Source organism: Desulfobulbus oligotrophicus (assembly GCF_016446285.1).
Classification (GTDB): domain Bacteria; phylum Desulfobacterota; class Desulfobulbia; order Desulfobulbales; family Desulfobulbaceae; genus Desulfobulbus; species Desulfobulbus oligotrophicus.
Map to the genome: position 1 here is coordinate 2,011,369 of NZ_CP054140.1, position 115,343 is coordinate 2,126,711.

Here is a 115,343-nt window from a genome sequence, read left to right on the forward strand (position 1 = left end):
GTCTCCTGGATCCAGTTTAAAGTCGCCCGGAAAAGATAGGCGTTGCGGCGGTTTTCCTGCCGGATCTCCTGGGCGAAGAGCCGGTCGTCGGGGTGCAGATCAGTGACCCCGCTCAAGGCATGGAGCAGTCCTTCCTTGCGCTTGACATCAGCGAGCATGGCGTTGATGTCAAGCGCCTTGGCATGTTCGCGTTCCTGGCGGATGGTATCGCGCAACTGAGTGAGCAGCATGCGAACGGTTTCTCTTTCCATGCTGTCAGCCATCCACCAGAAATCGTAACAGACTGGAGGCAACCTTGTTTAAGTCAGGATCGTACTGGCCGCTGGCCACCTGTCCTTTCAGGGCCTGTACCCGGGCGGCACGTTCCGCCTCTTCAGCTTTGGCCGGACCCGAAACATGGCCTGCACCATGAAGGGAAGAGGCAAAGGAGGCCCCTTCTTTACTTTCGCTTTTCGAGGTTTTCTGTGTACCTCCGGTTGCGCCTGTTTTGTTGAGACCACCGATCTGTCCCACGCCTCGTACTCCAAAAAATTCCACAGTCATCGCGTTCACCTCAGGATAGAATCAAACCGCTGCCCTGGCGTCGGTAACCCATGTATCCAACTTCTGCATAACTGCATCGTAGGTGGTATAGGAGATGTCGGGTAACCAGCCGCCAAATGCTTTTTTTGCCTCGGCAAACCCCTGATCAATGCCTTTTTTAACGGCATCGATATGTGAGGGGTTGCCTCCTGCCAGACCAATGGCAAACTGAAAGATCCGCTCTGAGGTCTGTTCAACGCCAAAGTATCCGTCTTCGCTCACCAGCTCCTGCGCCTCTTCAACGGTAAGGGTCTCAAGGCTGATCTCGCCGCTGCCGGTGGCAATGGTGGTGTTGACACCTTGCTCCCGCAGCAGGTTGGCAACCAGATCCCTCAGCATGCTCAGTTGGGCGTTGCTGCCGGTATTCACCTGCAGGTTTTTTGAATAGGTGAGGGGTGGAGAGGGTTTTTGGTGCAGACTGATGTTGTCATCGGGTTGGAGTTGGCTGTCAGGAGGACGTAACCTGGAGTCAGCTGATAGACCAGCACCTGGCTGCTGACTGACAGGCAGGCTGCTGTACTGCGGGTTGGGGTTGATGTTCATCATGATTTTTCCTGCCTCCGTGCAGAGTATTTGAGCCGTCCTGGCTCGTTGGACAGGAAGTTTTTCTTCCTGTTGACTCTCTATCGGCTGGTGCTGGAAAAATCTTTAGGGAGGATTGTATTTTTTTTACAGAAGGTGAACAGATTATTTTTCCGGGGGCAGATTTTTTTCCATCTGGCGGTACATCTGCTCGGCAATACCGATGCTCTGCGTCCGGGCCATGGTTGCGGCGAGCTCCTGATGGATCATCTCTTCAAACATCGCGGTGGTACTGTTCTGTGCAAACAGACTGTTTTCCGGCACGGTCTTGCGCATGGCCTGAAAAAGTGACTGAATAAAGATCGCTTCAAAATCCTGGCAGGATTTTTTCAAGGCTTGCCGATCCATATCTGCAGACTGCCTGTCGGCAACAGGATTGGTGGTCATGGGAGGAAGGATAGGCGTTAAGAGTGTTTTCATGGGTCTGTTGAGAGTCTGTTGTCAGAGAATAATGAGTTCACCCTGCAGGGCACCGGCAGCCTTGATGGCCTGGAAGATGGCAATGAGATCCCGGGGGGTGGCACCGATGGCATTCAGGGCCCGGGCCACCTCACCTAGGTTGATGCCCTTGGGCATGACAACCAGGTTACCGGCCTCTTCGATAACGGCCAGATCGGTTCTCGGGGTGACAGTGGTCTGCCCTTCCGTCAGGGGATTGGGCTGATTGACTTCAGCGGATTCCGAAACCACCAGGCTGAGGTTGCCGTGCGATACGGCAACCGTGGCAATACGAACCTCCTGCCCCATGACAATGGTGCCGGTTCGCTCGTTGACCACAATCTTTGCCGGGCCGTCGGGTGCCACCTCGATCTTTTCCACAGCAGAGATAAAGTTCACGTTGTCGCCGGGATAGTGGGCAGGTTTGCTGACCCGGACGGTTCGTGAATCAATGGCTCTGGCGGTCCGGCTGCCGAAACGGGTGTTGATGGCCTCGGCGATGCGGGTTGAGGTTGTGAAATCGGTTTCCCGCAGCTGATACAGGATGTCGCCGGCAGCAGGGAGCTCGTAGTCAACCGCCCGTTCCACAATGGCGCCGCCGGTGATGCGGCTGGAGGTGGTGAAGTTCTTCTGTGCCTTGGCCGCCTTGCCGCCAAAGGCAATACCGCCCGCAGCCAGCGGCCCCTGCGCAACCGCATAGGTGCTGCCGTCAGGTCCTTTTAAGGGGGTCATCAGAAGGCTGCCGCCTGACAGGCTTGAGGCATCGCCGATGGAGGAGACCTGGATGTCGATGAGAGAACCCGGACGAACAAAGGGCGGCAGCTGCGCCGTGACCATGACCGCGGCCACGTTTTTGGTCTTCATCTGTTGAAACATTCCATCAGGCAGTGCCATGCCCATTCGTTTGATCATGTTGATGATAGCCTGCTTGGTGAACACCGACTTCTTGATGTCGTCGCCGGTGCCATTGAGGCCGATGACCAGGCCGTATCCGATCAGTTGATTTTCACGGACACCTTCAATATCGGCCAGATCTTTAATACGGGTGGCCTGGGCAGAGGTTGCCAGGCAAAGCAGAGCCGCGATCAGGAGAAAGGCGGTGCGGTACATTGATGAGCAGGGCATGATACAGTTCTCCAGTACAATCAGAAGGGCCAGGTGTGGTCAAAAATGCGGGTCAGCCAGCCGGGTTTTTGTTTGTCGGAAATTGCTCCCTTGCCGGTGTAGGTGATCTGCGCGTTCAGGATGTTGCCGGAATCCACAGTATTGCCGGCTGTCACATCGTGCGGCCGTACAATCCCGGTCAGGTAGATGATCTGATTCTCATTGTTCACGGCCACTGACTTGCCGCCGCGAATCTTGAGGTTGCCGTTGGGATACACCTCCACCACCTGAGCGGTCAGCGTGGCAGCCAGGTTTTCCGCCCGGGTTGTTTTGCCCCTGCCTTCAAACTGGTTGCCGGTGCTTGCCCCGATCATGGACGAGGGGGTGATTCTGGTTTTTTCCTCAACGCTTTCCTCCAGGCCGAAAAAACTGGAGATCCCGGCAGATATGCTGGAGTCACGCGATGTGTCGGTGGTGGCCTCCTTCGAGGCCTTTGCCTGCTCCTTAATAATGACCGTTACAATATCCCCCACCCGACGGGCCTTCACATCGGCCAGCCAGTTGCTGTCATCACCATTCCACAGGGTGCCGGGCGATTGTGGCCTGGGGTTGGCAACCACCGGTTCCTCCAGAGGTTCCACTGTGGTGATCTCCTGAACATGGGAGGCACAGCCACTCATACCATAGAGAAGCAGTAAAAGACTGAACAGGCAAAAAGCCCGGCCCGGATGCTGTCTGAAGGCCGGTGTATGTTGAGATGTGTACAGGCTGCGCATGGTTAAAACTCCACAGTAACAACGCCGGGTCCCTGGACCCGGGCGTAGATCATCTTGTTTGAACTGATGTTTTTGACCGTAATCATCTCACCCACACGGCCGTTGGTTCGTGCCAGTCCATGAGCAGAGACCAGCATGGTCTTTTTACGCGCCAGGATCTTGACCATCTCACCGTCTTTAACAACCGGCGGCAGGACAAGATGATCGGCCTTGAGCACCGTGCCGGCAGCCACGGTGCGCGCCATCTGCTTACCGATAACCTCGCTGATTTCTGAAAAAGGGGCATCAATGCCGGTGATGTCCTGACTCTGGACAAGGACATTGGCCGCTGACAGGATATCGCCACGTTGCATGCCGGTTACCGTGGTCACCACCTCGGCCTTTACCTCCAGCCTGCCGCGTACCACCTGGGTACCGGCCGGTTTGCCGTCAACCAGCAGGTGAATGACAAAACTGTTGCTGCCGACAATACCGGGTTTGGATGGCGTTACCTGCCAGCCCAGCTCACCGGGCGGCACCATCACCTCCTGAGGAGCATGGATCGGGATGAAGAGTATCTCGGCCGCCTTGGGCAGCAGGTCACTCTTTGCATCGATATAGGCGGTGATGATGTCAAAGAGTTGTTGTTGGTGAAGGATCTGTGTTGTCCGTTCAACAACCGTGGTCGGGCTGCCCTGCCAGTCGACATCAGCCACTTCCGGGCGGTTGCGTAAGCCGGTGATTACTGCCGCTGTCTGCAACTCCTTGGTCTTGCCCGGTGGTGGTGCCACGCCGACCACCAGCCGGCCGATCTGCTCTGTCAGATCCCCGTCGGGGCTGATATCGGCAATATCAGCCAGCATAATCCGGGCGGCGGTCACTGCCGCTGTTTTTTGGAAACTGACGGTTACCGGCGCCGCAAGACAGGGATGATGCCACAGCAGACAGCAAGTTGTCAGAACAAGGAGCTGAACAAGAGAGCGCATCACACCATGTTGGTAACAGTTCGCATCATCTCGTCTGAGGTCGTAATCACCTTGGAGTTGATCTCAAACGAACGTTGTGCCGTGATCATCTGGGTCAGTTCTTCCACCAGGTTGACATTGGAGTTTTCAATATACCCCTGCAGCAGGGTGCCGATACCGTTTTCACCGGGGGTGCCGATGAGGGCCGGTCCCGAGGCCTCGGTGTCACGAAAGAGGTTTTTACCGATGGCGATTAGTCCGGCGTCGTTGACAAAGTCGGCCAGATCGATGTTGCCCAGCTCGGTGGTTATGGTGTCACTGCCGAGGATGGCGCTGACGGTGCCGTCCGGGCTGATGGTGATTTCAAGGGCATCTTCCGGAATGACGATTTCCGGTTCAACGGGGTAGCCGTCCGAGGTGGTGATCCTGCCGTCTCCATCGAGTTTGAGGGTGCCGGCTCTGGTGTAGGCGGTTGTACCGTCGGGCATGGAGACCTGAAAGAATCCGGTCCCTTCAATGGCGATATCCAGCGGGTTGCTGGTCTGCACAATATCGCCGGTTGTGAAGATCTTCGTGACAGCAGCAGGTTTTACCCCCAGCCCCACCTGGATTCCCGTGGGTGAGGTGGTATCCGCGGAGGTTGGAGAACCGGGCACCTTGACTATCTGGTAGAGCAGATCCTGAAAGTCTGCCCGGCTTTTTTTAAAGCCCGAGGTGCTGACGTTGGCCAGGTTGTTGGCAATGACGTCCATGTTGAGGTTTTGAGCAGACATGCCTGTTGTTGCCGTCCAGAGAGATCGCATGGTTTTACCTCGTGTGCGATGTTTGGTGGAGTAAGGAGCAAAAAGAGATCTTAGAGCGAACCCAGTTCATCTTGTTTTTCACTGATTTTGGCAAAGCTCTCGATGGCTTTTGTGTGGGCTTCAAATAACCGCTGGGCAGCAATCATGGCGGTCATCTCTTCCATCATGTTTACATTCGAGGTCTCAAGAGAGCCCTGGATAACACGGTACTGCTGCATGGGCTGCGCCTCGCCGCTGTCCAGCCGATACAGGTTGTTGCTGATCTTCACCAGCTCCCTGTCGTCAGGCACGGTGAACACTGCCAGCCGGGCGTCGGAGAGGATGCCGTTGACAGCAATCTCGCCGCTTTCACTGATGGCAATATCCTTGCCTGAGGTGGTATCCAGCTGCAGCGGTGCATCGCCATTACCGATAACCGTATACCCGTCTGCAGTCTGCACCAGGCCGTTACTGTCCACCACAAAACTTCCGGACCGGGTGTACAGGGTGGTGTTGTCTTTCATGATCTTGAAAAGACCCGGACCATCGATGGCCACATCCAGAGATCGGCCGGTGGTCCGCAGGCCGCCCTGGTTGAAATCGGTTGCAGTGGTCCGGACACGGGTATGGTTGATGCCGGCAGCCTTTTCTGTCTGTTGCGTGCCCTTAAGGATGGCGGCAAAGCTCAGCCGATCCTTTTTAAACCCGGCGGTGCTGACGTTGGCCAGGTTGGCGGCAATGTTGTTGATGGCCTGCTCCCGTGACACTGCTCCACTGAGCGCGCTGTATTTTCCGGAACCCATGAGTAGCGTTGTTTCAGGTTGAGGTTGGTTCTGAGGCGATCATACTGTTCTTGTCGGTTGCCCGGCCGCCTTTCTTAACGGTTAAAGCCGTCATCCGGTGTCAGTGGTTGATTTTGGCGACCTGACTTAAGCTCAGGAGCTGTACGGCCTCCACGGTTGAGATATCAAGAATGGCGGCAATCTCCTCTGCTCCCAGTCCCTGAAGTGCCAGTTTGCTGAGAATCCGATACTTTTCCGGTGGTTGTTTATCCAGCTTTGCCAGATTTTCCAGCCGGGGACGCTGCAGTCCGGTGGTGAGGCTGGCGATTTTCAGGCTGGTCTTGAAACTCTCTTTATCGGTTTCAAAGCCTTCATCGGCAAGAGCTGCAGCGATTTTCTCCTGGAGCACCACAAGTCTGCGGGTTTCCTCTTCTCTTGTAAAGCGTTGTTTCCTGATCAGGAAGAGGATAACGAAACAGCACAGAATGACCAGACAGGCAACGGCTAAAGCCGGGAACAGGATGTCGGACATGGCTTGTACTTCCCCTCGGGTTTTATGGTTCGTAGAGATCGGAATTAATGAGCTTGACGCGCAGCTTCAACAGGGCCTGACTGTGGAGCTGGGAGACCCTGCCTTCAGAAACCTCAAGTATCTCCGCTATCTCCTTCTGGGTCAGTTCTTCGTAGTAGTAGAGCGCCACGACCAGCCGTTCTTTTTCCGCCAGCTCTTCTATCAGCTCCGCCAGAAGCCGGCTCATCTCAGACTGCTCGATGAGTTCATTCGGGATCGCTCCACTGATATCTTCAAGGTTGTCTAAGAAACTCCGGCCCTCTTCGGTATGATCCAGGGTCTCATGCAGACTGACACAGCCGAGATGACTGACCTCGGTTAACAGGTTCTGATACTCTTCAAGGGATATGTCCAGGGCGGCAGCCATTTCCAGCTCATCGGGTGAGCGCCCCAGACCGTGTTCGAGGCGGAGCATGGTCTGGGTGAGCAGGTTCTGCTTGTCGCGCATGGTGCGGGAAAACCAGTCGAGTCTGCGCATCTCATCAAAGATGGCTCCACGGACCCGATACTCGGCAAAGGTCTTGAATTTGGCCCCTTTGCCGGGATCGAACCTGTTGGCAGCATCAACAAGGCCGACCATGGCCGCACTGACCATATCCTCTTTGGTCATGAAACTCGGCACCTGGGGGATCATACGTTGTACCACCAGTTCGATCAGGGACATATTGTCTCTGATCAGTTGAGAACGGTCGTCAAGAGGGGGGACTGGTGGAAGCATGGCAACGGACTCTGTGTAGAATGATGGGGGTGGAGGTCGTCATTTCGCGTTGAATTCCAGAAGGCGTTTCCAGAAGAACTGGATGGAGCCCTTTGGCTGTATGGTTTGTGGTTCCTGGGCAACGGTTTTGGCCAGGGCCTTGAAGGCATGGCTGGTTCGGCAGTCCGGAAAGAGCTGCACAAGGGTCTGCTGCTTGCGAATGGCATCGATCATCAGTCTGTCGCGGGGGATCGAGCCGATGTAGTCAATGGAGATGTCAAGGTAACGGTTGGCCACCATGGTGAGTTTACGGTACACATCCAGGGCCTCTTCCTCGCTTTTGATACAGTTGACAATCAGGCTGAAGCGTTTTTCATGGTGCTGGGTCGAGAGCAGCTTCATCAGTGCGTAGGCATCGGTTATTGCTGTCGGATCGGGCGTGGTGACCACCAGGATTTCCTGAGCAGCCGTATTGAAGTAGGTGACGTTTTCTGAAATACCGGCTTCAGTATCAATGAGCACAAAGTCAAAATCACTGTTCATACTCTCCAGCGCATCCAACAGACGCATCTTCTGCTGACTGTCGAGCCGTGTAAACCGCTGCATCCCGGAGCCGGCAGGCAGAATCTTTATGCCTTCCGGGCCGTCAACAAGGATGGCTTCCAGATTCTGGTGACCGGCAAAAAAATGGTTGAGGTTGTAGCCCGGTGCCAGACCGAAGACGACATCGATATTGGCCAGTCCCAGATCAGCATCAAGGATGAGCACCCGCTTCTCCATGCGGGCGAGCAGGATGGCCAGGTTGGCGACAACAGCTGTTTTGCCGACCCCTCCCTTGCCGCTGGTGACCGACAGGACGCGGGTTGCCGGGCGACCGGGATGGGGTGCTGTTGGGTTTGAGTGGTTCATGTCCCGCAGGGTGCTTGCCTGGTCAGTATGATGGGTATGCTCAGCCATGGTGCAGATTTCCGTGATCGTTTATAATAAGGTCGGCGATGTCGGCCGGAGACGGCATCAGCAGGTCTTCCGGCACTCGCTGACCATTGGTCAGAAAGGAGATGGGGGTGTCGCTCTTGTAGTGAATGTTGAGGAGGACACCCAACTGTTCACACTCGTCGATTTTCGTGAAGATAAAGTTACTGATGGGCAGCACTGAAAATCGGCGGATCGTCTCTTCGACCTCTCTTTCCCGGGTGGCAGCCGAGAGAAGCAGGTGATGTTCAATGTTCAGCTGTGGTTTGAAAAAAGATGCCAGTTCCTGGATATCGATGTTGTTGCGCGGATTGCGCCCGGCAGTATCAATGAGGATCAGGTCCATCTCGCTGAACTTTTGCAAGGCCTGTTCCAGTTCGCCCGGATTAATCACCACCTCCAACGGCAGGCGCATGATCTCCCCGTACACCTTCAGCTGTTCGACTGCGGCAATACGGTAGGTATCAATGGTGATCAGACCGATACGCCCGTTAAACCGGCTCAGGTAGTGTGCCGCAATTTTGGCCAGGGTAGTCGTTTTACCGACACCGGTCGGCCCGATCAGGCTGAGACGGTACTGGCCGGTCCGGGGCCGTTGCAGTATCTGTTCCGTACTGAAGAGGCGGGTGATGGCGGTCTTCAGCACCGCCTGCGGGGAGTCGCTGCCCGGAGCACCGGCCTGCTCAAGGGTATCTCTGGTAAAACGGGCCACCACTCGCGCGGTTTCCTGGTTGATCCCGTAGCCGGTGAGAAATTCGGTGACCGGATCAACCGCGGCAGGTGTGACGGTTGGTTGACATGCCTGCACAGGTGAAGGGGTGACGGTCGCTGCCACAGGGGTGTCAAGCCGGCTGATCCGCTGCGAAAGGCCGCTGACCAGGCTGCGCAGCTCGGTCAGTTCATCCTGGATCTCCCGGGAGACCGGTGGCGGTTCTGCAACAGGAGGAGTGGAGGAGGGCTGTGGGGCAGGCTCACGCCGGGCCCAGAGTTCATCATAGGATATGTCGGCCTGCGGGGGAATACGTTTTTTCCGGACCGGAGGTCGAAGCGGGGAGAGGTGCGGTTGCCGCACCTCCGGCTGACGCCAGTCCGCGTCAACAGCAGCAGTGATCTCCATGATCGGTTTGCCGAGTATGCCGTTGCGGATCGTCCGTGTAGAGAGGATGAGTGCGTCCGGGCCCAGGGCCTCTTTCACCATCTTCAGGCCGGTGGCCATGTCCGGTGCCTCAAAGACTTTAACTTGCATTAACGGTCACCATGCCAACGGATTGGATGCGGATGTTTGAAGTGATTTCATTGTGTGACAGTACCATCAGATTGGGAAAGTACTGCTCCACCAGGCGGCGGACATGCGGGCGGATCTGTGGAAGAACCAGCAGGATCGGCTGCTGCAGGCCGGTTGTTGAGGTGAGCAGTGTGTTGAGGTTATCAAGTATCTTTTGTGCTGTTGTCGGGTCCAGGGCCAGGTAGCTGCCGCGTTCACGATGCTGGACAGCTGTCTGAATGGTCTCTTCCACCTTACGGTCCATGGTCAGTACCGGCAGTGTATTGTCGGGCTGAACAAGATTTGCAGTCAGTGATCGCGACAGGGCATGGCGCACATATTCGGTCAGGATGTCGGTATCCTGGGTGAGTTGAGCGTAGTCGGCCATGGTCTCCAGGATGGATCGGAGGTCACGGATGGAGACATTTTCCCGTAGCAGATTCTGCAGTACCCGCATGATGGTGCTCAGATTCACCACATGGGGAACCAGTTCTTCAGTGAGTTTCGGATAAGTTTTGCTGAGATTATCAATCAGATTCTGAGTTTCCTGACGGCCCAGAAGTTCATAGGCGTGTTTCTTGATTATTTCGCTGATGTGTGTCGCCACCACCGTGATGCAGTCCACCACGGTGTAACCGGCAATCTGCGCCTGTTCCCGTTTGTCTTCGGTAATCCAGGTGGCCGGAAGATCAAAGGCCGGTTCCCGAGTGGGAACCCCCTTGATGGTTTCCGTTACCAGACCCGGATCCATGGCCATGTAGTAGCCGGGCATCATCTCCGCAGTGGCAACCACCACCCCTTTGAGACTGATGGTGTACTGGTTGGGGTTGAGTTGCAGATTATCTTTGATATGAATCGGCGGTACAATGAAACCGGTGGTCAGCGCGAACTGTTTGCGGATCGACTGGATACGGGTCAGGAGCTCTCCGTCCTGGTTGGCATCGACAAAGGGGATCATACCGTAACCGACCTCAAGCTCAATCAGATCAACGGTGAGCATCTTCTCATAGTCCTGATCCGGTTTGATCACCGGCTGAGGCTGGTGCTCCATCACATCGTCCACTGGTTTGGCGGCCTCTGCTTTGTCCAGGTGATAGGCGCTGTAGCCGAGAATACCCGACAGGACGAGGAAAGGCAGGAAGGGCAGGCCGGGGATGAGCGCAAAGCCGAGGAGGATGGCGGCGACAACCCACAACGCCTTGCTGTGGCGGGTGAACTGGCTTTTCATCTCCGCGCCGAAATCGTTACGACCGGCTGACCGGGTCACCAGCATGCCTGCAGCCGTGGAGATGATGAGCGCCGGGACCTGCGAGACCAGGCCGTCCCCGACGGTGAGGATGGTGTAGTTTTTTGCAGCCTCAGCCAGGGACATGCCTTTTTGCAGCACACCGATAATAAAACCGGCACCGATGTTGATCAGGGTGATGATGATACCGGCGATGGCATCGCCACGTACAAACTTTGAGGCACCGTCCATGGCGCCGTGGAAGTTCGCCTCATCAGCCACTTCTTCGCGCCGCTGACGGGCCAGGGTCTCATCGATCAGGCCGGCATTGAGGTCTGCATCAATGGCCATCTGCTTGCCGGGCATGGCATCAAGGGTGAAGCGGGCGGCAACCTCGGCAATCCGGCCGGCACCCTTGGTGATGACGATAAAGTTGATGATCACCAGAATGATGAAGATGACCAGACCAACCACATACGATCCGCCGACCACGAACTGACCAAAGGCCTCGATAACCGACCCGGCGGCGTTCATGCCCTCGTGGCCGTGAAGCAGGATCAGGCGGGTGGAGGCCACGTTCAGGGCAAGACGAAACAGGGTGGTGACCAGGAGGACGGATGGAAAGATGGAAAACTCCACCGCCTTTTCCGTGTACAGGCTGATGATCAGGATGAGGATGGCAATGGTGATGTTCAGGGCCAGGCACAGATCGAGGATGAGCGGCGGCAGGGGGATGATCATCAGCAGGAGGATGCCGATCAGCCCCACGGAGGCCATGATGTCACTGCGCCGGAGGAGTTCTGCCGGTCGCAGCCGGGCCAGTAGTGTTGAAGTGTTCACCGCTTGCATTGCTTATCGTCTTTTTAAGGAGTACACATAGGCCAGAATTTCCGCAACCGCCCTGAACAGCTCTTCAGGGACGGTCTGACCCACCTCAACCCTGGAATGCAATAATCTTGCCACCGGCGGGTTTTCCACCAGGGGGACGTGGTGGTCTTTGGCAATCTCCCGAATCTTTTTTGCAACCAGATCCCGGCCTTTGGCCAGGACAACCGGGGCGCTCATGCTTGTGGCATCGTATCTGATTGCAACCGCATAGTGGGTTGGGTTGGTGATGACCACATCAGCCGTGGGCACGGCGGCCATCATCCTCTGTCTGGCCATCTGCTGCTGGATGGAACGGATTTTTGACTTGATGTGTGGATCGCCCTCCGTCTCCTTCATCTCTTCCTTCTGCTCCTGCTTGGTCATCTTCATCTTCTGTTCCATCTCCCAGCGGACAAAGGCATAGTCCAGAACAGCCAGAACGATCATGACGCCGGCCACCTTGGCCATGACCAGGGCAGCGGTTTTGGCGAGAAAGATGATGGTGTGCTCCACCGGCGCATCGGTGAGGAGCAGGACCTTGTCAAATTCACTCTGCACGGTTTTGAAGGCCACCCAGCCGATGAGACCAACCTTTAACAGTGACTTGATGACCTCCATTATCGAGCGCTTGGAAAACAGTCGGGCCATTCCCTTGATGGGATCCAGTTTCTTCAGATCCGGTAACAGCGGCTGGGTGGTGAAGAGCCAGCCGATCTGCAGGAAGCTGGCAAAAAAACCGATCAGCAGGGCCATCAGAAAAAGCGGCAGCAGGGTGAAGGCCAGGGTGGCGCCGAGATAGTAGGCCAGCTGCATTATTGAGCTGGGTGTAACCGCATATTCTCCACTGGCCCGCCAGATAGCAGCTACGGCTTCTCTGATCTCTGCCCAGAAGATCGGCGCAAATCCCATCCAGAACAGTAAGATCAGGGTGAACATGGCCGCAGTCTGCACCTCACGGCTCTGGGCGACCTGTCCTTTTTTTCTGAAGTCGGCGCGTCGTTTCGCTGATGGGGTTTCTGTGCGTTCCCCGGTACTGTTCTCTTCGGCCATGGGTGTGTGCGGATCTGAAAGTTGCTGAAAAAGCTTCCGGCCGATGCACCCGGATCGATGAGCCGACAGAAGCTGTATGTAACGGGGCTAGCAAATTATGCACCCGGATTGCGGTCATGCTGCTGATTAAACAGCCCGTGGTGTTGTACCGGTCGGAGGCGGTCAGCCAAGTAACTGCAGGAGGGTGAGGATATGTTCACCGGTTAAGTCAAATTCACGACGGAAGACGGAGAAGATGGCGCCGAGTGTCAAACTTATGACTAGAAAGGTGATACCGATATTCAATGGAAAGGAGAGCATAAAGACATTGAGCTGCGGAAAGACCCGGGCCAGGATACCCAGCACCAGGTTGACGATGAGCAGTAAGGCAAGAATCGGTGCACTGAACCTGACACCAAGAGTAAACATGTTGCCGGCCAGTTTCATCAGTTCCTGAACAGCTCCCCCGGAAAAGTCGAGTGTTCCCGGGGGCAGCAGCACAAAGGATTCGATGATGGCATGAAAGAAAAAATGATGCATGTTCAGGGTGAGAAAGGCCAGCATGGCCAGAATGTTGACAAACTGGCTCATGAGCGACAGTTGCTGGGTGGTTTGAGGATCAAAGATATTGGCAGCGGCAAAACCCATCTGATAGCCGATGACGGTGCCGCCGAAGCTGATCGCCGCAAAGATCATCTGCGTGACAAGTCCGATCAGGGCGCCAAGGAGCACTTCGTTAACCAGCAGCAGGGCAAGGCCGGTCAGTGTGAGCTGTGCTTTTGGTGTGTAAGGGGCGATGAGAGGAAAGAGCAGCAGACTGATCATGACGGACAGACCGATCTTGAGCCTTCCTCCAATCTGACTGCCGCCAAAGACCGGGATGGCGGCAATGATGGCGATGACCCGAGCCAGGCAGACCAGGAAATCCTGTGTCTGCTGGAATGGAATAAACGGCAGGTCCATAGCCTTTATCCGAGCTTGCGGTTAACGGCCGACCGAGGCGATCTGCGTTATAGTGCCGGTGGTGAAGGTGACAAGCACATCCATGATCCAGGGACCAAAGATCAGCAGCGTGATGAAGACAGCAACAATCTTGGGAATAAACGTCATTGTCTGTTCGTTGATCTGCGTGGCGGCCTGGAAAATACTGATCATCAGACCGATGACCATGGCCGCAATCAACATCGGCGCAGCGGTCAGCAGGATGGTCTGTACCGCTGCTTTACCGACATGGATAACTGTTTCAGGGCTCATGGGGGATGACGGGATTTGGTTGAAATTTATACAAAGCTCTTCATCAGAGAGCCGACCACCAGCTGCCAGCCGTCAACAAGGACGAATAACAGCAACTTGAAGGGCAGCGATATGATGATCGGCGGCAGCATCATCATACCCATGGACATCAGCACCGAGGCCACCAGCATATCGATGACCAGAAAGGGGACGTAGATCATAAAGCCCATCTGAAAGGCGCGCTTTAACTCTGACAGCATAAAGGCCGGAATAAGGATGGCAGAGGAGAGTGCCTCTTTGTCTGCGGGCTGTTTCTCTTTGGTCAGGTCGATCAGCAGTTGCAGTTCACTCTCCTGAACCTGGCTGAACATGAAGGTGCGCATGACCTCCATTGAGCGGCTCAGGGCCTGCTGCTGGGTGATCTGTTCCTGCATGTACGGCTGCAGGGCCTGCTGGTTGATGGTGTTAAAGGTCGGCGCCATGACAAACAGGGTAAGAAACAGGGCCAGTCCCAACAGTATCTGGTTGGGCGGTGTGTTCTGGGTACCCATGGCCTGACGCAAGAACCCCAGAACAATGATGATGCGGGTGAAGGCCGTGGTCATCAACAGGATTGCCGGTGCCACGGTGAGAACGGTCAGCACCAGGAGGACCTGCAGTGCTGTGGAGACCTCAGCCGGAGTACCGGCATCACTGATGCCGAAGGTGACTGTGGGCAGGTTGACGGCAGAGGCTGCTGCGGGGATCAGAAAAAACAGAAGGCTGAAGAACAGGAGGCGACAGTTCATGAGTGCTCGGCCAGCAGTGAGGAAAAATCAGTTGCCTGTTTTTGCGGTTCAGAGCTCTGGTTGAGCTCGGCAAGTAAGTGGATGGCGTCGGGGCCGACGCCCAGCAGGTACTCCCGGCCACGGACCTCCACCAGGGTGAGCGACGATTTGGGGTGTATTGGGCGTACTTCCACAACATTGATGATGTGGTTGCCTCCTTTCTTTAAAAAGAACCGTTTTTTTGAAAGTCCGTACAGGGCAAGGATCAGGCCGATCACCACCATGAGGGCCCAGGCTGTCTGGAAAAGTGTTCCGGCCGGGGTCGGCGGTGGAGCGGCCCAGGCAATCTCAGGCAGGATGGTGAGAACGAGCAGATAGAGAACGTGCATGGATTATCCCAGATTTTTGATGCGATCCGATTGACTGACCACCTCGGTCAGTTTAATGCCGAACTTGTCGCCAACCTTCACTGCCTCTCCCCGGGCAATCAGTCGGGCATTGACATAGAGGTCCAGTGGTTCGCCTGCCAGTTTGTCGAGTTCAACCACATATCCTTCGCCCATCTGGAGCAGGTCCCGCAAAAGGATGCGCACTCTGCCGACCTCCACCGACACCTGGAGCGGCACATCGTAGAGAAACTCCAGCTCCCGGCTCAATCGGCTGAACTCCTGGTGTTCCGGTGTTTTCAGGTGATTTTCCTTCAGGAGTTCAGCTGTCTCTTCAGGGTTTAACGTGTTGAAATGTTGCGCTTCCATTGTATCGGGTGCTTCCATGGACGCCTCCTCAGCGTTGACTGTAGCGGTTTGTGATGTGAATGGCCTTTTTGCCGTTGCGTATGCCGGTAACGGCTCGGAAGAGCGGTTGATCTTCGATGAGAACTGTCAACGGTTGATCAGGGTCGTAGTTGAGGTCAATGAGATCACCGGGCTGTAGCTTCAGGATATCGGCAATGGACATGTCGATCTGTCCGGATCGGGCGATCACCAGACTATCGACGTTCAATGCTTCATGGGCAATTAACTCGGTCCAGGTGTTGGCAGCGGCCTGGGCAATGGTGACCAGTGACTTGAACTTCTCGCGGAGCGGTTCAAGGGTCAGATAGGGGATGATCATCCGCACCTGACCGCAGAATTCTCCGGCCAGGCTGACATTAAATTGCGTGACCAGAACCTCCACCTCTGGCTCAACAATGCTGACCAGGCGAAAGTTGTTTTCAACCTTTGTCAGCAGGGCCTCGACTTCGACGACCGGTTTCAGGGCACTGCTGAGTTCGGTACAGATGTCAGCCATGATGGTCTTGAGGATGGCGATCTCAATGGTGGTGAGATTCCGGCTTAAGGAGATCGGTTCGCTGGACTGCGAGGAGCCGAGCATGATCTCAAGCAGTGTGAAGGCCAGCAGTGTGTCAAAGTGAAAAAGACAGCCATACTTCAGTGGTGGAACACTGTAGATGCCGACAGCCCCCTGAGCCTGCAGGTCAACTAGACTCTGCTGAAAATCGGTGGTGACGATCTCCTCGCGTTCAACGGTGAAGCTGCGCATCATGGCATTGGTCAGGCTGGTTGAAAACTTGCGGGCAAAGCTGTCAAGCACGATATCAAGATTGGGGATACGCATCTCCCCGCTGATATGCGATCGTTCATAGACCTTGAACAGATCAAGCGGTTCTGAAGCCGGGTTCGTCCGGCCGGGGAGCTGGTCATCTGCTGACTGATCAACAGAAATTCGACCGGCCCTGATGGCTGCAAGGAGTTCAGCGATTTCTTCTTTTTTGAGGATCGTTTCCACGGAGTTCACTGGACCACAAAATCGGTGAGATACACATTGCTTACTTTGCCGGTTCTGAGGAAAGAGTTGATCTTACTTTTCAACTCTGCCTTGACCTGATTTTTTCCTTGAATGTCCTGCAGCTCCTCAAAGGTCTTGTTGCCGATAAGGAGAAGAACGGCATCACGGATCTGCGGCATCCGTTTGCCGACCTCCTCAACGGCACTCTCCCGGTCGAGTTCCAGTGACAGCGAGGCCCTCACATAATGGGCAGTGTCGGTACCGATGATATTGACGATAAACTCATTGATCTCCACTATCGGGCCGATGCCGGCGTCTTCCGGAATCGGCTTGATCAGGGCAGCGGCCTTGCTTCCTTCTCCCTGCCGGCCGGGTTCCGTTTGTTTTTGCTGCTGAAGAAAGAAGTAGCCGCCGCCTCCGATCAGCAGAACAGCCACGGTGACACCGATCATGATGACCCATTTCTTAGAGCTTCGTTGTTGTGTTTCAACTGTCTTATCGTTTTGGTTTTCTGCCATGTTGCGGTCCTTTTAAACTGTCATCAATAAAGGGTACTTGTGAAAGAGGATAACCCGGTGGTGCTTCACGGGTTGACTGTTTGCAGACACCACTGCTTATGCAAGTTGAATGCCTGATACAGAGCCGTGCTGTGCTGTCATGAAGAAAAGAACATGGGAGAGAAAGCGCTGCAGGCTGTAAAAAAGAGAGGCCCCGTGTCATGACAATGACATGGGGCCTGGTGTCGGAAAAATGACTTTACGGCGGATCAGCGTTTCAGATTGATCAGCTCACTGAGCATCTCATCAACAGTGGTGATGATCTTCGAGTTTGCCTGAAAACCGCGCTGGGTGGTGATCATCTGGACAAACTCCTGGCCCATGTCAACATTGGACAGTTCAAGGGAGTTGGTGAATACTTTACCCAGTTCCGGACCCGGCAGGCCAACCCGGATGGAGCCGACCTCGGAGGTGGCTGTATAGCGGTTGGCTCCGGCGAGTTTCAGGCCGCCCGGGTTTTGAAATTTGGCAAGCACCAGTTGCGAGATGTTGATCTGCCGGCCATTGGAGTACGAAGCCACCACTGTTCCCTGGTTGTTGATAAAGACGTTGGTCAGTTCACCGGCCGCGTACCCGTTCTGTTCCTGACCGATGATCGCTGAACTGCTGTCAAACTGTGTGCAGTCAAAGGTAAAGTCAATAACTGAAGCAGCTGCACCGTTTCCCCAGGCAGGCAGGTTGATCTGCACGGTGAGGGGGTCAGGGAAATCGATGTACAGACCGTTTGCATCGAACTGCAGCTGTTGCGAAATAGCCTGAGGAGCGGCGGTGTTGTTGTCAACGGTGTATGCCATGTTCCAGAGGTTGGTGCTGTCATCTTCCAGCTGCCAGTACATGGTTATAAGGTGCGATTGTCCCAGGGAGTCGAATATCTGGGTGGAGCCGGAGTAATTGTAGGTTGTCCGATCGGTCGGATCAATGGGTATTCCTGTTCCGATAACCCGGGAGTTTTCGTCCAGGTTGGTGGTCAGGGTCAGCGTGGAGGTAGGGTTGGCCGGGGTCAGACCGAGGTTGACCACCCGAATGTCGGTGGGATCTTGTGGCAGAAGCTCGCTGTTGTTAACAGGATCAAATGTCATCCCCTGCACGCGTAAACCTTCGGGATTGATAAGGTAGCCATCCTGGTTAAAGCGGAAAGAACCGGCGCGGGAGTAGTAGGTTGTGTCGTTGCCTGTTTCTTTGAGCAGGAAAAATCCAGTACCCTCAATGGCGACATCCGTATTTGAAGAGGTGGTTTCAAAGGTCCCCTGGCTGTAAATAGAGTCAACAATGGAGAGGCCGACTCCACGGCCCACCTGGGATGCGCCTCCGGAGCCGTAAATATTGCCTGATAAGAGGTCGGAAAAGATACTGCGGGATCCCTTGAATCCCAGGGTGTTGGTGTTGGCGAGGTTGTTGCCGATAACGCTCATGGCTTGCGAGTTGGTGTTAAGTCCGCTGATGCCGCTGAACATAGCACTTTGAATACCCATGACAAACTCCTAGGTGATTGATGTGAGAGGACTGGTAATGTGAGCAAATAGCGTATCAAGGGGGAGGGCGACACGGTGTTCTCTGCAGATATGCCCTGTACCCTGTTATTGTCTGATCGGCTGCAACGCTGCTTTTTTTTAGTTGTTTTTCAGCCTGCGCTGCTCTCTGCCGCCGGTTGGCTCTTGTTATAGGCCCCGTGGATGGATGAAACCGTATATTCGCCAAGGGCAGTGACGATTTTTGCCTCTCTGCCGCTTAAGTCAATACCGGTTACCTCTGAACGTACCAGGGGGGAGACCGCGGCACTGTAGCCGTCGGCACCGGTAGCGTTGATGACGATGGAATAGGTACCGCTGGGCAGGGTACTGCCGCTGCTGTCTTTACCGTCCCAGGTCAGGAAGTGGTTGCCTGCGGCCAGGTCGTCGGCTTGCAGGACCGCCACGGTCTGCCCGAATGCGTTCTGGATCGACACCGAGGCATCGCTGATGGCTCCATCGATCTTGTAGCCGATCTGGAGCGGATTGCCCTGAAAGGAGAACTCGCTTTCCTCAACCACAACCTCCTGGCCGATCAGACTGAGCGAGGAGAGCCGTTCGGAATTGTTCTGTGCCACAGCCAGCAGTTTCATGGAATCGTTGAGATTAAACAACTGCTCCAGCTGGCTGTACTGCGCCAGCTGTGCGGTGAACTCAGTGGGGTCTGAAGGGTTGAGCGGATCCTGGTGTTGCATTTGGGCAACCAGCAGGGTCAGAAACTGTTCCTGTCCCAGGGCGGATGTTTTGGTGGTGGTTGTCTTTGTTGTTGCCGCGGTGTCGGTGTTGATTACGCCGGAAACAGATGTCATGATGTTCTCCGTACCTCAGATGAGGACATTTAAAATATTGCTGGCTGCGGACACAGCCATCTCTTCATCACTGATCGAGGAAGAAAACGGTTGTTGGGCGATTGAGAGACCCGGAAAAGCTGCTGCCTGCTGCCGAGCGTCACGGCCCTGAAATCGTTCGTCACCGGTTTGCTCCTGCGTTGCCACGGTCACTTCAACCTGCTGCAGATGCAGTCCCTGTTCTTCCAGAGCATCGCGCAGGCGGGGCAGGTGACGGTCAATCATCTCCCGGGTCTGCGGGTTCTGGGTCAGAATGTGCGCCTTCACATTGTCCTGCTCCACTGTGATGGTCATCCGTACTTTTCCGAGCTCCTGCGGGTTGAGGCGCAACACCACCTCATGAGATTCCAGGCGGTTATTGATGGTGAGGTGCGCTGTTATCTGGTCCACCACCGTACTTTCCGGCACCATGAGTCCTGAGGGCAGGTGATAGAATGCTGGCTGCCCGGGCGGACTGATTGTGGCCGGCCGGCCGGTGCTCAGCGGTTGAACGAGAACCGGCTGGTGGTGGTGAACAGCCTGCTGCAGATCGGTTTTTTGCCAGACAAACTGTTCGTCAGGTCCTTTGTTCGATTGTGTGGACAGATTATCGGGTTCGGGATTCTTCTGCGACTGCTGGGCATGTATGTCCTGTTGCTCGCTGAACTGTCCCGCTATTTTGCTTAAGGCCTCTTTAGGAAGGCGCGATTGGATATAGCGTGTGTCGGCATCCAGGCGCGGGGTGGCGGTTAAGGAGCCGGGAACGGCAGTCCCGTTGTTTTCATGCTCTTCATCACCACCAAGGGCCTGTACAGCGATGCTGTGCTGCCCGCTTGCATCGTGGAGCTCTGGATGGCTGTCAATCAGGGTCTCACCCATGCCGGTGGCTGCCCCGCCTTGCTGTAAACCGGAGGTAAAGGCCTGTGACAGGGGATGGCGGCCATGTAGTGGTCGACCTGTCATCTCCCCAGTGGATGATTCTGTCTGTAATTCGGTCGGCTCGGCCATCTGAGAGACTGCTCTGCTGCCGGACGGCTCTTCGCCTCGATTGAGCTGCTCCAGCATGCGTGTGATCGCTGTCTTTTCAGAACGGGTATCTGTGCTGCTGTCTGCCTTGTGGCTGCTCAGGTGTTCCGGAGGTATCGGCTGCACGTGCTCCTCAGCCGGAGAATACGGATCAGCGGCCGGTGCTTCTCTCTGCCTGCCCGCCGAAGAGCGGCTGTTTTTTTGTGTGGAGCTCTGCTGATTACGGGGCACATCCTTCTTCCCCTTGCGCGTAGAGGCAGGGGTTGATTGTTTGTCAGAGTGTTTTTGCTGTGCTGCGGATTCCAGGTGGTCGGCAAACAGACTTTTCTGTTTATGACCTGCAGGTGCCGCTCCTGAGAAGGCGTCAAAGGATGGCCGATCAGAGGGGATGAAGGCAAGGGCGGACAGGGACATTACGGTGCATCCAGAGTACTGAAGCCGGTGGTCAGCCTGGCGGCTTTTTCACGTTCCATACTGCCGAGAATCTTTGCTGCTGACTTGGTTTTCATTTTTGCTAAAATGGCGATTGCCAGCTCCTGATCGATTGATCCCATGACTGCGGCGGCTTTCTCCGCCGTCATTTTTTCGTAAACCCTGGCCAGCTCGGTCACCCTCTTGTTCTCCTCTTCGCTTTTCTGCTCCAGAAGTTTGGCGATCTGGTCGCGAAGCCGGGTGAGCTGGTCGATCTTCTTATCGACCTCAACCTCCATTCTCTTTAATTCCTTTTTCCTGTCCTCTACATTTTCCTTTTCCTGGGAGGTGAAAGATACGGAATCACGGATATTTCCCATGATCCGCCGCTCTTCCACCGATTCGTACTGCTGCTGTCGGTCTTTCGGGCCCGGTGCAGCGGATGAGCGTTCCTCTGCCCATACCTGGGCGGCAACAATTCCCAAAAGGAGACAGCAGATAAGACAGTATCGTTTCATGGCAGGCTCCACACCCTGTTGCAGCTTATAAAAAGCATGTTGATGCGCATGGTTGGATCAGCGCTTTCTGCGTTCATGGGAGAGTACGGCGATCTCATCAAGCATGGCCAACTCCTTTTTTTCTAAAAATCCGGCATAGGCGGCATTCTGCTGTTCCTGGAGTTTTTCCATGATCTTCCGGTCCTGACCGGCCCTGATGAGCTGTTGCTGTTTAACGGTCACCTGGGCCTGTTGCTGTCTGAGCTCATCGTGGAGTGTTGCCAGCTTCTCCTTGAGCAGATCGATCTGATATTCGAACCGCAGCAGACGATCAACAGAAGTGCCGGTCTCTTTGTCACGTTGTATTTCCAGAAAAAGATGCTGGAGATCTTCTTCGACCTGCATGATCGACTGGTGCAGTTTTTTTTCAAGCACACAGGCCTGGTGAAAATCCTGACGGGCAGCATCTTCCACCTGTCGGCGGTAGTTGAGGACCGCATGGAGACGAAAGGGTTTCATGGTGTGTTCTCAACATTATCGGTCTTTCTGCGGCCATAGCCTGATCGGCCGCTTCTCCTGCGATCGCCCGGTTGACGGTCGCTGACCAGTTCGCCCAGAGCGGCAATGGTCTCTTCAAGGTTGGAAGATTCATCAAACCCCTGGGTAAGGAACGTATTGATGGCATCGATCCGGGAAATTGCATAATCGATCTTCTTGTTGCTGCCCGCGGCATAGGCGCCGATGTTGATCAGGTCTTCCGACTCACGGTAGACAGCCAGAACACTGCGGGCTTTGCCTGCAAGTTCACGGTGCCGGGGCGTGGTGATATCACGCATGACCCTGCTGGTCGACATCATCACATCAATGGCCGGATAATGGTTTTTGGCGGCAATACCGCGTGACAGCACAATATGACCATCCAGGATGGAGCGCACCGAGTCTGCCACCGGTTCGGTCAGATCGTCGCCATCCACAAGAACTGTATACAGGCCGGTGATCGACCCCTGGTTCTGGAAGTTGCCGGCACGTTCCAGCAGCTTGGGCAGGGTTGCGAACACACTGGGTGTATATCCTTTGGTGGTGGGCGGTTCACCGATGGAGAGCCCGATCTCACGCATGGCCATGGCAAAACGGGTGACCGAATCCATCATGAGCAGCACGTTTTTACCCTGGCGGCAGAAGTATTCGGCAATGGCTGTGGCAACAAAGGCACCGCGCATCCGAAGCAGGGGGGACTGATCCGAGGTAACGGCAATGATGACCGAGTGAGCCAACCCTTCCGGCCCCAGATCCCGTTCGATAAATTCCCGGACCTCGCGGCCGCGTTCGCCGATCAGAGCGATGACGTTGACATCGGCCTTGGCATACTTGGCCATCATGCCGAGCAACACACTTTTACCGACGCCCGATCCGGCCATGATGCCCATACGTTGGCCGATGCCACAGGTGAGCAACCCATTGATCGCCCGGATACCGAGGTCAAGCGGCTGGGTGATGGCATCTCGCTGCATGGGGCCGGGCGGCAGTGAGTACAGCGCCTTTTCATGGGGAAGATACAGTGGCGGTCCCTGGTCCAGTGATTCGCCCATGCCATCGAGAACTCGACCGAGCAGACCGTCGCCCACCCGGATGGAGGCCTGTTCTTTTTTTATCCGGATGAGGCTGCCCGGGCCCAGACCGCGTACTTCTCCAAGGGGCATGAGCAGTGCCCGATTGTCACTGTAGCCGACAATCTCTGCGGGCACGGCTTCTCCTCCCTGCAGGGGCGTGATTTCACAGAGGGATCCGATCGATGAACGCGGGCAGGAGCCCTCGACAACCAGACCGACAATCCGGTGCACCTTGCCGTACACTCGAATCGGTGAAAAAGAATGAAGAGGAGAGGTGTCAATGGGCATAGTTAAAGTTAAAGATGAGGGAATCGTATTTGTTCAACAGATGGTTGCTGTACACATCATGACAATGACCAACTGTTCTGCCGTCTAATTGGCAGACGGTGAGGAGTTTTCAACCTGGTCCGGCTGTGAGCTGCGCGTTGGAGTTTCCTGATCAGGCTCCAGGGGCGGGACCAGGGCCTGTTCCACCACAAACTCCTTCAGGCCGGCCAGCTGTGTTTCCACCGTTGCATCCACTGTGCAGACCTGCGATTCCAGCAGACAGCCGCCACGGGTTATCGTCTCGTCTGTTTTAAAGACAACGCGTTCAATACCGCGAACAGCCGCCACCATTTCCGGTGCCTTCTGTTCGGCAATCGCAAGGTCTGCCGGATGCAGGGTCACATGATACTCTTCACAGGCAATGGCCTCCTCCAGGGCGGACTGCAGAGCAGCCGCGATGGTATTGCGCGGGGTCTGCAGCTCCTGGCGCACAATCTTTTCGCAGAGCAGCATGATCAGGTTGATGTACTGTGTCTGGTGCTGTTGCAGAAGCACGGTGCGTTGCCGGCTTAACTGGTGACAACCGTCAGTGAATGCAGCGACGGCCTGTCGCATCTCTTCCTGGTATTGGGCGGCAAGGTCAGCCATTCCCTGTTCATAGGCCTGCCGGCGGACGGCTTCCACATCAACAGCAGGAGCAGGGGGAGGGTCCGGCACCTCTGATTTCAGCGGCTTGTCTTCAGCGCTCACCTCGGCCTGCGGCTGCGGCGGTTCTTCCCTCTGTGTCTGCAACGGCACCGCTTCCTCCGCATCTGTCTGCACGGGGGCGAGCTGCTCATCGACAACAGCTGCAGGCTCGTCCGGAACTGTTGCCATGCTCCGGCGGATGAGTGTGGTCCGGGTAAAGAGCTGATCTTCTTTAAAGACCTTAGACAAACTCATCACCACCATCCTTGCCGAGCGTCAGCTTGCCTTCCTCTTCAAGTTTCATCGCAACCTTGACAATGGTCTGTTGCATGACTTCAACCTCGGAAAGCCGTACCGGACCCATGGCCTCCAGGTCATCTTTGATCATTTCAGCGGCACGGGACGACATGTTGCTGAAGATCTTGTGCTTGATCTCATCGGAAGCGGTCTTCAGGGCCATGGCCAGTGCATCGTTGTTGATCTCACGAAGAATCATCTGGATGGAGCGGTCGTCAAGCGCGCACAGATCCTCAAAGGTGAACATCAGTTTGCGGATATCTTCAACCATCTCCGGATCAACCTCTTCCAGGTTTTCCAGAATTTCAGCGTCAAGGTTGTCGGTCATTGCGTCGAGGATCTCCACCACCTTCTTCAGGCCGCCGACCTGGCGTTGTTCATGACTGCTGACAACAATACCGATCTCCTTGCTCAGGGCCTCTTCTATGCGATCGATGACTGCCGGAGAGACCGTATCCAGGGTGGCTATTCGATGGATGACATCAGCTCGTATCTCTTCCGGAAGTTTGGCGATAATAGCGCCGGCGTGTTCTGTGGCCTGGGTTGATAAAACGAGTGCCAGTGTCTGCGGATGTTCACGTTCCAGAAGACTTGCAACCATGGAAGGTTGCATCTTGGCAATGGTCTCCAGGGGCCGGGACTCGGTACCGGCCACAAACTGGCGCATCAGACTGTTCTCTCTGCTCTTGCTGCCGGCACCGGCAATGAGTTTTTTGGCAAACTCCTGACCTTTGACCACGAGTCCCACCTGTCCTTCTGCCGCCATCTCGAAATCCGCCAGCACCTGGGTCTTTATATCTTCAGGTATATGTTCGATATCGGCCATACATCTGGTCACCTTGAAGATCTCTTCATCGGTGAGCTCCCGCAACAGTTTGGTGGCCGCCTCTTCCCCCAGGCAGATGAGAAGAATGGCAGCCTTTTTTAATCCGGTTAATTTTTCCAATGCAGCCATAATGGTCAAGGTTTGAGTTGAGAAAAAAAGTCTGCTGCAGCCGCCTGATCATGCCGGTCTGAAGCTGCAGAAGGTTACCCCTGCTCACGGATCCAGCTCTTGAGTACATGGGCACTGAACACCGGATCGTTGTCCACCCCTTTCCTGATCTTTTCCAGGATGTCCAGAGGTGGTGATTCCATGGCCGTCCTGTAGGCTGAGCCGCCGATCAGGGTGTCAACAGCAGGATGACCGCTCTCCGCATCAGTGAGCGGCTCACGTGTCTGTTCAGCCTCCATCTGCTCCACGGTTTTGAAGTGCTGGGTCACATCCTTGCGCAACACACTCATCAGGGGTCGGATCAGCAGCAAATAGAGAAGAAGACCGCCGATCAGGACAAGACCGTAGCGAATAAACGGCAGGTAGTGATAGAGCCGGTTATCCAGACCATCGGTATCGCTCTGTTCTGCAGAGGCAAGAAAGGGCATGGAGGTCACTTCAATCTTATCACCACGGGAACTGTCCAGGCCCAGAGCCGATGCCACCATGGTTTCAACAGCCTTTATTTCACTGGTCGATCGGGGTTCTGTTGCAGACGGTTCTTTGTCTTTTGCCGGTATAACCTTATCAGCGATCAGGACAGAAACCGAGAGTCTGCTGATCGTGCCAATGGGATTGGTTGTTTTGGAGACAACTTTACTGATCTCATAGTTGGTGATGCGCTGGGAACGGCTTGTCGGCGGAGTGGTACCGGATATTTGCGTACCAGGACCTTCCAGGTTGGATTGAACTCCAGGGATACCGCCGGTGATTTCAGAGCCAGATTTTTCCTCGCTCACCTGTTCACTCCGTACCACCGGTTCTTCAGGATCAAAGGTCTCTTCGGTCTTTTCAGTTTTGGCAAAATCCAGTGTTGCACTGACTCGTACCATGGCATTCTGCGGGCCAAGCGACTTGTCGAGCAGGGCCTGCGCCCGATCTTCAAGCCGCTGTTCAATCTGCATCTGAAACTCGAGCATGTCGGGTGACAGGGCATTGCCCATACCCTTGTCACCGATGCGGGAAAGCACAGTCCCATTCTGGTCTATAACAGTGACATGCGAGGGCTCCAGCTCTTCTATGGAGCTGGAAACCAGATGCACAATGCCCTCGATCTGCGGTTCACTCAATCGTTTGCCTGGAGCCAGTTTGATGATGACCGAGGCAGTGGCCGGTTTTTGCTGATCCCGGAACAACCGTTTTTCCGGTAAAGCCAGATGCACGCGAGCTGATTCCACCGGGCCTAAAGAGGTGATGGTTCGCGTCAGTTCTCCCTGCAGCGCCCTGGAATAGTTGACCTTCTGAACAAAATCAGTGAGCGCAAACGACTGCTTATCAAAAATTTCAAATCCCACCCCGCCCCCCTGGGGTAAACCAAGGGTTGCCAGGCTCAGTCGGGTTTCATGAATATTTTTGGCGGGAATGAGGATGTTGTGCCCATTGTTGGCAAGCTGATAGGGCATGTTCTGGCCCTTCATCCACTCAACAACGGCAGAGGCATCTGCGTCGGCCAGGTTGCCGTACAGGAGCTGATAGTCTGCGGTTCGGGCCTGCACGATAATCCAGGTGAAAAGCCCGAGCGTGATGACGGTAACCGCACCCAGGGCGATTTTTCGTGACAGAGGCCAGCCGGCTATAACGGTTATCAGGTTTTGCCAGCCGGCTTTTACTTTTGAAGCGGCATCATTCTGTTCGGCCATGAGAGGTCTCTATGTGATTTTGCATGTCTGCTGGACAAAGATGAACGAAAAAACAGTTCGGGTTAAACCTGCATGCGCATGATCTCTTGATAGGCATCAATGGCCTTGTTGCGAACCTGGACCATATAACGCAGAGAGATGTCAGCCTTTTCCATGGCGATCATCGCGTCATGCAGATTTTTTTCATCACCGGTGTGTACCTGCTGGACGGCCTGATCCGCAGCCTGCTGCAAGGCGTCTGTCTGGCCGACCATGGCTGTCAGCATGTCACTGAAGCTGGTTTCCGCCTGGCGAAGCTGAGACTGTGGTGACTGAGACGGTTGTTGGATGGTGGTCAGGGCTGTAAGGGCCTCCATTGCTTATCTCCCGATTTCAAGTGCTTTAAGCGCCATGCGTTTAGCTGATTTGATGATGGTGGTGTTGGCCTCGTAGGAACGGGTGGCCGACATCATGTCAACGGTCTCTTTGAGCACACTGATGTTGGGCAGCTCCACATACCCGTCTTCCTGTGCATCCGGATGAGCAGGATCGTATATCCGTTGCGGCGGACTGGTATCTTCCACGATCTGAGCGACTTTTACCCCCTGGATACCGGTTTGACCGGTGACCGAGGCATGCAGGTGCTGTTTGAAAGACAGTGGTTCGGTCTGGAAGACAACGGACTTTTTCCGGTAAGGCCCTCCCTCCGGCGTTGAGGTGGTCTCAGCATTGGCCAGGTTGGCGCTGATGGTGTTGAGCCTGGTGGTCTGTGCCTTCAGACCCGAGGCCGCGATGTTAAAGGTGGTGAAAATGTCCATACAAGACTCCTTAAACGAGGTGTAAAGCTTCTGTAAATTTAGGCACCGCCGTTGGCGGCATACTTGAGCAACGCGATTTTTTTGTTGAGCATGGTGACCGCGGTCTCATACAGGATCTCATTCTCCGAGAGTTTGACCATCTCCTGATCAACACTGATGGTATTGTTGTCACCGATACCGGTGGTGTCCCGGCTGATGGTCACGGTTCCGTGAACGTGCTCAAGACTGTCCGGCGCCACCGGGATGTGGCCGGCATGGGTGGTGACACTGCGCATCCCGGTATCGGTTACTGCACCGCGCAGCGCCTCTTCAAAGGTAAATGACTGGGCTGCATAACCGGGGGTTTCCGCGTTCGCTATGTTGGAGCTGATAATTTCCTGATTTTTTGTCCTGAGATCCAGAACTTTATGCAGCAGCTGCATGGTACGGTCCAGTTGATGTATGCTTGACACAGGTATCTCCAGGTAGTGGCATCAGAGCCGGGTGGTTGGGGGTTTGTTGGGCAAAAGTTCCAGAATCTCCGCTTCTTGACGGGCCAGTTTTCTCCACAGAGGGTCTGATCCTTTGTCGGCTACTTCTTGAAACAGTTTAAGTGCCTGCATTGATTTGTCTTGTTGTGCAGCAATCTGTGCCAAGCGGAACAGTGCCTGGTCATCGGTCGGGGCATGCTCTCGAACCTGCTGAAACAACGGCTCGGCCAGAGTCGGTTCACCCGTCTGAAAGTACGATTCCGCCAGCCGGCGCAGGGAATCTGGCGGCAGCTCTGAGCGGAGAGCAGACTGGGTGAGGGTGGCAATCACATTTTGCCAGTCATTTTTTTCAAAGTACAGGCGTCCTTTTAAAAGTTCTGTTTCGAGAAACTGCGGCTGGGAGGTGTCTTTGGTCAGCGTAAGGGCCTGCTCAAGCTGGCCGGAGGCATACAGTGCCTGCATCTTGTACCTGTGGATGGCTGTCAGATCTTTACCCTTGGGGTAGCGTACCTGATAGCGATCCGCATATTCCTGCACCTGCACAAAGAAACCCGAGGCAAACAGCTCTTTGATAAGCGGCAGATAAACAGTTTCTTTTGTTGCTTCAGGGGAGACCTCGAAAAGATACTGATAGGTCTGTAAGGCCTGATCAGTCAGGCCAAGTTGAGTGTAGGCACGGGCGAGATCATACAACACGTCGGTATCAAGCCAGCCGTGTATAAAAAGTTGTCTGTTCTGTTTGGCCAGGACCAGGGCCTTGACATACTGTTCACTTTGCACCAGCTGCTGAATGAGAACAGGCAACTGCTGGATCAGCAGAGCAGCTGTTTCGGTACGTAACGCACCGGATTGAAAGCTGCGAAGCAACTGCCTGCACTGGTGCACACTCTTTTCATGCTCCTTGGACAAGGCATTGACCAGAGCCTGTTTAAAAGCACTCTCTTCACGAAGGGGGATTGACCCGGCCGTGGTTGCCAGGGTCCCGTAAGTCGCTTCAGCATCCCGTGCCTTCAGCCGGTTCGAAGTGAACTCAATGTCTGTCTGCTTGAGGGTGGCACGCATGCCGCCCTCTGTTTTCGGAAAGGCCTCCCGAATCTGCTGGAACTCCTTACTCCCCCGTTTTGCCATGGCGGGAATGTGCAGCTGCGACATGGCCAGCCTGAACAGCACCAGGTCTGACTGTGGCTTACCGGTCAGCAGGTCGCTGAGCCTCTGATAGCATGTGGCGGCCTCACTATAAACACGGGCAGAGTACAGTGCGTCTGCAAACCGGGCAAGTGACATGGGATCAGTCTGCAGGAGTGTGGATCGACTGTTTATATCCAGGTAAGCAGACAGGGCATCGTCCTTCCGGTCTCGTGCGGCCAGCAGATCCGCCCGGCGAAGATCCCGTATCTGCACCAGGACCGGATCACTGCTGATGACGGCATCGGCCAGCCGTTCATCCGCCTCGGTGAAACGGCCTGCCATGATGGCCATTTCCGCCTCCAGAAGATGCAGGGATCCGGTGAAGGGGAGCGTACCCAGTGTTTTCCGAAGGGTGCGCAGCTCATAGTAGGCATCAATGTACTCACCTTGTGAGGCCTGCTGGTAAATAAGCAGCAGATTGGCCAGGCCGGCCATGAGTGAATCAGGATACTGCACCATGATCTTTTGGAGCAGGATATACGGTTCTTGGTATGCGCCGGCCCTGGTCAGGCATTCGGCATAGGTAAGAACCAGTCGCTCCTTGATTTTCTCATCGAGGCTCTGGGTTAACCGTTCACGCAGAAGCGGGCCGAGTTGTTGCCATTGTTTGTTGAAAAACAGGCGCTGCATCTCTTCGGGCAACCACTCATCCAGAGAAGATTGAGGCAAGAGCGCCTCTGCCAGGGGAGAGGGGGGCAGATGAAAGTGCGGAGGGGTGATAATCTCCACCGGCAACTCATAGGCAGTGAAAAAAGAGCGCCAGTCTTTTGAGAACTGTGTTGCCTCCACCGGGTTGAAGACATCATCAGAGGTGTGCTTGACCACTGGGATTCCGTGTAGTTTAGATGACACCTCCGGTGTTGAGGCGGAAAGCTGGTTGCCCAGCAGAATGTCAAGGGTCAGCTGCCGGGTGTTTTTAGTACTGGTGACATTGACCAGCTGCGGTGGATAACGAAAATAGAGGGAAACAAACAACGACTTCTGCTCTGTTCTGGTCGTCAGTTTGATCATCCTGCTGTCTGTTGCCGGTGTTTTGAAGTCCGCAGCCAGGGTGGTGTCAATAAATTCGAGATCAACTCTCCGTCCGCTGGTTGCCATCTTATAGGCAGGCAGCGGGTTGACATTAAAGATTAAAAAAATCCGGGCTGGCTCATCGCGGCGATCGATACCGTTAAGAACGGCAGCTGCCGCAGCTTCATTGACAAACAGCAGTGTCGCAACAGCGAGCAGCAGATGAGTTATGAACAAAGAACGGGTCATACGGTCTGTTTACCTCTACTTTTCATGGTGTTTTCTTTTAAGCAATAAGTGTTCCATCCCGTTTGTGATGTTCACCGGTATTTTGATTATGATGGATTCAATGACCGTAAGAGCAGTCTACATGCCTGTTGTTGTTTATATGTGACGGTATTTTGGCAGATCCGCCACAGAGTGCTTCTGGGGACGAGTCAATTTGCAGACAGAGACGGGGGAGGAAAAGCCGGGAGAACGGCAGTTCAGTGGGATAGCGATGAAAGAGCAGATATACGGTAATGAACAGCAAATCTGGTAAACTTTTTGCTTTCTGTAGTGCATCAGGTCTATGCTGAAGTTGTATGCAGTCGCCGGTGTTCCGGCAGCCTGTAGACGTTGCCGGCGTCAACAGCAACCTATCGGCAAGTAGGTAACCGGTGCAAATGTACCAACCTCATCGTTGAAGCGTGCCGAAAAAAAGTGTTTTCTTGTCCGGGAAATCATGTCGCCCTGGAGAAGAGGCAGATCCCCTGACAACTTTTGAGAGAAATGAGCAGAGTGCAACCAACACATGATATGGATCAGCACCATACATTGGTCGATGATGTGCTGCATGGGGCAACAGTACAGGTCTGTGAGGAGGTCAGTGCCCTGTTAAGCGGTTCTCTTCAGGTGACTCTTGAAAAAGGACTGCTGTTAAACAAGAGACAGTGCCTCGAAAAAATGCAGGGCAAACAGGTCATGGCCCGGCTCACGGTAACAGGTGAAGAGGGGACGCAAGACGCCTATTTCTCGGTGCCGTTGAAGACTGCTGTCTATCTGGGAGGTGCACTGATCATGCTTCCCATGATGGCACTGGATGAGATGGTTGCTGCTGATACCTATGATGACGATGTGCAGGATGCCTACAGTGAGATCGTCGAGATCATTGCCGCCGGGTATACGGCTGTTTTTGCGCAGCAGTATCCAGGCAAACCGGAGCTTGTCAAAACAGCTGTGGAACCGGTGTCACCGGCGGAGATCGATCCTGAAGCAGATGATCTTGTTGCCCGGCAGACCTACTATTGCATCCATGGTCACCTCCAATACAATGAACATGATATCGGCGAGTTGCACTTTCTTCTTCCTGCCGGCGTTGTCGGACTGGCGGAGGAGCGGCTTTTTGCAGGGCAGCAGGAGTCTTTCGGAGAGGAGCAGGTGCAACATCCGGAACATGACTATGTCTCGGGTACGGTCAATGGGACAGTGCCGACCTCTACACTACAGTCAGGTGTTGATGCAAGTAGTGCGGATATCCTGCTGGTGACAGATGATGCGCAGGGTGCTGAACACATGGCCGCTGTTTTAGCGGAAATGGGGTTTTCCTGCCGTCTTCTATCGTTTAAGGATCCGATTAACAGCGTGCCCTCTGCTGAGGTGCAGCTGATTTTTTTAGTGATGCGAGAGCCGAGCGAGCAGGCCTTTGGTGCGGCCATAAAGATCAGTGCAACCGGTCTGTCGGTTCCCATGGTGGCGGCAGGACCTGTCTGGACCAGGTCGCTGGTGCTCAAAGCGGTGAAGTACGGGGCCTGTGACATACTTATCACACCGGCATCCGCCGGGGATATCCGCGAGATACTGGCGGTTAACTTGGTGAAAAAGTTATCAGAACCTGCCTGATCTTCTTTTCATTCTTCAGCCCAGTTGTCGGTGAGTTCCTTTTTTTTGATTTTTTCCAGGAGGGTGGTGCGTTTGAGGTTTAACAGACGTGCCGCTTCTTTTTTGTTGCCCTGCGTTATTTTCAGGGCATGGACAATCAACTGTGTTTCAAAGTCATTGACCAGCGCATTAAAATCAACTTCACCCTTTACCCATTCTTCTGATACAGGGGGCGATGTGGGGGAGAAAAGCTGCGACTGTTCCCATCGCGTCTCATTGGCGGTCTGTTGCTGAGATGCGCTCGGCGGCGAGGGGGCAGATGCGGTGAGGGGATCACGATACTTATCGGGCAGATCGGGATAACCGACGGTGGCACCACTGTGGAGGATCGACATGTGCTGGATGAGATTTTCCAGTTCACGGACATTGCCGCGCCAGGAATAGTTTGTCAGGGATCGAAGTGCGGACTGATCGAATCCGAGAAAAGGATTCTTTTTACTTTTGCCGAGAAGTTCAATAAAGTGTTTCACCAGCAGCGGGATGTCCTCTACTCGTGCACGCAGCGGTGGAATGGAGACTGGAACAACATTGAGGCGATAGTACAGGTCCTCGCGAAAGCGCCCTTCAGCAACCATCTGTTCAAGATCACAGTGGGTGGCTGCAATGATACGTACATCCACGGCTATCGGTTTTAATCCGCCGACAGGTTCGAACTGCCGTTCCTGGAGCACTCTCAGCAGTTTCGCTTGCAACATCGGTTTCATGTCACCGATTTCATCGAGGAACAGTGAGCCGCGATGGGCGTACTCAATACGACCGACTTTGGGGCTGACAGCACCGGTAAAGGCACCTTTCGTGTAGCCGAACAGCTCGCTTTCCAGCAGGTCATCAGGGATGGCTGCGCAGTTGACCGGAACAAAGTGATAACTGCTCCGGGGGCTGTACTGATGTATGGCCTTGGCAACCAGCTCTTTGCCTGTTCCTGATTCACCCTGGATGAGAACAGTGCTGGAGCCATCCTGGGCTAACTTGTCAATCAGCTTAAACAGCTGCTGCATGACTGGGCTTCGACCGATTATGCCGCAAAACATATCACTGGACATGGCGTATCTGGAAGGTATCTCCACAAGTGTATACGTGATCAGACGTGTGTTCTTTGCTTGTTTCTGCTGTACGGGGCATCAACAGAAAAACGGTCCCCAAGGGCTCATCGCCGGCCTTTCTCATGTCAATATTATGACAAACAAGGGGTTGCCCGCGGTTTGCGCATCGAACGTGTATCTGTGTTGACAATCAACATATTTTCAATAAAACCGTCTCTGCCTGTACGACTGAAAATCCATGACTGTTGCTCATGGGCACCAGAAGTGAATCAGACGTAACAGAAAGCCATAAAAATACGATTTTCTGATATGCTATCATAAATGAACCTCGATGTACAAGAGACTTGCCCTCAAACGTGTCATTATTTTGACGGCGCTGGGGTGACAGACGCTGTTCTTCCTCTACTTTTAGTTGACAGGCAAGCTGAGCCTATGCGGTTGTTGGTCGGATTTTTTAAAGTGCTGATCCTTTTTTGGGTGCTTTTGTGGGCAACAACCGTTGGTGCCTGGGAGGGTGTGGTGACGAAAGTTCTTGATGGCGACTCAATGTTGGTGAAACAGAAAAAGCGAACAGTCACGGTCCGGCTGTACGGCATTGATTGTCCCGAATACAACCAGCCCTATGCGTCTGCCGCCAAGAAGACGGTACAAAAGATGGTTCTCGGTCAAAAGGTGCGGATACAACCAATGGGTACTGATCAGTACAGGCGAACGGTCGGCCTGGTGACGTTCCGGGGGCAGATACTCAATGTTGAGCTTGTCCGGCGAGGGTTGGCCTGGGTGTATCCCCGTTACTGCAAAAAACAGCCCCTTTGTCGTCAGCTGCGTGACATCGAAGGCGTTGCCCGGACAAACAGAATCGGGCTCTGGCAAAGATCAGCCCCGGTTCCTCCATGGAAGTGGAGACAGCATCGCCGCTGATTGGCAGTCCGGTGCAAGAGACAGATGCCGGAGCAGATAGCGTATTTTTCGTCGACCGGTACCGGCGGGCGGCACGGATTACAACTGTGTGCCCCTCTGATACAGGAAACAGTGTATCGGTACCCGTGGTGTTATTCAGGTCACCTCAGGCAGGCCACCTGAAAGATGATCTGTCTGTGACGATGCAGAAAACCTTTTTTCAGAACAGCGGGTGATTTTCAATACTTTGTTGTTTACATCTGCTTCATTCCGACTAAATTTGAGCGGGCTATCAGTGCTTTTTGTTGAAGGCTCAGGAAGATTCAACAGTATCCCAATGTGAGCAGTCCGGCAATGAAGGGGGTGACGTCGCAAGAGGGGTGCAGCAGAAGTGTGGTAGAGGGGCCGATGTACGTCTTTTTGAAAACTCTGTTGTTCCTGCCTGTCTCCCCGGTGGTGCAGATCCTGTGAAACCGGAATAAAGGTACATTGAGTCGGAGTCTGTATACATTTGAGAACTTGCTCTTCTCATGGTTTTGCGGTATGGTCGCACGTTACGTTTTAAATGAGGAATCATTCATTTTACCGGCTGCAACCACAGGATGCTGCATTGAATACCAAAGTCTTTTCGTTACTTTTTTATTGAAGGTGTGAAATGAACATTAAGGAGCTGGAAGAATTAACCAATGAAGGGGTGGATCACCTTCCTCTGCTGGAGCGTCGTGCATTTTTACGCGCCGGACTCGCCATCACCGGATTGTTCATGGGGGGGACCATACTGTCGCTGACCTCGATTCGTCGTGCAGAAGCTGTCACCGGTCCGATTCCGAAGAATGCCGACTATCCGTACAAGCCTCATTACAGCATGGTTATGCGGCAAAATCTGTGTATTGATTGCGAACTCTGCATGGACGCCTGTGTGCGAACCAACAATGTGCCGTCGTATGGCTGGAGAACGAAAATCCTGGAGCGGACCCGTCATATCGGGCCGAAAGAACAGGAGACCATCTTCATGCCTATTTTGTGCAACCAGTGCAACGAACCACCCTGTGTCCGTGTTTGTCCAACAGTGGCCACCTATAAGGACAAAACCACAGGCATTGTGGTCATGGACAATAAGAAGTGTATCGGTTGTAAAACGTGTATGGCCGCCTGCCCGTACAATGCCCGGTACTACAATGAAGAGACGCGGGCTATTGATAAGTGTAACTTCTGCCTTGATACCCGCCTGAGCAAAGGTGAGAAAGACCCGGCCTGCGTTGAGGCGTGTCCTGCTGATGTCAGAGTTTTCGGCGACCTTAACGATCCGGAAAGTGAAGTGTATAAGTTGGTGCACCAGCCGGAGACAACGGTATGGGTGCTCCGGCCTGAAACCGGAGCTTTGCCGAACGTTTTTTATATGAATGTGGTTTTGGACGTTTAAAGGGGAAAGGAGAAAAAACCATGAAGGGAAAAACATTGTTGATGGCTGCATGGGGTGTGATCTTTGCGGCGGGAATATTATTTGCTTCAGACAAGGATGCAACCGTTCCTTCCGAGCCGGCTCAAGAGGCCGCAGCTGCCAAAGAGTACGAATCGTTTGGGGACACCAAGATTGTTATCATGGAGGCCGTTAAAGACATGTTCAGCCATAATTCCCACGTGGTAACGGCTGGTATCTCCTGTGAAAGCTGTCATCCCAGCCTGTTTGAACGTAAACGGGGGGCGGGCAAGGCCAAGGGCGATTACAATCACACCTCGTTCGATGCCGGCAAATATTGCGGTGCCTGCCACGACGGTGATGCTGCCTTCAGCACCACCGGTCAGCAATCATGTAAGGTGTGTCACGGCAGTGATATGCAACAGCCGGAAATCATCGTCTTCAACCGCCCGGTTAAAGGGGTTGTGTTTGACCATAAAGGGCATGTGGACATGGGGCTGAACTGTGCAAGCTGTCATGACAAGGAATTTGAAATGCGTATTGGGGCAGCCGAGGAAACCGCACACAAGTTTCACATGCAGGCCATGTACAGAGGGCAGTACTGTGGTGTCTGCCATAACGGTAACATAGCCTTTGCCGCCAACACCCGGTGTACAACCTGTCACATCGGTATCAAAGGGGTTGAGAAGATGCTCAAAAAGAAGAACGGCGACTTTGAGAAAAAGGGCTGAGTCTTTACCTCTAGTCAGTTTCCAGGGCGGACCACGAGGTTCGCCTTTTTTGTGAAAAACTCTGTTGTAATCGACTGTTTTTTGTGTAATTTTTATTGCGGAGCGGTACAGTTTTTATCGGATTCCCCTTTTCTGCTGAAGTGACGAGGAGGACGCACAGTGTTCCTCCGGATCAGATGATTGAAAATCCCTGTCGATCGTTTGGTTAACGAGTGACAACCGGTGAGTCGCCGTGACCATACCCGTTGTTTAGACAGACTCTGTGAGATCGTAAAGGAGGCAAAAGATGGCAAGGCAATTTTCCCTGGATATCACCGCTGAACCTGAAGTGGCCAATTCGTTGGTAAAAATGATGTCGTTTTTTTTCGGCTTAATGTTGCTGGTCGGCGTCGGTGTCGGGTTAGCCGGGTTTATTATTGGTCATGAGCATATTTTCAACAACACCCGGGAGGTTCCATGGGGTCTGTTGATCTCCACCTATGCGTTTTTTGCCATCACTTCAACGGGTCTGTGTCTGTTGGCGGCGATAAGTCATATATTCGGCGGTAATAAGCTCGCACCGCTGGCCAACCGAATGGTGTGGATCTCCCTGATCACTATTCTCAGTGGCTTTCTCGTCATCGGCATGGAGATCGAAAACCCCTGGCGTATGGCTATTTACAACGTCATCTCACCAAATGTTACTTCGAATATCTGGTGGATGGGCACCCTGTACGGTATGGCTCTCGGGTTCATCCTTCTTGAGTTCTGGCTGATTTTAACCGAGCACTACACGTTGGCCCTGGTACTCGGTGTTTTCGGCGCCCTTGCCGAGGTTGCCGCTAACACGTGCCTTGGTGGAGTTTTCTCCACACTGGCTGCCCGGCCCTTCTGGTATGGGGCGCAAATGCCTGTCCTCTTTCTCGCCTGTGCCTTTCTTTCCGGAGCGGCAGCTGCTATTTTCTTTACGCATCTGGCCTATATCATCCGTCGCCGACAGATGGAGCCGGCGGTGTTTGCCGGTGTGCAGGCTGCGGGTAAGGTTTTGTTGCTGATGATTGTTTTGGTTGCTGTTGGTGTCTTCTGGCGGATGGCTTCCTTCTATGTCGGTGGTGTCAGCGATGGACGTGTTGCTGCAGATGCCTTTTTCAAGGGGCCCATGTCAATCAGTTTTTGGGGGCTTGAGGTTGGGGTCGGCCTTGCAGCTCCGGTTGTGCTGCTTGTCCTCACACGGATGAAGAGTCTGTTTGCCATGTCTGCGGCAGCGTTGATGAGTCTGGTGGGCATGTTCGTCGCCCGCTTGAACATGGTGACCGGTGGTCAGTTTGTACCGCAGTATCTTGGGTATGATGATTTACCAACCTATTTGGATTATACTCCCTCCGGATGGGAGTGGATTGTGGTTTTGGCAGGTATCGGTTTTACCGGTATTGCCTTTCTCCAGGGGGAGCGGTTTTTCGGTAAACGTTTTACCGAGCACGACGCGCATTGATCGAAACGCGACTCAGAATCCTTGCCGATCATGACTGAGTATGGTCAGGGCTGAACAGTCATTGATGAGAATACCTGGAAAAGGGACGATGATACGGACTGCGCCGGTTATGTCGATACCTGGAAATTCAGGTGTTAAAAATAGGTGCGGTAAACTTGACATTGTTTTATTTCTTCAGTATAAAAAACAGTTTTAAATGTTAGCTTTTACTATTTTTGTGTTTAAAGGAGTGAGAAGTCTTCATGGCAAATCATAAGTCAGCAGAGAAAAGAGATCGTCAGTCTAAAGTACGCCGTTTGCGTAACCGGATGAGTAAATCGACAATGAAAACCGCTATTCGTCAAGTGGAAGAGGCAATTGTCTCCGGATCTGAAGAACAGGCGAAAGCAGCTCTGCAGGCAGCCATCCCGGTTATATACAAGACAGCAACCAAAGGAACTGTGCACAAGAACACTGCTGCTCGTAAGGTTTCCCGCCTGACTAAAAGAGTGAACAAGATGCAGCCTCTTGCCTGAAGCAACAACATATTTGTTGTCTCCTTCACATTCATAGGCCATGGGTGCAGTGCATTCCCATGGCCTTTTTACTTCTGACGTACCGCCCTGGTTTTTGAAGAGATGAGCAAGGCTTTTGTCCGACTCTTTCCAGAGACGGGAAAAGACGGTAAAGGGTATGTTGCCGCAACAGGGCCGGTGGACCCCCGGATACCTGCATCTACCGTTTGTTAACTCCTGATATTCAGCAGATTCTCCATGTATTTTCCCGAACAGCGTACCTTTGTAGAGTTGATCGAAGATTTCGATCTCGTTCCGGTCTATCGTACTGTTATTGCCGACCTTGATACACCGCTAACCCTGTTTGCCAAGATTGCCGGTGGTGATCCGTATGCCTTTTTGTTTGAGTCCATGGAAGGCGGGGAGAAGTGGGGGCGTTATTCTTTTGTCGGGTTTGATCCTCTGCTTATCTTCACCACTGTTCGTGATCAGGTGCAGGTCAGTTTTCCCGGGCATGCTGAAAAAAACGAGCATCGGTCCGGGGTTGATCCTCTTGAAGAGTTACGTCGTCTGCTGGCCTCTTTTGTCGTACCCAACACTCCGGGGCCGGCCAAATTTTACGGAGGGGCGGTCGGCTTTCTTGGGTACGATATGGTCCGGTTCATGGAGCATCTGCCGGATCCGCATCGTCCCGGTGATCTGCCGGATTCCTCCTTTCAGATACCGAGGATGGTTCTCATCCACGATGCAGTGCAGCAGAAGCTGACCATTGTCTGTAATGTCTGGGCTGAAGATTCGGAAGATGCGGCTCATCTGTATGCGGATGCCTGTCAGCGGATCGATGCTGTTGTTGATCGTCTGCGGCAACCTGTTGACCACCGATGCATTTCCCAGGAGCGGGCCGTTACCCCGCACCAATTTACCGCCAATATGGATGAGGCCGGTTTTGTGTCCATGGTGGAACGAGCCAAGGAGTACATCCTTGCCGGTGATATCATCCAAGTGGTGCTCTCGCAGCGATTTCATTGCACATCCACCCTCAACCCCTTCGCTTTATACCGGGCCCTGCGCCACATCAATCCCAGCCCCTACCTGTTTTATCTCAGCCAGGGAGAAACCGTGCTGATCGGTTCATCGCCGGAGATACTGGTACGTTTGGAAGAGGGCAATATTGAACTGCGGCCGATTGCCGGTACTCGCAAACGAGGGATCACAGCAGCAGAGGATCATGCCCTGGAGCAGGAGCTGCTGGCTGATCCCAAGGAACGGGCCGAACATCTGATGCTGGTTGATCTCGGTCGTAATGATGTCGGCAGGGTGGCACAGACCGGTTCAGTGACGGTTCGTGATCTCCTGGTGGTTGAGCGATACAGTCATGTCATGCATCTGGTTTCCGGAGTACACGGTACCCTGGTGCCCGGCATGGATCAGTTTGACGTGTTATCCGCCTGTTTTCCTGCCGGGACCGTGAGTGGTGCACCCAAAGTACGGGCCATGGAGATCATTGACGAGCTGGAGGTGGACCGTCGCGGACCCTATGCAGGGGCTGTGGGATATTTTGGTTTTTCCGGCAACATGGATTTCTGTATCACCATCCGCACCTTTATCCTGCACGGACAGGATCTCTGGATTCAGGCCGGGGCAGGAATTGTTGCCGATTCCAATCCTCAGAGTGAATACGAAGAGACCATCAACAAGGCCATGGGGCTTCGGCGTGCTGTGGAACTGGCGGAGAAGGGGTTCTGAGCCATGATCGTCATCATTGATAACTACGATTCGTTCACGTACAACATTGTACAGGTCCTGGCCGCCGCTCCTTCCGAAACGTTTGCCAATGGGCAGTCTCCTGAGATCCGTGTGTTTCGTAACGATGCGGTGACTGTGACCGAAATAGAGGCACTGCGTCCGGATCGACTGCTCATCTCTCCCGGTCCGGGGACACCCGCCAGGGCAGGGATATCCATGGCCGCTATCCTTCATTTCAGTCAGCATATCCCTGTACTGGGTGTCTGTTTAGGACATCAGGCCATAGCCGAGGCCTTTGGCGGCAGAGTGATCCGGGCCTCTCGTCTCATGCACGGGAAGACCAGTCCGATCGACCATGACGGTCGCGGCGTGTTTACCGACCTGCCTGCTCATTTTGCCGGTATGCGGTATCATTCGCTGATTGTCGATGAAGCGCTTCCCGAATGTCTGCAGGCCACTGCCCGCACCGATACAGGTGAACTTATGGGGATTCGGCACAGATCACTGCCGGTTGAAGGTGTGCAGTTTCATCCGGAATCCATCATGACCGAGTCCGGGGGGCGTCTGCTCCACAATTTTCTCCGTCCGGACTACGAAGAGCTTGTACGAAAGCGATCCTGAAAATCATCCTGCAACAGTGAGGGGAGAGCATGATTAGAGAGGCCATTGCCAAAGTTGTTGCTTTGGAACATTTAACCGAGCCGGAGATGGTCGAGGTGATGCAGGAGATCATGAGCGGCGGGGCGACCAGCGCGCAGATCGGCTCCTTTATGACCGCCCTGCGCATGAAGGGTGAGAGTATCGATGAAATTGTCGGTGCGGTCCGGGTTATGCGGGAGAAGGCAACCTTCATTGATACCGGGGTGAATACCCGGGCCGGTGAGGTGCTTATGGATATCGTCGGCACCGGTGGTGACGGCTCCGGCAGCTTTAACGTTTCAACCACCACGAGCTTTATTGTCGCTGCTGCCGGTATTCCGGTGGCCAAGCACGGCAACCGTGCCGCTTCTTCACACTGTGGCAGTGCGGATGTGCTTGAAGCACTGGGCGTTGATTTAAGAATGCCGCCGGAAAAGGTGGGAGCCTGTGTGCGGGAGGTCGGCATTGGTTTTCTCTTCGCCCCCATGCTCCATGGTGCCATGAAGCATGCCATCAGGCCCAGGCAGGAGATCGGTATCCGTACCCTGTTCAATATTCTCGGTCCCATGACCAATCCGGCCGGGACCAATGTTCAACTGACCGGCGTGTTTTCTCTGCCGCTGACCACTGTACTGGCCGAGGTTTTTGTACGGCTTGGCATGCAGCGTGTGATCATTGTGTGGGGAGAAGGCAACCTGGATGAGATGACTATTACCGGGGCAACACACATTGCCGATGCCTCCAAAGGCAGGGTGACCAACTCGGTGCTGACCCCTGAGGAGGTTGGCCTGCACACCGCACCCATGGCTGCCATTCGCGGGGGGCGGACCGCAGAGGAGTCGGGGAGACAGGTTCGGGCCGTGCTGGGTGGAGAAAAAGGCGCCAAACTTGATATGGTCCTGCTCAATGCCGGTACAGCCCTGATGGCCGCAGGCCGGGTCGAATCAATACTTGAGGGTATAGACCTGGCTCGTACAATCATCAGCTCCGGTGCCGCACTCGATAAACTCGAGCAGTTGATCCAGTTCAGCAAAGGGTGAGGTTTATATGATACTTGATGCCATTGTCGCTCGAAAGTATGAAGAGGTGGCTGTCCTTAAGAAAAATGGTTTACCGGTGATGGAGCGACCGGTTGCCCCTCCTCGCGGCTTTTTACAGGCACTGCTGGCAACACCGTCGGTGGCGATTATTGCTGAGGCCAAAAAAGCCTCACCTTCCAAAGGGGTTATTGAACCTGATTTTGATCCGGTACGCATAGCCCGCAACTATCAGGACGGTGGTGCCCACTGTTTATCGGTGTTAACCGACGTTGATTTCTTTCAGGGGGCGCTCATGTTTATTCCCCTGGTGCGGGAGGCGGTCGAGCTGCCGGTGCTCCGCAAGGATTTTATTATCGATCCACTGCAGATTGAAGAGGCCCGGGTGGTTGGTGCCGATGCGATTCTGCTCATTGCCGCTGTTTTAGAACAGGAGCAGCTGCGCGATTTCCGCCTGCAGGCCGAATCACATAGCATGGATGTTCTGGTTGAGGTGCATGATGAACAGGAGCTGAACACAGCTCTTCAAAGCGGTGCCCGGCTCATTGGTATCAACAACCGTAATCTGAATGATTTCTCAGTCAGCCTGGAAACCACCTTTCAACTGTTGCCGATGATACCGGCGAGTGTTCCGGTGGTGAGTGAGTCGGGAATCAGATCGGTTGCTGATATGCAGCGCTTAAAAGAGGCCGGCGTCAAGGCTGCGTTGATCGGTGAGAGTCTGATGCGGGCCGGGCAGAAGGATCAACTGCTGCAGAATTTTCTGGCCGTATGAGCGCACCCGATCGTATCCGTATCAAAATCTGCGGGATGACCCGCCTTGCTGACGCACTTTGTGCTGCAACAGCCGGTGTTGACGCCCTGGGGTTTATTTTTTATGAAAAGAGTCCCCGGGCCGTCTCGCTGTCGGCGGCAAAAGATATCATCAGACAACTGCCGCCCCTGGTTGCCGCTGTGGGTGTGTTTGTGGACGAAAAGCTGGAGCAGGTTGTTCGTACTGTCCGTGCGTGCGGCCTGACCCATGTGCAACTGCACGGTGCGGAACCACCGGACTACTGCCGGCAACTGGCTGATAGCGCTGCATCCTGCCGGATAATCAAGGCCGTTCGAGTCGGCACGCACAGCACGTCTGCAGATATTACCCCTTACAGGACTGCGGTTCACGGGTATCTGCTTGATACCTATGAGCACAGCAGGGCCGGCGGCACCGGTCAAAGATTTGACTGGTCTCTGATCGATCAGCTGCAGCTGGATCGGCCCTTCTTTCTGGCCGGTGGTCTTGACTTGAAGAATATCAGAGTCGCACTCAAACAGGTCACCCCCTACGGGGTTGATGCCAACTCAGGTCTGGAAGATGCACCAGGGCTGAAAAATCATCATCGTATCCACAGCTTCATCACCACAGTCCGTGGTTTTGAGTGTGAGCGTCTAGCGAGCCAGCAGTAGAGCGTACCGGAATCCCTCGTTTTTCAACCCCTGTTCATACACTTTTGCCTGTTTGAGTGAGGTGCTGGCAAAGATCATCACCCTGTACAGGTTCATGCCGGCTGCCGGATACTGCTGAATAATGACATCACGACCCCGTCTGGCAAAGGCCTTGGCCAGAGTCCTGGCGTTTTCAACCTGTACAAAGGCGCCCACCTGTACATAAAAGTTGCCTTTGTCAAAGTCCGGGATGGGCGGCGGTTTGATTTTTGGTTTGGGCCTGCTCACCTCTTCACCTGTCCTGCTGCCGGTTTTGGCAGCCACCAGGGGCTGCTCTTCCACCTGCTGGGCGCCTAAAGCAACGATCTCCACACGGGCGGTCCCCCGACCGATCACACCCAGTTCCTGGGCTTTGTTATACGACAGGTCAATAATGCGTTCCTGAACAAACGGGCCGCGATCGTTGATACGCACAGTGGTGGAACGCCCGTTTTCCAGATTTTTCACCAGCAGCATGGTGTTCATGGGCAGGGTTTTATGAGCCGCTGTATCGGCGTGCATGTTGTAGGTTTCACCGTTGGATGTCTTGCGGCCATGAAACGGTTTGCCGTACCATGAGGCTATACCTCGTTCAACATAGCCTGTTGCCGATGGAATCGGATAGTAGGTGATACCGTTGATAACGTAGGGTCGCTGGGTGGCCGGCATCCTGGATTTTTTCTTACCCGGTGCGGACACACCTTTTTTCGGCTCAGCCTGTTTTGTTGCACAGCCGAACCCGAGGCAGAGTACCAGGCAGAGTACAAAGGTGTGGATACAGGATCGAAAGACAGAGCAGGCAGACATGTGGTTACGGAGTGTTTTTCGGAAGCAGGTGCTGAAAACGGTCACGATAGAAGAGGCCCGCCGGACCGGTGGTGTGGGGTGTGTACGGCCGAAGCCCCTTGCCTTGACCGGTGATGTTGTCAAAGGGTACGGTGGCGTCGGCTTCAATCATGGACAGGTGCAGATCAAGGATAGGCCGGAACACCTTGATGATGCCGTCACTGTCCTGGTGAATCTCCATCTGCTCCCAACGCCGTTGGCTAAACCCCTGGTACCAGATGCCCGGCCTGGCTGTGCCGGTTAAACCGTCGCGCATGGTCAGAGGCCACTCGTCTGAATAGTGGAGGTTGTGTTCCAGCAGCGCTTCCACCTCAGAACTTGACTGTACAGTCAGCCTGTCCCAGGCGTCGTGGTCTTCGTGTTGAGATAAAAGCAGGTGCGTGGAACCGTCGTTGTAGCTCCACTGGCCGTGGCAGACCTGGCAGGCCACCTTTTGCCCGTACTGTTTGTGAGCCGGGTGCTGCAGCAGTGGAACCAGATGCTCTTTGTCGGCAGTCCGACTGCGGACAACCAGGGTTTTGTTGCGTACACTCACATTGGTCAGAGCCGGTACAGCCTGGCCCGGTTGCCAGCCGTGACAGGTTCGGCAGGTGAGGGCTATCGGCGTTCCATGGCCTATCTTCTGGTGACAGTCAATGCAACTGAGCCCGCGCTGGTGATGAATGTCTGTTGACAGCTCGTGCCACTCAACACCATAGGGTCGATCCGGTACATTTCCCGGAGTGGTCGTGGTGTAGGGGGTGCGATACTCCCAGTTGTAGTCGTGTTCGTACCGGCCGTAGTAGTCACTGCCCACATAGTTGCCGTAATGGCAGCTTAAACACTGTTTATCCGTGGGCACTGTAAAGGCATGGCTGTGCAACGAGCCGTCCTTGAAGGGGAGATGACAGGCACTGCAACCAGTGCCGTGGGTAACAGCTGCATAGTCATCACCTGCTGAGTAGACGTGACAACGCAGGCATCGGCGGCGCAGCATATCGTCGGCCAGGGCCAGAGGGCTATCAATGGTTGCACTCTGGGGGATGTCCAGGGGCGTGGTCAGGGTGTTCTGGGCACCAAAGTGGTGACGAACCGTGTTCACCTTATTGGCAAGGGTGAAATGCAGTGATTTGGCAGCGGTGGCAAGTTGTTCGGCATGACAGCTGCCACAGGTTTTCTGCATGTGGTCGGGATGACTGGGACGGGCCACCAGACCGGCATGTGAACGGTCTGCATCACTTTGCTGGTCAACACCCTGATGACAGCTGGTACAGGCCAGTTGATGGGCAGCATCCAGCCTGATGGTGTCGTGGCACTCCCGGCATCCGGTTTTAACCGGTGCGGCAGACTGTTGAGTTGAAGCGGGCTTCTGAGGTGTTGGCGGTTCAACCTCGTTGTTCTGGCAACTGCAGAGCACCAGCAGAAATGTCAGTATCCAGAGAAAAGTGTAATTCATATCCTTGACACTATAGCATAAAATTGCTACATCAAAAATCCTTAAACCACATTTTTCAAGCTCTTCCCGCCCTGTACGCCGATATAGCTCAGTTTGGTAGAGCGGCTGATTCGTAATCAGTAGGTCAGCGGTTCAAGTCCGCTTATCGGCTCCATACTTCAAGCACTTGGCAAGCACTTGCCAGGTGCTTTTTTTGTGCGCTGCAACTGCGAAAAAACATATTCGTTTACTGCTGTTTTATAAAGCTTCTTGAGTATCAATCAGGACGATATTGTGCTTAACACAGCACAGTCGGATGTGGCTGCATTGAGACCATTGTCATTGGTAAGAGCTCTGCAAAGTAGGATGTCAAATCCTTTGCGCGTGGGACCTTACGCCCTCATGTGCTTGTCACTATGACTGATGAAAGCAACGCTTCCCTTCCCTTGGGGTGGAAGAATGAACGGGAGCCGCTGTGGAGACGATTCCCGCAATCTCAACCTCTCTTCGGTCAACTCCATACGCAAAGGCGTGGTGCTTCCATCCAAAGAAATGCAAGCTGTGCTCCAATCTCCAATCGCACCCACACCGGAAAACGAGCTCAGAGGGCAGAGAGGCTTACCAAATTGTCATTGAGACAATCCTGTCCCACCTTGACCTTGCTTCTCTCTGTCTTGGAACATCCATGCTGGAAAACGGCTTTATCGACATAGACATGCGAACCATCGTCCGTGACTCCGGCATCGGCCATTCGCGTTGTGACCGAGCTCTTTTTTGAATTTCTGAACTTTGGCCGATGCTCCAGAGAGAAAGAGCCAGGGCCACACAAAAATTGCAGCGCCGAGCCATGAAAGCGCAACGAAAGATAACGGATTTCATGCGCCGAGTGACCATAGGGCTTAAAAATCATTTTTCAGCCAGACCTCAACGCTCCAAGGCCGAACAAGAAAGACGAGAGGAGCTTTCACGGCACTGGAACATGATGTGTGCGAAATACATGCTTGCCGATCTCGAATCAGACGAGTGTCAACGACGAACAAACGCGGAACTTGGACTGCCCGCCGACTACAGCCCCGACAGATACGCATAGCAGAGCTTGCGCGTCTGGCCGTATGGAATTCTCCTGACTTTCGGGCTGTCCTTGGCCTTGTCCCCCCTGCCAAAATCGAATTTTCCGCCCTGGATTCTCCAATAAGCGGTTTTGCTCCAGTGCTATGCCAGCGCCACAAAAAATAAGTGTCGCATAGTTGGCTCGTAGGTGTCGTGCATAAAAACCAGGAGGCAAAAATAAACAACACAATGAAATAAAAAATGGAGTTAAATACCCCATAAAAAAGGGGCTCTTGTCTTGCGCGATAAATTATCCCATAATAACTATGCGTCGGAAAAACATTGCAAATTACAAAACCATGACGGTCTAAAACAGGAGAAAGATTCTGTGCGAGTCGTGTCCATAAAAATAAATAATTTCCGTGGAGTGAAATATTCTTCCTTGTTGCTACCTCACCATGGAGTTCTTATCGGCGATAATAATGTCGGTAAAACAACGGTATTAGAAGCGCTCGATCTCGTTCTTGGACCTGATCGACTTCACCGACAGCCTGTCATAGACGAGCATGATTTTTTTAGAGGCCAATATACACTGAAACCCCAGAGGGAGATTACCGCTGATTCGCCTGCTGAAAAAACTGATGGTAATCGCACAGAGGCAGTATCTAACATAGAGACAGATGAGCAAGTGCCTCAAATTGAGATTGAAGTCATTATTGCTGCCCTTAACGGTGAACAGAAAAATAAGTTTGGCGATTATATCGAATTTTGGGATTCTAAAACGAATCAGTTATATGACAAGGCAGATCCTAAGGGTGTAGACACCCCCACGATTTCAGAAGTGCTTCGCGTTACGTTTATCGGGTCATACGATAAAGACGAAGATGATTTTGATGGAAAAACATACTTTACTCGTAGCCTGCTTGAAGATGATAATCCCGCATTGTTTAACAAAAGACATAAACAACTATGCGGTTTTTTGTACCTTCGCTCTCTTCGCACTGGTTCCCGCGCTCTAAGCTTAGAGCGAGGTAGCTTGCTCGACATCATATTGCGCCTAAATGAGGTCAGGCCACAAATGTGGGAAGCAACGCTAAATACACTTGCGAATTTACCGGTCGGAAGTGACCCTGAATTAGGAATTTCTCCAATACTTGAGAGCATTAACGCTGCATTGAAAAAATATGTTCCTAAAGAATGGGGAGTCGAACCACATCTACGAGTATCAAATCTTACTCGAGAGCATTTACGAAAAACTATTACAGCGTTTATTGCAACTGGTGACGGTGACCATGCAGCTCCATTCTATCGCCAGGGAACGGGAACAATTAATATGCTTGTTTTGGCAATGTTGTCACAGATTGCTGAAAATAAGCAAAACGTCATATTTGCTATGGAGGAGCCCGAGACAGCAATTCCACCTTACGCGCAAAAACGCATAGTCCATGAAGTTCGTAAATTAGCTTCTCAAGCCATTTTTACCTCTCATTCCCCGTATGTGCTGGAAGAGTTTACAATAAAAGAAACGGTTGTTCTTTCCAGAGATAGCGAAGGGCTCCTAACCCAACAAAGCATTGTACTCCCGGAGAATGTGAAGCCTAAGCGTTACAGGCAAGACTTTCGTATCCGTTTTTGCGAAGGATTACTTGCTCGCCGAGTCCTCATCGTGGAGGGAGCGACAGAAGCGTCGGCGTTTCCTGCTGCCTGCCGTCTTCTTGCCGAACTTGAACCAGATACATATTCGTCACTTGAGGCTTTGGGGGTTTGTGTCGTTGATGCCGGTGGCGAAACAGATATCCCTGGTGTAGCGCAACTCTTTAAAAAATTAGGAAAGCAGACCTTCGCTCTTTGCGATAAGCAAGGAGAGACAAATAAGAAACTGATTGAGGAGCATGTTGAACAACTTTTCATGCATGATGAAAAAGGATTTGAGAATATGGTTCTCAAAGGAGCGACAGAGGAGTCTTTAAAAGCATTTTGCAAGCAACTCTGCTGGCCTCAGCATTTAACTCAACGATTCCCCGACCCCGAGAACAATGTGTGCTGTGCTCTACAAGAATATTTTATTTGGGCGAAAGGCTGCTGGGGCATCGCGGATTTCCTCTCTCAAAGGAGCCTAGATGAAATTCCCGAATGGATTCGAAATACGGCTATAGAACTGAAAAACGCTTGTGCCCCGGCTAGTGCTTGCCACTGTGTTGACCCAGAACCGGAGCTTACTCCGAAAGCTGATGGCAATGAACCTCACTAAAGGTCAGACTGCTATAATGCAGGCAGATGGACATTTACTTGTCACTGGGGGGCCAGGCTCAGGCAAAACGACGATATCCATTCTAAAAGCCTCGCAGATTGCCAGTCAAAATCTTTTGCCTGGGCAAAAAGTCCTATTTCTTAGTTTCGCTCGCGCAACTGTTTCACGGGTAATAGAAGCTATTGAATATGAGCAAAAAATTCCAAAAGAACAAAAAAGTTTTATTGTTGTAGATACATATCATTCATTTTTTTGGCGTATCTTGAAAACATATGGTTATCTTATAGGGCTACCACGCAGGATAAAAGTTCTTACTCCACCGAATGAGGCAATCGCACTTTCAGTAATTAGATCAGCTTTCCCGTCCAGAAAACTTACCGATATACAAAAGCTAGAGAAAAAAAATGCCGAAGCAGCAGAACTGCTACGCTTAGCAAAAGAAGAAGGAAAAGTTTGCTTCGATCTATACGCACCGAACACGTACCAGATTCTTCAAGGTAGCAAACGAATATGCCATTTAATTGCGAGCAGATATCCAACAATTATTCTTGATGAATTTCAGGATACTAACGCCGCACAGTGGAGTGTGGTGCAAAAACTAGGGGGCGGTTGCAGGTTGCTCGCTTTAGCAGATCCAGAACAACGTATTTACGATTGGATTGGCGCTGATCCCGCTCGCCTTGATCACTTCCGAGAAACCTTTATTCCTATAGAAGTAGACCTTAAAGATGATAACCATCGAAGTGGCGATACGGAAATCGCTATGTTTGGGAGGGATGTCCTCGCCGGGAAGTTCAGAAAAAATGCTTATAATGGTATTGGAATAGCTCCTTTTACTCCCAGCAGAGATCCGGCCATGACAAAGCTGATAACAACTGTCTATAGCTCCCGCAAACGCCTTATTGACCAGGGAATTTCTGGATGGTCCTTGGCGATTCTTGTTCCGACAAAAAAAATGACACGATTAGTTTCTGAGGCTTTTCTGCAACCTCCAGCAAAGTTGACTGTGATCCCTCATTTTGCTGCTATCGAAATGGAAGCTGCTATTCTTGGAGCAGAGGTAATTGCTTTATTGATGCAACCAAATTCTGGGACTCACCACTTTGAAGAATTTATTGATTTAATGTGTAATTATTTTCAAGGTAAGGGTGGCGATGAACCGACACAAGGCGCTCTACAGGAGGCAGACAAAATACGTAAAAACTACGATGCATGGGTGGATGCCCACGCAAAAGGGAAGACGCTGCGCAAAAATAGTATCCTCATCAACATGCACAATGTCTATGAGCAGGCCTGTAGTGTCGCATTGACTGGCGACCCAGACAAGGACTGGGTGACTATCCGGGGCATTCTGGAAAAAGGAACTTGCCCACGTCTAAGGGAAATTTCACTCGAAGTGCGCAATTTGCGCCTGCTGCAGCGCGGTTCGCAGCTTCGCCAGGAGCTTTCTCAGGATTGGCTCAGTCACGGGGTTTACCTTAATGCTTTAGAAGTTGTCAGGCGTGCTTTTGTTCAGGCACATTTTGATTTGAGAGCTAAGCCTGAATCTGGCGTGGTCGTAATGAATATGCACAAAGCAAAGGGGAAACAGTTTGATGAAGTCATAATATTTGAAGGTTGGCCTGTTCAGCATAAAGGGCAAACTGTTAGTAATCCCGACAGGATAGTGCGGGCAAACTCTATAGAACAAGCCAATTCCCAAGCCCGACAAAATTTTTGCGTTAGTATTACCAGGAGTAAGCGGCAAACAACCATATTGACGCCAAAAAATGATCCGTGCGTTTTGCTCCCCAGCAATGATAACGCTTAGTGAGGGGTGCCCTAGTCCACCCGCATAAACTCTGCCGACGTGATCATCCTTGGATGGGTTATGCCGGAGTCTAGGAAATCTTTATCTCCAGTGAGTATTCCATCAACTCCTGCGGCCAGCGCAGCAAGATAGATCGGGCGGTCATTCAGATCGCGGATTTTTTGTTTATCCCTCACACCTTCCCCTGTCTCTTCCGGCGTAGACACAATCTCAACCGAGAGTGTCAGCAGAGAAAGAAACCGTTCAAAGTCCGATATCTTGTGGGGGAATTTTCGGTTGTACACACGGCGCATTTCATCCAATGAGTAGTCGCACACTACAGCATCATGCGGCGGGCTTACCGCTTTCATGAACGCCCGTGCCGGTACGCTGTCCGGAAACAGAGCGGCGGAAATCAGGATGTTCGTATCAATGAGGCAGCGCATCAGTCCTGTTCTTCAGAACGCATTTTTTTGACCAGATCAACAACATCTTCGTCCGAGCGCAGCCCGGCCTTTGCTGCTTCGCCTTCCATCGAGGATTGCAGCATCTTCATGGCATAAACGGCGGAATTCATTATGATCACCTGATTGTCCTGGCTAATGAGCGTTACCCTGTCGCCTGTTTTGACCCCAAGCACTTCCCGAATATCTTTGGGCAACGTGATTTGCCCTTTTGCCATCACCTTGGCGTTACCAACAAGAACGTTTTGCATAAAGCTTTGCCTCCTGCAAGCATAAAATCCCTACTTATCCTAAAAGTAGGATAATAGTTGTTTGGCAAAAAAGCAAGACCACGCCGACATTTTTCTTTCCCCCAACCATGTCAGCACCTTGCTAATTTTGCAGCAGACTGCTGCGAAATTGGGGGATTGCCGCCTCTGATTTTGCCCGTTCTTGCAGGACATTCTGTTAAGCGAGTATATTCTTTAACGGAGGTGTTCGATGACAATGAAAACAAAATCAAGCAAGACCAGGCAGCGGTATTCCCAGCAGTACAAGACAGAAGCACTTGCCCTTGCCGAAAAGGTTGGGGTTGTGACAGCAGCTAGTCGTCCTTGAAAAAGCCTTTTTTCATATTGCCGGGGCGATCGCTCCGGCACCCTTTTTTTGCCCATCGAAGCGGCACCAGAGGACCAAAAGCAATCCGGTAAAAAGAAGAAACAACCTTTCCCTCAACTTCTTGAGGATAAGACGGATATTGTGCCCTGCTCCACAGAGCAGGGCATTGATTTTATCGCCCAACTCACCCAGCAGGTAATTGCGTCCAAGCTTGCCATCCGCCTTCATATGGCCGATCACCGGCTCAACGGCGCTGCGTCTCTTGAGTTCCTTCTTCATCTGCGGTGTCATTCCCCGCCTGCGACCGGAGATCAACACCTGGGGTTCTTTGATCTTGTGACCACGGTAGCCCCGGTCGACAAAACTGCGTTGAACGGTGCAGCCGGTGATCCGCTGCACCTGCTCAATGGCCCTGCCCAGGGTGTGGCCATCATAGGGATTGCCAGGTTCAGCCAACATGCCCACCACGAAGTTGTCTCGATTGGTGGTGGCCACGCTCACCTTGACCCCGAACTCGTACTTCTTGTGTGCCTTGCCCTTGGCAATGCATTCGACTTCCGGTGCATGCAGGCTGTAGAGCTTGTTCTTGTCCTGTTTCTGCTGCGTCAACAACCGCTCAGCCAGGGCAAGCTCGGGAAGAAGCACTGGGCCAAGCGCCTGCTGCCCTTCGATCTTGCGCACAATGTCCCGATACACCCTGCCCAGATAGGTCTTCAGCCGTTTTACCTCCCGACGGGCTCTTCGGGTTTGGCGGGCGTGAAAATACCGGCCGGCCTTTAACAAGGCCTGACGTCCAAGACGGGAGTAACTCTGCCGAAGACGAATGCCCCAAACCGCAGCCAACTTGACCAGTCGTTCCCGACTGCGGTTGTACAATCGTGAATCGGTCGGAAACGCCACCGCCTTTTCCTGAACAGTCGTATCAACAATCACTCGCTCCAAACTGGTCGGCGCAACCGCTCCGCTTGTCAACCCCGCCTTTATCGTGAGCTGCAGGATCAATTCCGATCCCTGCTCACCTATCCTCTTTCGCCAGCGACTCAACGAAGACGGATCGATCGGCAGTTCATGACAAAAGTACTCTTCCCCGCAGAAATATTGATGGTACGGGTTCTCCACCCACCGCCGTACCGTCTCTTCGTCTGACGTGTTGAACGCATGGCTCAGATAGGTCAGGCCTACGAGCAAACGAATCGGGAGCCCCGGCCGGCCTTCCTCAGAGTACAGCTTGCCAAACTCGCTTTCAAACACTCCCCAGTCGATCAGCCCACTCAGCCGGTACAACTCATGACGATGATTGAGAATGCTCTCCAAACGGTTGCGGAACATGTCCAACTGGGGGCTGGAAATCTGCTTCTTCGGCTGCATCGAAAATCACCAGAAATTGAAGGGGAAAAGTGCAATATCCTGCAATTTACAGTGCTATATTTTTCAATTTTTATCCATATATTCCAACTCGTTGAGAGTTTTTCATGGCCGACCAGCTAAGCAATGAGGGCTTCATGAAAGCTGGCTGTATTCCTGGCGAAGCAAGGCTCATTATGCGCAAGATCGAAGCGGTGTGGAAGAATGACTTTTTGTTGAAAACGCTCGGCTCAAGCGCTAGCTGGCGGAGCAGGCCGAGGAGCTGGGTATCGTAAAAAATGCTGCAGCATACTTCACCAAAAGCCTGAAGTGAAGTACGCCTTTATGCATAACCATACAGACGAATTCAAGAGTATTTCCATGAGTCGTGTGTTGGACATCTCTCGCAGCGGATTCTACCTCTGGCGGCAACGAGGAGAGTAGCCAACAAAACGACAGCAACAGTGCATAGCTCTTGACAAACTGGTTGTTGATGCTTTTGTAGCTCGGAAAATGCGGGCAGGTTCGCCCAGGCTGATTCTTGACCTGCACGACCGGGGCCACGCTTATGATCGCAAAACAGTCGCAGCCGGCATGAAGCGGCAGAATCTGCGGGTAAGGCAACCACGAACTCGAACCACAGTCGAATCAGCTCTTTAACCGAGGGGCAGAGACAACACCGCTGATCGCCGAAACCTCCTCAGTGGGGAAAAGTAAAATCAGCACGTCGCACCACAGTTTCAGAAAGTCCAAAGAAGGGGGAGACGCTATACCGCCGCGCATTCTGGCTCCCTCCATGATGCAGACGATGAAATCCATGCGGGTAAGCAAGGTATCCTTGTCCTGTGCAGGGAAGTATTCCTTCAGCAGGCGCAAAAACGCTTCATGCAGGCGGGTGTTGCCGTTGCGAAGAATCTGCTGAATGTCCGGGTCTTTTTCAGCGCTCAGCCAGGCTTGGAAAAAGGCCCTGCGGAGATCACGGGGCAGGAGCATTTCAAAGGCCAATTCCCCGGCAAGGCTGCGAAGAAAGGCTTTTTGGGCATTTTCCGAGGGAACTTTTTTTCCCTCTCTGGTTATCCCTGTGGCAAGAGCGAGTAGACGTTTTTCTCTGTCTTGATAAAATTCATGAAGAAGAGAGGTCATGGGAAAATTTTTGTCGTGGTTTTGCGCGACAAGGGGAGCGGTAGCCGGTTTTTCGTTTTGTCTGGGATTTTTGACAATCATGGCTTACTCCTCTCAGTGTGTTCAGGTGTGGCGGGCAGGATATACCCGCTTGGCGTCATGGGGTTGGGCGGGGAGTGCTTCATCAGCAGGATAAGCAGCAGCGCGCCGAACCCTGCCCAGAAGCAGAAGGTATACGCGTCGCGAAAGGCCAGAACGTAAGCTTCCCGACTGACAACACTGCTGATGGTGCTCAGACCGCCCGTAAGAGCTTCCCGGACTATTTCCCGCCCTGGATCGATATAGTGACTCAGCCATGCCGCGTGCATCGCTTCTCTTTTGGTGAGCAGGGTGGCAAGAACAGCCGAGGCAAAAGTCGGCCCTACAACGCGGGGTATCTGCACATAGGCGAGAACGCTGACAATTTCTTTCGGGTTGCCGTTACCTACGGAAATGGCCATGACCGCGAGAAAGCCGAAAGACGTACCCAGCGAGAAACAGAAAACAATGGACAGAAAGTCTCTGGCCACCCATTCATGCGTGATGAAAGTGCCCATGAAACAGCCTACCATCATGCAGGCTACGGCGAAAGCCAGCACCAGCCGGGCCTCCATCCGGCGAATAAGCCATACGCTGGCCGGTAGAAGAACAACTTGAGCGGCAACGATAATCCACAGAAACTGCCCGGATTGAATACCTTTTAAATGTCCTACCGTCCCCAAGAAATTGGGGATAAGGTAGGCACTGCCGAAGCTGACCAGGGAGTAGAATATCCCCAGGGTCATGGGTGCGATAACGTTTGCGTGGGCGACCACTCGCGGATGGGCAAAAGGATTGGGAACCACCAGCTGCCACAGGAGGAAGACTCCGAACAGGAATATGCCCCCGCCGATCAGGCCGATGATAATCCAGGAGTCGAACCAGTTCAGTCTGTTTCCCTGGTCAAGTCCGGCGAAAACGAGGGTCAGTGCCGTACACATCAGGATGGCTCCGATTCTGTCCATGCCTTTGAAAGCCTCGGCATTGAATTTTTGTTCCGGGATAGAGAACAGAACAAGCATCACAAGCAAGATGGAGCTCACCGCCGACTGCCAGTAAATGAACTGCCAGCCGAGGTTTTCCACATAAAAATCCGCCATGGTCACGCCACTGTGCAGGCTGACGGTCAGTCGGGCGGTATAGAAGGCCACGGCGACGAGCCAGTATTTCGGGGCAAGGGAACGGAAAATGGTGGTGAGCGTTGCGGGCACGAAGCAGCCCAGGGTGACGGCGGCAATACCGTTGAGCAGCAGCAGACTGCGTTGATCCTGCACCATGGGAATGCAGATGCAGACGGCCGCGAAAATGAGGCCCGGCCAGAGCAGAACTTTGCGCGGCCCGAAAATGACAACGGCCATGGGGATAGCAGGGGCCACCATCAGTTGCAGGGCGTTGGCTACTGTGCTGAGAATGGACGCTTCATCTCCCCCGAGGCCCCATACACCCCGCAAATCCATAAGAGCCATGGAGAACAGGCGGGTGTGCCAGGAGGTCATCATGGTGCCGGTCAGCACGGCGATAACAGCAACAACAGGTCGGAGGGGAATATCACCCCGGAGGACGTTTTTCAGGCTTTCATAAAAAGTACGCTCCCTGGGGAGTGGCCCGTTGTGTTCTGCTGCCTGAAGAAGGCTCATTGCGGGCCTCCGTTACCGGTGTCGACTTCGGTGGTGACAGACATACCGACGCGCAGAGAGGTGGTAAGCTGCTGACCTTTCTTCAGGACTATACGGACGGGAATACGCTGAACCACCTTGGTGAAATTGCCGGTGGCGTTATCCGAGGGCAACAGGGAAAAGGTGCTGCCGCTGGCAGGAGATATTCTTTCCACTATGCCTTCCAGGGGGGCATCGGGAAAAGCGTCCACCCGGACAAGAACCGTCTGGCCTTCGGCCATACGAGAAAGCTGGGTTTCCTTGTAGTTGGCGATAATATACGGCTCAGCCTCGTGTACAAGAGCGGCAACCTGGGTTCCGGGGTTAACGAGTGTGCCGACCTGGATTTTGCGTGAACTTACCTGACCGTCCACAGGGGCGATGATGCGGGTATAGGCAAGGTTGATCTTCGCGGTTTCCAGATCGGCCTGCGCTGCTGTAAGGGATGCCTGCCGCTGGGCTCTTTCGCCCTCAAGCACTTCAAGCTGTCGTTGGGCGTATGCCACGGCGGCCTTGTTGGCACGGTAGGCGGCCTGTGCTTCGTCCAGGGCTGTCTTGGCATTATCGAATTCCTGCCCGGTAACGGCACCTGTGCTGGAAAGAGCGCGGAAGCGGTCATAGTCGCGTTTGGCAAGATCCAGAGAGGAGGCGCTGCGATCCGCCTCGGCCCGAGCCTGATCAATGGCGGCCTGTTGCAACGCTACTTCGTTGTCAAGGTTCAAAAGCTGGGATTTGCTCCGTTCCAGTTCGGCCTCGGCTCGCATGGCGGTGGCGCGATATTCGTCATCTATCAGTTCCACAAGCAGATCGTTGGCTTTTACCCTTTGGAAGTCCGCAAAATTGACCGACTTCACATAGCCGCTGATCTGGGCGTCCACCAGCGTGACATCGCCCTGAATATAGGCATTGTTCGTATATTGGAACCTGGAAGACGCTTCAAAGAATTCCCAGCGGACGATCATCAGAAGAATCATGACGAGTGTAAGGGCAAGAACAGCCCAGGGGATAAGTTTGAACGAGGTCTTGATTCGGAGAGCCGGGGCCGTGGAAGGCTGGGCACCGGGAGTCTGGGTACCGGAAGTCTGAGTATCAGGAGTTTGAGTATCGTGGTTCATGGTTGTCTATCCTTTATAGTCTTATCCTGGATGGCCGGCATGGGCACACCGGGCGGGTTAGAAAGAGGTTGCAATACCTCCGCCAAGGGCCTTGATAAGAGACACATTCAGGCTGAAGGCGCGGGTTTCAATAGTAATGAAGGACTGCCGGGCTGCGATATAGGTATTTTCAGCGGTCAGTACTTCCAGATAGGTGGCGAGGCCGCCTTCATACCGGGTTTTGGTCAGTGTATAGGCTTCGCGGGCTTTGTCTTCCGCCAGCGTGGCGTGTCCGGTCTGGTCGTTGACGGAGCGGATGCCTGTCAGGGCCGAAGCCACCTCCTGTAAAGCATTGGCAACTGTGGCATCGTAATTGGCCACAGCTTCGTCATATTCCGCCCTTGCGCCGAGGTGTTGGCCCTCAAGGCGCCCGCCCTGAAAGATGGGCAGGGTAAGCGAGGGACCGAAGGAGGCGATTTTCGAAGCCGGGTCGATAAAATCGGACATGCCGATGGACTGAAGGCCGAAAAGGGCGGTCAGATTGAAGCTGGGATAAAAGGCTGCCTTTGTTTCGCCCACCCGATAGGCGGCCGCTTCAGTCTGAAAACGGGAAGCCACGACATCCGGCCTGCGCCCCAAAAGGTCGGAGAGAATGGTTTTGGGCAGGCCCTGTATTTTCAGAGTGGGCCTTTCGGGCAGGTGAATATGCAGTCCGCGATCAGGGCCGGCTCCCATGAGGGCTGCAATGGCGAATTGGGTCTGGCGTATATCTTCTTCAGACTGGATCACCTGGCTACGGGCCGTGGATTCGGTACTTTCGGCCTGCTCAAGAGCTGCTTTGGTTTCAAAACCCTGAGCATGGCGCAGTGAGACCAGGCGGGTGCTTTCTTCACGGATGGCAAGGGTTCGCAAGGCAAGTTCATGCAGGCGGTACTGTCCCATCAATTCGGCATAAGAGGATGCGATGGAGGCTGTCAGGGTCAGCCGTGCCTGCGCTTCATCGGCTCTGGAAGCCTGTTCGCTGGAAAGGGCCGCTTCCAGGGCCTTGCGGTTACGTCCGAAGAAATCCAGCTCCCAGGCAAGGTCAAGGGTCGCTCTGGGGTTGGTGCTCCACCTTTCCATGCCTTCACCGCTAACGGTCTCCTGGTAGGAACGGGTCACATTGGCGTTGCCGCTGATCTGGGGGAGCAGGCTGGAGCCGCTCTGTCTGACGGTTGCTTCCGCAAGGCGGACGCGGGCGGCGGCAGCGGCCAGGGAAGGCGCCTGCGCCAGAGCTTCCTGCATGATGCTGTTCAGCTGGGGGTCGCCATACTGCTTCCACCAGGTGTCAGTGGGCCACTCGGAAGCAATAGCTTCAAAACTCCGGGAGAGTTCGTAACGATCCAGAGGCTTGGGTTCCAGCATGGGGCCGAGGTTGCTCATGCTTGTACAACCCGTCAGAGCGAGAGTGCAGGCAAGGCAGGAGGGCAGGAAAATTTTTCTGCAATGGGCAAATAATATGTTCATATCACTTCCTCAATATGAGCCGGATTATGGCGAGGTCTTGTGATATGATTTACAGAACATCTTGGAATATGTAAAATGAATAGACTGAAGAGAAATTATGCATAAAATGAATTAAGAGGGTTGCATGGAGACCATTGCCTCAATACGCACCTTGGCGGGAAAGGATCTCAATTTACTGGTGGTGTTCCGCGCTGTGGCGGAAACCGGCTCAGTGACAAAGGCCGCGCACCTCCTTTCCCTGAGCCAGCCCGCTGTGAGTCATGCCTTGCGCAGACTGCGGGAGTCCCTGGATGATCCGCTTTTTGTCCGCGGAAAAAGCGGACTTGTGCTTACTTCGCATGCTCAGACATTGATAGAACCGGTAAAGGATGTACTGGCCAGAGCGGATTCCATTTTTGCCCGGGCCAGTTTTGATCCGGCACGGGAAAACCGTGTGTTCAGGCTGGCAGCTTCCGATTTTACCGCATCGACCATGTTTCCCCGCCTGTTTCAGAAGCTGAGGGCCGTTGCACCCGGTATCCGGTTGGATGTCAGCAATGTACACCGGAACGTTTTTGATTTTCTGGAAGAAGGAAGCTTGGATCTATGTTTTATCATTAACAATGTTGCGCCGAAACGCTTTCGCTCTGTGGACCTTCTCAGCGATAAATTTGTGGGGGTTATGCATAAAAACCACCCCCTGGCATCGTCGGCGACACAGCCCCAGGGTATTTCCATGGAAGACTACCTCGCATATCCGCATGTTGAGGTCAGTATTAACGACAGCAGGGACAATCTGTTGCGTAAAAAACTCCATGAACTGGGATATGAACGGAATGTCAGAGCCTTTTTGGCCAACTTTGCCAGCGGCTTGGCAACCTTGGAAGGCACCGACCTGCTTATGACCATACCCCGGCGGCTGGGTGCATCCTTTATCAAGATGTTCGGTCTGGTGGCTTTTCCTTTACCCTTTGATCTGGAAAGCCATACCCACATCGTTATCTGGCACGAACGCACAGATAACGAACCTGGTCTGTCCTGGCTGCGCCAGCTCATCGTCATCAACAGTCAGTTTATTGATTAAAGCCTGACTGTTTACAGACCAGGGGCTCTCTTGCACATGATCTGGTTTTTTCAACTTAATCACGCTGGTACCCGGCAGAGTCATGTTTTTCGCAGTTGGTCGTTTTGAGTTCCACGTAGGCCCGAGACTCCTTTTCAGGGCCGGAATAACTGTTGATGCCGTATGTATCGGGTTTGGAAAAATGCTGTCTGAACATCCATTCATGAAAAATGCTGTCCAAACAGGTGAAGCCACCTCTGTATCCGTTATCGGATACCCCCTTTGAACAACTTGTTTTGAACTTTCTTGCGGGGACGGAAAGGGATAATTAGACAAAATGATTTATTTTGTCTAATCAGTTGGTTATCTAAATGTAGGCGAAATCTTCTTAAAAAGATGTTATATTAAGAAGATGGAGGGATATGCCGATGACGAGAGAACAACAAATCAGCCATAATTTGAAGGCCGTGGAGAACGCCGTGGCCCAGCAAACGCTCGAAGGGTTGGAAGTTCCGCCGGATGTCGTCGCAGAGATGAAGCGAGCGGCCCGAGGCGAGCTTGAGATTGAGGAAGGTATCCGCATCACAGTTCGCAGGTTTATGCATGGCAAAATACGAGGGCAAAGACCATTACCTTGATCCCGAGACAGGCGTTCTGAAAAACAAACTTGGTCTTACGGATGAGGAAGAGCTCAAGGAGGCGGAAGCCTCTTTGGCGGCTTGGCGTAGCTTTCAACTCGCCAACAGCCCCATCAAAGGGCGTTTTGATCTCGATCACCTCAAAGCAATTCACAAACATCTTTTTTGTGATGTGTACGAATGGGCGGGTGAACTTAGAAACATCGATCTGGCCAAAGAGAACAGCTATTTTGCCAATCACAAGCACATTGTTAGCGCGGCACGGCCAGTATTCGAGAAGTTGGCCGATGAAGGCTACCTGAAAGGAGTGGATGCCGCCGCGTTCAGTGCGCGTGCCGCCTACTATCTTGGAGAGATAAACGCCTTGCATCCTTTCCGTGAGGGCAACGGAAGAGCGCAGCGCGAGTTCATCAACCACCTGGCTTACAGAAACGGCTATTTCATCGAATGGAAGAACATAACCCAAAAGGAGATGATCCAAGCATCGGTGGAATCCTTCCACCATGCCGATAACACAAAGTTTGCCGCTTTTATCCGTGATAATTTGCGGGAGCTTCCAGCCTCAGATCCCGTCAAAACAACCCCGATCAAGAAGACCAGAAACCGGTTTGAGCCGGATTAGCGTAGGCCTTTCCTTATCGAGGGGCTCTGTCAGGCTTCCTTTTACGCCTCCATTAGATAAAAGTGAAGTGGTTTAATTCAACCGGACACCCTGCTAAGAGTGAGTTAACCGAAAGTGAGGCGTCCGATGAGTGAGAAAAGAAACAGGCAGCGATTTACCAAAGAATTCAAAGAGGACGCCGTCCGACTGGTTTTGGAGCAGGCCTACAGCGGCATCGAGGTTGCCCGGCGTCTTGGTGTCAGCCCTTCCAACGTGACCCGCTGCGCTGGGTTCGGGAGTATCGTGATGAAAAGCGGCAACTCAGCGAGACGGGAAAGAGCCAGCGCGAGCCCGAGGCAGAGATCTGCCGGTAGAAAAAGAGAATCAGCGGCTGCAGATGGAGCGAGAAGTATTAAAAAAAGCCGCGGCCTTCTTTGCGAAAGAGTCCAACTGAGGTTCGACTTTATCCGGCAGTATAAGAAGGCCTATCCAGTGGCCTTGATGTGCAAGGCGCTGGTGAAGATCTGGATTTGCTGCCGGCTCATGGGTTGCTCATTGGTTATGTATGCCACACGTTTTTACTCATCATCCGGTTTGGCTGTAGATGACAGGGCGTTACGATGATACATTTATGACCGGGATTATCGCACAGGGTTTTAACAATCGTGCCAAAACAAGCTTTGGGATTTCTTATTTTCATCCTGAACTTTTTAAGTATTGTGTATGCAAGGAGCAAACGTAAGCTTATCTGTCAAGTAGACAGTTGAAAAATAGAGTTTTCAGCGTTTTTTGACAGACAATCCGCAGGTGTCAGATCCCCAGGGGAATCGTGTGCCGCTGTTCGTTATATTGGCTGTTCCACCAGCAGGCAGATTCTCTCATCTCATTCAGATTGCAAAACAGGTACAGGTCGAGAACTTTGTTTCGATACGTCTTGTTAAAGCGATTAATGAATGCATTCTGATTTGGCTTGCCGGGTTGAATGTACTACATCGACATCCCGGTTTTTTCGGCCCAGTGTTTCTGATTCAGGTTCAGTTTGCAATAAATGCGATAGATCCGTTTACGGTTTCCGCTCTACCGACTGCGGAGATACGTGCAACATTTCGAGAAGCCCCAGGGATGATGCTTTTCAAGCAGCGTACTTCTTCCGGTTTTGCCTGGAACCACGATTCCATCTCCTGTCAGAAGATTGAATGAACTTTCATGATACGTCTCCTTATCAGGAAAACCAAACCAATGATATTCTTCGAATCTTCTTTTCTGTATATTTTATGCGACAGCAGCACTGAACAGTGGTTCAGTCCTTTCACGGATTTTCAGGATGACGGTTCTTTGCGTGTTTTTTTTATAAGACAACAGTGATTTCTGGTGTACATAAAAGGTGGCAGCACAACAGCAGAAAAACGTTTACACAAAAGGAGCGCGACAATGACAACGACCAATACTTTTACTGCCCTTGTAGTTGAGAGAGAAGGTAAAGAGCTGGTTTCGTCCTTGAAACAGCTGAGCGTGGATGATCTGCCTGATGAGGATGTACTGATTCAGGTCGACTATTCAACCGTGAACTATAAAGAGGGGCTGGGATTTGCCGATCGAAACAAGATATTTCGCATCTTTCCCATTGTGCCGGGCGTTGATCTGGCCGGTACGGTGGTTGAATCAAAGTCTGTCGCCTTTAAACCCGGTGATAAGGTTGTTTTAAACGGCTGGAGTGTCGGCGAGCGCTATTGGGGCGGCTACTCGCAGATGGCGAAGATCAGATCTGATTTTCTTGTCCATCTTCCCCAGGGAATGGACACGAGAAAGGCCATGCTCATCGGCACTGCCGGGTACACAGCCATGCTCATGGTTATGACGCTGGAAGAGGCCGGAGTAAAGCCGGACAGCGGGCCGATCCTTGTTACCGGTGCCACCGGTGGCGTGGGGGGTAATGCAGTGGCTATCCTTCACAAGCTGGGCTATGAGGTGACAGCACTGACCCGATCGCAAGACCCTTCCGTTCATGAATATCTGAAAAAGATCGGAGCCCGGGAGGTTGCCTGCGGTGAGGAGTGGTCCAAGGCGCCGGCACCGCTGGAAGCCCAGAAGTGGGCAGGCGCCATTGATAATGTCGGCAGCATTGTGCTGGCGCGGATTCTGGCGGAGCTGAAGTATGGCGGCTGTGTGGCAGCCTGCGGACTTGCCGGTGGATTTGATCTGCCGACAACTGTTATGCCCTTTATCCTGCGCGGTGTGAGTTTAAGAGGCGTTGATTCGGTGAGTTGCCCGACACCTCGCAGAATTGCGGCCTGGGAGCGACTGGTCACTGATATTTCCGACGAAGCCCTGGCAACAATCAACACCGTCATCCCGCTGCAAGACGTCCCCCGGTATGCCGGGGAGCTCCTGGCAGGAAAAATTACCGGCCATCTCATGGTTGATGTCAACGCTTAAGCGTCAACTCAAAACCAGCAGTACACACATGAAAAGGAGGAGATAATGGGTACAGTAACAGCAGGAGCAAAGATTCCGTGTCGTGTCGCCAGAACCCTGGATAAGGGCGATTTTTCCCTCCTGCACCAGCTCACCTGGTTCAACATGGCGGTTCACAGTAATGCCGAGTATGCAAAAAACACCTGGTTTAAGGAGCGTTCACTGGCCGGGCCTCTTATTTTTTCGGTGGTTGACGGCCTTGTCCATCATGCGGATACGATTGCCGAGTTGCTGGCACAGGATGGGTATGAAATCTATGCCTACATCGGTGTGGACAACATGAAGATCACCTCTCCGGTCTTGTTTGGCGATACGCTTCGTGCTGATGCTGAAGTTGTTGACCTTCGACCAACGAAAAACCCGGAACGGTTTTTGTTTATCTACAAAAACAAGGGATACAACCAGCGGGATCAGCAGGTCATTGAATATCAGACAACCATGCTGGTTATGAAAAAGGCCTGATGAGAAACGCTCCCCTCACTGAGATCGCTGTGCAGTGAGGGGAGTTTGTGTGTTGTGCCGTTAAATCGCTTTTCCCTTGAACTGACTGGTGTAGAGGTGGTGGTACAGACCCTGTTTTGCCAGGAGTTGCTGATGGGTGCCCTGTTCAGCAATGCGGCCGTCATCAATAACCACCACCAGGTCGGCATCCCGGATCGTGGAGAGCCGGTGGGCAATGACAAAACTGGTCTGGCGTTCCATAATGCGCAGAAGCGCTTGTTGAATGCGTACTTCGGTGCGTGTGTCCACACTGCTGGTGGCCTCGTCAAGAATAAGAATTGAAGGCCTGGCGAGAATGGCCCGGGCTATGGCAAGCAGCTGTCGTTGTCCCTGGCTGAGGTTGCCCGCCCGTTCAGCAAGATCGGTGTGATAGCCGTGGGGTAACTGCCGGATAAAGTGATCGGCATCGGCAAGTCGGGCTGCCTCGATACACTCCTCATCACTGGCCTCAAGTCGGCCGAAACGGATATTCTCCATTACGGATTGGGCAAATAAGAAGGTCTCCTGTGGCACCAGACCGATCCGTTGCCGTAACTCCGAAGGGGCAAAGTCACGCAGGTCGTGGCCATCCAACAGGATGCGACCGCCGTTGATTTCATAAAATCTCGTCAGAAGATTCATGACCGTGGTTTTGCCGGCACCGGTCGGCCCTACCAGGGCTACGGTCTGACCGGGTTGTACACTCAAACTCATCTCCCGCACCACCGGATGATCCGGCAGATAGCCGAACTGCACCTGTTGGAAGATAACTTCGCCTTGGATCGGATCCGGCAGGGGTTTTCCCTGATCGTTTTCCGGTGGAGTGTCAAGGATGGCAAAGATACGCTCTGCCCCGGCCAAGGCAGCCTGGATGGAGTTATAGATGTTGGCCAGCAGACGCAGTGGCTGAATAAAGTTTTGGCCATAGGTGATGAAGGTGGCAATCACTCCCACAGAGACCATGCCGCGCAGAGCCAGACAGCCACCCAGGGCTGCAAGAATAATCACAAAAAAATTACCGAGCACGCCGGTGACCGGCATAAGCAGCATACTGTAGGTGTTGGCATAGACTCCGGCACGGTACACCTGTTCGTTTTCCTGCCTGAAGGTGTCGATCACGGCCTGGTCGCGGCCAAAGGCCTTGATCACCTTTTGTCCGGAAATGGCCTCTTCGCTGATGGCATTGAGGTTGCCCAACCGTTCCTGCAGCTCCCGATAGCCTTTACGGGTGTATTTAGCCACAAAACGGGTAAAGCCAAGGAGGATCGGCACAACCAGAAGCGTGGCCAGTGCCAGCCGGAAATCAAGCACAAACATGGCAATCACAATACCGACCAGCGACAGGGTACCGGCAAGCAGGGTGGTTACGTTTTGCGAGACCGCCTGATTAACGGCATCGATGTCGTTGGTCAGCCGGCTCATCAGTTCGCCAGCGGGAAGACGATCAAAAAATACCAGGGGTAACCGCTGGATATGGGTAAAGAGGTTGTTGCGCAGCTGCTGTAAAGCCTGTTGCGAGACCCCGGCCATAACCCAGGCGGCAGCCAGTTGAAACCCATTGGCCAACAGATACACAACAGCCATACCGGAAATAATGGGCAACAGCCCATCGGTGATCCCGGCGCTGATACACTGGTCGATAGCCCGGCCCATCAGATAGGGACCGCCCAGTCCGCAGAGGGTGGCGCAGATAATACTGCAGGCAACCAGTGTTAACCGGATGGTAAAGGGGCGCAGGTAGGGTAGCAGTCGTTGCAGTGCTCCCTTCGGGTTGACTGCGGTTTCGATCCGACCGACTGCACCCGGTCGTGGCGGTGCCAGACCTGCTCGGGCTGAGCGAGGAGCCGACTCTTGACTCATGGCTGCACCGCCTCTGAGAACATCGACGCCGACAGCTCAGGGTCTCCGAGCTGTGAGGCATAGATCTCCTGATAGATGGAACAGTGCGCAAGAAGTTCCTCATGGCTTCCCTGACTGACAACTCTCCCTTTGTCAAGAATAACGATGCTGTCTGCTGCTAGTACCGTGCTTACCCGCTGTGCTACCAGCAGACTGGTATGAGCAAAGGGCAGTTGAGTCAGGGCCTGCTGCAATCGTGCTTCGGTGTCTACATCAAGGGCGCTGGTACTGTCGTCAAGAATAAGCAGCCGGGGTTGGTACAGTATGGCACGGGCAATGGCAACACGCTGCCGCTGCCCACCGGAGAGATTGCCGCCGCGTTCTTCGATACGGGTTTCATACCTCTCGGGAAGACGTACAATAAAGTCATGGGCCTGGGCCGCACGGGCAGCGGTTTCAACTTCGGTTAAGGTGGCCCCTGGTTTTCCATACCGGATGTTGTCGGCCACAGTGCCGGAGAAGAGAATGGTTTCCTGCGGCACCACGGCAATGAGAGCTCGCAGATCCTGTTGACGAAGCTCTCGAATATCCACACCATTGACCAGAATGCTGCCGCCGATGACATCGTAAAATCTTGGTATCAGGTTGATAAGAGTCGATTTACCGGCACCGGTGGCACCCAGTATGGCCACTGTGCTGCCTGGTTTGACTGCAAGGTCAATGTCACACAAGATCCATTCGCCTTTTTCACCGTTACCTGCAGGATCAACCTGATTGTAGCGAAAGCTGACTCCACAAAAACTGACCCCCAAAGGTCCTTCCCCCAGAGCAGACAAGGGTGTTGCAGCGCCTGTTGCCATATCCGTCACTTCAGGAACTGTCTCCAGAAGTTCTTTAATACGTCTGATTGAGGCCAGACCGTTGGCCCAGGCATTGGAGAGCATGGCCATCATTGCCAATGGGGTCAGGGTGGTCAGCAGGTAGTTGGTAAAGGCGACAATCTGTCCCACTGTCAGCTCGCCCTGGATTGCAGCCAGCCCGCCATGCCAGATAACCAGGACAATACCGGCGTTGACACACAGGGTGAGCAGTGGTGACATGGTGGAGATGGTTCGGAGAATACGAATTGAATAACCGGTAAAAACGGTGTTGACCTCACTGAACCGTGCGCGTTCGTGATCAGCACGGACAAAAGCCTTGATAAGACGCACGCCGGAGATATTTTCCTGAAGTACGGTGTTGAGGCGATCAAACTGCTGCTGCACCATTAAGAATAAAGGTTCCATGCGGAGCATAAACACGGTGACAATGGCAAGCGTCAGCAGGATTAACGGCAGCAGCCGCAGAGCAAGAGAGGGGCTGGTATCCACCATGAGGAGGAGGCTGCCGAGCATGAGCAGGGGAGCCCGGGTGCCGATACGCAGACTGATGTTGACAATCCGTTGCACTGCAGCAGTATCACTGGCCAGTCGAACCATCAGACCGCCGGTCTGCATGCGGTCAAGATTGCCAAAGCTTAAGTCTTGAATCTGAAGAAAGACCGCCTCACGCAGGTCGCGGGCCACACCTTCACCGACCTTGACCGACAGGTAGTTGTTGGCCACTGCCATGGCAAGGCTGAGCAGAGAGATGCACAGCATTAAAAGTCCGGTGTAGAGCACCACCTCCTGATCGTGGACGCGAATACCCTGATCAATGATGCGTTGAACGAGCCGGGGAATGGAAAGGTCAAAGATCACCAGGCCCACAAGGCAGATAAGCGCACCAATGGCAAGACGTTTGTACGGCTTGAGAAAAGGGAGAAGAAACCGGAGAGCTTGCATTGGTTTGGCAGATACATTGCCCTGCTTAAAGCACAGGTATGAAGGATATTTCAGAGAGAGCTTCTGTCAAAGGTTGTTAAAAGGGTCTGTTTTCCATAGTGTTCAATGGCACGATCAATGGCCTGGATCATTTGCATGCTGTCTCGCGGCAGCAGACCGTACAGTTTGACCAGGTTTGTGGGATGGTTGCCATAAAAGGGAACATCGTCTAACCGGATACTGCGAAGGAGCTCTTTTTCCTCTTCAAGGATCTCATACTCGGTCGGTGGTTGAAATTCGCCTCGTTGAGTTGCCTGGTGTAACTCTGTGCCGTTAAAGAGTGCAAGCGTACCGGCCCAGATCAGTTTTGGTTTTGTCTCATTTAAAAACAACGCTGTTTGGCGGGCATTCTCCATCCCGTTACCTTTGCCGGCAACACCTAACATGAGCAGGGCCATATGGTTGATACCCACCGTGTTCAGTCGCGCAAGTTCTTTTTTGGCTTCAGCAACCGAGTGCCCTTTGTTGAGGCGTTGTACCACGCTTTCACAACCCGATTCAATGCCGATATAGAGGTCATTTATGCCGTATGATTTAAGCTCGCGTAACTGGGCATCTGTTTTGGTGCGAATGTCCCGAATAGATGCGTACATGGTGATGGTGGTACATTCAGGAAAGTAATGGTTGATGCGCTGGGCAATGGCAACAAGGCGGTGGGCAGGCAGTACAAAGGCATCACCATTGACCAGAAAGATACGTTTGGCCTGCCGGTAGATCTGACGCGCTTCGATGAGATCGCGCTCTATCTGCTCCAGGTCTATTACCCGAAACCTGACATCACGGTACATGTTGCAAAACGTGCACTTGTTGTGCGCACATCCGACTGTTACCTGCAGCAGCATGTTGTCTGCTTCCATTGGTGGTCTGTAGGTGGTTCCTTCAAACTGCATGGCTTTTCTCCATTGTAACGTTCCGTTTGTCCTGCATGTGGTCTGGGATATCCGGGCTGCTGTGCAGGGTGAGAACGGCTTGATCGTGTTTTATATATTTTCCCCCAACAGACAGCAGGGGGCTGTTGTTGTCGAGAGGTACATGTGTTTGGTCTCAACAGTATCAGTAATACGGTCAACATCTTTTGTCACGGATGTCGCGTCATGAAGCCTCTGCCGTGGTTGCAGGAGAGTGAGAGCTGCGGACGAATAGAGTCACTGTACTGTTTTGACAGATATTTTCGCAAAGAGTGGTATCCGGGATACAGGAAAGTATTGATTGCACGAAAATGACCAGGGTGTTTTATTCGGGGGAGGTAAAAAAACACTTGACTTCAACCGGTTACAGGTCGACCATGAATCATGACCCCTTGCTGACACGGGGCGTTGTTGGGCTTGTGTACCATTGCATTTGTTATCGAGAAACTACATAATTATTTGTTAGAACTCACTGGAGGTCGTCATAATGGCTGCAAGAGACAGATACACATCTGAGGTAACCTGTCCAGAGTGCGGAAACAAGGGCATAGTCCACATCTCCGAGGATGACTATACCTTCATGAGAAACCAGCGCAGAGCTGTGGATCGTGTGGAGGGCGAGTTCACTGCGGAGGTGGATCGTGATAATAGGATTCACGTGACATGCAAGTGCGGACACGAGATCCGCTAGGTGGTCCCTAACCCTTAGAAGGCCACTGGTTGTCAACAGATAAAAGTATCTGGGAGCAATGAATTCATCACTCTGCGGCCAGTCGAGAATGGACGACCCTCTTGCTCGTCGGAGACTGGGTTCCATTCGTGAGCTCGCCGGGAACGAAGGCCGGATGGTTGCGGCAAGGATTTTGTTGCCGTGCAGGTCGATTCTGCAGCAGTGCTTGTGCTGCTTGGCGTACAATCGCCCGAGAAGGTATCCTTGCAAAGGGTTTGCTGATACTCCCATTATAGCGGAATGGTCCGCTGGGTGCTCAGGGGGCTTCTCTAGTATCAATTCACCCAAGCCGACGTCTTTGATGCGGCTAAATTCAGACGTTAGTACATAAGTTGGGGAATATTAATGGCTGATGATATGGAAGAAAGAAAAACGATATATGGCAACACCAGACAAGATCTTCTTACGCGCAATTTATCCAATTCAGAAAAATACGATAATGCAATTCTTACTCTTTCAACGGGAATATTAGCAATTTCTCTAGCATTCATTAAAGACATAGTGCCTCTAAATAAAGTATCGTATATTTATTTACTTATAACATCTTGGATCTCGTTTGGTTTGGCAATTGTGTCAACCTTAGTATCGTTTAGATTAAGTCAACTTGCTATAAATCGTCAACTTAAGTACGCTGAAAAATATTACCTTGATAAAGAAGATGAATATTTGAAAAAAGAAAATCGTCTCGCAAAGTATACAGAATATTTAAATTATACTTCAGGTATATTTTTTGTTGCTGGTATAGTGACAACTATTTTATTTGTATCAATAAATATTTCAGGATAAAATAACATGACTAAAAAAATTACAAAAGATGGTGCTTCTATACCAAGATTTCAGAAAATACAAACAGAAACAGGGAAAAGAGGTGCAACAATCTCCGAATTGCAACCCGTAAAAACACCTGCAACAACCACGCAGGGATCAAATACTCAAAGCTCCCAATCACAAGGGACTACGAAAAAAGAATAAACGTGTTAACCCGTCAATACAGTCGATCGCTAACACTCCAGTTTTTTCGCCGTTCGTGGCGGCTGTGCGCCAAGAGTCGTGGTACTGACTTCGTCAAGCACCTTGCCCTGTCGTTTTGCACCAGAACAGGATACTTGACCGGACACCACACACTGATCATTCAAATTTCGTTTGTCTGATCGGCGCACGACACCGGTCAGCACCACAATTAGGACTTTGCTATGACATCACAAGCACTTCAGGTATTCGAGTGCGCTATTCAAGACGCCACGGAACTCCTCGGCCACTTCGATACCCTCAATACGCAACCTCCGCCACCAAGTGCGGAAGTTCTCAAACGCGCCAGCCTAGTGCCCCGTGCGGTTAGTGTCGTCTTTTAATTTTGAGACCTTTTCAAGTATCACCGCTGCAGTCTTTGTCCATGTGAATGGCTTGGCCGATCTGTTATTGTGCTGCTTGATGAAGCGGTGGATTTCATCTCTGAGATCTTTGACACTTGTAAACACCCCTCGGTGGATGGCTCTGCGCTCCAGTTGGCCGAACCAGCTTTCAACCGCATTCAGCCATGATGCACTGGTTGGTGTGAAATGGAACGTAAACCGAGGGTGAGCCTTGAGCCATTGCATCACATCTGCCGTTTTATGGGTACTGCTGTTGTCCAGTATGACATGGAGGGCAACCTCGGCTGGAACGGCCCTATTCAACTGCCGCAAGAAGTCGAGAAACTCCTTGGCTCGATGCCTTTTGGTTGTTCGGCCAAGCACTTGTCCGGTTAAAATGTCGAAGGCAGCGTATAAATTGGTGGTGCCATTTCGTTTGTAATCATGCGTGCGACGCTCAATCTGGCCGGGCCGCATGGGCAACATTGGCTGGGTACGATCCAACGCTTGAATCTGCGTTTTCTCATCAACGGAAAACACAGCCGCATTTTCAGGTGGATTCATGTACAGGCCAACAATATCGATTACTTTTTCAGCAAAATTCGGATCATTGCTGATTTTGAAATTTTTAAGCCGATGCGGTTTTAAATCGGCTGCATTCCATATCTGTCGCACCTGCCACGTGGTGACCTTGGCGGCTTTGGCCATAAGGCGAACACTCCAATGGGTTGCCTCATGAGGAATGCACTCAACTGTCATCCGCAAAACTTCTTTGACCGTTGCATCGGTCAGTTTTTTTGGCTGGCCGCTACGAGGACGATCGACAAGCCCGTGGATGCCATACTCTTTAAATCGTTTCCTCCATCGATAGATTGTGCGAAAAGTTGTCCCTAATTCGACAATCAAATCCTCGGCAGTTTTACCTGATGCCGTTAAGAGGATAATCTTGGCCCGAGATGCCAGATCTTGGGCTGTTTTCGGTGAGCGCAACAACGCCTCAAGGTCTTGGCGTTGTTCGTCTGTTATCGTAAATTTCTCGTGTTTGCGTGCCATACGGCACTATAACACAAGAAATATTAAAAGACTCTATTAACCGCACGGGACACTAGTGTCCCGTGCGGTTAGTGTCGTCTTTTAATTTTGAGACCTTTTCAAGTATCACCGCTGCAGTCTTTGTCCATGTGAATGGCTTGGCCGATCTGTTATTGTGCTGCTTGATGAAGCGGTGGATTTCATCTCTGAGATCTTTGACACTTGTAAACACCCCTCGGTGGATGGCTCTGCGCTCCAGTTGGCCGAACCAGCTTTCAACCGCATTCAGCCATGATGTACTGGTTGGTGTGAAATGGAACGTAAACCGAGGGTGGGCCTTGAGCCATTGCATCACATCTGCCGTTTTATGGGTACTGCTGTTGTCCAGTATGACATGGAGGGCAACCTCGGCTGGAACGGCCCTATTCAACTGCCGCAAGAAGTCGAGAAACTCCTTGGCTCGATGCCTTTTGGTTGTTCGGCCAAGCACTTGTCCGGTTAAAATGTCGAAGGCAGCGTATAAATTGGTGGTGCCATTTCGTTTGTAATCATGCGTGCGACGCTCAATCTGGCCGGGCCGCATGGGCAACATTGGCTGGGTACGATCCAACGCTTGAATCTGCGTTTTCTCATCAACGGAAAACACAGCCGCATTTTCAGGTGGATTCATGTACAGGCCAACAATATCGATTACTTTCTCAGCAAAATTCGGATCATTGCTGATTTTGAAATTTTTAAGCCGATGCGGTTTTAAATCGGCTGCATTCCATATCTGTCGCACCTGCCACGTGGTGACCTTGGCGGCTTTGGCCATAAGGCGAACACTCCAATGGGTTGCCTCATGAGGAATGCACTCAACTGTCATCCGCAAAACTTCTTTGACCGTTGCATCGGTCAGTTTTTTGGGCTGGCCGCTACGAGGACGATCGACAAGCCCGTGGATGCCATACTCTTTAAATCGTTTCCTCCATCGATAGATTGTACGAAAAGTTGTCCCTAATTCGACAATCAAATCCTCGGCAGTTTTACCTGATGCCGTTAAGAGGATAATCTTGGCCCGAGATGCCAGATCTTGGGCTGTTTTCGGTGAGCGCAACAACGCCTCAAGGTCTTGGCGTTGTTCGTCTGTTATCGTAAATTTCTCGTGTCTGCGTGCCATACGGCACTATAACACAAGAAATATTAAAAGACTCTATTAACCGCACGGGACACTAGTGTCCCGTGCGGTTAGTGTCGTCTTTTAATTTTGAGACCTTTTCAAGTATCACCGCTGCAGTCTTTGTCCATGTGAATGGCTTGGCCGATCTGTTATTGTGCTGCTTGATGAAGCGGTGGATTTCATCTCTGAGATCTTTGACACTTGTAAACACCCCTCGGTGGATGGCTCTGCGCTCCAGTTGGCCGAACCAGCTTTCAACCGCATTCAGCCATGATGCACTGGTTGGTGTGAAATGGAACGTAAACCGAGGGTGGGCCTTGAGCCATTGCATCACATCTGCCGTTTTATGGGTACTGCTGTTGTCCAGTATGACATGGAGGGCAACCTCGGCTGGAACGGCCCTATTCAACTGCCGCAAGAAGTCGAGAAACTCCTTGGCTCGATGCCTTTTGGTTGTTCGGCCAAGCACTTGTCCGGTTAAAATGTCGAAGGCAGCGTATAAATTGGTGGTGCCATTTCGTTTGTAATCATGCGTGCGACGCTCAATCTGGCCGGGCCGCATGGGCAACATTGGCTGGGTACGATCCAACGCTTGAATCTGCGTTTTCTCATCAACGGAAAACACAGCCGCATTTTCAGGTGGATTCATGTACAGGCCAACAATATCGATTACTTTCTCAGCAAAATTCGGATCATTGCTGATTTTGAAATTTTTAAGCCGATGCGGTTTTAAATCGGCTGCATTCCATATCTGTCGCACCTGCCACGTGGTGACCTTGGCGGCTTTGGCCATAAGGCGAACACTCCAATGGGTTGCCTCATGAGGAATGCACTCAACTGTCATCCGCAAAACTTCTTTGACCGTTGCATCGGTCAGTTTTTTTGGCTGGCCGCTACGAGGACGATCGACAAGCCCGTGGATGCCATACTCTTTAAATCGTTTCCTCCATCGATAGATTGTGCGAAAAGTTGTCCCTAATTCGACAATCAAATCCTCGGCAGTTTTACCTGATGCCGTTAAGAGGATAATCTTGGCCCGAGATGCCAGATCTTGGGCTGTTTTCGGTGAGCGCAACAACGCCTCAAGGTCTTGGCGTTGTTCGTCTGTTATCGTAAATTTCTCGTGTTTGCGTGCCATACGGCACTATAACACAAGAAATATTAAAAGACTCTATTAACCGCACGGGACACTAGGCGGATACGGCTGCGTCGCGCCGCTGATGTCCACGTTTCTGGCAGCAGTACCGCTTGTCCACCGTTTTTCTGATTCTCTGCGCGCGTTTGCTTGCTTTGGATGAGGGGCAGAGAATGAAATTAAGCGGCAGGAAACTCACCCCATCCACCACCAGTCCAAGATCATGAGCTTGAATCCTTTCAGGCTTTGGTTGGCGTTGTGGTCGTAGACCCAGGCGAGCACAATTCAACCACCTTGGGACAAGACCGGTCATAGGTGCTGTCGTCGATGATCAGCACTTTCTCCCGTTGCTCGCCGATCAGCACCTTCAAGAATCCCCCCACGTCACCAGGTTCAACAGCAAGGTCCGCCTGGTATACCGAAGATTCTTCAGGAATTCGCAGGTGCTATCCTTCTTAAATCCCGGTTCCCGGTTCTGGACAATACCACGGGGTGTGCTCCTTGCAGTTTGCAGATACCGCTGCCGGCCGACAGGTGTCGGCCACTGCCGTATTTGCAGAAGAGTGAGAGTTGCGAATGGATAGAGTCACTTACTGTTTTGACAGATATTGCCGCCAAGAGCGGTGCCCGAGAGACAAGAAAGAATTGGTTGCATGAAAATGGTCTGATCGGGTAGGTATTAAGAACAGATATGTTGATTATTCAGATACATCGTTCAATATCCCTGTACGGATGGCACCATCTTTTTATGGAGAAGAAACCGATATGAAAATATACTGTCTGGCAATGTCTTTTCTGCTGTCTTTATTGGTAACATCAGTCTATGCGGCGGATGTGGGCAGTGTTAAGAGTGTTGAAGGAGAGGCATGGATTGTGCGGGGTACCGAGCAGATCCCTGCACAGAAAGGGATGCGCCTTCAGGTGAGTGACAGGTTGAAAACCGGCCCCAACGGAGCAATGGGTCTCTTTTTGCGCGACGATACGATCATCTCGATGGGATCGGCCGGCGAAATGGTCCTTGTTGAATTTGTTTTTCAGCCCAGAACAAATGAATTGGGGATGCTGACTCGATTTCTGAAGGGCAGTTTTACCTATGTTTCCGGAATAATGGCCAGGTTGAATCCTGAGTCGGTGAAGATTGAAACACCGGTGAGTATGGTCTCCATTCGCGGCACTCATTTTCTCGTGAATGTGAAGGGATAACCAGGGAGGATGACATGCGACACTGGATAGTGATGGTAGTTGTCTGTTGGTTTATTGCAGGTTGTGCGCCGAAAGAAACGTTTGTCCTTCTGCCCGATCCCGATGGTACAGTGGGCAACATCGTTGTCTCCAATCCCCATGGCTCTCAAACGATGAATGCTGCCCAGCAGGCGGTAACAGTGAAGAGCGAGGCCGACAGCCCCAGTGAAGCCAGGATCATGGAAGAGAAGGAAATTCGTCTGCTGTTTGGCAGGGCTCTGGACATCCAGCCATCGCCCCCGGCCAAGTTCTTTCTTTACTTTCAAAGCAGTTCCAGTCAACCCAAACCCGAATCTGCAACTGAGATCCCCAGAATTCTGGCGGCCATAAAAGAAAGAGGGTCCATGGATATCAGTATCGATGGCCATACGGATCGGATGGGAGACGATGCCTATAACGAGAGTCTCTCTCTTCGGCGTGCGGAATACATTCAGTCGTTGCTGGAACAGTACGGTGTTGATCCAAAGTACATCTCCACCACCTCGCACGGCAAGAACAACCCTCTCGTGCCTACGGTTGACAACGTGTCGGAGCCACGCAACCGGCGCGTTGAGGTTATCGTTCGTTAACCCGCCATGACTGCTTTCCGCAGTTTTTTTCATCACACCACCTTGGAGACGAACAGAGGCGTCTTAACGGTCGGTGTACTGCTCGGCGTGGTTGCAGCTGTTCTTGTTTTGCTTGGGCCCGAGTCGCTGCGGCGCTTTGATCGGCTGGTTTATGATTTCATGCTGCACGGTCTTGGGCAAAAACCCGCCCATCCCAAGGTCCTGATTGTTGATATTGATGAGAAAAGCCTCAGCAGATATGGTCAGTGGCCGTGGCCGCGTCATCTTGTGGCCCGGTTACTGAACACCATTCGGGACGGGCAACCTGACGGCGTTGGCGTTGATATTCTTTTTGCCGAGCCGGACCGTTCGTCTCTGAAATTTATCAGCCAAGATCTCCAAACCTATTTGGGCGACACAGTTGATTTAACAGCCCTGCCCAAAGAGATGCTTGACCATGACTGGGCCCTTTCCCAGGTTGTGCAGCGTGGTCTTTTTTCATTAGGCGTGATGTTCTCCTTTGACGGCAATGGTCGAACAACAGGGCCACTGCCGGACAGCGGTATTAGTGTGACGGTTGTCAAGCGTCACAGTGGGGGGCAGTCTTTTTTTCCTGTGGCCGAGAGTTTTGTTGCCACCTTGCCGCAACTGGCCCAGGCAGCCGAAGGATTGGGTTTTTTTAATGCTGTTCCGGATACGGACGGGACCCTGCGCAGGGTTCCTTTGCTTATTCGTCATCAGGATGTCTACTATCCATCGTTTGCTCTGACCACCTACCTGCTGGCTCAAAAGAAGAAGAGTGTGACTGTTGATTCCAGTTATACGTGGTTTCATTCCGTGCAGGCGGCAGGAACAGACATACCGGTTGACCAGCATGGTTTTGCCGCCATACGGTTTCGAGGACCAGCCAAAACCTATCCGTACATTTCGGCGGCGGATGTGCTTGACGGCACTGTTTCCGCACAGGTTTTTCACAGCCGGATTGTTTTTGTCGGATCTTCAGTCGAGGGGTTGAAGGACAGTCACGTAACTTCTGTTGATCGGCACATGCCTGGAGTAGAAGTGCATGCTACCATGGTCGGAGCACTGTTTGACGGTGATTTTATCTCTCTTCCCGTCTGGACGGATGTACTGCAGGCAGCAGGGGCATTGCTCGCCGTTGTTCTGGCAACAGTCATGATTGTCCAGCTTTCCATCTGGGCCGCCGGGGTAACACTGCTGGGCATTATCTGTGCCATAATCGGCAGTTCCATTGCCCTGTTGACAAGGTATCAGGTATTTCTGTCCCCGGTTCCGATTACCGTTGCTGTTGTCTTTTCCTTCACGCTCCTTTCTCTGATACGCTTTCGCAGTGAAGAGCTTCGTCTGGTTCATCGCGAACGCCAGCTTGCCGCAGCCAAGGATTGTGCCATAGTGGGCTGGGCCTCTTTAGCGGAAACTCGTGACACTGAAACCGGTAACCATATCTTTCGTACACAGAAGTATATACGGGCAATGGCGGAATTTCTGCTTGAGCATAAACAGGTCGATTACCGCCTGCAGCCAAAAGATGTGGATCTTCTGTTTAAGTCTTCTCCGCTGCATGATGTGGGTAAGGTGGGCGTTCCTGATGCGATTCTGCTTAAACCCGGACGTTTGACACCGGCAGAGTTTGAAGAGATGAAGAAGCACACAGTGTACGGTGCCGAAGCCCTGGCCAAGGCTGAATCGGCCTCCGGGCTCACTGATGAAACTTCTTTTTTAAAAACCGCCCGTGAAATAGCTTTGACACATCATGAGAGGTGGGATGGCAGCGGATATCCGTATGGTTTGAAAGGAAAGGCGATTCCGTTAAGCGGCAGGCTCATGGCGCTTGCCGATGTCTACGATGCCCTGATCTCTGAACGTGTGTACAAAAAAGCGATGAGTCATGAGGAGGCGGTTCGGATAATCCGCAGCAGCAGCGGCAGTCATTTTGATCCGGAAATTGTGGCACTTTTTGAGATCATCGAACATGTCTTCAGGACGATCAGTCAGGAGCATGCTGATCATCAGCAATAAATTCTCCACAAAAAATCTTCTTTTTTACCACCTGCCGGTACCTGCTGAACAGTTTTGGCTGCAGACCATTGGTTCAGAGGCCATGGAACCGTCTTTGTTTCTTGCGACCTCCGATACAGTGCAGGCAACAAAGGTGATGCCTGTCCTGCTGAGCCGACAGCTGATCTGACAACCATCATGGTTTGACGGTTGTCAGATCAGCAGAGGGGTATGAAACAAGCGGTGGCTTACTCGGATAAGTATTGAAACCGCTTGTTTTTCTGATCAAGCAGCTGTGCCACCACATAATTTTTCTTGGCACGGGTAAAGGCAGTGTAGCCTTCCTGCTCACAGGCCGGGCAGCAGTCAATGGGCAGCTCAACACCCAGGCAGGTTGAGAGGTGGCTGCTGCTGCTTTTGATCAGCCGTACTCCCCGGCAGCTTTCGCAATCTTTCAGTTCTTCCCGCTGGTTTTCCAGAATACCTTCAGTGTCGTAATAGATCTTACGTTCACGGATAAAGTATTCGCCCTGCTTTTCAAAGTCGCCCATGGGCGGGTGATGGTAACTGTCCAAAACATAGGCACAGGTTTGTCGTATGGTGTCCATGAGATCAGGTGATTCACGCAGGGCAGCCGGGTTGTAATCGGGTTCGCGGATTCCTGAATAGTCACAGCCGGCCATGGCCAGACAGATGCCCAGATTGACATAGGGGAGCGCCCCTTTTATCGAATAGCCACCCTCAAGCACCGCTATATCGGGCTTAAGGAGCTCGTTGAGGCGGGCATATCCCTGCGCGGAAAACTGCATGTTGGTGATGGGGTCGGTATAGTGGTTGTCCTGACCGGCGGAGTTGATAATCAGGTCGGGATTGAAGTCGGCAAGAATGGGGAGCACCACCTCTTCAATGGCATAGAGATATCCCTCGTCAGAGGTCCGCGGCGGCAGGGGGATATTCACGGTCTTTCCCAGTGCCCTGGGACCTCCGTTCTCATACGGAAAACCTGATCCGGGATACAGGGTACGTCCATCCTGGTGAAGAGAGATAAACAGAACGTCCGGGTCGTGCCAGTACACATCCTGGGTCCCGTCGCCATGGTGGCAATCAGTATCAACAATGGCAATTCGTTTGCGGCCGTAGTGCTCTCGAATCCATTCGACCATTACAGCTTCAATGTTGATGTTGCAGAACCCGCGATTACCGTGCACGACTTTCATGGCGTGATGGCCGGGCGGACGGACAAGAGCAAATGCCCGACGTGTTTCCTGTTCAAAGACCAATCGGGCCGCCTGAATGGCACCACCGGCGGAGATACGGTGTGATTCGGTACATATCGCCGATACCGACGGGAAACAGAAGTGAGCCCGCATAATATCGAGATCAGAGGCATACAGGGGGCGGTGCTCACTGATTCCCTCGATATCGAACAGGCCCTCTTCCCGAAACTGATCCTGGGTGTACAGGAGTCGCTCTTCCCGTTCGGGATGGGTAGGGGAGATAGCCCAGTCAAAGGCAGGAAAAAAAATAACGCCAAGAGAGGAGGCAGCTTTTAGCATGATCGCACCTGTGTGAATAAGAGAGTGTGGATGTGGTTGGAGATCAGCATACCTGGAGGAGCGTTGCCGGGGCATCGGCAAGGTGGGTCACAACCGCCGGCCGCACCTGGGCAACAACCCTGATATTTTTGCCGCTGGTGTAACCGCCGTCAACCATGTTGAAGGAGTCGGCCTGGGTTATTTGCACTTCCTGATCGTTGATCCTGATACCAGATGCTGCCAGATCGCCGACAAGCAGCTTTCTGGCCTCTGCCACGGCCTCATCAAGACTGAACCCCCGGGGAACAGACTGGAAAATACCAAGCATGGGGACGGACAACTTACGTCGTGCGGTATTAGCCGTCAGGCTGAGATGGCTGGTGGTCCTGGTGAGGGCTGCGCCAATGGCATTGACAACACTGTGGAGAGAAGGAACGGTCACTTCCAGTCCCAACCGTTCGGCAAGTGGCGCCTGAAAAACGGCGGCAGGGCCGCCGATGACAATCAGCCTGGTCGGCTTGATTTCCCGGCTGGTGAGTATTTCGTGAATGGTATAGACAGGTTTACTGTTGACCTTGAAGATCAGTTGTTCAATGGCTGTTGCCAGGGTTTCCACCGCAGTGCTGATCACTGTTTCGGCCAGCTGTTCTGTTGAACAGCTCAATGCATTGCTCATGGCCGTCATACCGGTTTGGGAACGGTCGGTTGCGCCGAAGGCGGCAAGCCCCAGGACATTGAAGGCATCCATAATGGTCGGCCGGTCACCGCCGGCGGCCATACAGGGGCCGAGTCGTTGCGGACCGACGGCAACCTCGCCGTTGTCACTGTGAATAAGGGAGTCGCCACCGATCCCGATGGATTCGACATGGATGGCACGAACCAGGGTGGGGCGTTCTTCAATGGATATGCCCTCGCGTTCCAGGAGCGGTGTTCCGCCGGCAAAAAGGGCGATATCCGTGGTTGTGCCGCCGATATCCAGCATCAGGACATCCTCGTTAACAGGTGTGGTGGCAAGGATCCCCATGACTGATGCCGCCGGACCGGAGAAGATGGACTGCACCGGTGTTTCCAAAGCACGGACCAGCGGCATGGTGCCACCGTCGGCTTTGAGAATGTTAATTTCAACGTCCTCAAGGGAAAATCCTTTGAGACTGGTGGTTAATGCCCCGGCAAAGCGCTGAAAAATACGCCAGACAGCTGAATTGTAGTAGGCTGTGTGGATGCGGCGACCGAAGTTGAGTTGGCCGGAGATCGCATGACCCAGGGTGACAAAATCCGCCTGGTCGCCCAGCTTTTCACGAATATGATTTTCATAGTCAGGGTTGCGTGGTGAAAATTTGCAGGCAGCAGCAAAGCATTTGACCCCCTGATCAAGACAGGAAGAGATGGCCTCATCGAGATCATCCTCATTGAGTGCCGAGGTCTCTGTCCCGAGGTGGTCAAGGCTACCGTAAATTTGGTGGTAATGGTCGCCTATACGATAATATTCAGCCGAGATCCCAGGGCCTCCGACCACCAGCATGCCCACAGGTTCGGTCTTTCCGGTAACAATGGCGTTGGTGGTCAACGTGGTGCTCAGATTAAGAGTGCGTACCCGCCTGGGGTCCTTGCCGGCCAGAATGGTGTGTAGTACCTGGCTGATCGATTCGAGCAGGTTGTCGTGGTTGGTTGGGGTTTTGGCTGCGGCGAGCAGTTGATCGCCGTCAATAAGCACGCCGTCGGTTTGAGTGCCGCCGACATCGATTCCTATGCGCATGGCATCTCCTTGCAGACGAGAAGGGAAACGGGATTTTGGAGAGGGGCTTGTTTGTATGTGTTTGATCGTCTTTATCTGTTGCGGTGATCTTAACGTATTTTAAGAACAAATGATATTTCAAAAGAATAGCGACTGGTTTCAGGAGTTATGGGTCGCAGTGCCTTTATTGAATATATCGTGACCAGCTGGTTGGACCGTTCAGCTCCATTGGTGGATATCTCAGCCGGACATCCTGGTTTTATTGCAAACACCATCTGCCCGACAGGGTCCGCCATGCAGAAGGGCAGGCGGTCTGGTCCATTGCCAGGTACGGTTACAGACCATATACCATGGTATTACTCTTCCAGGCCGCGGATAGCCTGGGCAAAGGCAAATTTTGCCTGCGGTTGAAAACAGGCGATAAAAACCTCTGCAGGTTTTCCGTTACGGTTGAGAAAAGACTGGATAGTGTCAACAGCAATGTCAGCGGCTTCATCCAGGGGAAATCCGTACGCACCGCAGCTGATTGCAGGAAAGGCGATGGAGTTGATATTGTGTTGGACTGCCAGCTCCAGACAGCTGCGGTAACAGCCGGCCAGCAGAGCCGGTTCGTTATTATTGCCACCTCTCCATATAGGGCCGACAGTATGAATGACATACTGTGCGGGAAGGTTGTAGCCTTTTGTGATGACGGCTTTGCCGGTTTTACAGCCGCCGATGGTTCGGCACTCTTCCAGGAGTTGCGGACCGGCGGCGCGATGGATGGCACCGTCAACCCCTCCGCCGCCCAAAAGAGTTTCATTGGCAGCGTTAACAATGGCATCGACCTTCATGGTCGTGATGTCGGTTTCAACCAGCGTAATCATTGTAGCCTCCTTTTCACAGGCATCGACCAGCAGTACTGGTGAATCATGGAGTTCCCGAGAGCGGACAGGCCCAATTCAGGAGCTTTCGGTTCAGTACGTCTCTGTCGAGCAATCTTCTTTTATGATGATTTCTGAACAAAAATCCAGATGGTGAACGAAAAAACACACTGTTAGTGTACGCGACCGCCAGTAAATGGTCAACTTTTTCACAAAGACCTCTCAGTAAGGGATCACCTTGCATTTCTTGCACTGTTTTTGCTTAAATGTTTTTCGTGACTGCTTATGACCAGCGACCTCTCTTTTTTCGGCTGCTGCAGGCGATGCTATTTGAGGGAACTTACAGGTGCACCTGTCCGATGTCTTTCCTGATAACGATACCTGTATCCAGGCTGTCAGTGAGGTAAGGACGGACGTCTGCTTCTGCGCAAGCGGTCCGCTGTCCGGGTGCTTTCTGTTTTTCAGGTGGTTTGCTGCAGTCGCCATGGAGATTACGTAGTGCAATATGAATTCTCTACTATTGGTATGATCATGAAAAGAATTTTTAGTCTCAGCATCATCAGTAAAGTGGCTCTTGTTCTTTTCTTTTATATATCATGTGTGACGATCATGAGTTTTTTATCCTATGTTGATCTTGTCACTACTGAACGAAAAATGGAGATTTTAGAATATATATACAATGTTCATAATAATATCCTGGAAGCAAGACGATATGAAAAAAATTACTTTTTATATGGTAACCAGGATTCCCTTTATGAAAATATTGCATCAACACAGAAGGTAACAGAAATAATAGACACAATATTACATGTTGACGAAAAGCTGGCTGTGAACAATCAGCTGATTGAACTGGATGCTCAGATAAAAGTATACACAAATAGTATTCGTGATTTACTCGCGACAATTCAGGAAACTGATACTGGGAAGGATGGAAATATTGAAGATAAAATACGTCACTATGGTAAAATAATTTCTGATATCAGTGAAGATATTGTAAATTTTGAAAAAACGCAAATTCACTCCATGGTATCTTTGCTCAGAGAACAACTGATAGTGTGGGCGTCTGTTGCCATCGTCACGGGTATTATTCTTTCATTCTTCAGTATTTCTTTTGTTTTTAAACCGATTGCTGCGATCAAAAAGGCAACTGTTGCCATTGCCCAGGGCCGGTTCAACAAGATTGATGTCATCAATACAAAAGATGAGATTCAACAGGTCATGGAAGCATTCAATATCATGGTGTCCGAACTGGAACGAAGACAGGATCAGCTGATTCAGGCTGAAAAACTCTCCTCTCTTGGTACTTTGACCGCAGGTGTTGCCCATCAGCTCAATAATCCGCTCAACAATATCTCCACGTCCTGTCAAATTGCAATTGATGAGTTTACAGATGGTGACCCGGCGTTCGTCAGACGGATGCTGCAAAATATCGATCAGGAAACTTTACGGGCTCGTGATGTTGTGAAAAGTCTGTTGGAGTTCTCTCGAACTCAGGAGTTTGCACTTCGGACAGCATCGCTTGTTGACGTTGTTCAAAAGGCGGTACTGCTGGCAAAAAGTCAGGTCTCTCCGGACATCAGTATGACGGTTGATGTGCCTCAACATCTTGTTTTACCGCTGGATATCCAACGTATGCAGGAGGTATTCATCAACCTGATCATCAACGCGGCACAGGCGATACTCCGTCAGGGCAGCATCACTATCACCGCCACTGAAGATATTGGAGCTCAGGAAGTAATCGTTGAGATCAGCGACACCGGTCAGGGGATAGCAGAAAAGAATCTTGCCCGAATTTTTGACCCGTTTTTTACAACAAAAGAAGAGGGCCATGGGACCGGCCTCGGCCTTTCTGTTGTCTATGGAATTGTCCAGCAGCACCAGGGGACAATTACCGTGCAAAGTCAGATCGGTCAGGGTACATCTTTTTTCATTCATCTGCCCTGCCCGGTTAAAATTGTAACCTGATCGAATTCTGATATGACTAAACGGAAAGTCCTTGTGGTTGACGACGAGTCAATTTCCCGTGAAAACCTGACCCATATTCTTACGAAGGACGGGTACCTGATCAGGGAGGCTGAAGATGGTCAGACAGCGATCAGCATCCTGAAAGAAGAAGAGATCGATCTGGTCTTAACCGATCTGCGCATGCCCGGTACTGATGGCATGGCTGTTCTTGAGGAGGCAAAAAAACTGTGGCCGGCTATTGAGGTCGTAGTCATAACCGGCCATGCCAGTGTTGACACCGCTGTGGAAGCCATGCGAAAGGGCGCTTATCATTACGTGGAGAAACCATTTAAGATTAATGAGTTGCGTGCCATTGTCGAAAAGGCTCTTGAGAAGAGTCTGTTGCGAAGAGAGATTCGTTTTCTGCGGAATCAGGTTGCTGCACACAAGGGGGTTGAACGAATTGTCGGCGGCAGCCAGAAAATGCAAGCACTGCGCGAAACCATTGCCCAGGTATCGCAACTTGATTGTAATGTCCTGATTCAAGGTGAGACAGGAACAGGCAAGGAACTCGTTGCGCAAACACTCCATGAGTTGAGTCCCCGTTCAAAGAAACGCTTTGTTGCGTTCAACTGCGGTGTTTTTACTGAAGAACTGATTGCCAGTGAGTTGTTCGGCTATGAGCGGGGGGCCTTCACCGGAGCCAATAAAAGCAAGAAAGGGCTGCTTGAAACCGCAGAAGGCGGCACGGTTTTTTTTGATGAGGTGGGCGAGTTATCCCTTTCTCTGCAGGTCAAACTGCTTCGCGTTCTTCAGGAGCGCACGCTGCTTCGTGTTGGTGGCTCAACTGAAATTGCCGTTGATTTTCGAGTGCTGGCAGCAACCAACAAAGATCTCAAGAGAGAGGTGGAAGCCGGGACCTTTCGTGCGGACCTCTATTATCGGCTTGATGTGCTTGCGATCAATGTGCCATCACTGGCTGAACGGAGAGAAGACATCCCGGCCCTGACGGACTATTTTCTTGCCAAACATGTTCCGTTAGGACGCACTGCGCCACGACTGTCACGCTCTGCCCAGCAACACCTTATGGCGTATGATTACCCCGGAAATATCAGAGAACTGGAAAATATTGCCCAGCGTTTGCTTCTTTTTAACGGTGAAGAGCTTATAGAAGCGCATCACGTTGATACTGTTTTTGGAGACAGTACCGGCATGGCTGTTCGTGAGCATCGGGCTGAATGGCTGACTTTAGAGGAACATGAGAAGCGCTATATCCTTGAAGTGTTAGACGAGGTTGAGGGGAACCGGTCTGCTGCGGCAAAGATGCTCGGTATAGATCGTGTCTCCCTCTGGCGGAAAATCAAACGCTACGGTCTTGAAGATCCGGATGCCTGACCACTTTTTTAAATACTGCAACACTCGCCCGGTCAGGATGCCAGAATAAACGTCTGACGGCCAAAGACCGGTTCCACGATTTCATCGGCATTTGTTACAAGCTGTATCCGAATCCCTTCCAGAACATCGGTGTCCAGCGATTCAACTTCTTCCTGGTTGGCAGACGGTAAAAGGACTAACTGTACACCGGCACGCTTTGCAGCCAGAATTTTTTCGCGAATTCCCTTGACCGGCAGAATTCGACCTGTCAGGGTCATTTCGCCGGTCAGGGCAACATCGCGCCGTGCCGGTTTTTGCGTGAGGAGGGAGAGGAGTGCTGCAAAGATGGTGATTCCGGCGGACGGACCATCTTTCGTTATGGCTCCGGCTGGGAAATGGATATGTATATCGGTGTCTTTAAAAAATACCGGTGATACGTCAAAGACACCTGCCTGGCTGCGAAGAAAGCTCAGGGCTGTTTGAGCAGATTCCCGCAATACCTCACCGAGTGACCCGGTTAAGATCAATGTCCCGGAGCCCGGCATCAGAGCGGCTTCCACACTGATAATCTCTCCTCCGGTCGTTGCCCAGACCATACCTGTGGCAACACCGATCTGCGGTTCAACTTCAGCTGCTTCGCGTTGAAATTCACGTGGGCCGAGCAGTTGCGACACCATCGGCACATCGACCAGTATCGGCAGGTTCTTGCCATTCGTCTTGAGATGGAGGAGGGCGATCTTGCGACAGATGTCAGCTATTTTCCGTTCAAGATGACGTAAGCCGGATTCACGGGTGTAATCGTTGATGACCCGCACCAACCCTTCCTGGGAAAACTGGACCATGTCCTTTGTCAGTCCGGTGAGCTTGAGCTGGCGCGGCAGAATAAACTGCTGAGCAATGTGTACTTTTTCACGTTCAGTATACCCCGTGAACTCAAGACACTCCATCCGGTCCAGTAAAGGACCGGGCAGTTTGGACAGATCATTGGCCGTTGCAATGAACATGATCCGTGAAAGGTCAAAGGGTACCTCAAGGTAGTGATCGTTAAAATGAACATTTTGTTCAGGGTCAAGCACTTCAAGGAGCACCGAGGCTGCGTCGCCGCAGAAATCCTGTCCGATTTTATCAATTTCATCGAGCATGAACACAGGGTTGTTCATGCCGACTCGTTTTAACTCTGTGATAATCCGTCCTGGTAATGCACCCACATATGTTCGCCGGTGTCCCCGCAGTTCAGCCTCATCACGTAATCCGGCAAGAGAAATCCGGATAAACCGGCGTTGCAGCGCTTCAGCAATGGCTCTGCCCACCGAGGTCTTGCCTGTCCCGGGAGGGCCTGTAAAGCAGAGGATGGGCCCTTTGCCCATCCGGACAAAGAGTTTCTTTTCCAACACCTCTTTGACGGTTCTGCGGAGTTCGTCGAAGTTTACCGGTTTTCCCAGATAGTGAGCAGCTCCTTTTTTAAGCGCGTCCACTGCCGAACCAACAGTGGCAAATCCGGTGACCATGATGACCGGAATGTCAGGCCTGATCTGGTTGACCCGTTCCAGAAGCTCAAGTCCGTCCATCTGCTCCATCTTCAGGTCCGTGACAACGAGGTCGACCTCCTCTTCAGACAGGATAGTCATTGCTTCTGCACCGTTGCCTGCTCCATGACAGATATATCCGTCTTTGGTGAGGATATGAATCATGTTGGTGCGAGCGATCTCTTCATCATCAACAATAAGAACGGTTTGTCTGGCTTTACTGCAGAGCGTTTTTGCAGCGAGGAATTCCAGGATCCGCTGTTTCACCTGTGTGAGGCCGAAATGGCGTGTGTCAAGGATTGACTGTGCCCTTATCAGATCCAGCCGATCTCGACTTGATTCCAGCCATGGGAGGGAGAGGAGCAACTCTATATAGTTGAACCCAAGTCCATATTCTGCGACCGAGGTATCGGTTTTTTCCAGTTTGGCGAATTCGTTTTTTATAACGTCAAGCACCTCTTGAGGGAGCTGAGCAATCTCAATTTTAGCTCGCAGACTGTCGAGTGGAGAAAGACCGGACGAGGTCTGTTGTGGTTGCTGTTCGGTTACGGATTCTGTTTTCTTTCTAAAAAACATACGCTTTTCCCTTATGGTGCAGTCGGATGCTTGGTTTATTCTTCTCAGGACACCCAATAATGGAGCTGCGGCCGGCAGCGGAATCTCTGTGACACGCCATGCTTGCGGGTTGCTACAGTGGAAGCAATAAAAATGCCGTAAGCCCTTTCTTTTTCTGGTGTGTTTTCCTGCAGTATGACTCTGCCGGTCCATACGGTGTCTTGTGGCACAGCTCCATACGAGATTTTTTTCCTGCTGTTGTTCCGGCTTTTCTTCCATGCTGTTACAGTTGCAACATGCGATGTTGCAATTTGCAATAGTTCCCCTTCCGAATTTCCTGGTTTTTTTGCGAACGTTGCGATTTGCAACAATTTGAATAATCGTGGCTGCAGCTCGTTTCTTGAAATAAAGTTAATCATTTCAAGACATTATTCTTTATCACCTGCATGGCATGTTTCTTGATTTTATCTGCTCGTTAAGAATCAGAAATAATTTTTCTGCCGAATGCCATGCAAGACACCTGTTTATCTCTACATCCCAGCTTTCACCCCAACGGTTACCTGACCGGTGATGTTTCGCAAACATCGGTCAAGAGATCTTTTATCATGGCTGTCACACGGAATGGGCATATGTCTGAACCGGTCATGATGTACGCCATGCATACAGCCCAGCGTTTGGGCTGTGCCGTACTGACCGTGCATGTGGATACTCTGCCGGCCTACAATCTGCGGCGACGCAGCCGGCATTTTGCCGAAGCAGTGGAGGAAAGTATCGCGCAGTTCCGGGAGAACGTCAAAGACAGTGGTCTTATCGTTGAACATCTTTGTGAGTCCGGCCGGGTCGGTGATGTTGTCAGCCGGCTGTGCAGGGCGCACCGCCGGATTGAATTTGTCGTTCTTGACAAAGGCATTCGCCTGGAAGAGGTGGCCCGCCAGTCACCGGTACCGGTGTTTCCCGTTTTATGTAACCAACAAGGCTCTTTTCATACAGCCTTATCTTTACCCGCAATGAAAAATGGAGGTTTTACCATGTCTGTCAACAGAAAACGTCACATGAAAAACTGTATGCTCTTCGGTACGCTGACTGCTGCCTTATACGCCACCATTTTTACATATCAGGACCTGGTCGTCACCTATTTCAGCAAAGGAGGAGTATTTGCGTTGTTACCGGTGGCCACGGTTCTTGCGGTCTCGTATTTTCATGGCAATTTTACGAGTTCCTTCTGGTCTGCCATGGGAATCGAAGCATCGAAAAAAGAGACGGCCAAAAAGGTTGCTCCGGCACATGCAGTGGTTGACAGCGTTACCCGGGTTTCCAGACCGGACACACGTCCGCGTGTACAGATGAATGCCTAGATCGGCTTTCCCAATGTTATTGTAAAGTATAAGGAGTCCACTCCATGCACGGATCAATCGGTGATGTCATCCAGTTTATCGACCTCAACGTCTATACAGTTCTCTTTCTTTTTTTAGTTGGTTTTATCGGAGGCCTGGTCAGTGGATTTATTGGCTCCGGAGGCGCTTTTGTGCTCACGCCCGGTATGATGAGTCTGGGCGTTCCCGGTACGGTCGCTGTGGCCAGTAACATGTGCCATAAGTTTCCCAAAGCCCTGGTTGGTGCTGTTAAACGGTACAAGTATGGCCAGGTGGATATCAAACTCGGACTCATCATGGGTGTCTTTGCCGAGATCGGCGTCCAGGTCGGCATCATGATTCAAAAGACTGTTTTGGATAAATGGGGTCAGGCTGGTTCAAACCTGTATGTGTCCATAATTTTTGTCCTGGTACTGGTCATTGTCGGTTCTTTCGTCCTCAGGGATGCCTTGGGCATGAAAAATGCCGATGGTGCAACAGAGGTGAAATCTCCAACCGTTGCCAAACGGCTTCAGCAGATCGAGCTGTGGCCGATGATTACATTTAAAACGGCGAATATACGTATCAGTCTGTGGTTTTTAATACCTGTTGCCCTTGCCACCGGCATGCTGGCAGCCACCATTGCTGTGGGAGGATTTATCGGTGTGCCCGGCCTGATGTATATCATCGGCGTGACAAGTATTGTTGCTTCGGCTTCGGAACTGGTTGTGGCCTTTGTTATGGGACTTGGCGGTACTCTTATCTGGGCCTATTACGGCATGGTTGATATCCGACTAGTTATGATTATTCTGGCCGGGTCACTTTTCGGGGTCCAGCTCGGTGCAATCGGTACGACCTATGTGAAAGACTACATGATCAAGTTTGTTATGGCGACAATCATGCTGATTGTTGCGGTCAGCCGTCTTCTGGCTCTTCCTAAATATCTGTCAGAACTTCAGCTTATCTCCATCAATACCGTCATGCTCTCGATCATGACGCATTTAAGCTTTGGCGTCATGTGCTTGGCGCTGCTTATCGGCGCATCAATCATTCTTGCCAATCTGTTCAAGGCCCGCCGTTTGGAAAAACTTGCTGCCAGAAACATATAACCGACTCCGGGAGACTCCATGCCAACTCGTATCACCAGCATACTTGCCGCTGTTGTACCTGGAAAGACAGGGTTGTTCGCCTTCCAACAGGCTGTCCGCATGGCTCTTTTTTTTAAGGCGCGATTGATCGCCATCTCCATCACTCCCCGGTATGAGGGAAATATGAACAGATGGAAGATTGATAATGCTGAAGAACAGTTCAATAAGCCTTTTCTTCATTGCCTTGACGAGGCGCAACAGATTGCCGGCTCCCATAATCTGGAAGTGCACACCATGCATAAGGTCGGCGATCCGGTCGAGGAGATTCTCTACGCAGCTGAAGAACAACAGGCGGATATTGTGATTCTGGGATATCCGAAGCGTTCCCGGATTGAAAGGGTCATCCTTGGTAATACAGCGGCCAAGGTCATCGGCTACAGTCCCTGTGATGTGATAATGATCCCCTATGAGGCCGAGATTGATTTTTCCCGGATTTTGGTGGGGATTGACGGATCTTCGTATAGTATGGCAGCCGGACAGAGGGCCCTGGAACTGGGGCTTGCGTTTGGGGGTGATGTCTATGCGCTGACTGTTATTGATATTCCCGTTGAACGGGGTTTTTTGTACGGCGTGCTGGATGAGGCCAGGCGGAAAAGTTACCCACCCCTGCAGACACTGGTCGGCCAGGGGGAGCGGCTTGGTGTGCGCGTCATTACCGATATTCTGGAAGGACCACCTTATGCAACCATTGTCCGGCACAGTGAAACCAACAGTATCGGTCTCATCGTTCTCGGAAGTCATGGGCGGACAGAATTTGGTGATCTTCTCATGGGAAGTGTGGTTGAGCGGGTGACCTCCATGGCCGCACTTCCCACGCTGGTCGTAAAAAGGCGATAAAGGGCTGATATTGAATACCGGTTCAGCCCTGTACTTTCTCTTTAACAGCAAGGGACTCTGAAGAAACAAAGGAGAAAATTATGGAACTACAGCAGCTGTTTCTTTGTCTTCTTGGATCAACCTGTGTTGTCCATTTACTGACAATGGCTGCACAGACTCTGCAGAGGTCATCCGGGCGTCGGTTGTCTTATCAGGCACGTAGTCAAACGGCAGTTCAGACGACGAGAGACGACTGGTATGTTTTTTTTCACTGCGCTGACCTGCTTGGAACGCAGAGTGTGTCTCAGTCTGCACAACAAAAAGGAGCCTGGATCGCTCAGGCAGTGGAAAAGCGCCGGCAACAGGCACCCAGGCCACGGGCACGGATCAGGATGTGATCTCGGTGTGACTATGCAATCGAAGAGCAGGGGCCGCATCGTGAACAAGGTTGGTAGACAGCCTGGCTGCAGCTAAATGAGACGATGTACCGTCTGTCGTGATTCAATGGCCTTGGCCAGGGTATGTTCATCCGCATATTTGATGTCCATCCCCATGGGGATTCCACAGGCGAGGCGGCTGAGATGAACGTCGGTTCCCTTAAGAATATCGGCAAGATAAGAGGCGGTGGCTTCTCCGGGGACAGTTGAACTGGTGGCGATCAGTATTTCATCGACAGTGCCACTTGTTGCCCGCTGGTATAGTTCGCGTACCTTTAACTCTTCCGGCCCGATACCGTCTATCGGGGCGATCACACCATGTAAGATATGGTAAACGCCACGAAATGCACCGGTCTTTTCAATGGCAATCTGATCTCCGGGTTCTTCAACCACACAGACGAGACGAGGGTCCCGACTCGGATTGCCGCAGATCATGCACGGATTGGTTTCTGAAAAGGTATAACACTGCTGACACAGATGGATGGCATCATGCAGTGCGTGAAGATCGGCAGCAAGATTTTTAGCTTCGGTCGCAGGACGACGCAGTATATACAGAGCCAATCGAGTTGCTGATTTGTGACCGATGCCGGGGAGTTTGGTCAGATCAGCAATCAGCCTTTCCAGTGCCGGTGGAATGACCTGCATCAGACAAGACCGGGAATGTTCAGTCCGCCGGTTAACCGGGTCATTTCTGATTTTCCAAGTTCTTTGGCCTTGTTCAGTCCATCGTTAACAGCAGCTGCGATGAGGTCTTGCAACATCTCAACATTTTCCGGCTGCACAACGGTTTTTTCAATGATAACCGCAAGCAGTTCACCCCGACCGTTGAAGGTGGTCGTCACCATACCGGCACCGGCAGTACCGGTAACCTGCTGCTTGCCCAGGTCATTTTGTATTGAGGCCAGGTTTTCCTGAAACTGCTGGGCCTGTTTCATCAGGTCATTGATATTCATGCGTCTCTCAGATGTCTGTATGTTTGCTTGTTGTGTTGTGTGCGTGTTGAACTTCAGGAGGCACTAGTCATCATTGTCAGGTTCATGTTCCGTATCGGTTTGGTCAACAGGTGTGGTTGTCTTCAGATAGCGTTTGCCGACTCGGATTTCTTCAACTTGACCGGTGAACACATCCAGGGCGGTCAGCACCAGCGGGTCATTGGCCAACGCGCGCCGCTCTTGCAGGGGAGCCAGATGACTGTTCGGATCAAGTGCACAGGCGGTTGAACCTGGAACTTCAAACTGGATCCGGAGATTTTCCTGGAAAAAATCAAGGACGGATGCGGTGAGTGCTTCAATGATTTTGGGTTGTTTTAAGAGGGTGCAGTCGATGCTGTCGGTAAAGTGAATGGTGAGAACTTCGCCCTGCTGATCGACTGCATCCGCCACCTGCAAGGCTGCTGCTATCCATGGCTGCCGGCTGTGTACATATTTGACAAAAGCACCCCAATGTTGGCGAATCCGTTTCCTTTCTGCTGAAGGAGTTGGCGGGTTTGTTGCCTCTGTAGCAGGTGTTGCAGGGAGTGACTGTGTGGAGATGTCTGTATCTGCTGGAGCCTCATCTGTGTGAAACGTGGAAGTTAGAGGCAGGGAAGCTTGCCGGTCGACAGGTGGTGCCTGTGTCTCTTCTGTTGAACCTGCATCCTGTACGGTGTGATCAATTGCAGCAGAAGAGGCCGGAGCAACGATTTTGCGGGTTTCTATATTTTCGGGCACCTTTGGTGAAACTGAAGCATCCTCGGCAACCGGTACCTGTTGCGCTGTACCGGTTGCGGGTGTTGTTTTATGCACCTGTGGATCGGCAGAGAGAAGGGGAGCCGGTTGACCTGGTAACATGTCAGCTGCTATCCGGTCAAACTGAGCCATGAGTTCACTGACCGGTACAACATCGTGAAACTGTACCGCACGAATAAAAGCCAGCTCCAGTGCCAGTCGAGGTTGTTGGGACCGGGTGATGTTTTCGAGATTTTCCAGGAGCAGGTCGAACAGGGCGGTGAGTGTCGGTAAAGAGTAACTGTCTGCTGTTTTCGTGAGTTCGATCAGCTCGTTATCCGTTGCCTCAAGGAGTTGGCCAGGGTTTGGGCTGACTTTGCACACAATTACAGAGCGGAGCCAGGTGAGCAGATCGTTGACAAATCGCCGCAGGTCGGATCCATGCTGATAGAGTGTGTCAAGTTGTCTGTACACAGCGGCCAGATCACCCTGGAGCAGGGCAGTACCAAGCTTTGAGACGAGTTGGTGGCTGACCAGCCCCAGCATTTCAACGACATCCTGTGCCTGTATCTGTCGTCCACTGTAGGAGAAGATCTGATCCAGCAGGCTGAGGCCGTCCCGAACACTGCCGCCGGACTCCCGGACGATCATATCAACAGCTTCAGGCTCTATTTCAAAACCCTCTGATGCTGCTAACCGGCTGAAATGAGTGGTCAGTTCGTGGTGGTCGAGTCGTTTGAGTTCGTACCGCTGGCAGCGGGAAAGAATAGTTACCGGAACCTTGTGCAACTCAGTGGTGGCAAACATGAAGTACACATGGTTCGGAGGCTCTTCCAGGGTTTTGAGCAGAGCGTTGAAGGCTTCAGCTGTCAGCATGTGCACTTCATCGATCAGGATAATTTTAAAGCGTGAGTGTGTCGGCAGGAAGCGTATTTTTTCCTTCAATTCGCGTATTTCTTGAATACCACGATTGGAGGCGCCATCTACTTCCTGAAGATCGATGCTGGCTCCGCCGGTGATTTCACGACAGGATCTGCAGGTGTTACAGGGTTCAGTTGCCGGTCCCTGCTCACAGTTGAGGGCCTTTGCCATTATCCTGGCAAGTGTGGTCTTGCCGGTACCCCGAATGCCGCTGAAAATCAGGGCATGAGGGACCCGGTTTTGCGAGAGAGCGTTCTGTAGGGTACGGACAATAGGTTTTTGGCCAACAATTTCGGCAAAAGTCTGTGGACGGGATTTTCTGGCAAGGACGAGATAAGACACAGCTGTTCCTGCGGACAATATGCAGCTCGAACGACAAGACAGATCCGGGATACAATGGGGAAGAGCTGTCTCGAAAAAGGATAGCCAGGCACCCCTGCACACATAAGAAGTGTCACTACCGCTGCTTCCTTCCGGACCTGACGGGGTTTGTGATTTCTTATTGCACAGGACCCGGCTATCACACTAATGATCAATCGGTTGCGCTCAATGATGAGTGTTGCAGACAGGTTCAGATCTGTGAGTTGCTCGATGGCAAAGAGAAGTGGAGATCCCTGTATCAACAACTTGGCTTGTATACTCTTCGGTGAAGAGAGCGTCAAGTAAATTCATCATACGACAACTCTGCCCATGGGAGATTATCTCTTTTTACCATAGGCGGTTCTTGTTAAATATGTATGTATCGGGTGGCCGGAGTTGTTTTAGTTGTACCCCAGCCGACAAGGTTACAAGAGAAGATCCTTGCCCAATATGGCCACCAGATCATCAGCAGCTCGGGTCGGAGCCATACTGCCTTCTTCAACGCGGCGTTTGATGTCAGGTAACAGTTTCTGAATTTCAGAATGCTGGTAAAACCAGAGTTCCAGGCCCTCATTAACAAGAAACCACATCCATGACATGGCCTGCTCCTGTCTTTTTTTATCCAGTTCACCGGAGGCGGTCATGATTTTTTTATGGCTGATGATGGTATTCCAGACTTCTGTGAGCCCGGTTTCCTCAAGAGCACTGCATGTCATAACTGGTGGAGACCAGTTCGGTGATGATGGCTTAACAAGGTGTAACGCAGTTTCATATTGCCGTTTGGCCAGCTTAGCGCGCATGATATTGTCGCCGTCAGCCTTATTGACCACAATGGCATCTGCCACTTCCAGAACGCCTTTTTTTATTCCCTGCAACTCATCACCGGCTCCGGCGATTTGTAAAACAAGAAAAAAATCGACCATTGAGGCAACCGTGGTTTCAGATTGGCCAACGCCAACGGTTTCGACGATTATGACGTCAAAACCCGCAGCCTCGCAGATGAGCATGGACTCTCTGGTTTTCCTGGCAACACCGCCGAGGCTGCCTCCGGAAGGAGACGGACGAATAAACGCCATGTCATTGACTGCAAGTTTTTCCATTCGCGTCTTGTCACCGAGAATGGAACCACCGCTACGCGTGCTGCTTGGATCAATGGCCAGAACCGCAACTCGGTGTCCCAGAGTGGTCAACAGGGTGCCAAAACTTTCAATAAAAGTACTTTTACCAGCCCCGGGGACACCGGTGATGCCAAGACGAACTGCTTTGCCTGTATAGGGCAGCAGTTCATTGATGACATTTTTGGCAATGTCCTGATGCAGGGGCAAAATACTTTCAATGAGGGTAATGGTTCGAGCCAGCATGAGGCGGTTGTTGTCGAGGACACCTTGGATGTAGTAACTGGGATCTTTATGCATATCTAACCATTGGTAGAGGTTTTTTGGGGGAACATACAAACGGACGGATTTTCGCCCGTCCGTTTGCAGTTGTACCAATATGCGGAGCTGTTACTACTTACAGTATTTTTCCTCAAGCATATCCATGACTTTACCAGCGGATTCGGTAATTGGAGTGCCTGGGCCGTAGATGCCCTTGCAGCCGGCATCATAGAGGAACTGGTAATCGCTTGGCGGGATGACACCACCGGCAACCACCATGATCTCTTCAGCGCCATTCTTTTTAAGCTCTCCAATGAGTTCAGGAACCAAAGTCTTGTGACCGGCGGCCAGTGAAGAGGCTCCGACAATATGGACATCGTTTTCAATGGCCATTTTAGCAGCCTCTTCCGGAGTCTGGAACATCGGGCTGATATCAACGTCAAAACCGAGATCAGCGTACGACGAAGCAACAACTTTGATACCGCGGTCATGTCCGTCCTGTCCCATTTTAGTAACGAGAATACGTGGGCGGCGACCGGTTTTTGCCATGAAATCGTCAGTGCGCTTGCGCATTGTATCGATTACTTGGGCAGAATCACTGCCGGCCTCGCTATACTCAGAAGAGTAAGCGCCGGATACACACTGAGTTGTGGCGACGAAACGACCGAATACTTTTTCCATAGCGTCAGAAATTTCTCCAACAGTTGCTCTGGCTTTAGCAGCAGCGATGGCTGCTTCGAGAAGGTTGTCTTTACCGGCGGCAGCTTTGGTGACAGCTTCAAGACAGGCTTGTGTCTTGGCATTGTCACGGGTCTTTTTGATATGATTGATGCGATCGATCTGCTCAAGTCGAACAGAATCCGGTACCTCGAGAATTTCGAAATCGAGCTTCTCATCTTTGAGGCGATACTTGTTGACACCAACGATTACGTCTTTACCCTGGTCGATACGAGCCTGGCGCCGGGCAGCGGATTCCTCAATGCGCATTTTCGGCATTCCGGTGGCAATAGCCTTTGCCATACCGCCCATCTCTTCGATCTCGTTGATGATTTTTTCAGCGCCTTCAACGATCTGGTTGGTCAGCCATTCAACATAGTAGGAACCGCCCAGCGGATCGGCTACACGGCAGATCTGTGACTCTTCCTGGATAATGATCTGCGTGTTACGGGCAATACGCGCCGAAAATTCGGTGGGCAGACAAACAGCTTCATCAAAGGAGTTGGTGTGCAGGGATTGAGTGCCGCCAAGGGCAGCAGACATGGCCTCGATGGTGGTGCGAATGATGTTGTTGTACGGATCCTGCTCGGTAAGAGACCAGCCGGAGGTCTGTACGTGAGTCCGCAGCATGGAGGATTGTGGTTTTTTCGGGTTGAACTGCTGCATCAGCTTGTACCAGAGGAATCGGGCTGCACGCAGCATGGCAATTTCCATGAAGAAGTTCATGCCAACGCCGAAGAAGAAGGACAGGCGCGGGGCAAAGGTATCGACATCCATGCCGGACGCCAAGGCGGCACGTACATACTCAACACCGTCGGCTAAAGTAAAGGCGCACTGCAGAACAGAGTCTGCACCGGCTTCCATTATGTGATAACCACTGATGGAAATGGTGTTGTATCTCGGCATATTCTTGGAACTGTATGCCATGATGTCGGAAACGATCCGCATGGAGGGCTCCGGCGGATAGATGTAGGTGTTCCGGGTGAGATACTCTTTGAGGATGTCGTTTTGAATGGTACCGTTGAGCTCTTCCTGTTTCACGCCCTGTTCTTCTGCCGCCCCAATCCACATGGCCAGAATCGGAATAACAGCACCGTTCATGGTCATGGAAACGGACATCTGATCCAGCGGGATTCCATCAAAAAGGATCTTCATATCCTCAATGGAATCGATGGCAACACCTGCTTTACCGATGTCACCGGAAACACGGGGGTTGTCGGAGTCATAACCGCGATGGGTGGAGAGGCTGAAGGCAACGGAGAGGCCTTTTTGTCCGGCAGCCAGGTTTTTACGGTAGAATTCATTTGAAGCTTTGGCTGTGGAAAAACCTGCATACTGACGAATGGTCCATGGACGACCGGCATACATGGTGGCCATCGGTCCCCGGGTATAAGGAGCCATGCCCGGGAACATGCTGAAGGATTCAAGATCCTTTGTGTCCTCTGCATGGTACATGGGCTTGATAGTGATTCCTTCCGGGGATTTCCAGTTCAAGGATTCCGGGCCTTTGCCCTTCATCTGCTTGGTGGCCAGTTCAATCCATTGATCATATGATGTTGCCATGTTGTCTACTCCTTGTTGTAAAATTTAGGGACATCCCAAGTTGATAAAAAAATAAACCGCACCGCCTACAGACACTTGCACGTATCAAATGTTGTGTAAGCGATTAAAGAGTACAGCGTCATTCAGACTTCCGTTGCCGCGAAAATCCGAGTGACGCTCAAACGGTTACATGCGCTGTGACAGTTCTACAAGGACCCCACCGGTCGCCTTGGGGTGGATAAAGGCGATTTTACAGTTGCCTGCACCAATACGCGGGGTCTCGTCAATGAGGGCAACGCCTTTTTCTTTTAATTCAGCAAGAGCTTCTTCGATATTCTCCACTTGAAAAGCAACATGCTGAAATCCGCCCCTGCCTCCGTTTTTCTCAATGAATTTAGCGACAGGACCATCGGGGGAGGTGGAAACCAGCAGCTCCACCTCACTCTCACCAACAGGGAAAAAGGCAGTGGTCACTTTTTGCTCCTCAACGGTTTCCGTCCCATGCAGTTTCAAGCCAAGAACGTCAGACCAGAATTTACTGCCTTCTTCCAAACTTTTGACTGCGATGCCGAGATGGTCAATTTTTAGAATCTTCATACTGTCAACTCCTTGTGTTTAATGTTTGAACAGATGGTTGATAAAGATCAGCACCACGATTGAACGTATAGTTTTGTTTCAATCCTTGTCATTATAACATGCTCCGGACAAGTACTCTTTGAATGATCAGTCTGCTGCAGTGTTTAGGATCTGTTTGGTAAAAAAAATCATAAAAAAAGACCGGAAAAAACAGAGTGGATATCCGTTTTTTTACCGGCCGATTTTTGTCTTGGTGGCGACAAATTTTTGATCGTTGTTTGAATCGAAGTTCTTGTCATGGGTGAAACCGATATCCTTAGGAGATTTTCCCGCAAGATTGTCGGGAAATTCAGTTTGTATCGCCGTAAAACAACACTTCTCTCTGTTGCCTGTCCAGGGAACCCTCTATCTTTTATGCGACCTCGTTCTTTTGCTGTCCAGTGTACCGATGTTTCGAGTTAAGTTATGCGGCTGGGCAGTTTGTCAGTAAGGAGACTTTTGTGAAGGTATGACAAACTTAACCCAACAGATACAAATAGACTTTTACTATTTAAGTATCATACTTTTGTCAATAGTAAAAGTATGTTGTGAACACATGCAGACAGGATGTTTCCTGGAAAAAGTACGACAGGTAAAGAATATGCAACAAATTGACAGGCAGCAGCGATCATTTATTTTGTTTGACCGGATTTGAGTGTTATTTTTCAAAAACGTAACTTTTTTGTTTGTGATTTCCCGGAGGTACTACCAGGAGGTGTCCATCATTATCTTGTGGATTTACAGTTTTTTGTGTACAACACAAAGCCGGATTTGAACAGGGATTTATGCAAAAAGCGCATTCATCGTGGAGTCGTTCCATGGTGCCGGGCAAGCGCCAATTTCAGCCTTTTCCATAGCATTTTGCGAGTAATAACCGGTCAGACATACAGTGTGCAAAACAGGAGTTACCATATGAAGGTATACACAGGCGGTGGCGACAAGGGCAAAACGAGTCTTTTTTCCGGTGAACGGGTACCCAAACACCATCTTCGTATTGAAGCGTACGGCGATCTTGATGAACTCAACTCACTCTTGGGAGTTGTAGCCTCTTCACTTCCGGAAGGGGAGCAGACACTGCATCAGGATTTTGATACCATTCAGGCTAAACTGTTCGTAGCCGGAGCCTGGCTGGCAACAGCCCATGACTCTCCATCTGTTTCTTATTTGACGCCGTTGCCGGAAACTGTTGTCAAAGAGCTGGAAGCTCGCATTGATGCGCTGTCTGAAACCCTTCCAGTCTTAAGAGAGTTCATCCTGCCGGGCGGCCAACCGGTTGCAGCTCTCTCGCATATGGCACGGACAGTATGTCGCCGCTGTGAACGCCGACTGACGGAACTCATCGAAAACATCAATGGAGATACTGCTGAGCTGTTGCATATCCTCGTCTATGTGAATCGACTTTCTGATTATCTCTTTGTGTTGGCCCGTTATCTCAACAAGCAGGCCGGTACAGCGGAAAAGGTTTGGAAAAAGTAGGTGGACCGACCCGTTTGATTGACTGAAAAAATATCGGCCCGGATCGGGCTCGGTGCCCTGGTTGTTGGTGTATCAATGTCAGGGTTTACTGTGACTGATATGCGGTTTTTCCTTATGATCGATTACCCGCAACCGTGCAGGAGCATTTGATCAGGTTGTCAGGTGTTTTTGTCATTTTGAGAAAACAGCTTTTCGCTCTCCTTGAGTCGGTAGTGTTCATAGCAGGTTTCGCAGATGATATTGTCATCCCGGTCGTATCGTTCCACCATAATATGGGGGTGAAGTAACGGCAGAGAGGCCTTGCAGCGATGGCACTTCAACTCTAATCCCGGCCGGCTGAGAAAAATGTGGCCGGTTTTGTCATGCTCGTCCTTCATGTCATCAAATCTCCTGATGTTTACTTTCGGAGGGAAGGTGCACTGGGGTGAGGGTATGGTCAGTGAAGCCGTAGGCTGACCATTTTGCACTGGATGATCTGTAAATTACCTGTTCAGTACAGGATTGAAAACTTCTTTTTTGGCCGTACCGGGCGGTTTTGGTCTGCCGCCAACAGTGCCCAGGTATTGGCTTTTCGGTGTTTACAGGTGGAAAGTCTTTAAAAATCAGCAGTATGAGTGGAGATAATTGTTCAATGTTTTGGTAACTTTAACAGCCGTTGTTGCTTATCAAAATAACTTGACAATGAATAAAGTTTTCAGTAATCATCAAAGACTAACAGGCTGTTGAAAAACAGGAAAACATGAGACAAGAGTTGTTTGTTTGCCCTTCGATAGCTCTTTGACAGTGAGCACTTGACCGTTTTTCGTCATGGTGTGTTGCCATTTTTTGTTTTCTGAGGCGCTTCAAGCCGCTCTGATGAGGATTTCCCCTCCTACCCGGAGGCAACTACCCCCAGATTACGCATTCGGACCATGTTGTAGGCTGCCGCTGAGAGCGTGAAGAGCCAGTCAATCTTTTCCTCACCCTTGTACCTGGCTTTGCGCAACCAGGCGACGGTCTTCATCCAGCCAAATATCTCTTCCACCCGTTTGCGTTTCTTCCGACTCACGGCATAACCTGCATGACGGGTGGTCCGGCCATCGATGGCGGAGCCTTTGACTTTCTGTGCTACATGTGGAGTAACGGTCAGGCTGCGCAGGTCATCGACGAACTCCTTGCAGTCATACCCTTTGTCCGCGCCGATGGTGACTCGATGTGTGCCCGGAATATCCGAAGCCATGGAAAGGGCGGCCTCGCGCTCCGCCGTCCCGGTTGCCTGGGTCAGGCGGGTATCGACGACCAAACCGTTCCGATTTTCCATCAGCACATGCCCCATGAAGCAGAGCCTGGCCTCCTTGCCTTTTCCTTTTCTGAACAGCCGGGATTCTGGATCGGTGACCGATGCGTGCGTGTCATTGCGACGCTTTTTCCCGTGGAAATCCACTGCCGGATTGCGGTTGCCGCCGGTAGAGACCGGAGGCTCCTCATCTTTGGGCCGAAAGCTCTTCAGCGATGCCCACGTTTCGATCAGTGTGCCGTCAACGGTGAAATGGTCGTCAGACAAGAGTCCGGCTGCCTCGGCTTGGGAACAGATGGATCGCAAGAACATCACCGCAAGATCACTGTGCAGAATGCGCTCCCTGTTTTTGGAATAGACGGAGTGATCCCAAATTGCTTCATCCATGGACAGGCCGACAAACCAGCGAAAAAGAAGATTGTAATCAAGCTGTTCCACCAACATCCGCTCGCTCCGGATCGAATAAAGGATTTGCAGCAGCAGGGAGCGAAGCAGTTGCTCGGGCGGAATCGATGGTCGTCCTGTTCGTGAGTAGAGTTCCCGAAACACGGGAGAGAGTTCCTTCAGCGCTTTATCAGCCATGATTCGGATAGGGCGCAGGGGATGCGTTTGGGGAACCCGGGATTCGGGGGAGAGATAGCTGAACAATTTTTGTTGCTGAATGTCAGGACCGCGCATATTTCCACCTGTTTGTCAGTTATTCCAATTGGTTGGATAATACACGGTATTGTTTTACATGTCCCGTTGTTTATGAGTTTTTCAACAGCCTGCTAACGTCCATACGAGTTGGAATTTTCCGGATGCCATCAGTGCACGGAAGATCGAAAACTTCGCTGGTCAGCGAAGTTGTCACAGGTCAGGGTGGACCATTGTGTACTAACAACGTAGAGGAGGTAACTGATGGAGACAGGCATCAATTCAAGAATTGTCGAGACTACTCAGGTTTCGAAAGACGTGCTGGACAAACAGGCAGCGCGGAAAAAGAATTTCGAATACTGGGGTTCGACACCGAAACAGGCGCGTGCTGCTGCTGTGGCCAAGAAAAAAGGCCTCATCGATAAGCGCACAACCATCAAGGAGGCTGTAGACAAATACGTTAAAGATGGAATCAACTTAGGTGTTGGTGGATTCGTCAACACCCGCGTTCCAACTGCCATTACCTGGAATATTGTTAAAAAAGGCGTCAAGGATCTCACCCTGTCCTTCCAATCCAACTCAATATGCATTGAATGGATTGCCGGCGCTATGATTGCCTTCCCGGACATGGTCTCTCTTAAACGAGTTGAACTCTCCTGGTGGGGATACGAGATTATCGGTATTGCTCCAATTTTACGTTATCTGGCCTCCAACGGCATGATCGAGCTGGATGACTACACAAACTATGGAATGTCCGTTCGTTTTAAAGCGGGCTCCATGGGGATCCCCTTTATTCCTACCCGTGATCACGGCGGTTCCGACATGGAGCTTGTTAACCGTGGTGCCATGATGAAGTGCCCCTTCAGTGGCGACAACACCTATCTCGTTCCTGCCTGTAACCCGGATGTGGGGATCGTTCATGCCACAGCCAGTGATATGTATGGCAATGGGCGGATCTTTGGTGCGCTGTGTACTTGTCCGGAAATTGCCCAGGCAGCCAGCCACACCATCATGAGTACAGAAGTTGTCATTCCCAACGAGTCCATTCGTCAGTATCCGAACCTCACGGAAATTCCGTACCCGGTCGTCGATGCAGTCTGTGAGCAGCAATTCGGCAGCTGGCCGGGCGCTGTTTATGGTATGTACTGGTTTGATATGGAGCACTTCCATTATTTCCGTGGCCTGGGTGACGAATTCCGGAAAACCGGTAATGCCGACAAACTGAAAAAATACTATGAAGACTACTTCTTCGCCTGCGATACCTGGGATGATTTTCTCGCCAAGATAGTACCGCATAAGAAGCTGGTCCAGCTGCGGAAGATGGATGGTCAGCAGCCGATAATCCTTACCTGATACAGAAAACCGAATGTATTTCGTAAGATCTTCGGTACATTAAGCCAGAACCACACAGGCTCGAGACAAGCAAACAGGAGGTTTACAATAATATGACGGCTCCAGTAGAAGTATCCCCTTTTGAAATGATCGCCTACACAGGTTCACGGGTATTGGAAGACAACACTGTGGTGTTTGTAGGCACCGGTCTGCCCATCATAGCAGCAATGCACGCGCAGTTAACCCATGCGCCGAATCTTAACATGATCTTTGAAGCAGGTGCTTTTGCTTCTATCCTTGAGCAAGGGATGCCCATGTCGGTCGGTGATACCCGCGCTTTCCGTAAGGCTTGCTTTGCCAAGGGGCTTTGTGCCGCCTTTGAGTTAACCCAGAGAGGATATTCCGACTACGCTTTTATTGGTGGTGCCCAAATCGATCAGTTCGGTAACGTCTGTTCCACCTATGAAGGTGGCGATTACCTGAAACCAAGAGTTCGTTTTCCCGGCTCTGGTGGCGCAGGTGCTATGGCTGCCAACTGTGAGAAGACTATTGCTATTATGGCACTGGAAAAACGACGTTTTGTCAAAAAAGTCGATTTCATCACCAGTATCGGTTTTGGCGACGGCTCTCCGGACTATCGGGAAAAGGCAGGTGTTTTAGGTTCGGGCCCCTATCGCGTCATCACCAACCAGGCTCTGTTCGGCTTTGATAAGGCAACCAGAAAGATGATGTTGCTTGAGTATTTACCGGGCAAGAGTCCTGAAGCTATTCAGGAACTGGTTGACTTTGAATTGATAATTGCTCCTGATGTCAAGGAGATGGCTCTGCCGACAAAGGAAGACCTGGAGTTGTTGCATAACCAGTGCGATACAGAAGGGTTATTCCTGAAAAGAAAGGTTGTTGAAAAGTAAAGTTGCAACAGCGTTAACCACTACAAACACCGGACAGAGATTTTGTCCGGTGTTTTTTTTTGCCTTACAGACGAACCTCTATGGCCCTGTGGTCAAAGTGTAAACAACCAAAAAATCGAATCCAGGTGGATAGGTGGGAAAATGGAATATTCGGTGCGGGTGCTGGAGCGAACGTGGTTGAATTCGGAAACCTTTGAGCTTACCTGCACCCGACCGGAGGGTTTCGCCTTTGCGGCCGGACAACATGTTCGTCTTTCGTGTGATGATCTTGAACGAGAGTATACAATTGTGTCAGCAACGCACGAGCCGTTTCTCCGCTTTCTCATCAAACGTGTGCCTGGCGCCGGCTTAAGTGCACGGCTTGCTGAGATCATGATGCACGGTTTGCTGCGCCTAGGTAAACCAACCGGCTATCTAACCTTCCAGCCCACTGATAAAACCAGTGTTTTCATTGCCACCGGTGTGGGTGTGGCCCCGTTTGTCGCCATGGCGGCAAGCGGGGTGCATGGCTTTATTTTGCTTCAGGGAGCAAGGGATCATTCAGGCCTGTTCTATCGTCCTCTGTTAGAGGGGGCGGCACTGACCTGGGTGGGATGTTTGAGTGGCGAGGATACTGCAAGGCGGGCAGGCAGTATATTTCATGGACGGGTATCGACGTATGTCAGTGACCACCTGCCTCATGGAAACTATACTTTCTATCTCTGTGGATCGCATCCGATGATCCACGATATGACCCATCTTCTCGACGAAAGATATCCTGCCGCCCGAGTCTATAGTGAAGCGTACAGTTAGTCCTCCTGCCGGGGGGAATGTTATCGAAGATCTGCTGTTGCCGCGGTTTTCGTTCAAAGAGATTTTTGACACCTACAGTAAGTGAGCTGTACATGCAGTTGAGGGTACGTCACTTAGCATGCTCATTTTAATATATCGCTGACATCAAGTTACACCGCAGCCGGTTGTACACCTGTTGTGTGCTGCACAGTATCTAAAAGGTAATTGACGGCATTTCCGGCTGCCTGTGATTGTTCCTGCAAAAAACTGTTTTAGAAAAATTCACGAGCTTCTTCTTGCTGCATGTGTTGAGAGATGCTTAGAATCTTCCCTGCATGTACCTGTGCATGGATTCTGCAGCATCCAGTCCTTGACACACCGCTTTGGCAACTGTCTGCGGGCCAAGTACGGTGTCACCACCGGCAAAGATCCATTCAACATTGGTCTGCAGGGTCACCGGGTCGACCACATACGTTCCTCGAAGATTCGTTTTCACAGGCACTGTCCCATCGTGCACGGGGATAACTTTTTGGCCGACTGCAGCAATTAAAACCTCTGCATCCAGGATAAATTCCGTCCCTGGAGCCGGCACCGGTTGATGCCTGCCTGTCTGGTCAGGATCGCCCGGTTGCATGCGGATGAACTCAACAGCTGTCAGTTGATTGTTCCTGCTGATGATGCGTGTTGGCGCTGCGTGGAAAAGCAGGGTAACGCCTTCTTCCTCAACATGTTTGATTTCAACAAGTGAAGCCGGCATCTCCTCACGGCTGCGACGGTAGACAATGGTCACCTCCTTCCAGCCTGATCGCAAAGCAACCCGTGCCACATCAATGGCAACATTACCGCCCCCGATCACCACAACCTTGTCACCCAGGGCAATTTCCCGGCCGGTGAGTATCTGGCCGAGATAGTCAATCCCGGACATGACCCCCTGCGTATCGAGTTCGCCTTCCAGCCCGAGGCGACGACTTTCATAAGCTCCAATGCCCAGAAAGATTGATGCATACCCCTGCTCGCGCAGTTCAGAGAGGGTGATATCACGGCCAACCGTGATGCCGGTCTTAACGTTCACACCACACTGCTGGAGGGCATAGAGTTCTGCGCCAATAATATTGCGTGGCAAACGATAGTTAGGAATGCCCACGCTGAGCATGCCGCCAAAGACCGGCAGAGATTCGTAAACAGTGCAACTGTAGCCTTTTTGCGAGAGTGAATAGGCAACGGTGATGCCGGCTGGACCAGAGCCGATGACTGCCACTTTGATGCCATTGCCTGGAGCGCAGCGCGGTGTAAGATTCTTGCCATTGATGATCATCCAGTCGGCCAGGAAGCGTTCGAGCAGACCGATGGCAACCGGCTCGTCTTTTTTGGCGCGGATGCAGGCTCCTTCACATTGAAATTCGTGGGGGCAGACCCGTCCACAGATTGACGGCATGGAGCTGGTTTCCCGGATGGTCCAATAGGCTTCTTCAAATTTTCGTTGACGGAGCAGATCGATGAATCGCGGAATATCGTTTCCTATCGGACAGCCAAGCACGCAGAGTGGTTTACGGCACTGCAAACATCGTTGCGCCTCCAGAATGGCGGTTGCCTCGTCAAATCCTTTTGATACCTCGTCAAAGTTATTTAAACGTTCTTCCGGATCGAGTTCCCGTGGTTTTTGCCGGGGGATGGCCAGCTGTTCTCTGATATTCATAGCATGCGCCCTGTTGCTGTGCGTGGCTGACGATGGGTTCGAGAGCCGAAGCGATTGATACCTGTATCGTTTGTGGACGATGAGAATAAGTATGGCTTACATCTACCAAATTTTATTGTTTTGTTCTTGTGTTTTATAAAAGGAGATTAATCCGTTTCTTGTTCGCACATGTTCGGATGCTGCCTTGTACTTTAAGCTTGCAACGCATGCGAAAACAGTGGCATATAAGTACTATTATGCACATCTCGCACAAAACAAACACGCTTTCTTTCACACCTGCTGTGGTTATTTTTGGTTGCGGCAACGTCTTACTCGGAGATGACGGCTTTGGTCCGGCTGTTATCACTCGTTTACTCGATTTTAACCTGCCTGCATCGGTGTCGACGGTGGATGTGGGTACCGGCATTCGGGAATATCTGCTTGATTACCTTATGCTGCCGGAGCTTAGACCGGCTTTTCTGATCGTGATTGATGTTGATGTGGAAGGGGATGGGCCGCCTGGTGAAGTACGGGTCTGTTCTCCGGTTGATCTGCCCGCCCGCAAGATTCACGATTTTTCGCTGCATCAGTTCCCCACCGTCAACCTGTTGCGGGAGCTGCAGGAAGTAACCGGTGTACCTGTTGCTGTGCTGTTGGCCCGACCACCGGTTCCCATGGATGGTTTCGGGCTTGAGCTGTCGCCGGTGATAGCGGCTGCTGTGGAACCGGCCTGTCAGCAGATCTGCAGACTTATAGCTCCCTTTGTTGCCCCGGAGGCGGTTCTGTCATGATCTACGAAGCCAAAGTTAATGACTTGGCCGAAGAGTTTGGCGTTCATCGCAACACTATCCGCAACTGGATCAATACCGGGGTGCTGCCTGCACAGCCAGGGCCGGGACGCCGCTACCTCATCCAATGGGTTGACTATAAACGGTTGTGTGACAAGTACGGCAGGCAACCACGGATTGTGCCGGATGCTGATCCGACCATACAGACCGATCCGTATCCTGCGATCCCCCGATCCAGTACCTCAACCCACCCTCCGGTACGACTTGAAGGAAAAGCCGGCAACTCCTTGTATTCCTCGCCCGCCCTTGCCGACCTGTGTGTCACCTGTGGCTCCTGTGCCGGAGCCTGTCCGATTTCCGGGATCGATGACCTGGATCCCCGTAAGATTGTGCGTATGGCTTTTCTCGGCCTGGAAGCCGAACTGATTGAAAGCGACTGGCCGTGGAAATGCTCGCTATGCGGTAAGTGTGAAGTCGTCTGTCCCATGAATATTGAGATCGTGCAGCTGATGCGTCGTATCCGGGCCCAACGGGACCGGGACAAGGTGCCGGCCGCAGTGCAGAAGGGGGTGATCACCTGTCTGGAAAAGGGGAACAATCTCGGAATTCCCAAAGAGGACTTTCTGATCTTGTTAAAAGGCCTTGGCAAAGAGCTGGCACAAACCTCCTGTCCTGGTTTTGTGACGCCGATCGACGTGCGTGGAGCGCGTCTTCTGGTCACCATCAACTCCAGAATCCCCTTTGTTGAACCTGACACACTGAGCTGGTGGTGGAAGATCCTGCATGCAGCCGGTGAGTCGTGGACGATCTCCTCGGAGTACTGGGAGGGTGCTAACTGGGGAATCCATGCAAGTGACTACAAGGCCATGCGAACCATTGTCAAGCGCATCATCGACAATGTAGAGCGACTCAACTGTAAGGCCCTGCTGTTACCCGAATGCGGCCATGCCTACTATGCCACCCGCTATGCCCTTGAACGATGGTTTCCTGAAGCACTGCAGCAGTTCAAGATGTATACGCTGTTTGATTTACTCCTTGAATACCTCAACGAACAGCGTATCCAGCTTAATCCGAAGTTACACACGAAACAGACAACATTTCACGATTCATGTAATTATGGCCGCCATTCCAAAAAGACGTTCGGGCAGGATTATTTTGCAGAAGCCCGTATTCTGACCCAGGCCTGCTGCAAACGCTATGTTGAGATGACTCCAAACCGGGAAGACAACTACTGCTGCGGGGCCGGTGGCGGCGCCTGGGCCGATCCGTTCAGGGCGGAACGTGTGTATCACGGTCGACTGAAGGCGCGCCAGATCAGTGAATCCGGTGCAAAACTGGTGGTGACCGCCTGCCTGAATTGCCGGGACCAGATTCAAAGTGCTCTTAACCGTGAATTCAATCTGAGGGTCGAAGTGCAGTACCTGTGGGAGTTGATTGCCAACTCTTTGGTTTTGCCTTCACCCGATTCTGAGAATGGATGAAATGTCTGCACAGGTCATGACCGGATCAGTGGTGGTGGTGGGGGGCGGGATCTCTGGAATGCAGGCAGCGCTTGATCTGGCTGACTCCGGTTTCTTTGTGTATCTGGTCGAGAAAACCGGGGCCATAGGCGGTGCCATGCCTCAGTACAACAAGGTGTTTCCCACCAATGACTGTTCCATGTGTATTATTGCCCCGAAACTGGTTGAATGTGGTCGTCATCCTAATATTCAGATAATGACCCTTTCAACGGTTACTGATGTTCGCGGCAAGGCAGGTGATTTTACGGTACGCATTTGTGAACATCCCCGTTATGTCGATCTGAAAAAATGTATCGCCTGTGGACAGTGCAGTGCCCACTGTCCACAAAGTGTTGACGATTCGTTCAATTTCTTCATTGCCAAACGCAAAGCAATCTATATCAAGTATCTGCAGGCAGTTCCTCTTAAATACCAGATCGACCCGGACGCCTGCATTCGTCTGCAGGGGAAGGGGAGATGCGGGATATGTGCCGAAATATGTCCACCCGGCGCCATTCATTTCAACGATCGGCAACGAGAACACCAACTGCAAGTCGGTGCCGTGGTCATGGCTCTTGGTTTTCAGACCTATGATCCCACTGGTGCCAAGGTGTGGGGATATGGGGTCTATCCCAATGTTATCACCTCTTTGCAGTTCGAACGGTACCTCTCGCCCAGCGGTCCCACCGACGGTGTGCTCACCCGTCCATCCGACCACATGCCGGTCAGGCGGATCGCCTTTCTGCAGTGTATCGGCAGTCGTGATAAAAATCGTTGCACCAACGAGTACTGTTCCACGGTCTGTTGTATGTATGCCATCAAGGGGGCAATGACCGTTAAAGAGGGAAATCCGGAACTGGAAGTGGCCATCTTCTATACAGACATGCGCACACCGGGCAAAGAGTTTGATCGATATTATGAACGGGCCCGCAGTGAGTATGGCGTTCGTTTTATCCGTTCACGCATTCATGGGGTGGAGCCGCAGGGGGATAAAGGCGATCTGCGGCTGCACTATATCAACCCCATGGGCAAGCAGGTTGAAGAACTGTTCGACCTGGTGGTGCTGTCAGTTGGTCTGGAAACTCCTGATACCATGGTCCGGCTCGCTGAAAAGATCGGCATCCATATGACGCCGGATCGGTTTGCCTCTATTTCCGCCTTTATGCCGGTGCACACGTCACAAAAAGGTATTTTTACCTGTGGTGCTTTCAACGGCCCGCGTGATATCCCGCAGTCGGTTATCGGTGGATCAGCGGCGGCGGCAAGTGTTGCGGCGCTGTTAACGTCAGTTCGTCATAGTCAAACCAGCAGTTTACCACCGTTACAGGAACAGGATGTCAGTGGTGAAGAACCACGGATCGGGGTCTTTGTCTGTCATTGCGGCACAAATATCGCCGGTGTGGTTGCTGTCGAAAAAGTGGCCGATTTCGCGGCAACCCTGCCCAATGTGGTTCATGTTGCCCGGAATCTTTTTACCTGTTCCCAGGACACCCAGGATCTGATTATTCAGCAGATTAAAGAGAAAAGACTGAACCGGATTGTGGTTGCGGCCTGCACACCACGGACTCATGAGTCTTTGTTTCGCAAAACCATCAAGTCGGCGGGTATCAATGAGTATCTGATTGAAATGGCCAACATCCGCAATCAGAATGCATGGGTGCACAGCCAGGAACCGGAAGCCGCCACAAACAAGGCAAAGGGCCTGATCCGCATGGCAGTGGCCAAGGTGAGCGGCCATGTGGCCCGCAAGCCGCTGCGGCTGCCTGTGGCTCCTGCAGTGCTGATCATTGGCGGCGGGGTGGCCGGGATGACGGCGGCGCTCAATCTGGCGGAGCAGGGATTTCATGTTCATATTGTTGAAAAGACGACTCAACTGGGTGGTAATGCTCTGCACCTTTTCCAAACCTGGAACGGTGAAAATGTGCCGCAGTATCTTAAAAAGTTAAAGGAGGCTGTGCAGCAACACCCACTGATAGAGGTGGCCTATACCAGCACTGTCAGCTCGGTGAGTGGTTATGTGGGCAGCTTTGCCACCACTGTACGTACCGGCACCAAGCGAAAACGTGTCATCAGGCACGGTGCCATCATCATCACCACCGGTGCCAAACGATATATCCCTGAAGAGTTTGAATACGGGAAAATACCCAAGGTGGTTGCCTCGATAGAGTTTGACAAGTTGCACATGCATAATGAGACCAGGGTGGCCAACGGGAAGACCTTTGTCTTTATTCAGTGCGTGGGTTCGCGCAATACTGAGCGGCCCTATTGTTCCAAATCCTGCTGTACCCATTCAATCCAGAGTGCCATCAAGCTGAAAAAAGAAGTGCCGTCACGCCGGATCTATATTCTGTACCGTGATATCCGCACGTATGGACAGCGAGAACGAATTTACATCCAGGCCAGGGAACTTGGTATTGTCTTCATCAACTACGAACTGCACGGACCGCCCAGAGTCAGTAAGACAGACAGCGGCGTGCTGGTCGAAGTGTGGGATCATGTCCTGCATCGGCCACTGGAGATTTTGGCCGACGTTGTTATCCTGGCTGCGGCCATCCTTGCTGATCCGGATGCCGATAATGTGGCCAAACTGTTTAAGCTGCCACTGAACTACGACGGGTTTTATCAGGAGGCGCATGCCAAGTTACGGCCTGTTGAATTTAATGTTGATGGTGTTTTTGTCGCAGGTCTTGCCCACTATCCCAAACCGCTGGAAGAGTCCATATCCCAGGCTCTGGCTGCTGCAGCCAAGGCAGGGCGCTTACTGGCACGTCAAGAGATCTCCCTGGAACCCACCGTTGCCCTGATAGATCCGGAACGATGCGACGACTGCGGCATCTGTGTGGATGTCTGTCCTTTCGGAGCCATAAAGTTCATCGATTTAAAAAAGAGTGATGGTACAATACGTCCAGTAGTGACTGTTGACCAGGTCCATTGTAAAGGCTGCGGTATCTGTCAGGGGACCTGTCCTAAACGGGGTATTGGTATTGCCGGTTTCACCCATGCGCAAATTGAGGCGCAGATTGATGCTGCCCTGGCAGAGGAGCATGAGGTGGCAGAGGTGAAGACATGAAGAAAGATCCGCTCATCATTGCCTTTTGCTGTAACTGGTGCTCTTATGCTGCCGCTGATCTGGCAGGTGTTTCCCGGCTCCAGTACCCGGGATCGATCCGTATTATCCGGGTGATGTGTTCCGGCATGGTTCATCCGGATATGGTGTTGCACGCTTTGCAGAAAGGCGCTGACGGGGTAATAATTGCCGGCTGTCACCTCGGTGAATGCCACTACATCAGAGGCAATGAGATAGCCCTGGCCCGGGCGGAAATCCTTGTTGAGACCCTGGAGGATCTGGGGTGGGAAAGTGACCGGTTGCAGATTGTTCATGTTTCCTCATCCGAGTCGGAGCGATTGGTGCAGGCTTTTTGCGATATGCATAAACGGCTTGAGGCGTTGGATCAGACTGATTTTGCTGCAGTTGAGGCAGACGAGTGAAAGGCAGGAGACGACCACGGCTCAGTTTTGTTTGGTTACAGGCCTGCTCAGGGTGTGAGATCTCCCTTCTTAACAGCGGTGAGCGGTTGCCTGATCTTTTAAACAAGGTGGAGATCGTCTATTTTCCTCTCCTGATGGATCGTAAGTGTGGAGGAGAAGGGGAGTTTGATCTTCCTGAAGCTGATGTCGGTTTTGTGTCCGGAAGTGTTTCCAGTGACGAACACCTCACCCTTCTTTATGCCCTGCGTCGCCGATGCAGGACGCTGGTCAGTTTTGGCACCTGCGCCACTCACGGGGGCATTCCGGCTTTACGTAACCGTTGGTCAGCGGAGGCTACCCTGGAAACGGTTTTTCCCGGTACACCGGGTCAACCAACACTGCCGGCAGAGGTACCCGCTCTTCTGGATCGGGTGTACAGTGTTGATGAAAAGGTACGGGTCGACTTTTGTTTACCCGGTTGTCCGCCTCATCCTGAGACGATCGCTGCAGTGATTGAAACGCTGGTGACCGGCGAGCAGCCGCGACTGCCCGGTAAATCCGTTTGTGAAACCTGTCCGACCATTCGTACCGGCGAGATGCACCGGACTGTACGCCGGTTTTTAAACAATGCGGAGTACAATTCTGAAGAGCCGGTTGAGCGGATGCGATGTCTGCTTGAACAGGGCCTCCTGTGCATGGGGCCGGTGACTGTCGGAGGATGCGGCGGCCCGGCCACGCCTCTCTGTGTGCAGGCCCGGGTCCCCTGTCGGGGGTGTTATGGTCCGGTTCGATCTGAAGGCAACCAGCTGCTTGATATGCTCAATGTCCTTGCCAGTCATGGTGTTGATCATCGTTCGATTGTTGATCGTCAGTCATTGCTGCGCTTCAGCGGTGCCCATGGTCTGCTTCGATCGGTCAGGAAAACAGAGGGAGTTGTTCTTATGTCTGAAAAAGGAAATAAAAAATCGTCATGACACAGGTAATCACTATCCATCCTGTGACGCGCATTGAAGGCAATGCCCGTATTGACATTCAGCTCGATGCTGCAGGCGAGGTATGTGATGCCCGGGTCGGGATCAGTTCCCTGCGCGGGTTTGAGCAGTTTGTTGTGGGGCTGCCTGCTGAGGAGATTCCGCGGATTGTTACCCGGATCTGCGGTATCTGCCCGTGGATGCATCATCTGGCAGCGGCCAAGGCTGTTGATGCCTGTTTTGGAGCGTCGCTGCCGCCGGCCGGTCATCTTTTACGTGAGCTGTGTCAGGTACTTGCCCATATCCACGATAAAATCCTCCATTTTTTCTTTTTAGGCGCACCGGATTTCCTGATCGAACGGGATGCTGATTATTCGGTGCGAAACATCATGGGGCTGGTACAGCAGCAGCCCGAGTTGGCAGCCCGGGTTGTCCGTATGCGGCAGCTGGGGCAGGTGATGCTGGAACGGCTGGCCGGTAAGGCCATCCATCCGGTTGCCGCGGTCGCCGGCGGCTTTGCCAGGCCTCTGGGGAAGAGCGAGCGGGAATCGTTGTACCTTGACGGGCAACAGCTGCTTGATTTTGCTTGTTTTGCCTTGGAATTTGCGAAAAAAGAGGTGTTTCCTCAATTTCTCGAGGTCTTTGCCCCGGTAGGAGCCATTACCACCGGGTTTCTTGGAACCGTTGATCAGTATGGTCATCTTCGTTTATACGATGGAACACTACGGTTGATGCATCCGGATGGACGCGTGGAGGAGTTTGCAGCTCCGGCGTATGAACAGGTGCTTGCTGAGGAGGTTGTTACCTGGTCCACTGCCAAGGTGGTGTATGCCGGGTCGTGGGGTGAGGGACTTTCCTTAGACCCCGCCTCTCCCAAAGGCGTGTACCGGGTCAATACCCTGGCCAGGATCAATGTCTGTGATCAGATCGCCACACCACGGGCACAGGTCGAACTTGAGGAGTTCCGCAGTCGTTTCGGTCGTCCGGCGCAGCACAGTTTACTGTATCACTGGGCCCGGTTAATCGAACTTGTTTACGCCTGCGAGCGTGTTCTTGAGCTGCTGGGGGATGAGCGTATTGTTGATCCGGTGGTGCGCGCCCCCGTTACTCCCCAAGCCGGCCGGGGAGTCGGCCATGTCGAGGCACCCCGCGGCACCTTGATTCATGACTATACCACAGACGAAAACGGCTGTATAACCAGGGCCAATCTCATTGTCGGCACCACCCACAACATTGCCCCGATGAATGTCAGCGTCCGTCGGACAGCAGCCAGTTGCATTCAGGCCGGCAGGGTTGATGATGAGATTCTCAACCGGATTGAGATGGCGGTGCGGGCCTATGACCCGTGAATTTCCTGCGCAACGCACCGCCTGGATGGCGGGCTTTCTCTGCAGGTGCGCCTGGTTGATCACCGGGGAAAAACAGTGTGTACACTCCAGCGCTGATGGACAATAATCTTTAAACGGGCAGGAAAACAGGATGAGTGATCAAAAGGAGCGCACTCCCTATCAGGTACGGGTCGAGGCACCCAGTTGTGCCTGCGGGTTTGTTGGACACATGACAGCCGACGAACTGAAGCAGCGGGCTGTCCACGATGAGGTGGATCTGTCCTGCCCGGTATGTGGTCTGATTCATCTCAGTCGTGAGGAGATAGATGATCTGGAAAAACAGAAGATCATTTACACGAAACGGTACCGGGAGCTGCAGCGGCAGGCTGAAGCTGAGCCATGACAAACAGACGAGATACAGTGTCGGCAGGTTACCTGTGGGTGATGATCGGCAGTGGAAAAAAGAATGGTGAAAACCGATCCTCCCTGCTAAACTGGCCGCCGGTTGTCACTGCTTTGTTGAGCTGCAGATTTTTTCTTTCTCTTTTCAGGGATCGTTGGCATGGCTACCGTTCTTGCTCAGTCTGTTCACGTTGAAACGCTGCATGTTTTCGTTCACGGGATTGTGCAGGGCGTAGGGTTTCGGCCGTTTGTTTATCGATTGGCACAGCGTTATGGGGTAACCGGTAACGTGAGAAACAACGAAGAGGGGGTCGCCATTGTGGCAAGTGGTCTGCCGGAAGCATTGCACGCCTTTGTTGCAGCTCTTGAATCTGATGCGCCTCCGGCGGCCCGTATCAACCGTATCGATATCCATCCTGTTGAAGAAGCGGCGAACGATCAGATAGAGCAATCCTTTCATATTCTCCCCAGTTGCACCGGGCAGCGGCCAAGCACGCAGATTGCACCGGACATGGCTGTCTGTGCCGACTGTTTACGTGAGATCCTTGATCCTGCGGATCGAAGATATCAGTACCCCTTCACTAACTGCACCAATTGCGGTCCCCGGTTTTCCATTGTCAGCCAGGTTCCCTATGACCGCCCCAACACCTCCATGCACCGTTTTGCCATGTGCGCTGACTGTTCCCGCGAGTACCATGATCCTTTGAACCGCCGCTTTCATGCCCAACCCAATGCCTGCCCGGTATGCGGTCCTCAGTTGAGCTGGCACGACTGTACGGGTCGGGCTGTGGCAGGCGACTGTCTTAAGTCAGCGGCCCTGGCCCTGGCAAACGGCCAGGTGGTGGCTATTAAGGGGTTGGGCGGTTTTCATTTAGCAGCGGATGCCTGCAGTGCACAGGCGGTTACTCTGTTGCGACAGCGG

109 protein-coding genes, 1 tRNA gene, 1 other RNA gene and 2 pseudogenes (2 of these 113 only partly in view) are annotated in these 115,343 nt (G+C 52.2%); 44 read left to right on the forward strand and 69 right to left on the reverse strand.

What is annotated here, in order from left to right; translation table 11 throughout:
* The 35 genes from HP555_RS09060 to HP555_RS09230 all read right to left on the reverse strand — a co-directional run.
* Positions 1–251, reverse strand: partial view of a flagellar protein FlgN gene (locus HP555_RS09060; protein ID WP_199261724.1) — the 5' portion only. It extends 103 nt beyond the left edge of the window; only the first 251 of its 354 coding nucleotides appear in the window; the start codon lies at positions 249–251; the stop codon falls past the left edge of the window.
* Positions 252–255: 4 nt separating this feature from the next.
* Positions 256–543, reverse strand: a complete 288-nt coding sequence (locus tag HP555_RS09065) for a flagellar biosynthesis anti-sigma factor FlgM (RefSeq protein WP_199261725.1) — start codon at positions 541–543, stop codon at positions 256–258.
* A gap of 21 nt (positions 544–564) precedes the next feature.
* Positions 565–1,128: a hypothetical protein gene (locus HP555_RS09070; RefSeq protein WP_199261727.1), complete on the reverse strand. Its 564-nt coding sequence runs from the start codon at positions 1,126–1,128 to the stop codon at positions 565–567.
* Positions 1,129–1,269: 141 nt separating this feature from the next.
* Complete coding sequence (locus HP555_RS09075; RefSeq protein ID WP_199261729.1) at positions 1,270–1,584, reverse strand: rod-binding protein; 315 nt, start codon at positions 1,582–1,584, stop codon at positions 1,270–1,272.
* A gap of 21 nt (positions 1,585–1,605) precedes the next feature.
* Positions 1,606–2,727: a flagellar basal body P-ring protein FlgI gene (locus HP555_RS09080; RefSeq protein ID WP_233249127.1), complete on the reverse strand. Its 1,122-nt coding sequence runs from the start codon at positions 2,725–2,727 to the stop codon at positions 1,606–1,608.
* Between the two features lie 20 nt (positions 2,728–2,747).
* Positions 2,748–3,482: a flagellar basal body L-ring protein FlgH gene (locus tag HP555_RS09085; protein WP_199261731.1), complete on the reverse strand. Its 735-nt coding sequence runs from the start codon at positions 3,480–3,482 to the stop codon at positions 2,748–2,750.
* Between the two features lie 2 nt (positions 3,483–3,484).
* Positions 3,485–4,447 (reverse strand): flagellar basal body P-ring formation chaperone FlgA, encoded by a 963-nt coding sequence (flgA, locus tag HP555_RS09090; protein ID WP_199261733.1) that lies wholly within the window; start codon positions 4,445–4,447, stop codon positions 3,485–3,487.
* Positions 4,447–5,229 (reverse strand): flagellar basal-body rod protein FlgG, encoded by a 783-nt coding sequence (flgG, locus tag HP555_RS09095; RefSeq protein WP_199261735.1) that lies wholly within the window; start codon positions 5,227–5,229, stop codon positions 4,447–4,449. Before flgG ends, flgA begins: the two co-directional genes overlap by 1 nt.
* Before the next feature lie 50 nt (positions 5,230–5,279).
* Positions 5,280–6,011 (reverse strand): flagellar basal-body rod protein FlgF, encoded by a 732-nt coding sequence (gene flgF / locus HP555_RS09100; protein ID WP_199261737.1) that lies wholly within the window; start codon positions 6,009–6,011, stop codon positions 5,280–5,282.
* A 100-nt stretch (positions 6,012–6,111) separates the two neighbouring features.
* Positions 6,112–6,522: a nucleoside transporter family protein gene (locus tag HP555_RS09105; RefSeq protein WP_199261739.1), complete on the reverse strand. Its 411-nt coding sequence runs from the start codon at positions 6,520–6,522 to the stop codon at positions 6,112–6,114.
* A 22-nt stretch (positions 6,523–6,544) separates the two neighbouring features.
* On the reverse strand, positions 6,545–7,279 hold the full coding sequence (locus tag HP555_RS09110; protein ID WP_199261741.1) for a FliA/WhiG family RNA polymerase sigma factor: 735 nt from the start codon (positions 7,277–7,279) through the stop codon (positions 6,545–6,547).
* A 39-nt stretch (positions 7,280–7,318) separates the two neighbouring features.
* The gene (locus HP555_RS09115; protein WP_199261743.1) at positions 7,319–8,215 is read right to left on the reverse strand and encodes a MinD/ParA family protein; all 897 of its coding nucleotides are present in this window, start codon (positions 8,213–8,215) and stop codon (positions 7,319–7,321) included.
* Positions 8,208–9,476, reverse strand: a complete 1,269-nt coding sequence (gene flhF, locus HP555_RS09120; protein ID WP_199261745.1) for a flagellar biosynthesis protein FlhF — start codon at positions 9,474–9,476, stop codon at positions 8,208–8,210. The genes HP555_RS09115 and flhF overlap by 8 nt, the downstream gene beginning before the upstream one ends.
* On the reverse strand, positions 9,466–11,568 hold the full coding sequence (gene flhA / locus HP555_RS09125) for a flagellar biosynthesis protein FlhA (RefSeq protein WP_199261747.1): 2,103 nt from the start codon (positions 11,566–11,568) through the stop codon (positions 9,466–9,468). Before flhA ends, flhF begins: the two co-directional genes overlap by 11 nt.
* 3 nt (positions 11,569–11,571) lie before the next feature.
* Positions 11,572–12,636 (reverse strand): flagellar biosynthesis protein FlhB, encoded by a 1,065-nt coding sequence (gene flhB, locus HP555_RS09130; protein ID WP_199261749.1) that lies wholly within the window; start codon positions 12,634–12,636, stop codon positions 11,572–11,574.
* Positions 12,637–12,798: 162 nt separating this feature from the next.
* Positions 12,799–13,578 carry a flagellar biosynthetic protein FliR gene (gene fliR, locus HP555_RS09135; protein ID WP_199261751.1) on the reverse strand — a complete coding sequence of 260 codons (780 nt, stop codon included), beginning with the start codon at positions 13,576–13,578 and terminating at the stop codon, positions 12,799–12,801.
* Positions 13,579–13,599: 21 nt separating this feature from the next.
* The gene (gene fliQ, locus HP555_RS09140) at positions 13,600–13,869 is read right to left on the reverse strand and encodes a flagellar biosynthesis protein FliQ (RefSeq protein ID WP_199261753.1); all 270 of its coding nucleotides are present in this window, start codon (positions 13,867–13,869) and stop codon (positions 13,600–13,602) included.
* A 26-nt stretch (positions 13,870–13,895) separates the two neighbouring features.
* On the reverse strand, positions 13,896–14,636 hold the full coding sequence (gene fliP / locus HP555_RS09145) for a flagellar type III secretion system pore protein FliP (protein ID WP_199261755.1): 741 nt from the start codon (positions 14,634–14,636) through the stop codon (positions 13,896–13,898).
* A complete protein-coding gene (locus tag HP555_RS09150) occupies positions 14,633–15,004 on the reverse strand; it encodes a FliO/MopB family protein (protein WP_199261757.1) in 372 nt (123 codons plus the stop codon). Before HP555_RS09150 ends, fliP begins: the two co-directional genes overlap by 4 nt.
* 3 nt (positions 15,005–15,007) lie before the next feature.
* Entirely contained in the window at positions 15,008–15,388 is a 381-nt protein-coding gene (fliN, locus tag HP555_RS09155) for a flagellar motor switch protein FliN (RefSeq protein ID WP_199261759.1), read from the reverse strand.
* Positions 15,389–15,398: 10 nt separating this feature from the next.
* Positions 15,399–16,403 (reverse strand): flagellar motor switch protein FliM, encoded by a 1,005-nt coding sequence (locus tag HP555_RS09160; protein ID WP_199261761.1) that lies wholly within the window; start codon positions 16,401–16,403, stop codon positions 15,399–15,401.
* Between the two features lie 5 nt (positions 16,404–16,408).
* Positions 16,409–16,921 (reverse strand): flagellar basal body-associated FliL family protein, encoded by a 513-nt coding sequence (locus HP555_RS09165; protein WP_199261763.1) that lies wholly within the window; start codon positions 16,919–16,921, stop codon positions 16,409–16,411.
* Between the two features lie 248 nt (positions 16,922–17,169).
* A complete protein-coding gene (locus tag HP555_RS09170) occupies positions 17,170–18,432 on the reverse strand; it encodes a flagellar hook protein FlgE (protein ID WP_199261765.1) in 1,263 nt (420 codons plus the stop codon).
* Positions 18,433–18,581: 149 nt separating this feature from the next.
* Positions 18,582–19,277: a flagellar hook assembly protein FlgD gene (locus HP555_RS09175; RefSeq protein ID WP_199261767.1), complete on the reverse strand. Its 696-nt coding sequence runs from the start codon at positions 19,275–19,277 to the stop codon at positions 18,582–18,584.
* 15 nt (positions 19,278–19,292) lie between these two features.
* Complete coding sequence (locus HP555_RS09180; protein WP_199261769.1) at positions 19,293–20,735, reverse strand: flagellar hook-length control protein FliK; 1,443 nt, start codon at positions 20,733–20,735, stop codon at positions 19,293–19,295.
* Positions 20,735–21,250 carry a MotE family protein gene (locus HP555_RS09185; RefSeq protein WP_199261771.1) on the reverse strand — a complete coding sequence of 172 codons (516 nt, stop codon included), beginning with the start codon at positions 21,248–21,250 and terminating at the stop codon, positions 20,735–20,737. The genes HP555_RS09180 and HP555_RS09185 overlap by 1 nt, the downstream gene beginning before the upstream one ends.
* Positions 21,251–21,307: 57 nt before the next feature.
* Positions 21,308–21,748 (reverse strand): flagellar export protein FliJ, encoded by a 441-nt coding sequence (gene fliJ, locus HP555_RS09190; RefSeq protein WP_199261773.1) that lies wholly within the window; start codon positions 21,746–21,748, stop codon positions 21,308–21,310.
* Positions 21,745–23,127, reverse strand: coding sequence for a FliI/YscN family ATPase (locus HP555_RS09195; RefSeq protein WP_199261775.1), 1,383 nt, complete (start codon positions 23,125–23,127; stop codon positions 21,745–21,747). Before HP555_RS09195 ends, fliJ begins: the two co-directional genes overlap by 4 nt.
* Positions 23,128–23,211: 84 nt before the next feature.
* The gene (locus HP555_RS09200) at positions 23,212–24,048 is read right to left on the reverse strand and encodes a FliH/SctL family protein (RefSeq protein WP_199261777.1); all 837 of its coding nucleotides are present in this window, start codon (positions 24,046–24,048) and stop codon (positions 23,212–23,214) included.
* Positions 24,035–25,045, reverse strand: a complete 1,011-nt coding sequence (gene fliG / locus HP555_RS09205; RefSeq protein ID WP_199261779.1) for a flagellar motor switch protein FliG — start codon at positions 25,043–25,045, stop codon at positions 24,035–24,037. Before fliG ends, HP555_RS09200 begins: the two co-directional genes overlap by 14 nt.
* Positions 25,046–25,119: 74 nt before the next feature.
* Entirely contained in the window at positions 25,120–26,763 is a 1,644-nt protein-coding gene (gene fliF, locus HP555_RS09210; RefSeq protein ID WP_199261781.1) for a flagellar basal-body MS-ring/collar protein FliF, read from the reverse strand.
* A 62-nt stretch (positions 26,764–26,825) separates the two neighbouring features.
* Positions 26,826–27,119: a flagellar hook-basal body complex protein FliE gene (gene fliE, locus HP555_RS09215; protein WP_199261783.1), complete on the reverse strand. Its 294-nt coding sequence runs from the start codon at positions 27,117–27,119 to the stop codon at positions 26,826–26,828.
* 3 nt (positions 27,120–27,122) lie between these two features.
* Entirely contained in the window at positions 27,123–27,560 is a 438-nt protein-coding gene (gene flgC, locus HP555_RS09220; RefSeq protein WP_199261785.1) for a flagellar basal body rod protein FlgC, read from the reverse strand.
* 38 nt (positions 27,561–27,598) lie between these two features.
* On the reverse strand, positions 27,599–28,012 hold the full coding sequence (gene flgB / locus HP555_RS09225; protein WP_199261787.1) for a flagellar basal body rod protein FlgB: 414 nt from the start codon (positions 28,010–28,012) through the stop codon (positions 27,599–27,601).
* Positions 28,013–28,033: 21 nt separating this feature from the next.
* Entirely contained in the window at positions 28,034–30,478 is a 2,445-nt protein-coding gene (locus HP555_RS09230) for a tetratricopeptide repeat protein (protein ID WP_199261789.1), read from the reverse strand.
* 522 nt (positions 30,479–31,000) lie between these two features.
* Between HP555_RS09230 and HP555_RS09235 the strand changes: the two genes are divergently transcribed.
* Entirely contained in the window at positions 31,001–32,110 is a 1,110-nt protein-coding gene (locus tag HP555_RS09235) for an ANTAR domain-containing protein (protein WP_199261791.1), read from the forward strand.
* 8 nt (positions 32,111–32,118) lie between these two features.
* Here HP555_RS09235 and HP555_RS09240 read toward each other — a convergent pair whose 3' ends face one another.
* The gene (locus tag HP555_RS09240) at positions 32,119–33,192 is read right to left on the reverse strand and encodes a sigma-54 interaction domain-containing protein (RefSeq protein ID WP_199261793.1); all 1,074 of its coding nucleotides are present in this window, start codon (positions 33,190–33,192) and stop codon (positions 32,119–32,121) included.
* Positions 33,193–33,624: 432 nt separating this feature from the next.
* Between HP555_RS09240 and HP555_RS09245 the strand changes: the two genes are divergently transcribed.
* The 4 genes from HP555_RS09245 (at position 33,625) to nrfD (ending at position 37,714) form a co-directional block, all read left to right on the forward strand.
* Positions 33,625–34,113, forward strand: coding sequence for a thermonuclease family protein (locus HP555_RS09245; RefSeq protein WP_199261795.1), 489 nt, complete (start codon positions 33,625–33,627; stop codon positions 34,111–34,113).
* A gap of 634 nt (positions 34,114–34,747) precedes the next feature.
* The gene (locus tag HP555_RS09250) at positions 34,748–35,515 is read left to right on the forward strand and encodes a 4Fe-4S dicluster domain-containing protein (RefSeq protein WP_199261796.1); all 768 of its coding nucleotides are present in this window, start codon (positions 34,748–34,750) and stop codon (positions 35,513–35,515) included.
* Between the two features lie 20 nt (positions 35,516–35,535).
* Positions 35,536–36,243, forward strand: a complete 708-nt coding sequence (locus tag HP555_RS09255; protein WP_199261798.1) for a c(7)-type cytochrome triheme domain-containing protein — start codon at positions 35,536–35,538, stop codon at positions 36,241–36,243.
* Between the two features lie 286 nt (positions 36,244–36,529).
* Positions 36,530–37,714 carry an NrfD/PsrC family molybdoenzyme membrane anchor subunit gene (nrfD, locus tag HP555_RS09260; RefSeq protein WP_199261800.1) on the forward strand — a complete coding sequence of 395 codons (1,185 nt, stop codon included), beginning with the start codon at positions 36,530–36,532 and terminating at the stop codon, positions 37,712–37,714.
* A gap of 12 nt (positions 37,715–37,726) precedes the next feature.
* Here nrfD and HP555_RS09265 read toward each other — a convergent pair whose 3' ends face one another.
* On the reverse strand, positions 37,727–37,876 hold the full coding sequence (locus HP555_RS09265; RefSeq protein ID WP_199261802.1) for a hypothetical protein: 150 nt from the start codon (positions 37,874–37,876) through the stop codon (positions 37,727–37,729).
* An 80-nt stretch (positions 37,877–37,956) separates the two neighbouring features.
* On the opposite strand from HP555_RS09265, the gene rpsT reads away from it, so the two are divergent.
* From rpsT to HP555_RS09295, 6 genes are all read left to right on the forward strand, one after another.
* Positions 37,957–38,229 carry a 30S ribosomal protein S20 gene (gene rpsT, locus HP555_RS09270; RefSeq protein WP_199261804.1) on the forward strand — a complete coding sequence of 91 codons (273 nt, stop codon included), beginning with the start codon at positions 37,957–37,959 and terminating at the stop codon, positions 38,227–38,229.
* A gap of 237 nt (positions 38,230–38,466) precedes the next feature.
* Complete coding sequence (gene trpE, locus HP555_RS09275; RefSeq protein ID WP_199261806.1) at positions 38,467–39,954, forward strand: anthranilate synthase component I; 1,488 nt, start codon at positions 38,467–38,469, stop codon at positions 39,952–39,954.
* A 3-nt stretch (positions 39,955–39,957) separates the two neighbouring features.
* Positions 39,958–40,575 (forward strand): anthranilate synthase component II, encoded by a 618-nt coding sequence (locus tag HP555_RS09280; protein ID WP_199261808.1) that lies wholly within the window; start codon positions 39,958–39,960, stop codon positions 40,573–40,575.
* 29 nt (positions 40,576–40,604) lie between these two features.
* Positions 40,605–41,633, forward strand: a complete 1,029-nt coding sequence (gene trpD / locus HP555_RS09285) for an anthranilate phosphoribosyltransferase (protein WP_199261810.1) — start codon at positions 40,605–40,607, stop codon at positions 41,631–41,633.
* Positions 41,634–41,640: 7 nt separating this feature from the next.
* Positions 41,641–42,405, forward strand: a complete 765-nt coding sequence (gene trpC / locus HP555_RS09290) for an indole-3-glycerol phosphate synthase TrpC (protein WP_199261812.1) — start codon at positions 41,641–41,643, stop codon at positions 42,403–42,405.
* Positions 42,402–43,076, forward strand: a complete 675-nt coding sequence (locus HP555_RS09295; protein WP_199261813.1) for a phosphoribosylanthranilate isomerase — start codon at positions 42,402–42,404, stop codon at positions 43,074–43,076. The genes trpC and HP555_RS09295 overlap by 4 nt, the downstream gene beginning before the upstream one ends.
* On the opposite strand, the gene HP555_RS09300 is transcribed toward HP555_RS09295, so the two are convergent.
* Both HP555_RS09300 and HP555_RS09305 read right to left on the reverse strand, forming a co-directional pair.
* Positions 43,059–43,763 carry a septal ring lytic transglycosylase RlpA family protein gene (locus HP555_RS09300; RefSeq protein WP_233249128.1) on the reverse strand — a complete coding sequence of 235 codons (705 nt, stop codon included), beginning with the start codon at positions 43,761–43,763 and terminating at the stop codon, positions 43,059–43,061. The two genes, HP555_RS09295 and HP555_RS09300, sit on opposite strands and share 18 nt — an antisense overlap.
* Before the next feature lie 142 nt (positions 43,764–43,905).
* Complete coding sequence (locus HP555_RS09305; RefSeq protein ID WP_199261817.1) at positions 43,906–45,375, reverse strand: hypothetical protein; 1,470 nt, start codon at positions 45,373–45,375, stop codon at positions 43,906–43,908.
* A gap of 77 nt (positions 45,376–45,452) precedes the next feature.
* Here HP555_RS09305 and HP555_RS09310 point away from each other — a divergent pair.
* The 4 genes from HP555_RS09310 to HP555_RS09325 all read left to right on the forward strand — a co-directional run bounded on the left by HP555_RS09310 (position 45,453) and on the right by HP555_RS09325 (position 50,465).
* Positions 45,453–45,529 (forward strand) — tRNA-Thr (locus tag HP555_RS09310).
* A gap of 672 nt (positions 45,530–46,201) precedes the next feature.
* Positions 46,202–46,444: a hypothetical protein gene (locus tag HP555_RS09315; RefSeq protein WP_199261819.1), complete on the forward strand. Its 243-nt coding sequence runs from the start codon at positions 46,202–46,204 to the stop codon at positions 46,442–46,444.
* 348 nt (positions 46,445–46,792) lie between these two features.
* Complete coding sequence (locus tag HP555_RS09320; RefSeq protein WP_199264532.1) at positions 46,793–48,655, forward strand: ATP-dependent nuclease; 1,863 nt, start codon at positions 46,793–46,795, stop codon at positions 48,653–48,655.
* Positions 48,642–50,465: a UvrD-helicase domain-containing protein gene (locus HP555_RS09325; RefSeq protein ID WP_199261821.1), complete on the forward strand. Its 1,824-nt coding sequence runs from the start codon at positions 48,642–48,644 to the stop codon at positions 50,463–50,465. Before HP555_RS09320 ends, HP555_RS09325 begins: the two co-directional genes overlap by 14 nt.
* Positions 50,466–50,476: 11 nt before the next feature.
* Here HP555_RS09325 and HP555_RS09330 read toward each other — a convergent pair whose 3' ends face one another.
* The 7 genes from HP555_RS09330 to HP555_RS09365 all read right to left on the reverse strand — a co-directional run bounded on the left by HP555_RS09330 (position 50,477) and on the right by HP555_RS09365 (position 58,304).
* Positions 50,477–50,890 carry a PIN domain-containing protein gene (locus HP555_RS09330; RefSeq protein WP_199261823.1) on the reverse strand — a complete coding sequence of 138 codons (414 nt, stop codon included), beginning with the start codon at positions 50,888–50,890 and terminating at the stop codon, positions 50,477–50,479.
* Entirely contained in the window at positions 50,890–51,159 is a 270-nt protein-coding gene (locus HP555_RS09335) for an AbrB/MazE/SpoVT family DNA-binding domain-containing protein (protein ID WP_199261825.1), read from the reverse strand. Before HP555_RS09335 ends, HP555_RS09330 begins: the two co-directional genes overlap by 1 nt.
* A gap of 358 nt (positions 51,160–51,517) precedes the next feature.
* Positions 51,518–52,873 carry an IS5 family transposase gene (locus HP555_RS09340; RefSeq protein WP_199261827.1) on the reverse strand — a complete coding sequence of 452 codons (1,356 nt, stop codon included), beginning with the start codon at positions 52,871–52,873 and terminating at the stop codon, positions 51,518–51,520.
* 624 nt (positions 52,874–53,497) lie between these two features.
* A complete protein-coding gene (locus HP555_RS09350) occupies positions 53,498–54,073 on the reverse strand; it encodes a hypothetical protein (protein WP_199261831.1) in 576 nt (191 codons plus the stop codon).
* Positions 54,070–55,686: an MFS transporter gene (locus HP555_RS09355; protein ID WP_199261833.1), complete on the reverse strand. Its 1,617-nt coding sequence runs from the start codon at positions 55,684–55,686 to the stop codon at positions 54,070–54,072. Before HP555_RS09355 ends, HP555_RS09350 begins: the two co-directional genes overlap by 4 nt.
* Entirely contained in the window at positions 55,683–56,819 is a 1,137-nt protein-coding gene (locus HP555_RS09360) for an HlyD family secretion protein (protein WP_199261835.1), read from the reverse strand. Before HP555_RS09360 ends, HP555_RS09355 begins: the two co-directional genes overlap by 4 nt.
* 57 nt (positions 56,820–56,876) lie before the next feature.
* Positions 56,877–58,304 carry an efflux transporter outer membrane subunit gene (locus HP555_RS09365; RefSeq protein ID WP_199261837.1) on the reverse strand — a complete coding sequence of 476 codons (1,428 nt, stop codon included), beginning with the start codon at positions 58,302–58,304 and terminating at the stop codon, positions 56,877–56,879.
* A 124-nt stretch (positions 58,305–58,428) separates the two neighbouring features.
* Between HP555_RS09365 and HP555_RS09370 the strand changes: the two genes are divergently transcribed.
* The 4 genes from HP555_RS09370 to HP555_RS09385 all read left to right on the forward strand — a co-directional run bounded on the left by HP555_RS09370 (position 58,429) and on the right by HP555_RS09385 (position 61,209).
* Positions 58,429–59,367, forward strand: a complete 939-nt coding sequence (locus HP555_RS09370; RefSeq protein ID WP_199261839.1) for a LysR family transcriptional regulator — start codon at positions 58,429–58,431, stop codon at positions 59,365–59,367.
* A 407-nt stretch (positions 59,368–59,774) separates the two neighbouring features.
* Complete coding sequence (locus HP555_RS09375; RefSeq protein WP_199261841.1) at positions 59,775–59,984, forward strand: antitoxin VbhA family protein; 210 nt, start codon at positions 59,775–59,777, stop codon at positions 59,982–59,984.
* Positions 59,950–60,606 carry a Fic/DOC family protein gene (locus tag HP555_RS09380; RefSeq protein ID WP_199261843.1) on the forward strand — a complete coding sequence of 219 codons (657 nt, stop codon included), beginning with the start codon at positions 59,950–59,952 and terminating at the stop codon, positions 60,604–60,606. The genes HP555_RS09375 and HP555_RS09380 overlap by 35 nt, the downstream gene beginning before the upstream one ends.
* A 126-nt stretch (positions 60,607–60,732) precedes the next feature.
* Complete coding sequence (locus HP555_RS09385; protein WP_199261845.1) at positions 60,733–61,209, forward strand: transposase; 477 nt, start codon at positions 60,733–60,735, stop codon at positions 61,207–61,209.
* Between the two features lie 127 nt (positions 61,210–61,336).
* Here HP555_RS09385 and HP555_RS14125 read toward each other — a convergent pair.
* Positions 61,337–61,602: pseudogene (locus HP555_RS14125) on the reverse strand (integrase core domain-containing protein); the annotation flags it as partial.
* 414 nt (positions 61,603–62,016) lie between these two features.
* Here HP555_RS14125 and HP555_RS09395 point away from each other — a divergent pair.
* The gene (locus tag HP555_RS09395) at positions 62,017–63,021 is read left to right on the forward strand and encodes an MDR family oxidoreductase (RefSeq protein ID WP_199261847.1); all 1,005 of its coding nucleotides are present in this window, start codon (positions 62,017–62,019) and stop codon (positions 63,019–63,021) included.
* 45 nt (positions 63,022–63,066) lie between these two features.
* Positions 63,067–63,522: a hotdog family protein gene (locus HP555_RS09400; RefSeq protein ID WP_199261849.1), complete on the forward strand. Its 456-nt coding sequence runs from the start codon at positions 63,067–63,069 to the stop codon at positions 63,520–63,522.
* Positions 63,523–63,582: 60 nt separating this feature from the next.
* Here the strand turns inward: HP555_RS09400 and HP555_RS09405 are convergent, their stop codons facing one another.
* Genes HP555_RS09405 through HP555_RS09415 form a run of 3 tightly spaced genes read right to left on the reverse strand, consistent with a single transcriptional unit; the run spans position 63,583 to position 68,131 of the window.
* Entirely contained in the window at positions 63,583–65,400 is a 1,818-nt protein-coding gene (locus HP555_RS09405; RefSeq protein ID WP_199261851.1) for an ABC transporter ATP-binding protein, read from the reverse strand.
* Entirely contained in the window at positions 65,397–67,202 is a 1,806-nt protein-coding gene (locus tag HP555_RS09410) for an ABC transporter ATP-binding protein (protein ID WP_199261853.1), read from the reverse strand. Before HP555_RS09410 ends, HP555_RS09405 begins: the two co-directional genes overlap by 4 nt.
* 50 nt (positions 67,203–67,252) lie before the next feature.
* Positions 67,253–68,131 carry a radical SAM protein gene (locus HP555_RS09415; protein ID WP_199261855.1) on the reverse strand — a complete coding sequence of 293 codons (879 nt, stop codon included), beginning with the start codon at positions 68,129–68,131 and terminating at the stop codon, positions 67,253–67,255.
* Positions 68,132–69,224: 1,093 nt separating this feature from the next.
* On the opposite strand from HP555_RS09415, the gene HP555_RS09420 reads away from it, so the two are divergent.
* A complete protein-coding gene (locus HP555_RS09420; RefSeq protein ID WP_199261857.1) occupies positions 69,225–69,665 on the forward strand; it encodes a hypothetical protein in 441 nt (146 codons plus the stop codon).
* Between the two features lie 6 nt (positions 69,666–69,671).
* A complete protein-coding gene (locus tag HP555_RS09425) occupies positions 69,672–69,851 on the forward strand; it encodes a hypothetical protein (protein ID WP_199261859.1) in 180 nt (59 codons plus the stop codon).
* A gap of 347 nt (positions 69,852–70,198) precedes the next feature.
* Here HP555_RS09425 and HP555_RS09430 read toward each other — a convergent pair whose 3' ends face one another.
* The 4 genes and pseudogenes from HP555_RS09430 to HP555_RS14450 all read right to left on the reverse strand — a co-directional run.
* Positions 70,199–71,284, reverse strand: coding sequence for an IS630 family transposase (locus HP555_RS09430; RefSeq protein WP_199261861.1), 1,086 nt, complete (start codon positions 71,282–71,284; stop codon positions 70,199–70,201).
* A gap of 52 nt (positions 71,285–71,336) precedes the next feature.
* Entirely contained in the window at positions 71,337–72,422 is a 1,086-nt protein-coding gene (locus HP555_RS09435; RefSeq protein WP_199261863.1) for an IS630 family transposase, read from the reverse strand.
* 52 nt (positions 72,423–72,474) lie between these two features.
* The gene (locus HP555_RS09440) at positions 72,475–73,560 is read right to left on the reverse strand and encodes an IS630 family transposase (RefSeq protein WP_199261861.1); all 1,086 of its coding nucleotides are present in this window, start codon (positions 73,558–73,560) and stop codon (positions 72,475–72,477) included.
* Between the two features lie 88 nt (positions 73,561–73,648).
* A pseudogene (locus HP555_RS14450) lies at positions 73,649–74,047 on the reverse strand (transposase); the annotation flags it as partial.
* A 275-nt stretch (positions 74,048–74,322) separates the two neighbouring features.
* Between HP555_RS14450 and HP555_RS09445 the strand changes: the two are divergent.
* The 4 genes from HP555_RS09445 to HP555_RS09460 are packed head-to-tail and all read left to right on the forward strand — an operon-like array spanning position 74,323 to position 77,556.
* Entirely contained in the window at positions 74,323–74,760 is a 438-nt protein-coding gene (locus HP555_RS09445; protein WP_199261865.1) for a FecR family protein, read from the forward strand.
* A 14-nt stretch (positions 74,761–74,774) separates the two neighbouring features.
* A complete protein-coding gene (locus tag HP555_RS09450; RefSeq protein ID WP_199261867.1) occupies positions 74,775–75,368 on the forward strand; it encodes an OmpA family protein in 594 nt (197 codons plus the stop codon).
* 6 nt (positions 75,369–75,374) lie between these two features.
* Positions 75,375–77,387, forward strand: a complete 2,013-nt coding sequence (locus tag HP555_RS09455; protein ID WP_199261869.1) for a CHASE2 domain-containing protein — start codon at positions 75,375–75,377, stop codon at positions 77,385–77,387.
* Positions 77,368–77,556, forward strand: coding sequence for a hypothetical protein (locus HP555_RS09460; protein WP_199261871.1), 189 nt, complete (start codon positions 77,368–77,370; stop codon positions 77,554–77,556). Before HP555_RS09455 ends, HP555_RS09460 begins: the two co-directional genes overlap by 20 nt.
* Before the next feature lie 58 nt (positions 77,557–77,614).
* On the opposite strand, the gene HP555_RS09465 is transcribed toward HP555_RS09460, so the two are convergent.
* From HP555_RS09465 to HP555_RS09475, 3 genes are all read right to left on the reverse strand, one after another.
* A complete protein-coding gene (locus HP555_RS09465) occupies positions 77,615–78,922 on the reverse strand; it encodes a histone deacetylase family protein (protein ID WP_199261873.1) in 1,308 nt (435 codons plus the stop codon).
* Positions 78,923–78,965: 43 nt separating this feature from the next.
* Positions 78,966–80,657 (reverse strand): hydantoinase/oxoprolinase family protein, encoded by a 1,692-nt coding sequence (locus HP555_RS09470; protein WP_199261875.1) that lies wholly within the window; start codon positions 80,655–80,657, stop codon positions 78,966–78,968.
* 335 nt (positions 80,658–80,992) lie between these two features.
* A complete protein-coding gene (locus HP555_RS09475; RefSeq protein WP_199261877.1) occupies positions 80,993–81,502 on the reverse strand; it encodes an O-acetyl-ADP-ribose deacetylase in 510 nt (169 codons plus the stop codon).
* Between the two features lie 528 nt (positions 81,503–82,030).
* On the opposite strand from HP555_RS09475, the gene HP555_RS09480 reads away from it, so the two are divergent.
* Together HP555_RS09480 and HP555_RS09485 are read left to right on the forward strand one after the other, a co-directional pair.
* A complete protein-coding gene (locus HP555_RS09480) occupies positions 82,031–83,464 on the forward strand; it encodes a HAMP domain-containing sensor histidine kinase (protein WP_233249131.1) in 1,434 nt (477 codons plus the stop codon).
* Positions 83,465–83,476: 12 nt separating this feature from the next.
* A complete protein-coding gene (locus tag HP555_RS09485) occupies positions 83,477–84,838 on the forward strand; it encodes a sigma-54-dependent transcriptional regulator (protein ID WP_199261881.1) in 1,362 nt (453 codons plus the stop codon).
* A 32-nt stretch (positions 84,839–84,870) separates the two neighbouring features.
* Here the strand turns inward: HP555_RS09485 and HP555_RS09490 are convergent, their stop codons facing one another.
* The gene (locus HP555_RS09490) at positions 84,871–86,919 is read right to left on the reverse strand and encodes a S16 family serine protease (RefSeq protein ID WP_199261883.1); all 2,049 of its coding nucleotides are present in this window, start codon (positions 86,917–86,919) and stop codon (positions 84,871–84,873) included.
* Between the two features lie 44 nt (positions 86,920–86,963).
* A complete protein-coding gene (locus HP555_RS09495) occupies positions 86,964–87,317 on the reverse strand; it encodes a hypothetical protein (protein ID WP_199261885.1) in 354 nt (117 codons plus the stop codon).
* A 186-nt stretch (positions 87,318–87,503) separates the two neighbouring features.
* Between HP555_RS09495 and HP555_RS09500 the strand changes: the two genes are divergently transcribed.
* Genes HP555_RS09500 through HP555_RS09510 form a run of 3 tightly spaced genes read left to right on the forward strand, consistent with a single transcriptional unit; the run spans position 87,504 to position 90,235 of the window.
* Positions 87,504–88,253, forward strand: a complete 750-nt coding sequence (locus HP555_RS09500) for a universal stress protein (RefSeq protein ID WP_199261887.1) — start codon at positions 87,504–87,506, stop codon at positions 88,251–88,253.
* Between the two features lie 44 nt (positions 88,254–88,297).
* Entirely contained in the window at positions 88,298–89,359 is a 1,062-nt protein-coding gene (locus HP555_RS09505; RefSeq protein WP_199261889.1) for a sulfite exporter TauE/SafE family protein, read from the forward strand.
* Between the two features lie 18 nt (positions 89,360–89,377).
* A complete protein-coding gene (locus HP555_RS09510; protein WP_199261891.1) occupies positions 89,378–90,235 on the forward strand; it encodes a universal stress protein in 858 nt (285 codons plus the stop codon).
* A 449-nt stretch (positions 90,236–90,684) separates the two neighbouring features.
* Here the strand turns inward: HP555_RS09510 and recR are convergent, their stop codons facing one another.
* The 7 genes from recR to mce all read right to left on the reverse strand — a co-directional run bounded on the left by recR (position 90,685) and on the right by mce (position 97,870).
* Complete coding sequence (gene recR / locus HP555_RS09515; RefSeq protein ID WP_199261893.1) at positions 90,685–91,296, reverse strand: recombination mediator RecR; 612 nt, start codon at positions 91,294–91,296, stop codon at positions 90,685–90,687.
* On the reverse strand, positions 91,296–91,604 hold the full coding sequence (locus HP555_RS09520; protein WP_199261895.1) for a YbaB/EbfC family nucleoid-associated protein: 309 nt from the start codon (positions 91,602–91,604) through the stop codon (positions 91,296–91,298). The genes recR and HP555_RS09520 overlap by 1 nt, the downstream gene beginning before the upstream one ends.
* Before the next feature lie 63 nt (positions 91,605–91,667).
* Positions 91,668–93,620, reverse strand: coding sequence for a DNA polymerase III subunit gamma/tau (dnaX, locus tag HP555_RS09525; RefSeq protein WP_199261897.1), 1,953 nt, complete (start codon positions 93,618–93,620; stop codon positions 91,668–91,670).
* A gap of 79 nt (positions 93,621–93,699) precedes the next feature.
* An RNA gene (ffs, locus tag HP555_RS09530) (signal recognition particle sRNA small type) lies at positions 93,700–93,797 on the reverse strand.
* Between the two features lie 266 nt (positions 93,798–94,063).
* Positions 94,064–95,053: a methylmalonyl Co-A mutase-associated GTPase MeaB gene (gene meaB, locus HP555_RS09535; RefSeq protein ID WP_199261899.1), complete on the reverse strand. Its 990-nt coding sequence runs from the start codon at positions 95,051–95,053 to the stop codon at positions 94,064–94,066.
* 93 nt (positions 95,054–95,146) lie between these two features.
* Positions 95,147–97,294 carry a methylmalonyl-CoA mutase gene (gene scpA, locus HP555_RS09540; RefSeq protein WP_199261901.1) on the reverse strand — a complete coding sequence of 716 codons (2,148 nt, stop codon included), beginning with the start codon at positions 97,292–97,294 and terminating at the stop codon, positions 95,147–95,149.
* A gap of 165 nt (positions 97,295–97,459) precedes the next feature.
* The gene (gene mce / locus HP555_RS09545; protein WP_199261903.1) at positions 97,460–97,870 is read right to left on the reverse strand and encodes a methylmalonyl-CoA epimerase; all 411 of its coding nucleotides are present in this window, start codon (positions 97,868–97,870) and stop codon (positions 97,460–97,462) included.
* 930 nt (positions 97,871–98,800) lie between these two features.
* Between mce and HP555_RS09550 the strand changes: the two genes are divergently transcribed.
* Positions 98,801–99,364, forward strand: a complete 564-nt coding sequence (locus tag HP555_RS09550) for a cob(I)yrinic acid a,c-diamide adenosyltransferase (protein WP_199261905.1) — start codon at positions 98,801–98,803, stop codon at positions 99,362–99,364.
* Positions 99,365–99,522: 158 nt separating this feature from the next.
* Here the strand turns inward: HP555_RS09550 and HP555_RS09555 are convergent, their stop codons facing one another.
* Positions 99,523–99,741, reverse strand: a complete 219-nt coding sequence (locus HP555_RS09555) for a hypothetical protein (protein ID WP_199261907.1) — start codon at positions 99,739–99,741, stop codon at positions 99,523–99,525.
* Positions 99,742–100,235: 494 nt separating this feature from the next.
* Positions 100,236–101,318, reverse strand: coding sequence for an IS5 family transposase (locus tag HP555_RS09560; protein ID WP_199261908.1), 1,083 nt, complete (start codon positions 101,316–101,318; stop codon positions 100,236–100,238).
* Positions 101,319–101,540: 222 nt separating this feature from the next.
* Between HP555_RS09560 and HP555_RS09565 the strand changes: the two genes are divergently transcribed.
* The 3 genes from HP555_RS09565 to HP555_RS09575 all read left to right on the forward strand — a co-directional run bounded on the left by HP555_RS09565 (position 101,541) and on the right by HP555_RS09575 (position 104,311).
* The gene (locus tag HP555_RS09565) at positions 101,541–102,629 is read left to right on the forward strand and encodes a CoA transferase subunit A (RefSeq protein WP_199261909.1); all 1,089 of its coding nucleotides are present in this window, start codon (positions 101,541–101,543) and stop codon (positions 102,627–102,629) included.
* 92 nt (positions 102,630–102,721) lie between these two features.
* Positions 102,722–103,519 (forward strand): CoA-transferase subunit beta, encoded by a 798-nt coding sequence (locus tag HP555_RS09570; protein ID WP_199261910.1) that lies wholly within the window; start codon positions 102,722–102,724, stop codon positions 103,517–103,519.
* A gap of 141 nt (positions 103,520–103,660) precedes the next feature.
* Complete coding sequence (locus tag HP555_RS09575; RefSeq protein ID WP_199261911.1) at positions 103,661–104,311, forward strand: ferredoxin--NADP reductase; 651 nt, start codon at positions 103,661–103,663, stop codon at positions 104,309–104,311.
* Between the two features lie 298 nt (positions 104,312–104,609).
* Here the strand turns inward: HP555_RS09575 and HP555_RS09580 are convergent, their stop codons facing one another.
* Positions 104,610–105,986: an NAD(P)-dependent oxidoreductase gene (locus HP555_RS09580; protein ID WP_199261913.1), complete on the reverse strand. Its 1,377-nt coding sequence runs from the start codon at positions 105,984–105,986 to the stop codon at positions 104,610–104,612.
* A gap of 236 nt (positions 105,987–106,222) precedes the next feature.
* Between HP555_RS09580 and HP555_RS09585 the strand changes: the two genes are divergently transcribed.
* From HP555_RS09585 to hypF, 8 genes are all read left to right on the forward strand, one after another.
* Positions 106,223–106,756 (forward strand): hydrogenase maturation protease, encoded by a 534-nt coding sequence (locus HP555_RS09585; RefSeq protein ID WP_199261915.1) that lies wholly within the window; start codon positions 106,223–106,225, stop codon positions 106,754–106,756.
* Positions 106,756–108,234 carry a 4Fe-4S dicluster domain-containing protein gene (locus HP555_RS09590; RefSeq protein WP_332908658.1) on the forward strand — a complete coding sequence of 493 codons (1,479 nt, stop codon included), beginning with the start codon at positions 106,756–106,758 and terminating at the stop codon, positions 108,232–108,234. Before HP555_RS09585 ends, HP555_RS09590 begins: the two co-directional genes overlap by 1 nt.
* 1 nt (position 108,235) lies before the next feature.
* Entirely contained in the window at positions 108,236–111,322 is a 3,087-nt protein-coding gene (locus tag HP555_RS09595; RefSeq protein WP_233249132.1) for an FAD-dependent oxidoreductase, read from the forward strand.
* Entirely contained in the window at positions 111,319–111,741 is a 423-nt protein-coding gene (locus HP555_RS09600; RefSeq protein WP_199261920.1) for a hydrogenase iron-sulfur subunit, read from the forward strand. Before HP555_RS09595 ends, HP555_RS09600 begins: the two co-directional genes overlap by 4 nt.
* Positions 111,738–112,694, forward strand: a complete 957-nt coding sequence (locus tag HP555_RS09605; RefSeq protein ID WP_199261922.1) for an NADH-quinone oxidoreductase subunit B family protein — start codon at positions 111,738–111,740, stop codon at positions 112,692–112,694. Before HP555_RS09600 ends, HP555_RS09605 begins: the two co-directional genes overlap by 4 nt.
* Positions 112,691–114,040, forward strand: coding sequence for a Ni/Fe hydrogenase subunit alpha (locus tag HP555_RS09610; RefSeq protein ID WP_199261924.1), 1,350 nt, complete (start codon positions 112,691–112,693; stop codon positions 114,038–114,040). Before HP555_RS09605 ends, HP555_RS09610 begins: the two co-directional genes overlap by 4 nt.
* A gap of 130 nt (positions 114,041–114,170) precedes the next feature.
* On the forward strand, positions 114,171–114,422 hold the full coding sequence (locus HP555_RS09615) for a hypothetical protein (RefSeq protein WP_199261926.1): 252 nt from the start codon (positions 114,171–114,173) through the stop codon (positions 114,420–114,422).
* Positions 114,423–114,581: 159 nt separating this feature from the next.
* Positions 114,582–115,343: the 5' portion of a carbamoyltransferase HypF gene (gene hypF / locus HP555_RS09620; protein WP_199261928.1), read on the forward strand. It continues 1,563 nt past the right edge of the window; the window shows 762 of its 2,325 coding nt (coding positions 1–762); the start codon lies at positions 114,582–114,584; its stop codon lies beyond the right edge, outside the window.

Bases quoted from the DNA above. Each gene is read 5' to 3' on its own strand.
- HP555_RS09450 (WP_199261867.1), top strand. From the start codon at position 74,775: ATGCGACACTGGATAGTGATGGTAGTTGTCTGTTGGTTTATTGCAGGT.
- flgG (WP_199261735.1), bottom strand. From the start codon at position 5,229: ATGCGATCTCTCTGGACGGCAACAACAGGCATGTCTGCTCAAAACCTC.
- HP555_RS09475 (WP_199261877.1), bottom strand. From the start codon at position 81,502: ATGATTACGCTGGTTGAAACCGACATCACGACCATGAAGGTCGATGCC.
- HP555_RS09480 (WP_233249131.1), top strand. From the start codon at position 82,031: ATGAAAAGAATTTTTAGTCTCAGCATCATCAGTAAAGTGGCTCTTGTT.
- HP555_RS09355 (WP_199261833.1), bottom strand. From the start codon at position 55,686: ATGAGCCTTCTTCAGGCAGCAGAACACAACGGGCCACTCCCCAGGGAG.
- HP555_RS09335 (WP_199261825.1), bottom strand. From the start codon at position 51,159: ATGCAAAACGTTCTTGTTGGTAACGCCAAGGTGATGGCAAAAGGGCAA.
- HP555_RS09305 (WP_199261817.1), bottom strand. From the start codon at position 45,375: ATGAATTACACTTTTCTCTGGATACTGACATTTCTGCTGGTGCTCTGC.
- HP555_RS09410 (WP_199261853.1), bottom strand. From the start codon at position 67,202: ATGCAAGCTCTCCGGTTTCTTCTCCCTTTTCTCAAGCCGTACAAACGT.
- HP555_RS09085 (WP_199261731.1), bottom strand. From the start codon at position 3,482: ATGCGCAGCCTGTACACATCTCAACATACACCGGCCTTCAGACAGCAT.
- flhB (WP_199261749.1), bottom strand. From the start codon at position 12,636: ATGGCCGAAGAGAACAGTACCGGGGAACGCACAGAAACCCCATCAGCG.
- HP555_RS09250 (WP_199261796.1), top strand. From the start codon at position 34,748: ATGAACATTAAGGAGCTGGAAGAATTAACCAATGAAGGGGTGGATCAC.
- HP555_RS09180 (WP_199261769.1), bottom strand. From the start codon at position 20,735: ATGTCCCTGTCCGCCCTTGCCTTCATCCCCTCTGATCGGCCATCCTTT.
- HP555_RS09315 (WP_199261819.1), top strand. From the start codon at position 46,202: ATGAAAGCGCAACGAAAGATAACGGATTTCATGCGCCGAGTGACCATA.
- trpC (WP_199261812.1), top strand. From the start codon at position 41,641: ATGATACTTGATGCCATTGTCGCTCGAAAGTATGAAGAGGTGGCTGTC.
- HP555_RS09430 (WP_199261861.1), bottom strand. From the start codon at position 71,284: ATGGCACGCAAACACGAGAAATTTACGATAACAGACGAACAACGCCAA.
- HP555_RS09360 (WP_199261835.1), bottom strand. From the start codon at position 56,819: ATGAACCACGATACTCAAACTCCTGATACTCAGACTTCCGGTACCCAG.
- HP555_RS09325 (WP_199261821.1), top strand. From the start codon at position 48,642: ATGAACCTCACTAAAGGTCAGACTGCTATAATGCAGGCAGATGGACAT.
- HP555_RS09465 (WP_199261873.1), bottom strand. From the start codon at position 78,922: ATGCTAAAAGCTGCCTCCTCTCTTGGCGTTATTTTTTTTCCTGCCTTT.
- HP555_RS09470 (WP_199261875.1), bottom strand. From the start codon at position 80,657: ATGCGCATAGGAATCGATGTCGGCGGCACTCAAACCGACGGCGTGCTT.
- HP555_RS09615 (WP_199261926.1), top strand. From the start codon at position 114,171: ATGAGTGATCAAAAGGAGCGCACTCCCTATCAGGTACGGGTCGAGGCA.
- HP555_RS09415 (WP_199261855.1), bottom strand. From the start codon at position 68,131: ATGCAGTTTGAAGGAACCACCTACAGACCACCAATGGAAGCAGACAAC.
- HP555_RS09505 (WP_199261889.1), top strand. From the start codon at position 88,298: ATGCACGGATCAATCGGTGATGTCATCCAGTTTATCGACCTCAACGTC.
- fliJ (WP_199261773.1), bottom strand. From the start codon at position 21,748: ATGAAACCCTTTCGTCTCCATGCGGTCCTCAACTACCGCCGACAGGTG.
- HP555_RS09300 (WP_233249128.1), bottom strand. From the start codon at position 43,763: ATGCCGGCCACCCAGCGACCCTACGTTATCAACGGTATCACCTACTAT.
- HP555_RS09105 (WP_199261739.1), bottom strand. From the start codon at position 6,522: ATGTCCGACATCCTGTTCCCGGCTTTAGCCGTTGCCTGTCTGGTCATT.
- HP555_RS09495 (WP_199261885.1), bottom strand. From the start codon at position 87,317: ATGATTAACTTTATTTCAAGAAACGAGCTGCAGCCACGATTATTCAAA.
- HP555_RS09510 (WP_199261891.1), top strand. From the start codon at position 89,378: ATGCCAACTCGTATCACCAGCATACTTGCCGCTGTTGTACCTGGAAAG.
- nrfD (WP_199261800.1), top strand. From the start codon at position 36,530: ATGGCAAGGCAATTTTCCCTGGATATCACCGCTGAACCTGAAGTGGCC.
- HP555_RS09295 (WP_199261813.1), top strand. From the start codon at position 42,402: ATGAGCGCACCCGATCGTATCCGTATCAAAATCTGCGGGATGACCCGC.
- HP555_RS09445 (WP_199261865.1), top strand. From the start codon at position 74,323: ATGAAAATATACTGTCTGGCAATGTCTTTTCTGCTGTCTTTATTGGTA.
- HP555_RS09600 (WP_199261920.1), top strand. From the start codon at position 111,319: ATGAAGAAAGATCCGCTCATCATTGCCTTTTGCTGTAACTGGTGCTCT.
- HP555_RS09340 (WP_199261827.1), bottom strand. From the start codon at position 52,873: ATGCAGCCGAAGAAGCAGATTTCCAGCCCCCAGTTGGACATGTTCCGC.
- mce (WP_199261903.1), bottom strand. From the start codon at position 97,870: ATGAAGATTCTAAAAATTGACCATCTCGGCATCGCAGTCAAAAGTTTG.
- HP555_RS09330 (WP_199261823.1), bottom strand. From the start codon at position 50,890: ATGCGCTGCCTCATTGATACGAACATCCTGATTTCCGCCGCTCTGTTT.
- HP555_RS09610 (WP_199261924.1), top strand. From the start codon at position 112,691: ATGACACAGGTAATCACTATCCATCCTGTGACGCGCATTGAAGGCAAT.
- HP555_RS09115 (WP_199261743.1), bottom strand. From the start codon at position 8,215: ATGGCTGAGCATACCCATCATACTGACCAGGCAAGCACCCTGCGGGAC.
- HP555_RS09230 (WP_199261789.1), bottom strand. From the start codon at position 30,478: ATGACCCGTTCTTTGTTCATAACTCATCTGCTGCTCGCTGTTGCGACA.
- HP555_RS09575 (WP_199261911.1), top strand. From the start codon at position 103,661: ATGGAATATTCGGTGCGGGTGCTGGAGCGAACGTGGTTGAATTCGGAA.
- HP555_RS09585 (WP_199261915.1), top strand. From the start codon at position 106,223: ATGCACATCTCGCACAAAACAAACACGCTTTCTTTCACACCTGCTGTG.
- HP555_RS09580 (WP_199261913.1), bottom strand. From the start codon at position 105,986: ATGAATATCAGAGAACAGCTGGCCATCCCCCGGCAAAAACCACGGGAA.
- flhF (WP_199261745.1), bottom strand. From the start codon at position 9,476: ATGCAAGTTAAAGTCTTTGAGGCACCGGACATGGCCACCGGCCTGAAG.
- recR (WP_199261893.1), bottom strand. From the start codon at position 91,296: ATGCAGGTCATTCCACCGGCACTGGAAAGGCTGATTGCTGATCTGACC.
- HP555_RS09520 (WP_199261895.1), bottom strand. From the start codon at position 91,604: ATGAATATCAATGACCTGATGAAACAGGCCCAGCAGTTTCAGGAAAAC.
- HP555_RS09080 (WP_233249127.1), bottom strand. From the start codon at position 2,727: ATGCCCTGCTCATCAATGTACCGCACCGCCTTTCTCCTGATCGCGGCT.
- HP555_RS09455 (WP_199261869.1), top strand. From the start codon at position 75,375: ATGACTGCTTTCCGCAGTTTTTTTCATCACACCACCTTGGAGACGAAC.
- HP555_RS09440 (WP_199261861.1), bottom strand. From the start codon at position 73,560: ATGGCACGCAAACACGAGAAATTTACGATAACAGACGAACAACGCCAA.
- HP555_RS09240 (WP_199261793.1), bottom strand. From the start codon at position 33,192: ATGTCCAGTGATATGTTTTGCGGCATAATCGGTCGAAGCCCAGTCATG.
- HP555_RS09570 (WP_199261910.1), top strand. From the start codon at position 102,722: ATGACGGCTCCAGTAGAAGTATCCCCTTTTGAAATGATCGCCTACACA.
- HP555_RS09195 (WP_199261775.1), bottom strand. From the start codon at position 23,127: ATGCCCATTGACACCTCTCCTCTTCATTCTTTTTCACCGATTCGAGTG.
- HP555_RS09265 (WP_199261802.1), bottom strand. From the start codon at position 37,876: ATGTCAAGTTTACCGCACCTATTTTTAACACCTGAATTTCCAGGTATC.
- flgC (WP_199261785.1), bottom strand. From the start codon at position 27,560: ATGGACATTTTCACCACCTTTAACATCGCGGCCTCGGGTCTGAAGGCA.
- fliG (WP_199261779.1), bottom strand. From the start codon at position 25,045: ATGGCTGCATTGGAAAAATTAACCGGATTAAAAAAGGCTGCCATTCTT.
- HP555_RS09110 (WP_199261741.1), bottom strand. From the start codon at position 7,279: ATGCTTCCACCAGTCCCCCCTCTTGACGACCGTTCTCAACTGATCAGA.
- HP555_RS09350 (WP_199261831.1), bottom strand. From the start codon at position 54,073: ATGATTGTCAAAAATCCCAGACAAAACGAAAAACCGGCTACCGCTCCC.
- HP555_RS09595 (WP_233249132.1), top strand. From the start codon at position 108,236: ATGTCTGCACAGGTCATGACCGGATCAGTGGTGGTGGTGGGGGGCGGG.
- HP555_RS09065 (WP_199261725.1), bottom strand. From the start codon at position 543: ATGACTGTGGAATTTTTTGGAGTACGAGGCGTGGGACAGATCGGTGGT.
- fliP (WP_199261755.1), bottom strand. From the start codon at position 14,636: ATGAACTGTCGCCTCCTGTTCTTCAGCCTTCTGTTTTTTCTGATCCCC.
- flgF (WP_199261737.1), bottom strand. From the start codon at position 6,011: ATGGGTTCCGGAAAATACAGCGCGCTCAGTGGAGCAGTGTCACGGGAG.
- scpA (WP_199261901.1), bottom strand. From the start codon at position 97,294: ATGGCAACATCATATGATCAATGGATTGAACTGGCCACCAAGCAGATG.
- HP555_RS09235 (WP_199261791.1), top strand. From the start codon at position 31,001: ATGAGCAGAGTGCAACCAACACATGATATGGATCAGCACCATACATTG.
- HP555_RS09165 (WP_199261763.1), bottom strand. From the start codon at position 16,921: ATGGCAGAAAACCAAAACGATAAGACAGTTGAAACACAACAACGAAGC.
- HP555_RS09380 (WP_199261843.1), top strand. From the start codon at position 59,950: ATGGCAAAATACGAGGGCAAAGACCATTACCTTGATCCCGAGACAGGC.
- HP555_RS09565 (WP_199261909.1), top strand. From the start codon at position 101,541: ATGGAGACAGGCATCAATTCAAGAATTGTCGAGACTACTCAGGTTTCG.
- HP555_RS09405 (WP_199261851.1), bottom strand. From the start codon at position 65,400: ATGAGTCAAGAGTCGGCTCCTCGCTCAGCCCGAGCAGGTCTGGCACCG.
- HP555_RS09555 (WP_199261907.1), bottom strand. From the start codon at position 99,741: ATGAAGGACGAGCATGACAAAACCGGCCACATTTTTCTCAGCCGGCCG.
- rpsT (WP_199261804.1), top strand. From the start codon at position 37,957: ATGGCAAATCATAAGTCAGCAGAGAAAAGAGATCGTCAGTCTAAAGTA.
- HP555_RS09175 (WP_199261767.1), bottom strand. From the start codon at position 19,277: ATGACATCTGTTTCCGGCGTAATCAACACCGACACCGCGGCAACAACA.
- HP555_RS09375 (WP_199261841.1), top strand. From the start codon at position 59,775: ATGACGAGAGAACAACAAATCAGCCATAATTTGAAGGCCGTGGAGAAC.
- fliQ (WP_199261753.1), bottom strand. From the start codon at position 13,869: ATGAGCCCTGAAACAGTTATCCATGTCGGTAAAGCAGCGGTACAGACC.
- HP555_RS09395 (WP_199261847.1), top strand. From the start codon at position 62,017: ATGACAACGACCAATACTTTTACTGCCCTTGTAGTTGAGAGAGAAGGT.
- HP555_RS09255 (WP_199261798.1), top strand. From the start codon at position 35,536: ATGAAGGGAAAAACATTGTTGATGGCTGCATGGGGTGTGATCTTTGCG.
- fliN (WP_199261759.1), bottom strand. From the start codon at position 15,388: ATGGAAGCACCCGATACAATGGAAGCGCAACATTTCAACACGTTAAAC.
- HP555_RS09075 (WP_199261729.1), bottom strand. From the start codon at position 1,584: ATGAAAACACTCTTAACGCCTATCCTTCCTCCCATGACCACCAATCCT.
- trpD (WP_199261810.1), top strand. From the start codon at position 40,605: ATGATTAGAGAGGCCATTGCCAAAGTTGTTGCTTTGGAACATTTAACC.
- HP555_RS09560 (WP_199261908.1), bottom strand. From the start codon at position 101,318: ATGCGCGGTCCTGACATTCAGCAACAAAAATTGTTCAGCTATCTCTCC.
- flgA (WP_199261733.1), bottom strand. From the start codon at position 4,447: ATGCGCTCTCTTGTTCAGCTCCTTGTTCTGACAACTTGCTGTCTGCTG.
- fliF (WP_199261781.1), bottom strand. From the start codon at position 26,763: ATGGCCGAACAGAATGATGCCGCTTCAAAAGTAAAAGCCGGCTGGCAA.
- HP555_RS09485 (WP_199261881.1), top strand. From the start codon at position 83,477: ATGACTAAACGGAAAGTCCTTGTGGTTGACGACGAGTCAATTTCCCGT.
- fliR (WP_199261751.1), bottom strand. From the start codon at position 13,578: ATGGACCTGCCGTTTATTCCATTCCAGCAGACACAGGATTTCCTGGTC.
- HP555_RS09490 (WP_199261883.1), bottom strand. From the start codon at position 86,919: ATGTTTTTTAGAAAGAAAACAGAATCCGTAACCGAACAGCAACCACAA.
- HP555_RS09245 (WP_199261795.1), top strand. From the start codon at position 33,625: ATGCGGTTGTTGGTCGGATTTTTTAAAGTGCTGATCCTTTTTTGGGTG.
- HP555_RS09365 (WP_199261837.1), bottom strand. From the start codon at position 58,304: ATGAACATATTATTTGCCCATTGCAGAAAAATTTTCCTGCCCTCCTGC.
- flhA (WP_199261747.1), bottom strand. From the start codon at position 11,568: ATGCAAGCGGTGAACACTTCAACACTACTGGCCCGGCTGCGACCGGCA.
- HP555_RS09200 (WP_199261777.1), bottom strand. From the start codon at position 24,048: ATGAGTTTGTCTAAGGTCTTTAAAGAAGATCAGCTCTTTACCCGGACC.
- HP555_RS09460 (WP_199261871.1), top strand. From the start codon at position 77,368: ATGCTGATCATCAGCAATAAATTCTCCACAAAAAATCTTCTTTTTTAC.
- trpE (WP_199261806.1), top strand. From the start codon at position 38,467: ATGTATTTTCCCGAACAGCGTACCTTTGTAGAGTTGATCGAAGATTTC.
- HP555_RS09425 (WP_199261859.1), top strand. From the start codon at position 69,672: ATGACTAAAAAAATTACAAAAGATGGTGCTTCTATACCAAGATTTCAG.
- HP555_RS09150 (WP_199261757.1), bottom strand. From the start codon at position 15,004: ATGCACGTTCTCTATCTGCTCGTTCTCACCATCCTGCCTGAGATTGCC.
- HP555_RS09185 (WP_199261771.1), bottom strand. From the start codon at position 21,250: ATGAAACGATACTGTCTTATCTGCTGTCTCCTTTTGGGAATTGTTGCC.
- HP555_RS09435 (WP_199261863.1), bottom strand. From the start codon at position 72,422: ATGGCACGCAGACACGAGAAATTTACGATAACAGACGAACAACGCCAA.
- meaB (WP_199261899.1), bottom strand. From the start codon at position 95,053: ATGCATAAAGATCCCAGTTACTACATCCAAGGTGTCCTCGACAACAAC.
- HP555_RS09385 (WP_199261845.1), top strand. From the start codon at position 60,733: ATGAGTGAGAAAAGAAACAGGCAGCGATTTACCAAAGAATTCAAAGAG.
- HP555_RS09280 (WP_199261808.1), top strand. From the start codon at position 39,958: ATGATCGTCATCATTGATAACTACGATTCGTTCACGTACAACATTGTA.
- fliE (WP_199261783.1), bottom strand. From the start codon at position 27,119: ATGGAGGCCCTTACAGCCCTGACCACCATCCAACAACCGTCTCAGTCA.
- HP555_RS09370 (WP_199261839.1), top strand. From the start codon at position 58,429: ATGGAGACCATTGCCTCAATACGCACCTTGGCGGGAAAGGATCTCAAT.
- HP555_RS09420 (WP_199261857.1), top strand. From the start codon at position 69,225: ATGGCTGATGATATGGAAGAAAGAAAAACGATATATGGCAACACCAGA.
- HP555_RS09550 (WP_199261905.1), top strand. From the start codon at position 98,801: ATGAAGGTATACACAGGCGGTGGCGACAAGGGCAAAACGAGTCTTTTT.
- HP555_RS09170 (WP_199261765.1), bottom strand. From the start codon at position 18,432: ATGGGTATTCAAAGTGCTATGTTCAGCGGCATCAGCGGACTTAACACC.
- HP555_RS09500 (WP_199261887.1), top strand. From the start codon at position 87,504: ATGGCTGTCACACGGAATGGGCATATGTCTGAACCGGTCATGATGTAC.
- HP555_RS09400 (WP_199261849.1), top strand. From the start codon at position 63,067: ATGGGTACAGTAACAGCAGGAGCAAAGATTCCGTGTCGTGTCGCCAGA.
- HP555_RS09070 (WP_199261727.1), bottom strand. From the start codon at position 1,128: ATGATGAACATCAACCCCAACCCGCAGTACAGCAGCCTGCCTGTCAGT.